Raw genomic sequence first — 115,343 nt, forward strand, 5'->3', positions numbered from 1 at the left:
TCTGTTGTAGCTGGTGTTCCCGGATCGGTTACACTTACTGCAATGGCTAACCTAACATTACTTTCACAGTTTGTTGTTGGATTTAAAATTGAAGCGTAGTAGTTTCCTGTTACCAAAGCTGTTGTAGTTGGAATCGCTGTTCCGCCTGTCGCAGCTGTGTACCAAACTATTGTGCCTACAGCTGGTGTGTTTACTTGGATATCAGCAACAATTGGCGCATCAACTAAACAGAAATCTTGTGTGGCATCTGTTGTAGCTGGTGTTCCCGGATCGGTTACACTTACTGCAATGGCTAACCTAACATTACTTTCACAGTTTGTTGTTGGATTTAAAATTGAAGCATAGTAGTTTCCTGTTACCAAAGCTGTTGTAGCTGGAATCGCTGTTCCGCCTGTAGCAGCTGTATACCAAACTATTGTTCCAACAGCTGGTGTGTTTACTTGGATATCAGCAACAGTTGGCGCATCAACTAAACAGAAATCTTGTGTGGCATCTGTTGTAGCTGGTGTTCCCGGATCGGTTACACTTACTGCAATTGCTAATCTAACATTACTTTCACAGTTTGTTGTTGGATCTAGAATTGAAGCGTAATATGTACCTGTTACCAATGCTGTTGTAGTAGGAACTGCTGTTCCGCCTGTAGCAACTGTATACCAAACTATTGTTCCAACAGCTGGTGTATTCACCTGAATGTCGGCAACGGTTGGTGCATCAACTAAACAGAAATCTTGTGTTGCATCTGTAGTGGTTGGAGTTCCCGGATCAGTTACACTTACTGCAACTGCTAATCTAACATTGCTCTCGCAGTTTGTTGTAGCATTTAAAATTGAAGCATAATAATTTCCTGTTACTAAAGCTGTTGTAGTTGGAATCGCTGTTCCGCCTGTAGCAGCTGTATACCAAACTATTGTTCCAACAGCTGGTGTATTGACCTGAATGTCGGCAACGGTTGGCGCATCAACTAAACAGAAATCCTGAGTGGCATCTGTAGTAGTTGGTGTTCCCGGATCGGTTACACTTACTCCAATTGCTAATCTAACATTGCTTTCGCAGTTTGTTGTAGCATTTAAAATTGAAGCGTAGTATGTTCCTGTTACCAATGCTGTTGTAGTAGGAATCGCTGTTCCGCCTGTCGCAGCTGTGTACCAAACTATTGTACCTACAGCTGGCGTGTTTACCTGAATATCAGCAACTGTTGGTGCATCAACTAAACAAAAATCTTGTGTCGTATCTATTGTGGTTGGTGTTCCAGGATCGGTTACACTTACCGCAACTGCTAATCTAACACTGCTTTCGCAGTTTGTTGTTCCGTTCAAGATTGAAGCGTAGTAGTTTCCAGTTACTAATGCTGTTGTAGCTGGAATCGCTGTTCCGCCTGTCGCAGCTGTGTACCAAACTATTGTTCCAACAGCTGGTGTATTCACCTGAATGTCGGCAACGGTTGGTGCATCAACTAAACAGAAATCTTGTGTTGCATCTGTAGTGGTTGGAGTTCCCGGATCAGTTACACTTACTGCAACTGCTAATCTAACATTGCTCTCGCAGTTTGTTGTAGCATTTAAAATTGAAGCATAATAATTTCCTGTTACTAAAGCTGTTGTAGTTGGAATCGCTGTTCCGCCTGTAGCAGCTGTATACCAAACTATTGTTCCAACAGCTGGTGTATTGACCTGAATGTCGGCAACGGTTGGCGCATCAACTAAACAGAAATCCTGAGTGGCATCTGTAGTAGTTGGTGTTCCCGGATCGGTTACACTTACTGCAATTGCTAATCTAACATTGCTTTCGCAGTTTGTTGTAGCATTTAAAATTGAAGCGTAGTATGTTCCTGTTACCAATGCTGTTGTAGTAGGAATCGCTGTTCCGCCTGTCGCAGCTGTGTACCAAACTATTGTACCTACAGCTGGCGTGTTTACCTGAATATCAGCAACTGTTGGTGCATCAACTAAACAAAAATCTTGTGTCGTATCTATTGTGGTTGGTGTTCCAGGATCGGTTACACTTACCGCAACTGCTAATCTAACACTGCTTTCGCAGTTTGTTGTAGCATTTAAAATTGAAGCATAATAATTTCCTGTTACTAAAGCTGTTGTAGTTGGAATCGCTGTTCCGCCTGTAGCAGCTGTATACCAAACTATTGTTCCAACAGCTGGTGTATTGACCTGAATGTCGGCAACGGTTGGCGCATCAACTAAACAGAAATCCTGAGTGGCATCTGTAGTAGTTGGTGTTCCCGGATCGGTTACACTTACTGCAATTGCTAATCTAACGCTGCTTTCACAACCTGTAATAGCATCTGTTGCTGCTCCATAATAAGTTCCTGTTGTTAATGCTGTTGTAGATGGAATCGCTGTTCCGCCTGTTGAAACATTATACCAAACTACATTTGATTCATTTACCTGAATACTTGCAATTGTTGGTGCATCAACTAAACAGAAATCTTGTGTTGCATCTGTGGTTGTTGGCGTATTTGGATCACTTATTATAATTACAGCATCTTGTAATGTTCCTGCAAGATTTTCACAAGTATTATCGCTGGCTACAGCCACGTGATAAGTAATTGGACTCATTGCTTTTGTTAATCCTACAGCTGTTAAAACACCTGCAGCATTAATTGTATAAGTAACTCCTGCTATAACTGAACCATTTGTGATTGGCTGCGTTCTGGCTGCATCTAAATACCAGGTAAATACCGGATTTGTTAATATTGGTGCAGTTGGAGTCAATGATGCCGGTACGCTGTGACAAACTGTTAAATCATCAACTAAAATGTCATTGACAGTTGAAGGAGGCAGAATTGTAAATGTAATTTGTTTTCTGTCTGCAACTGCAGTTTCACAAAACTGATCTCCGCTAACTCCTACATAATAGGTATAAGTTCCCGGAGCTAATCCGTTAACGATTAATTGTGCAGTTGTTTCTCCAGGAATCAACTGAGCTGTAGTACCGTTAAAGCTGTACCAGTAATAAACAGGATTTGTTACAACTGGTGTTCCGCTTAAACTTGTTGCTAAAGTTACAGTTCCTGATGGAGAACAAATTGAAGTTGTAGTTCCTCCATTTAAAGTAATATTTGTTAAAGCATTTACCGGAGCTGAAGCTTTAATTTCAACTGTTACTTCTCCTCTTGCAAAAGTTTCACATCCATAACGTACTGGTTGAACGTAGTATTTATAGATTCCTGCTGTTAAACTTGCTGGTACTGTATAAGTAATTCCTGTAGCAAGTGCAGTTCCTCCTGTTGGTGCATCATACCAAATATAAGTTGAACAGGCTTCTTCGGGTATTTGAAGCGTTATATCTGTTCCTGGGCAGACCGTTATTTTATTTTCCGGATCTGCTCCTATTACGGTTGTGTTTGCAACTCTTTCTACTGTATGAACTCTTAAGAAATCTAATACTCCTGCAACTCCTCCCAAACGAATTCTTACTCTATCGTAAACTTCTGTTGGTGAAGTAACAAGTGCCACTGCCATTGAATTTCCTGGTAATAATCTTAAGCTCAATAATGTACTTGTATTTTGAATTGGAGCTCCAACGGCAACACTTCCTAAATAACGCTGAATCGTAAATCCTGTCAATAAATTAACATCTAAAAGTGCTCCCGGTTTTGAGATCACAATTCTTAGTGTATCACTTACAACAGATGGTGTTTTAAATTCTACTGTTAAATCGGCAGCAGCCAAAACTCCTAATCCGCTATACATTGTTGCAAAAGTTGTAATGTCATTGTCTGCAATATTCCATGCATCGTTCACTCCTACTGCAGTTGTAACAGCTCCAATTCCTAAATCAGCTGCGCCGTAAAAAATATCGCGGATATCTCCAGGCGTACAAGCTACACTTGAAACTGATCTGTTATAATGTGCATCGAATACTTTTGTGTTTTGGGCTGCACTTAATAGTGAAGCTGACTGAATACGTATTCCGTCATAATCCTGTGGACCTGAAGCGTCTGAAGGAACAAAAGTAAACTCATAGGTATTATCTCCAGAAATTAAATTCAATAAAGAGCCTGATACAGATTGCATTGTTCCAATATCAACTCCTCCAATTGTTCCAATTACTGATAAATTTTGACCTACTGCTAATAAACTTAATTCAGAACCCAATTTAATAGTTACCGGTGTTCCTTTTACAATTGGCGCCGGCCATGTTAAATTTTGCCAGGTTGTACCCACTCCTAAAAGTCCTAAACCTGTAGTAATTGTAGAGAATGTCTGCGGATCACCATCGACTGCATTTGCTCCGTCAGTAACCGTTCCCGTAACTATTGATCCCATTGTTTGTGCAGTTGCATAAACTCTTTCTGTTAAAGATTGACAGTTGCTAAGATCAATTACGTTAATTACTTTGGTTGCAGTTGCAGAACAAATTCCGTCGCTGGCAACAACAGTATAAGTATAAACTCCCGGTGTATTTAAAACTCCGGTAGTAAATGTTGGCCCGGTTAAAGCATTACCTTGCGGATCAAACCATGAAATTGTTCCGGTTGATGTTGCTGTTAAAGTAACATTTGAACCTATATTTACTGATTCTGATGGGTTTGTTACAACTAAGCTTGGCAATGCATTTATGGTCACCGTTACAGATTGTTGTACCGAAGGACAAGTAACTCCATTACCCTGAGCCAAAATTGAATAAACACCACTTAATGTAATATTAGCTGCAGCATCTGCAGTTATTACATTATTTGATGGATCATAAAAAGTATAAGTTGTATTTCCTGTTGAATCAAAATTAGTTATTGCATTTCCTAAATTAGCACTTCCACAACCTGTCAATGTTGAGTTCACCGTTAAAACAGTAGTTGAAGGGAAGTTAACGGTTACTTGTTTTAATGTTCCGTTTACATTTTCACAAGTTCCGCCATTTAAAATGGATACAAAATAATTATAAGGTGTTCCTGCAGCATTTAAACCTGCTATAGTAAGTTCTCCTGTTATAGCATCTTTAGTAAATGTTACTCCCGGCTGAGCTGCGACAGTAGTTCCTGTTATAATTTCCTGAGTTTTATTTTGATCTGTATAATATTTAAACTCAGCTCCTGCAATTGTTGATGATGTTGGAGTTAATATTGCACCTCCGGTACAAGTAGCCTCAACTGGAGTTGCAATTGTAACATCAGCATCTGTAGGAATTGGCAGTACTGTAACTGTAACAGCCTGACGTAAACTATTAATACAAGTTCCTCCACGAGTTCCTTCTAAATAATATGTTGTAGTAGAAGTTAATGGAAGCGTTGGATTAACGGCTACAATATTTCCGCCTGTTGGAGCATCATACCAGGTAAAAGTTTCTGTTCCTGTTGAAGAAGCGGTTAAAGAAGCGGTCTGTCCTGAACAAATTGGTGCCGAAGCTCCTGTTATTGTTGCATTTGGAAACCTATAAGAAGCATCATAAATATCTAAAGATACAAGCGCACTTACTATTCCTGTTAATCGAACTTGTACACTTGTAAATGGACCTGCCGCAACAAAACTTGCTCTAAAACGGTTACCACCTAAAAGCTGAACATTAACAAGATTACTGATATTAGACTGATCGGCATTAGGAGTTACCCCGTTGAAACTTTGTAAACTAATATTAGAAAGTGCACTAATATCCAGTAAACCAACAGGAATTCCTAACTCTACATCAATTATATCACCAGCTTGACCTGGAGATGTAAAAGTTAAAGTTTGTTGTATAAAATCTAATAATCCTAATGGAATTGTAAGTGTCGTCGCTGTTGCATTGTTACCGTCAACAGAAGCTGCGTCATTAGCTGAAGTACATGTAATACAGCCTAAAACTACTCCTCCTCTTGTAATAGCCTGAGAGTTGGCTTGCAAACAAGTACTTATAGTATTTATTACAATAACGTTTATTACACCTCGTACTGAGTTTCTACAATCTGTTGCTATATCTGCTGCTTCAACATAATAGGTTTTATTTGCAGTTAAAACTGGGCTTGGCGTATATGTTTGCGTATTAGTCGCTATCGCTAAACCACCAGTTGGAGTATCATACCAATTGTAGAAAACGCCTGCAACCGGATTTGAAACTGATAACGTAACTGTTTGTCCAGATTGTATAATAACATCCTGAGAAGCAAAAGTTGGTACAGGAGGTAATGGAGTTACTGTTAAATTTACAGCCGTACGTGTTGGTGTTGAACAGCTTCCAATAACTGCTTCAACATAATAATTTGTATTTGCTGTTAAAGCTGGTGTCGTAAACGAAGTTCCTGTAAATACCAAATTTCCTCCTGATGCAGCATCGTACCAATTATAAGTAGTACCTGCCACCGGAGCCTGAACTGTTAAAGTCGTTGTCCCTCCGCTGCATATTGTTGATGGAGAAACATCAATTACCGGCAATACAGGATTATCTACTAAAACCTGAACTGGATTTCTCTCACTATTAACACAGCCATTTCTTGTTATTTCAACATAATAAGTCGTTGCTGTTGTTAAGGCTGGAGTTGTAAAGGCAGCTGTAGAAGCTAATGAAGCTCCGCCAGTCGCTGCGCTATACCAATTAACCGTTTCACCAACTGCAAGAGTCGCAGTTAATGTTGTCGTTTGTCCGCTGCAAATTGTTGTATTTCCAGTTATAACCGGAGCTTTATATCTATAAGTCGCCTGATAAATATCTAAATTTGTCAGTACTGTTGCTAAACCTCCTAATCGAATTTCTACACGATCAAAATTTGCTCCGGCAACTACGCTTGCTCTAAAACGATCACCGCTTAATAATTGCAAAGTAATTAACGGATTGTTAATTGAAACTCTGTCATTATTATAAGTTGCTCCATTATATGTTGCCAGACTAACAGCTCCTAATAATGAAAGATCAGCTAATCCGCCTGGTAATTCTAATTCAACATCAACAATATCACCCGTTTTTCCCGGATTCGTAAATTGTAATGTCTGCTGCACCCATCCATTAATTAAACCAATTGGAACAGTAAGTCTCGCTGCTGTTGCAGGATTTCCATCTACCGAATTATTTGGATTGGTAGAACTACATAATAAACATAAACCATTTTGAGTAGTCTGCTGGCTGCTCGCTTCAAGACACCCGCCTAAAGCTGCCGGCTGAACCGTAACGGTTATTGGAACTCTTACTGCACTAACACAACTTCCGTTTGGACTTTGAGCTTCAACATAATATGTTTTTGTTGCAGTTAAAATAGGCGTTGTAAAAGTTGCTGTATTTGTTGCAACTGGTGTTCCGCCTGTAGGCACATCATACCAATTTAATTGCGCTCCAATTTCAGAAGTTGTTGCATTTAAGGTTGCATTTTGACCTGACTGAATCGTAACACTCTGTGTTAAAACAGTTGGCGTCGCCGGAACTGCTGTAGAAACTACATTGACTGCAGTTCGTGTAGGACTTATACAACTTCCTATCGCACCTTCTACATAAAAAGTTGTAGTACCCAAAGGTACTGTAGGTGAATATGTTGTTCCTGTTGCCAAGGCTACTCCTCCATTTGCAACAGAAAACCAGGAGTATGTTGTTCCCGGAATTGGGTTTAAAAGCGTTAAAGTAGTCTGCTGCGTTGCCCCTGTAGAACAAATAGCAGTTCCAGTGTTATTAACCGCCGGTGCGACTGGATTAGAAACATTAAGAACAACTGGTACTCGAACATTGCCTTCGCATCCGGCTGCACGGGAAATACCAATATAATAAGTAGTATTAGCATTTAATGCAGGAGTTGTAAAACTGTTTCCTGTTATTAATGGTGTTGTCGACGCTGCTGAGCTATACCATGCAAGTGTAGTTCCTGCAGCTGGAGTTGCTGTAAGCGTTGGTGTAGCTCCGGCACAAACCGTTTGTGTTAAACCACCAGTAACTGTAGGCTGTGCAAATTCTAATCGAACATCATAAATTCGTAAGCTGACTAAAAGACTTAAAAGTCCTCCAACCTGAATTTGAACTTGATTTGCATCACCTGTTAAGGTGTACTTTGCAACTGCTATGGTGTTTCCATTAAGCAAATTTAAGTTCAGCAGCGGACTATTTAAAGCCACACTTGAACCTACATTTACGCCAGATAGTTTGGTTTGAAGAGATGCATTAGATAATAATCCAACATCCAGCAAACCATTTCCTGTACCAAAATAAATTGCAATTTGATCTCCTGCTCTTGCCGTCTGGTTCAAGGTCAATGTTTCTTCGACGAAACAGCCTACTCCAACAGCATTGGTCAGGGTTGCAAAAGTCGTTAAGCCTGCGCTGTCATAAGCGTTGGCCGGACTATCTACATTTAATCCTACGCACAATAATCCGCCCTGACTATTTGTTTGAGACGTTGGTCTGCAAATAGTCTGCGCAAATGAATTCGTACATAATAAGAATAAAAATAATAGTCCGAATAATCTCTTCTGAAAGTTGAGACTACAAAAAGTAAATTTTTTTTTCATAATTTGGAAGATTAGAAAATGGACAATAAAATACCTGCTGCCATAAGCACGTATGCTTAGGCAATTAAAAAAAACATTAAAAATCAATTAGTTAAACTCTAAAACAAATCCTTAGCACATAAAGACTATAGTTTAAATTTTCATTAAAAAATTACGTTGTGTCGAGTATATCGAAATATACATTTGAGTCCTTTTTATTTTCTTCAAATAAAAAAAATCTCGAAACTTTTGGGAAATATTGATCTACACCAATCTTCCAAATGAAGTGATTTGTTTTAAAATTAATTTTCATAAAAGAAAATTTAAAGTGTAGGGGGGAGAATTTTAATTCAATAATATTTAACTAATTTCAAATAGAAAGTTGATTACTCTTTCTATGATTTTGATTTTTAGATAAATCAAAACCTAAATTGAATCAATTAGACATTAAAGATTTGTCCATTAAACATAAAATTTAATGGATAACATAATCGTCAACACAATGAAGACAACACTTTAGATATTTAGAATTGAATATTAAAAACTTTTTAAAAAAGTCTGTAACTAAAGAAGGATAATCAAAAGGAGGAAGAAGTTTATTTTTCTTCAGAATAATAAAATATAAAGCTAAAATGATATGAAGACCTAATGCAAACTCAATAATAAAGAAAGTAAATGTCAGTTCCATAAGCAGGGCGATTAAAGTTATTATTACAAAGCCGATTCGATTATAATTATTACATAGTATATTCTTTGATCTTAAAAGTCCAACAAAATTTTCTTTTGATTTTTATCGAAGAAAACCTAAAAAATATTTTGTTTAACTTTTGTATTCTAAAATTAGAAAAAACAAAAGAATAAAACAAGTATAAAATTCTTATTTTTTTGAGGTGAAGTAAAAATTAAAAATTAGTAAATCTTTCTTAATATAAGAAAATACGGCGATTTTAATACAGAAACGTCCCATTTTTCAAGGTTTAAAAATATTTGCATTTTTATGTTAAAATTAATATTTATAGGTTTATACCTACAATATAAATTACGCAATCGATTGATATTTAACAATTTTAAGTATATTATAATCTAAATCTTACTGAAATTAAATAAAATCTTAAAATTTTAATTATTAATACAAAACCGCGTAAAAATACGGGTATCAAAAAATACAAAAGTTTAAACAATAGTTAAAAAATTAAAAAAAGGATAAACAATTAACACAATCGCTTATCCTTTTATAATATTTTGAAAATGAAGTTATTACAACCTAAGATTCTAAAATTGTATTAATTTGAGTAAATAATTGTCCGTCACTTAAAAAAGCGCCCTGTTTGATCAATTCAAAAATAGAAGAATTTCTATCTTCAGTAAAGACCTTTTTTCCAACTTTCATTTCGATATTTTCAGTAAACATATTATCACTAAGCCACTGCAACCCTTCATTAGTTAAAAAATCAGTTTCCGAAACTAAAGACTTCAAAACTATCGATTGAACATAAGTATCAAAACATTGAAATAAAAAGATATGATTCTTTGAAAAATGCTCTAAAAATTCTGCTCTGCCTAAAACACCTTCCCAGATTAAATCTGAAAAAACATCTAGTTCCTGTTCTGCAACTTCTGGTTTATTTATTTTAAGAGAATCCCACTCTGCTTTATCTATTGCCTGAGTTGCTAAAAAACTTGCAAATTCTGCATGCAATTCATCAAACTGTTCTTTTGTTAATCTTGAGTACTTCATTTATTTTTTTATTATTTAAACGCTTTAAAAGAGCTTTTAGCAATAAAAAAGCCCCCGCAAATGCGAGGGCAAATTTATAACTTTTTTATCATTACTAAAAAATGTATCTAACACCAAATTGAGCCTGCCATCTCGAGGTTAAACTAGCATCATAGCTGAATGTTTTTGTCTGAGTATTATTAAAGGTATAAGTTGGCGTATTTCCAACAACAGTTACCCCAATAGGCTGAACACTAGTTGGTACCTGAACAACTCCCCAATCAGAATTTAATAAATTTCCAAAATTTAAAATATCGATACTAAACTGAATAGTGTTAGTTTTTTCAGATGCCGATGAATATTTAAAATTATAATCCTGTAATAACTTAATATCACAACGTCCTCTCCAAGGCGATATAGCGCCATAACGCTCCGCATATTGCCCTCTTCTGTCTTTCATATACTTATCCTGTGAAATAAATTTATCAAAAGCTTCACCCTGGCCAGGGCCGCTAAAAGTCATTTGAGCAATTTCTGCAGTTGTTGGAATATAAATCAAATCATTAACAGTAGAACCATCTCCGTTAATATCTCCTCCATACGTATAATTAAAACGTCCGCCCTGAGCATATTCAAAAAACGCAGAAACTGTAGTCGCCCATTTATCCTTTCCGTATTTCCATTTTTTTGAAGCTACACCAATAAAACGATGATTATCGCCATATTTAGAATTCGAAAGCACATCATTATTTACATTTCCTAAAGCCGGATTAAAAGAAAAAGCATCTCCGGTAATTTCCGCTTCAATAGAGTTAACATCTTTTGATTTCATATAATTATAAGCAACACTAGCATATAATCCGTTTACAAATGTTTTCTGCACTTTAACAGAAGCATTAAAAGCACTTCCTTTATCAGAATTTGTCATTACATACGCATTGTTTGCGCCATGATCTGCAGCCACATAAATTGGTCTGTTATCTACACCAGCCAATACTCCTGTTGGAGGTTTTAATCCCCAGTTTTGTACATGCACTGCATTAATATCTTTATTAAGCGATAAATCAAGTGTTACAATATAATTACTTTCAAATCGATGATCGTAACCTAAACTAGTTCTCCATACTTGCGGCCATTTATAATCCGGATCCATAATCTGCAAAAAGCTGTCATCTGCACCACTTACCTGATTTCCTAACCAAACAAAAGGAATTCTCCCTGTAAAAATTCCAGAGCCTCCTCTAAGCTGCGAAGTCGCATTTCCTTTTACATCCCAGTTAAAACCTATACGAGGCGACCATAAAATTCTATCGCTAGGCAAATCAGTCGAGATTAATTTTACCGCCTGACCTGTTTGCGGATTATAATAATCTATACTATTGTCCCTTCCTGCTCCTCCGTTATCAGTATCTATATATTTTTGAATCAAATCTGCAGTATTAAAGTATAATGGTTTATCAATTCTTAAACCTAAAGACAATTTAAAATCATCGCTTACACTAATATCATCCTGAGCATAAAGCGCCCACTGCCCTACGTTTAACTCTGCCAGTTTCCAGCCGCCGTCGCTGCCTACATCAAAGTTACTTTTTGAATTATAGATATCCTGCGCATACTGAAGATTTTGCGCAATAATACTTGTAGCATATGGTTTTGCCGCATCGGTCAAGAAATCCTGAACTGTGAAATAAGGCGTAAAGAATGTTCCTGCATAACCATTTGGATTTCCGAAATTATCATAACCCGCTAAGTTGAAAGAATTTTTAAAAGCAAATTTCTCAAAAGAAGTTCCAAAAGTAAAAGCATGTTTACCAACTGTATATGTTAGATTATCAGTAATTTGAATTACTTTTTGATCTAAAGTATTATTGATAGAAAATGGTTCATGACCTGCAATAATATAATTCGATCCTGCCCCATCCTGAATATTTATAACAGGCGCCGGAACAGAAAAAGGATCTCTGTAATCATTAAAATGAGTATAACCGGCCTGAAGTTTATTTGATACCGATTCGCTAAATTTAGAATTCAGCTCTACTAAAAAGGAACTCAATTTATTATTGATTTGATATCCTGAATTTCGAAATTGTAATATAGAAGCATTTGGCCCTCTAAAACCTAAAGCTGTTGGGTGCGCCGGTTTATCTTTTGAGGCATCGAGAAAATTATAAATAACTGCTAATTTATGATTATCATTAATATTCCAATCTACTTTTATAATTCCCTTACTTGAATTTGATTCATGCTTAAATCCCTGATAAGCACCTGTATTATAACCTAGTTTTGCCAAAGCATCAGAAACTGCGATTAAATCAGATTCTAAAACTCTTGATTCATTAATTCCGGTTACACCATCATTATTGTTCGCCACAAAATTAGAACCTAAATCACTTCGTTTATCAATTTCAAAATTCCCAAAAATGAATAACTTATCTTTAATGATTGGCGCACCCAAACTAAATCCAGCCTGAGTCTGCTCTAATGAAGGCACAAATATTTTCTCTCCTTTAATTTTACTCCCAGTTAAATCCTGATTTCTGTAAAAAGCATAGGCCGTACCATGGAATTCATTCGTTCCTGATTTAGTAACCGCATTTACAGAAGCCCCAGTAAAACCGGATAACGTTACATCATAAGGAGCTGTAGCAACCTGAATCTGCTCAATAGCATCTAATGAAATTGGCTGAGCTCCTGTCTGTCCTCCGGGAGTTGCAGCATCAAGTCCGAAAGGATTATTAAAAACTGCTCCGTTTAAAGAGTAATTATTATACTGATCATTTCTACCGCCAAAAGATCCACCGCTCGCAGTTGGCTCCAAACGGGTAAAATCTTCTGCTGATCTAGAAATTGTTGGCAGAGCTGTTAGCTCTCTCCTTCCAATTGTTGTTTCTGCACCGGTTTTTCCGCTTTTAAAAACCTTATCCTTTGAGGTGACTTTAACTTCTTCAAGAGTCTGACTTTCATCAGCAAGAAGTACATCTATATTAAATGGTTTTCCTAAATCCAGATATATGTCATTATATTCCTGACTTTGATACCCAACAAACGTTACTAAAATCTTGTAAGGTCCGCCAATTCTCATATTCAAAATATTAAACCTTCCATTTTCATTGGAAACGGCAGAATATTTAGTTCCAGTTGGAGTATGAACTGCTAAAATACCAGCTCCCGGTAGTAGTTCATTACCTGAACTTTTTACAATACCTTTTATACTCGACGTTGTAGTCTGTCCTGTGGCCACGGTGAGCCCCAACACACATAACATAAATGCAAATAGTTTTTTCATTTTCCTGGTTTTGAGTGAGTTAATTCCCTCAAAATTAGGCAAAAAAAAACCACTCCTAGGAGTGGTTTTCATATTTTATTAACAAGAAGTTAACAAAATGTTATTTTTCAGCGATAATCTCGTATGGTAATTCAACGATAACATCTCTGTGTAAACGGATGCTAGCTGTATATTTTCCTGTACGTTTTACGATACCACTAGTGATGAATTTTCTATCAATAGCGTTACCTGATTTCTCTAAAGCTTCAGCAATGTCGATGTTTGTGATAGAACCAAAAAGTTTCTCTCCACCAGCTTTTGCAGTAAGTTTAATTTCAAGAGCTTTTAAAGTTTCAGCTAATGCTTTAGCATCAGCAACAACTTTAGCTTCTTTATGTGCTCTTTGTTTTAGATTTTCAGCTAAAACTTTTTTAGCAGAAGGAGTTGCCAATGCAGCAAAACCTTGAGGAATTAAAAAGTTACGACCGTAACCAGGTTTTACAGATACTACATCATCTTTAAATCCTAAGTTTTGTACGTCTTGTTTTAAAATAAGTTCCATGTTGTTGTCCTTATATTTTAGAAGTTAGGTTCTGATTGAACAGAAACCAGCGACTAGAGTTTTTAATTATTTTAATAAATCGGCCACGTATGGCATTAAAGCTAAGTGACGAGCTCTTTTAACAGCTACAGAAACTTTTCTTTGGTATTTTAATGAAGTTCCAGTTAAACGACGAGGAAGAATTTTTCCTTGCTCATTTACGAATTTCAATAAGAAATCAGCATCTTTATAATCGATGTATTTGATTCCTGATTTTTTGAAACGGCAATACTTTTTAGTTTTGTTAGTTTCAATGTTTAAAGGCGTTAAATATCTGATATCTCCGTCTTTTTTTCCTTTTGCAGATTGCTCTATTGTAGACATAATGATTAAGCTTTAGTAGATTTTAATTTTGCTCTTCTTCTCTCCGCCCATGAAATAGCATGCTTGTCTAAACTTACAGTTAAGAAACGCATAACTCTTTCGTCACGTCTAAATTCAGTTTCAAAAGCAATTAGAACTTCTCCTGATACTTTGAACTCAAATAAGTGATAAAAACCACTTTTTTTGTTTTGGATTTCGTAAGCCATTTTTTTAAGACCCCAATCCTCTTTTGATACCATTTCAGCTCCTCTACTAGTAAGAAATTCTTCAAATTTCGTTACTGTTTCCTTCACCTGAACCTCAGATAAAACGGGATTTAAAATGAAAACAGTTTCATAATGATTCATAAATAAAAAATTTATTTGTTAAAATTGGGTGCAAAAGTAACCATTATTTTTAAATATACAACACATTTTTTCTATTATTCGTCATAATGCAAAAATTATACGTCTATTTTAGTTTTTTTTCCAAAAAAACTATACATTTACTACTGCTATCCTGAATTTATTCTAAATTTAAATGTTATGAAACTAAACTGTGTTGTTGTGGATGATAGTTCTATACAAAGGACAATTATTGCAAAATTAGTTAATAATCACCCAGGTTTGCACTTAATCGGGGATTTTTCTAATGCAATAGAAGCAAAAAGTTGTATCTCATTAAATAATATCGACTTAATTTTTCTTGATATAGAAATGCCTGTCATTAATGGCTTTGATTTTCTTGATGGTTTAAAATCTAAACCACAAATTATATTTATCACATCTAAAGCTGAATATGCACTAAAAGCTTTTGATTATGATGCCACTGATTATCTGCAAAAACCAATCGCCGTAGACCGTTTTAATGCTTCTGTAAAAAGAGCAATTGATATGCATTTACTTAAAAAAGAAGTCAAAGAAGAAGAAGGCGAACATATTTTTATTAAAAGCAACCTTAAAAAGCTTAAAATATTTACAGCTAAAATCAAATGGATTGAAGCTTTTGGAGATTACGTAAGAGTGGTTACTGAAGACGACAGCAATCTGGTGCTTTCGACAATGAAATCTTTTGAAAATGATTTATCAAAAGACAAATTCATTCGTGTACACAAATCGTATATCATTAATATTGATAAGGTAGAACGCTTTAATAGTAAATTTGCAGAAATCGGAATTACGAAAATTCCGCTTAGTCGAAACAAAAAAGAAGATTTAGTAAAAGCATTGTCGACATCTAATTAATAGAAATCGACATTTACAACAACTTTTATAGCTCTGTACTGAGGAACCGCTTCAAAACTATTCAACATTTTCTGAATAGTTTTTTTTGTGTTTCCTAAATGCAGGTTCTGCGGAATCTTAATTAATATAGTCCTTATATATTCATTTCGAATTCTGCTGATAGCCGGTTCTTCCGGACCCAAAACCGGCATATTCAGGTTTTGGCTTAAAACCTGATACAGCCACATCGAACCTTCTTTCAATTTCTCAAATTCACGATGTTTTATCGTTAGTTTAATAATCCTGAAATACGGCGGATATTTATAAATTTGTCTGTCATACAATTGCTCCTTATACATACCTATATAATTATGGTTTGTAACCTGCTGAATTGTATTATGATCTGGGTTATAAGTCTGAATCACAACTTTACCTTGTTTTTCTGATCTTCCGGCTCTTCCAGCAACTTGTGTCATCATTTGAAAACTGCGCTCAAAAGCCCTGAAATCAGGATGATGCAGCATATTATCGGCATTCATGATTCCGACTAAACTAACATTATCAAAATCCAAACCTTTGGCTAACATTTGTGTTCCAACCAAAATATCGATTTCCCGATTTTTAAAGGTATCGATAATCTTTTCAAAACCAAATTTGCCACGGGTTGTATCCTGATCCATTCTAGCCGTTTTGGCTTTGGGAAAAAGCGATAACAACTCCTGCTCTATTTGTTCTGTTCCAAAACCTTTAGTCGTTAAATCAATACTGGAACAGCTGTGACAATGCGTTGGTTTTGCAATCGAATATCCACAATAATGGCAGCGCAATTGATTTTTAAATTTATGAAAAGTCAAACTCACATCGCATTGCTGACAATGTGGTACGTGTCCGCATGTGAGACATTCTATTATAGGAGAATATCCTCTTCTATTTTGAAACAAAATCACTTGTTCGCCCAAAGACAAAGCTTCGGCCATTTCTTCTATTAAAACATCACTAAAATGCCCCGTCATTCGTTTTCTGAAATGCTTGTCTTTTAAGTCAACCAAAACAACTTCTGGCATTCGAACGTTTTTATAACGTTCTGTAAGCGTAACCAAACCGTATTTTTCGCTCTGCGTATTAAAATAGGTTTCAATACTTGGCGTTGCAGAACCTAAAAGTACTTTTGCATTATGAAAATTTGCCAGAACAATTGCCGCATCTCTGGCGTGATATCTCGGCGCAGGATCTGTCTGTTTAAAAGTCTGTTCGTGTTCTTCATCCACAATCAATAAACCTAAATCATTGAAAGGTAAAAACAATGCCGACCTCGCTCCTATTACAATTTGTGCTTTTTCTGAATTTTCGAGTGTTTGTTTCCAAACCTCAACTCTTTCATTATTACTATATTTAGAATGAAAAACAGCTACTTTATCTCCAAAATGAAGTCGTAAACGAGAAACCAATTGTGTTGTAAGCGCAATTTCCGGAAGCAGATACAAAACCTGTCTTCCTGTTTGCAGATATTCTTCGATTAATTTAATATAGATTTCAGTTTTTCCGCTTGAAGTTACGCCGTGAAGCAAGCAGACTTCTTTTTCAGAAAAACTCTCTTTTATAGCGGTAAAAGCATTTTGCTGCGCTTCACTTAACTGTAATTCTTTATCTGTTTTTTCTCCGTTAAATAAAATACGGTCTTGCTGTAAATAATATTCTTCGAAGATTTCATTCTTAATCAAAGTTTTTACAACTGCTGAAGTTGAGCCTGAAACCTCAACCAGTTTATTAACTGTTATAGGCTTTTTTTCTGAAGCACTTATTTGAAAATAAGCCAAAACAATTTCTTTTTGCTTATCACTTCTCAAAATATCCAGCAAATTCATCAAACCTTGATCTGTTTCGTACTGTGAATGTAATTTCACATACCGAACCAGTTTTGGTTTATAGCTTTCTTTTATTTCTTCTTCTAAAACAATAATATCTTTTGCTATTAATTTTTGAAGAATAGGCAGAATATTTTTTCTATTTAAGATTGAAGCAATTTCCTGAACCTTAAGCGAACTTTGATGCTGCAGTGCTTCATAAACCAAAAATTCATCATCAGAAAGTTCAGAATCATTGACAACAACTTCTGGTTTATGCGAAACAATAGTTTCACTTTCTAATAATAATCCGGTTGGGAACGCTCCGCGATACACATCGCCAATACCGCACATATAATAATTAGCAACCCAAAGCCAGTGCTTAATCTGTATTTCGGTTGCAATTGGTTTTTCATCTAAAATTTGATGAATTTCTTTGGCGTCATATAAAGTGGGCGCATTTTCATGTATATCTAATACCAGTGCAGTATAAATTTTGCTTTTACCAAAAGGCACCGCCACACGCATTCCTTTCTTAATAAAATGGAATTCGGCCTCAGAAACACGATATGTAAAGGTTTTTGCTAAGGAAAGAGGTAAAATAACTTCGATAAAAAACATGCAGATATTTTAATAAAGATTGAAGAATGAATTTGAGCAAAAATATTTAATTTCTTTCAAACCAGTTCTCCATTTGAATTCCGTCTAAAAGCTTAAAATCTTTAGTATTATCAGTAACCAAAATCAATTGATTCTCGATTGCAGTTACTCCAATTAAAAGATCAAATTCATCATTAATAGGTTTTCCAATTTTTCTAAGTCTAACTTTCTCAATTGCATATCTCTTAATTGATCCAAAAATTGGCAATATAGTTAATCCTTTTAGGAAAATATCGACAGCTTTATTAGATTTTACAGGATCATCACTGTTTTCAGCGCCAAAACGAAGTTCTGCAACCGTTATTTCAGAAATATAACAGTTTTCTAAACCTACTTGTTTCACCGTTCTATCAAGATTAAGTTTTCCTCTCAGAAAGAAAACACAAATACTTGTATCTAGTAAATATCCCATTAAAATTTAATTTCCTTATTCTTAAAGTTTCTATTAGCTTTTATATCAGAAACAATTTCTTCTGCAGATTTTTCAGATGAAAAAGCTCCAAAAGATTTATAGAAACTATTTTCTTTTGATTTATTACTTTTAATAGACTTTGTTAATCGCTCTATAAGTTCAATTTTATTTGAAAAACTAAGTCCTTCAAATAAATTTGAGTAGGTTTCCAATATATTTTTATCCGTTACAGTCATATCTTCTTTTATTAGTTCAAACAAAATTAAACTATTTTTTAACTACAATCTGAATTTAATAATTATCAGTTACTTTTTTCCTGAAGATTTTTGAGTCAAATACTCATCAACCAATTTCAAAGTATGATTTAAAGATTCTGTATTAGTCCAGTCTTCATGACCCGGAATAATATATTTTGGATTCTTAAATTTTGCCTTCACTTTTCCAATCGATTTTTTCCATTCTTTTACGTCAGAATCTGCTAAATAACCAAGGTCTTTAGCATCGGCACTTTTTATAAAACAAGCTCCATAAAGTACTTTTTCTTTATCAAACCAAACTACAATATTGTCGGACGCATGGCCTTTTCCCGGATAATAAACCTCAAAAGTATGCTGCCCAACTGTAAAAAACTTATCATTTGGAATTATAAATTCTGCTCTCGGTTTATTTTCTTTTTTAAGAATATCATCCGTTAACTTAATCGAATATGTTTTGATTCCTTTTTTTCTATAAAATTCAAATCCTCCCGCACGATCATCGTGAGAATGTGTCGCAAAAAGCATAATTACCTCTTTATTATGCTTTGCTTTTATACTATCTAACAAAGGCTGAAACTGAGTTTCGTCCCAAGGCGCATCAAACAACACAACGCCTTTATCTGTAACCAGATACATGGCATTGGCAGAAATCAACGTTCCATTGTAATCATGAAATGTTTTATAAACATAAAAGTCACCTGTAAGATGACTTATTGGTAATGGCGAATTCTTCTTTTGTCCAAAACTATTTAAGGTTATGACTAAGAATAAAACTATTGAAGCTAATTTTCGCATTTAATTTTGAATTAGTTTTTTACGCGTGTCCAGTATTGTGTTCTTCCCATAATAGAAATACCAACATAACCGCGAAGTTTTAATTTATCTGCAGATTCTAAAGAGATATAACATTTGTATTTTTTACCGCTTGTTGGGTCTAAAATTGTTCCTCCGTTATATTCTGAACCGTCTTTTTTAAGACCGTTTATAATGGTCATACCTAAAATTGGTTTGTTTTTTTCGGCGCCTTCACACTTTACACAAACGTCTTTTTTATGATTCTCGCGAAGTATTTCTGTAATCTTCCCGTAAATTTTTCCTGATTTTTCGTAAATCTCAACTACAGATTTAGCTTCTCCCGTTTCATCATCTATGGTCTTCCATTTTCCTATAACGCTTTGAGCCTGAATACTCATTGCAAAGAAAAACACACCAATCGTTAACATCCAATTTTTCATATTATTTATTTTTTTTTTGTTTTAATTTTCTGATAGAAGCATTCAATTCGAAGCCTAAAAGCAGAATCATACAGTTTATCCAAATATAAAACATTAGAATTAATAATGTTCCAATAGAACCATAAAGTTCGTTGTATTTTGAAAATTTTATAACCCAAATCCCAAAAAAGAACGAAGATATAACAATTAGTATCGTTGTAAAAACAGATCCAATGCTTATAAAAGGCACTTTATTGTACTGTTTTGTACCATAACGTAATAATATTGAAGATGTTATCAAAATCATTAAAACAACGAATAAATATCGTCCTAAAATTATGAGCGGAATACGGTCACTCAATACATCCTGAATGATTGTTTTTTGAATAAAAACCTCAAAAACGACAATTGTAGCCACTGTTACAAACAATATAATGGTCATAACAAGCGAAATTGCCAATGCCACTAGATATTGACTAAAAAATCCGCGTTTGTCAAATACGTGTTTAGACGACTCAAAACCGCTTAAAATTCCGTTAATACCATTGGCCATCAAGAAAATAGAAAGCAAAAATCCCGAAGATAATAAGCCTGAATGACTATTATTTAAGATATCGCTGATAATTTTACTAATCGCATCATAGGTATTTGGAGGAACGCCTTGCTGAACAAACTGCAGGAAATCATTTTGAAAATTATCTATAGGAATAAACGGAATTAAGTTTAAAATAAATAAGGCAAAAGGAAACAAAGCCATAAAAAAGCTAAAAGAAACCGCACTTGCATGATACGAAAAAGCACCTTCAAGAATTCCCAAAGTGTACATTTCGAGTAAATCATACAAAGAAAATCCCTCTAACCAAGGGAGTTTTATTCTTTTAAAAAGTCGGGCCACATTGCGTATTACAGGCAGTTTTTCAATCCGCTCTTCTATCTCTTTCGACATATTTTTTTTTGATTTTAGATTTTAGAGTTCAGATTTTAGATTTTAGATTTTAGATTTATTTATAATCAATTGTTTTCAAAACCAAACTCATAACTTATAACTCAAAATTCATAACTTCATTAAAAAGCTTTTAAGCTCAAATCCATATTGTAAACAGAATGCGTTAAAGCGCCAGATGAAATATAATTTACGCCGCATAAAGCATATTCGCGAACTGTTTTTTCGCTAATATTTCCTGAAGATTCTGTCTGGCATTTTGTACCAATCAAATTTACTGCCGTTTTTGTATCTTCATAATTGAAATTATCAATCAGGATCCTGTGAACGCCGTCACTCAGTAAAATCTCTCTAATTTCATCCAGATTACGAGCCTCTACAATGATTTTTAAGTCCAGATTATTCTCTTTTAAATACTCTTTAGTTTTTGAAATAGCACGTGTTATTCCGCCCGCAAAATCAATATGATTATCTTTTAGCATAACCATATCATAAAGGGCAAAACGGTGATTTTCGCCTCCGCCTATTTTTACAGCCCATTTTTCGGCAACTCTGAAATTTGGCGTTGTTTTACGTGTATCTAATATTTTAGCATTTGTTCCTTCTAAAAGCTTCATCAAATGATTTGTTTTTGTCGCAATGGCAGACATACGCTGCATGGTGTTCAAAACTACTCTTTCGGCTTTTAAAATAGACTGTGAGCTTCCTGAAACTTCAAAAACAACTTCTCCGTATTCTACATGTGTTCCGTCTTCAATAAAAGTTTTTACTTTTAGCTTAGGGTCTACATGTTCAAATATCATTTTGGCAGCTTCAACACCGGCAATTATTCCCTGATCTTTTACCAATAATTTTGCCTGACCATGTGCAGTATCCGGAATACAGGCAAGTGAACTGTAATCGCCCGGTCCAACATCTTCTCTAATGGCATTACTTATCAAAAGTTGCAATTCTGCTTGAAATTGAGCTTCGCTTATCATTTTTATAATTTTAATAATATGCTAAATTAGGACTTATTTTATGGATTTAAAAGTTTCCTTTCTGCTAAAAGTTTCTTATTAACTATTTTTTATGAGCCACAGATTATTAAGATTAAAATGATTTCAAAAAATCTGTGCTAATCTTTTAATCTGGGGCATAAATCTTTATCAAGAATATCTAAAGTCCATATTTTTTCAAGCAAAATCTCCCTCAACAATTCAAAAACATTAAATATCTTTGAGGTTCAATCAAGCAAAATTTATGGGATTAATTAAAGATATTTACTCGGTTTATTTTTACGAAAAATTTGGTCAGGCTGTCGCCGAAGTACATCCGGCATTCAACAAACAAAAATTTATTGAGACAATTTACGAAGGTGATTTTGCTCAAAAAGAATGGAAAGAAAGAATGAAACATACCACCGTTGTGTTTCATCAATTTATGCCTCAAAACTTTCCCGAAGCCGTTTCCCTAATTGACAAAATCATCAAAAATCTAAAGAAAAACAATTTTGCAGACAGCAATCTGGCTTTCATTTTTTTTGCCGATTATATCGAAATGTACGGTTTAGACGATTTTAAAACTTCGGCGAAAGCCTTTGTTTCTATAACACAATTTATAAGCTGTGAATTTGCCGTTCGTCCTTTTATTTTAAAATATAAAGAACAAATGATCGACGAAATGACAAAATGGTCTCTGCACGAAAATCACCATGTTAGAAGATTATCCAGCGAAGGTTCACGCCCAAGATTACCATGGGCTATGGCGATTCCGTTTCTTAAAAAAGATCCTTCTTCTATTCTTCCAATATTAGAAAATCTAAAAAATGATCCTTCAGAATATGTGCGTAGAAGTGTTGCCAATAACTTAAATGATATTGCAAAAGATAATCCGCAAATTGTGTTAGAAATCGCCAATAAATGGAAAGGACACAGCAAGGAAACGGATGGAATTATAAAACACGGAAGCCGAACTTTATTAAAACAAGGTCATCCTGAAATTTTAGGTCATTATGGTTTAGAAAGCACCAATATTGAGCTTTCTTCATTTGAAATTAAAACGCCTATTGTAAAAATTGGAGATTATTTACAGTTTCAATTTCATTTAAATAATAAAAACGAAGAACCAAAAACAATTCGTTTAGAATACGCAGTTCATTATAAAAAAGCAAAAGGACATTTGGCGAAAAAAGTCTTCAAAATCAGTGAGAAAATTTATCAGCCGAATCAATTAACCAAAATCGAAAGAAATCAATCTTTTAAACTGATTACAACGAGAGTTTTTCATACTGGAGCGCATCAGTTGTCGATTATTATTAATGGAACTGAGAGTGAGGTTTTGGAGTTTGAGTTGGTTAAATAACTTTTATAAAAAAATATTCATGTTGTATACAAGAAAATTAATATTTAAGCTGAGTTTTTTATTTTGCTTACTTCTTTCCTTTTTTATTTTCAGTTTTCAAACTAAAAATGAAGAGGTATTAATCGTTTCCTATTCTGCTATAAGCTGTCCTTGTGCTCAATGGAAAATCGAGAATAAAAACAATACCTCAAATATTTATCTTGAGAGAGTAAATAGTAAACTATTAGATGCTAATCATATTTGGGATGGAAAAACTTTACCTTTAAAATTAAAAATAAAAGGATATTTTAAAAAAGAACCAGGAATTCCTAAAGACTTTACAACAAAAGGAGATCCAAAGCCTGCAAAAATATTTTTATATACAGAAATCAAAGTAATCAAATAAAGATTTTTTTTCAAAGTCCTGATTACAAAAATACATAAACATTCATTTTACGAATCTTATCATTTTAAATCAAAACATAATCAACGATTTTCCTTACTTTTATAAATCTAAAAACAAGTTTTCTTAATCTAAATTAAGTTACAAACAAGCGCAGTTACTCTAATTTTGTTTTCAAATCAAATAAAAATACCATGTCAAATATCAGTTTAATTATCGAAGAACGTGCTGCCAATATTGGCAACTTTATGGTGGGCAGATTATTGCCTTTCCGTGAAAAAAGAGCCGTTGGGCCATTTGTATTTATCGATCATATGGGACCTGCACATTTAAGTGATCACGAAAATATGGATGTTCCTCCACATCCGCACATCGGACTTTCAACGCTTACTTTTTTGTTTGAAGGAAGCATTATGCACCGCGATAGTTTAGGAACAGAATTAGAAATAAAACCAGGTGCCGTAAACTGGATGACAGCCGGAAAAGGAATTGTTCACTCTGAAAGAACTCCTGAATATTTAAGACATTCAGATAAAATGCTTCACGGATTACAGATTTGGGTTGCACTTCCTAAAGAATTAGAACAAATGGATCCGAATTTTGCACATGTTGAAGCAGATGATATTCCGACTTGGGAAGAAGACGGAGTTTCATATAAACTAATTGCCGGTGAAGCTTTTGGTAAAAAATCTCCGGTTCCTGTTTATAGTCCGCTTTATTTTATAGAAATCAAAAGCACTGAAGCTAAAAAAATCAATATTGGTAAGGATTTATTCGGCGAAAGTGGGTTATATATTTTAGAAGGAAGTATCAAAAGCGGAGAACACGTTTATGATCCAAAACAAATTCTAATTACAACTGACAGTACGCTTTGCGAGTTTGAAATTGCCGAAAATTCTACCGTCTATATTTTTGGAGGACAACCATTTCCTGAAGAACATTTCATCTTTTGGAATTTTGTTTCTTCGGACAAAAACCTCATCGAAAAAGCTAAAAAAGACTGGACAGAACAGACTTTCCCAAAAGTTCCGGGCGAAACTGAATTTGTTCCATTACCTGAACCAAGAATCAAATAAATATGGATACAATCTCAGCAAAAATAGATACTCGTTTGTATCGAACGGAAATCACATCAGCAAGCGACAATGTTTTAATTTCTGATGAACCACAGGAGTTGGGCGGAAAAAATTTAGGATTAAATCCAACTGAACTTTTGGCAGCATCATTGGCTTCCTGCACCGTAATTACTTTACGAATGTACATTAATCGTAAACAATGGAACGTTTCTGAAATTAATGTCAAAATTGATTTTGAAAGAGATTCTGAACGAAGTGTATCCGTATTTACCAGAAAAATCGAAGTAATTGGTGAAGTTGACGAAACACAAAAACAACGTTTAGAAACGATTGCTAACAGCTGCCCAATTCACAAAACACTTACACATTCAATAGAAATTAAAACCACATTAATATAATCATGGAAATTCAACAAATTAACGATACAAGAAAAGGATATTTTGAAGCTGTAGAAGATGGTAAAGAAGCCGGAAAAATGACATATACCTGGGCTGGAGATTCAAAATTTATTATCGATCATACCGAAGTAAGTCCAGATTTTAATGGAAAAGGTGTCGGTAAAAAATTAGTAATGGCCGCTGTAGAATATGCCAGAACAAATAATGTAAAAATTATTCCGCTTTGTCCTTTTGCAAAAAGTGTTTTTGATAAGGTCGAGGAAATACGTGATGTGCTTTCTTAAAAAAGATGCTAAGGTTCTGAGTTGCTATCCCGATAGCTATCGGGACTAAGTTTTTTTTAAACTGCAAAGCACACAAAGAATTACGCAAAGTTCGCAAAGTTTTTTAGACAAAGCTTTGCGAACTTTTGCGTTTGCATTAACCTATGTCTGGAATAAAACCTTGCGTTCTTTGCGTTAAAAAAACAACACAAAGAAATTCAATTTTTAAATTTCTCCGAAAAGTCGTATATTTGCATGTAATTTAAACTTAGAGTATGACAAGGATAATTACGCTTTTCTGTATTTTTATAGCACAAATCGGCTTTTCTCAAACTGCTGAAAGTTATTTAGAAAAAATCAGAAATAATGAAGCTCTCTTAACAGCTTTCTTTCAACAAATGCCAAAAGGAGGCGATTTACACCACCATTTTTCAGGATCAGTTTATGCAGAACCGCTTTTAGACAGAGCGATTGCAGAAGACTTTTATTTGAATTTAGAAACGATGGAAGTTTCGAAAACCAAACCTGCAAAAGGAAACTGGCAGACTTTCTCTTCTCTTAGAAACGAAGGAAAACTGGCTCAATACGAGCAGCAAATAATGCAAACCTGGTCGGTTAAAGATTATAATGGCTCTGTACCTTCTGACGATCAGTTTTTTAATTCTTTTCAAAAATTCGAACCTACTATCAAAGGTCATTTTGCAGAAGGAATGCTTGAATTAAAAAAACGCGCCATTGCAGAAAATGTAAGCTATATCGAAACACAATTATCAACGATTCCGTGTGATATGAATGTTTCAGATTTAACTGATTTCAATACAAAATTGCGTCAGGCAGCCAATCAAAAAGATGAAAAAGCGGTTACAAAACTTTTAGATGATTTGTATAAATCGATTCAGAAAAAAAACGCTAAAAAATATGCTGATGATTTCAACAATAATTTCATAGCAAAACTTCACAAAGATTTAAAAATGGACGATGAGCATTTTACAATGCGTTATCAAAACTTTGTGCTGCGTTTTATGGAACCTGTAGATTTATTCAAAAATCTGATTATCGCTTTTATTTCTTCAAGTGAAAGTAAACTTACTGCGGGTGTAAACATCGTTTCTCCAGAGCATGGAGAAAATTCTATGAAGGATTATTGGTTACACATGGAAATGTTTAAATACTGCCACTCTAAATTTCCAGATGTAAAATATACGCTTCACGCCGGAGAATTGACTTTAGGTTTAGTCCAGCCGGAAGATTTAACGTGGCATATTAACGACGCTATTCATATCGCCGGCGCAAATAGAATTGGTCACGGAGTTGATATCGCTTACGAAGCAAACTCATACGATTTATTGAAATATATGTCTAAAAACAACATTCCAATTGAGATCAATTTAGTGAGTAATGAATTCATTTTGAAGGTAAAAGAAAACAGACATCCGTTCACTCTTTACAAAGAATTTAATGTGCCAATTGTAATCAGTACAGACGATGCGGGAATTTTAAGAAGCAATATGACAGAACAATATGTTTTATTAGTTAAAAGATATTCTGACGTTAATTACGAAACAATAAAGAAATACGTTTACAACAGCATTAATTATAGTTTTATCCAAGATGAATCGGTAAAAAAACAACTGATTAAAGATCTTGATAATAGATTTAAAGTTTTTGAAGCGAAGTTTTCTAAAAACTAAAGCTGTATCATCTTTGCGAAATTGCACGCAGATTTTAAACAGATTTAAGCTGATGAACGCAGATTTATTTAAACCAAAATATTAAAAAATAAAATCTGCTTAAATCTGCAAAATCTGCATGAAAAAAAAATATTTATAAAGTATGATTCTAGAAGCCGCATATCTTTTTATAAAACCAGAATTAGCATCTCAATTTGAAGCTGATTTTGCAAAAGCAAGCCAATATATTTCGTCTATTGAAGGTTATTTAGGACATCGATTAGAGAAATGTCTGGAAGTCGAAAACAAATATCTTTTGTTAGTCGATTGGAATACACTTGAAGATCACACAGTAGGTTTTAGAACTTCTGAAGCTTATCTGGAATGGAAAAACATTCTGCATCATTATTATGAACCGTTTCCTGTTGTAGAACATTTTGAAACCGTTTTTGAGAATAAAAAATAGAGCCTGCAGATTTTACAGATTCAACGGATTTACACTGAATTAATTTTAAAAAATTCGTGCCAATTCGTGTAATTTGTGGCAAAAAAACTTTACCCAATGAATATCAAACTCATCGCCATTGGCAAAACAGATAATAAATCGCTTCAAACTTTGATTGACGATTATACCAAACGTTTGTCGTTCTACATCAAATTTGATTTAGAGATTATTCCCGATATCAAAAACGTAAAAAACTTATCTGAAAGTCAACAAAAAGAAAAAGAAGGCGAATTGATTCTGTCGAAACTTTCGCCAACGGATCAATTGATTTTATTGGATGAAAATGGGAAAAACTTCTCAAGCGTTGGTTTTTCAGAAGAATTACAAAAGAAAATGAATTCAGGAATCAAAACTTTGGTTTTCGTAATTGGCGGCCCTTATGGATTCTCTGATACGGTTTACAGTAAAGCGCAGGGAAAAGTTTCGCTTTCGCTGATGACGTTTTCGCATCAAATGGTTCGTTTGTTTTTTATCGAACAATTGTATCGCGGATTTACGATTTTACGTAATGAACCTTATCATCACCAATAAAATTAGTATTCAGTCACATTTTTCAGTGCTCAGTTTTTTAGTTAATGAACTCTACTGGAAGTTTATCTAGATTGTAAGTTACATGTTTTTGCAGTAGAATTTTATATTGTATATATTCTTCATAACTCATGTTCTTATCGAAGAAAAACACCAAATCTGGCACTCTTTCAAATTTTATAGTGTAGAAACGTTGTAGTATTTCTGAAACTTTTATTTCCTTATTTGCCATGAAAACCTGTTTTTTTCCTTTTCTAAAATAAACAACAAGATTTTCTCTACTTGGTTTTTCCGTTTTATAAAACACTTTCGTGAAAGGCACAAAGGCCAAATTCTTTCCAATTGAATCAGCATAAGAATAATAATTTTCAGCATTTTCATTTTTGTGGGCGCTGTCAGCTCGCTTTTTTTCCTGTAATTTCATTACTTCCGGAATTACTACTTTTAGAGGCAGACGTTTGTCTATATTGAAAATCCAGTTGGTTGAAATTATCGCACTTTTACGGTTTACATCTGCGATTGTGTCTTTTCCATCGGTTTCAAAAAAGATATAAATTGGTGAAAGATCTTGTACGTCTTTTACAATTGTTATGTTTGATTTTGGAAGTAGAACATCTTGTTTTTTTCCGCAGGAGAAAAGTAGAAAAGCAATAATTAGAGTAAAGTATTTCATAATATGTTAATTAGCACCTTTATTGATTTTAGATTTTTCATTTAATAATGAATAATATCTTTTTTCTAATTTCATGTAATCATTTTTCCAATCTTGAACATTTTTTGGAACATTATACTTTGAATAGTTCAAAATTAAAATCTCATCATCTAAATCATCAAAAAAATTCCATTGTTCTATATCTTCATCCTTATTTCCATTCCAAATATTCATTTTGTTTTTATCAATAGCTATGAGAAATTTTTCACCAACATATCTAGTAACTTTCCAATATAAACTAACTTTATCTGCATGATCCAAATTGAGATTTATTTTGAATACTTCATAAAAGTCTACAGGGTCGCCTATTTCCTGCATATATTCATTTTTTGTCCAACTAGGTATATCTCCAAAATGAAATAGAACGTCATTGTTTTCATCTATTTCAACTTTTTGAAGGACATACAAAGTATTTAAAATATTTGGCTTTTCCATAAACTTATTATGAATAAAAATAAACTCTATTAATTCATCTTATTAAACAAAGCCACACATTCCACAGCTTCTTTCACATCATGAACTCTTAAAATTTTTGCACCTTTTGTCAACGCAATTGTATTTAAAAATGTTGTTCCGTTTAAAGCTTCCTGCGGAGTAATATTAAGCGTTTTATAAATCATTGATTTTCTTGAAACTCCAGCTAAAACAGGCAATTCTAAAAGATTAAAAAGCTCCATTTTTTGCATGACTTCATAATTCTGATCTGTTGTTTTGGCAAAGCCAAAACCTGGATCGAGAATCAAATCGTTGATTCCTAAAGCTCTTGCTTTTTTCACTTTTTCAGAAAAATAGAAAAGTATCTCTTTTACAATATCTTCATATTCTGTCAAACTCTGCATTGTCTGCGGATTACCGCGCATGTGCATCATAATATACGGAACGTTGTATTTTGCAATAACATCAAACATTTTATCGTCTAGCTCGCTCGCTGCAATATCATTTATAATCGCTGCACCACTTTCTATGCTCGCTTTTGCAACTTCAGCTCTAAAAGTATCGATTGACAATAAAGCTTTCGGAAAATGCTTTAAAATCAATTCTATGGCAGGAATAATTCGGTCAATTTCTTCTTGTTCCGAAACAAATTCGGCGCTGGGTTTACTTGAATATGCTCCAATATCGATAAATGAAGCACCTTCAGAAAGCATTTTATCTACCTGAGAAATAATTTCATCTTCGTTTTTATATTTTCCTCCATCAAAGAAAGAATTCGGCGTAACATTCAAAATTCCCATAACTTTAGGAATTGATAAATCTATAAGCTCGCCTTTGCAGTTAATTAGCATTTTGTTTCAAGTTTTATTGGTTTCAAGTTTCAAGTTGATACAGATTGCGTAAGTTCGAGAACTTCAAACCTGAAACTTGAAAGATTATTTTTAAGTTTCAAGTTATGACCGTTAACACTTTGTTTAGAAAAAACTTGGAACAAAGGAAACCTTAAACTTGAAACTCTTAAAAAATTATCCTTATTTTTGGAGAAATTTTAGCAAATATACAGCAATAAATGAAGAATACTTCCCTTGAATTTGATAATGTAATTACGGTTTGCCGAACCTTATTTATCAATAAAATGAAAGATTACGGCAGTGCATGGAGAATTTTAAGACTTCCGTCATTGACCGATCAAATTTTCATAAAAGCACAACGAATCAGAAGTTTACAGGAAAATGATGTCCGTAAAGTTGATGAAGATGAAAAAGGAGAATTTATCGGAATCATCAATTATTCTATCATGGCTTTAATTCAGTTAGAATTAGGCGTTGTTGATCAGCCGGATCTGGATGTTGAAAAAGCAACCGAATTATATGATGCTAAAGTGAAGTTAACCAAAGAATTAATGGAAGCTAAAAATCACGATTACGGCGAAGCGTGGCGTGATATGCGTGTAAGTTCTTTAACTGATTTAATTTTGCAAAAGTTACTTCGCGTAAAACAGATTGAAGATAATAAAGGCCTGACTTTAGTTTCTGAAGGAATTGATGCTAATTATCAGGATATGATTAATTACTCAGTTTTTGCCTTGATTTTAAATCCAATCAAATAAATATAAGCCACGAATTTCACGAATCTTCACGAATTAATTTGTGAAAATTCTTGGCAAACATAAATCCCAAATAGATTTCCTATGAAAAACATCATTACTCAATTCTCCCGATTATTTGTCGGTGTATTATTTATCATTTCCGGATTAATAAAACTGAATGACCCAGTTGGTTTCTCTTATAAATTAGCTGAATATTTTAGTGAACCAGTTTTCAATATGCCGTTTTTAGAGCCATTAGCTTTAGGTTTAGCTATTTTTCTGGTAATTTTAGAAGTAGTTTTGGGTGTAATGTTATTGGTTGGGTATAAAGCTAAAACGACAATTTGGGCATTATTGCTTTTAATCGTTTTCTTTACGTTCCTTACCTTCTACTCTGCTTATTTTGATGTGGTAAAAGATTGCGGATGTTTTGGCGACGCTTTACATTTAACACCTTGGCAGTCATTCACAAAAGATGTTGTTTTATTATTCTTTATTTTGATTTTATTCATCAATCAAAAATTAGTAAAACCTTTATTTTCAAATACAGTTACAAATGCAATTACTATAGTAAGCGTTACGTTAAGTGCAATTATGGCGTATTGGGTTTTAAATCATAATCCAATAAAAGATTTCCGTCCATACAAAGTTGGAACTAACATCGAAAAAGGAATGGAAATTCCGGAAGGCGCTCCAAAATCTGTAGTTGAAATGGTGTTTATTTATAAAGTAAACGGAGTTAATAAAGAATTTACAGAGAAAGATTTGATGAATATTCCTGAAGGTGCCGCTTTTGTTGACAGAAAGGACAAAGTGATTACAGAAGGTTACGTTCCGCCAATTCACGATTTCACAATGACAAAAGACGATTCTGACTACAAAGCAGAATTATTAAAACTACCTAAACTTTTGATTTTTGTAACGTATGATCTGGCTTTATCAAATCCTGACGGAATGAAAAAACTAGCAAAAGTTACTGCAGATGCAAAAGCAAAAGGATATAAAGTAATTGCAATGACGGCTTCTGGAGCTGAAGAAATTGCAAAAGCAAAAAAACAATACAATTTAGATGTTGATTTTTATTTCTGCGATGCAACTGCTTTAAAAACTGTTGAAAGAGCAAATCCAAGTATCGTAGTTTTACACAATGGAACTGTAGTTCAAAAAGTACACTACAATGATGTTGATGATTTAAAATTATCTGATGTCGCTTACGGCATTTAAAAATTCCTAATAATATAAATGACGCCAATATTCTATTTTTTAGATATATTGGCGTTTTTTTTTAGCATTAAAAACCAATAAAACCAAATCTAAATAAAAACCTATTTTATAATTATGATGGCAAAATTACTAAAGCTGTTTTTTTCAAATCCTTTTCTTTTTTTATTTATACTATTTTTAATGATCTATACAGGGTATGATTTTTATATTCACAAATCTTCTGGTATACATTTAGTTTCTCTTCAGATTTTGGCATTAATTGCAGGAGTAATTTTTGAAAGCAGAAGAATTTCAAATAAATGGACAACATCCGTTTTTATAGGGATCCTTTCTTTTCTTTTTATATTTTTCCTTGGTTATTTTCTATGCAGCATAGTGGATGAATCAAATTGTAGTCTTGCATTCATCCTGAATAGAAGTCTTGTATTTTGGCCTTTTATATTCTTTGTCTTTTATGTTATTTATTCCCGAATATTTAACGAACGAAATATTACTCCAAAACTAACAGAAGGCATCACATTGTTTCTCTCGATTGCCATGATATATTGGGTAGTTGATAACGGTTTTATCAACTTTGACAACATAATTTCCCAAACCTTAATGGTTATTGGTATTTCATTTTCGTTATTTTCTTTTTTTCATGCTTTTACAAAAACTCATTTAACAGACAGAAACAAATTTATCTTAAGCATCTGGAGTTCAATAATCATGATGTTTTTTGCCATAGATAATCTAAATTCAATTTATGAAAATCGAAATACTGCTAACTCAGATGATATCCTTCAGGGAGTATACGTAACAGTTCAGTATTTTCTTTTAGGAATTTCAAGCATTTATATGATTCAGAATTTCATGATGCTTATTGGTTTCCTGCCAAGATGGAAAAGATTTTTCAATTCAAGATATTTTGAAGAATTCAGAGAACTCAAAGACGAGCATATCGATAGATATTCAGATCAACAGGTGCCGCTAATTCATTCCCTGATTTGTATTGTCCTTATTGGCACAGTCTTCTTTTTAAACTATTATTATCAAACTGTTCCCAAACAATTTTTAATCTGGATATCATTTGTAATTTTCCCTTTTATCATTAGTATTTACAATTATCTTATCGGAAAGAAAAATTATGCTTATCTCCTATTGTTTTTTCTATTTATGTCCTGCCAAAATAAGTACGAAAAAATCGAGAAAATCAATCCTGAAAACATCAAATTGAATGAAGTTGTTTCGGACTTAACTTCGGAACAAATTGAAAAAATAAAAAATATCCATGAGATTTTTGCTGAAGTTGACAAAAGCAGTTTAGAGCAGACTATAACTGATTTTAAAAGAGACAGGCATCCAGAGAACGAAATTAAAATTTGGATGCAGATGGCTGAAGCTTACAAAGGCTACCTCAGCAAAAACAAAAAGAATCTCGAGGAAAAGAGAGAAGTTTTTAAACTGATTTTATCCCGATCTATGATGAGTACTGAAGAAGCGATTAAAAACTCCAATTTAAAATACCTTTCTAAAAAAGAGGCTCAGGAAGTTTTAAGCTTTTATAATGATGCTCCGCAACCGTTGACTGTTGAATAATAAGTTACATAAAAGTAATAACTTAGAATATTTCTTGTTTACATTTATTAAAAACCATTTCTAAAAAACAACCTGATTCTATGAAACAATTTCAAAAATTATTCTTTGCATTTTTATTAGCTTTTCTATTAAACAACACCGCATTTAGCCAGGGAAAAACAATAAATAAAGACCAGCGGTATATTTTCTTTTTTCATAATAAATTTGTTGAAGAAAATGACTTGAATACTCCACATCCTGAATATGGCAAAGCCGAATACAATGAAATTTTAGAATCATTCAGAAAAGATAATTTTATTGTTTTTAGTGAAAAAAGAAAGAAAAATACCAATGCAGCCGATTATGCAGAAAAAGTCGTAAAACAAATCAAAACGCTTTTGAAAAAAGGAGTTTCGCCAAACAAAATAACTGTAATTGGAACTTCAAAAGGTGGTTATATTGCACAATATGTTTCGACTTATTTAGCGAATCCAGATGTTAATTTTGTGTTTATTGGATGTTTTAGAGATGTAGATATTGAAGAAATTCCGGATATTAATTTCTGCGGAAATATTTTAACCATTTATGAAAAATCAGATATTTACGGCGTTTCGGCAATCAGAAGAAAAGAAACTTCCAAACTCAAAATAAATCATTTTAAAGAAGTTGAACTGAACACTAATTTAAAACATGGTTTTTTATACAAAGCTTTAGATGAATGGATTGTTCCATGCAAAAAATGGGCAAATGGAAATTATGATTTGAATTAAAAATCTCAAAAGAAAACATACCAAAGCCTTTAATAATTTAAATTTATTAAAGGCTTTTTTGCTTCAAACCTGACGTTTTTTTACCTCCAAAATCATTCTGTAAACTAAAAATCCCATCATTTTTTTGTCTTCAAAAAAGTAATGTTTAAAAAATCCTGAATTTTACCCTTAACTATTACGATTTCATTCCTGTTTTTCTAACCGAAAAATAACTTTTTGTTAGAAAACAAACGACTCTTCAAATTTTGTTAATCTGTATTTGGCTTTCCAATTGTTTGTTTAACTTTGTTAAAAATCATTTATCACATGAAACAAACGGCACTACTTATTATCGCATTTATAACTTTCTCATGCACACAAGCTCAGAAAACAAGTTTTTCTAAAGAAGCTTTGTCTGAAAAATTATTAACTCTTGAAGGAGATCAAACTTCTTTCAAAAGCATTTTAAAAAAATATAAAGGAAAAACTTTAGTCATTGAAGTGTGGGCTTCATGGTGCGGCGACTGCGTAAAAGCAATGCCAAAAGTTAAGGAGCTACAAGCTAATAATCCAGATGTTTCGTATTTATTTCTATCTGCAGATAAAACAGCTGAAAAATGGAAAATTGGAATTGAAAAACACGAATTAAAAGGCGATCATTTTATGATGAACGACGGTATGAAAGGTGTTTTTGGAAAAGCGATCGACTTAGACTGGATCCCAAGATATATTATCATTGACAAAACGGGAAAAATCGTTCTTTACCGTGCTATCGAAACTGATTTTGATAAAATCAATGAAACTTTAAAAGGTTTAAAACAAGCTTAAACAACACACAAATTACAACAAAAAGCAAAAAATTAAAAAATAACAAAAACTACCAAAATGAGAAAAAAGATTGTTGCAGGAAACTGGAAAATGCATAAAAACGCAGCACAAACTGAAGAATTGTTAAGCGAATTAATCACTAAAATACCAGCACAAACTACTGCACAAGTAATCGTTGCTCCAACATTTGTAAACTTACAAGCTGCTGTTGCAAAAGTAAAAAACACAACTATTGGTGTTGCTGCTCAAAACGTTCACCAGGCTGAAGGCGGAGCTTTTACAGGAGAAATTTCTGCAGATATGTTAACTAGTATTGGGGTTAATACAGTAATTCTAGGTCACTCTGAGCGTAGAGCTATTTTCCACGAAACAGATGCATTAATCGCAAGTAAAGTAGATACAGCTTTAAAACATGATTTAACTGTAATTTTCTGTTTTGGAGAAGAATTAAAAGATCGTCAATCAGGAAATCATTTCAATATTGTTGAAAACCAATTACGTGACGGAATTTTCCACATTGCAAAAGAATCTTGGGCAAAAGTTGTTTTAGCTTATGAGCCAGTTTGGGCAATTGGAACTGGAGAAACTGCTTCGCCAGAACAGGCACAGGAAATGCACGAATTTATCAGAGAAACGATCCGTAAAGCTTTTGGAGCTGAAATTGCTGATGAAGTTTCTATTTTATACGGTGGTTCTGTAAAACCAGACAACGCTAAAGAAATTTTCTCTAAACCAGACGTTGACGGTGGTTTAATTGGAGGAGCTGCTTTAAAAGCAGATGATTTCTTAGCAATTGTAACGGCTATCTAAATTTATTTTTTAGCCACAGATTAAAATGATTTACACAGATTTTATTATTCTGTATTTTTAGCCACGAATTCACGAATTCAAATTAAAAAAAATCATTTTAATCCTTTTAATCTGTGGCAAAACAAAATATAAAACACAAAGCGGTACGTTAAGTATCGCTTTTTTTTATGTTTAAATAATTCTTAAATTAATAATGTTCGCTTAGATTTTTGAACAACTTCTGCTTTGGATTCTTACCTTTGCAAAAAAATTATTTATGTCGAATATTTATTTAGGATATCATTTTACAATTGAGCCAAAAGAACTTGGATCAGAAATTTTAGTGGCTGAATTAGGCGAAAAAGCGTTTGAAAGTTTTACAGAAACAGAAAACGGAATTTCGGCTTTTGTGAAGAAAGATTTATGGGATGAGAATATTCTGGATGATATTTATATTTTACAATCAGAAGAGTTTAAAATTGAATATACAATTGAAGAAATCGATCAGGTAAACTGGAACGAAGAATGGGAAAAGAATTTCGAACCAATTGACGTTGATGGAAAATGCCATGTTCGCGCTCCTTTTCACCCAAAAACCGATGCTGAATTTGATATTGTAATTGAACCTAAAATGAGTTTTGGAACCGGACATCATGAAACTACACACATGATGATTCAGCATTTATTAGAAATGGATGTTAAAGGTCTTAAAACTTTAGACATGGGCTGCGGAACTGCTATTTTGGCTATTTTGGCAGAAATGAAAGGCGCAGAACCAATCGACGCCATTGATATTGACAATTGGTGTTATTTAAATTCTATCGAAAATGCCGAACGCAATAATTGCAAACATATTTCCGTTTACGAAGGCGATGCTGCTTTATTAGCCGGAAAAAAATACGATTTGATTATTGCTAATATCAACAGAAATATTTTATTAAACGATATGCAGAGTTATGTAGATTGTTTAAACAAAAACGGAATTATATTATTTAGCGGTTTTTATGAAGAAGATATTCCGTTTATCGATGCTTCGTGCACTGAAAAAGGATTGACTTATGTTAAAAAACTTCAAAGAAACAACTGGGTTTCATTAAAATACGTAAATTAGTTAGTAGTAATTACAGCAGTACAAAAAACTAAAAAGAAATGAGTACTAAAGAAAAAGTAAGAGAAAGAGTTCGCGAAAAAGAAGCGACGGGATTCAATAACGAAATCATTGTGTATAACGACGATGTAAACACTTTTGACCACGTAATTGATACCTTAATGCGCGTGTGCGACCACACACCTGAACAAGCAGAACAATGTTCCTTAATTGTACATTACAACGGAAAATGCACTGTAAAAACAGGGCCAATGGATAAATTAAAACCTCAATGTACACAACTTTTGGAAGCCGGACTGAGCGCCGAAATTGTTTAATTTACCAATAATTTAAAAAACATTCTATTTTATTCTATATTTGGGATAAAATAGAATGTTTTTTTATGGAAGAATATGGAAAAATATTAATTATCGCAATGCCGATTTTCCTGGTTTTAATTGTAATTGAAAAACTATACGGCATTTACAAAAAGAACGATACTGCTCCATTAATCGACAGCGTTTCCAGTATCAGCTCCGGAATTACCAATTCTGTAAAAGATATTTTAGGACTCAGTGTCACTTTTCTTTCCTATGAATGGATGGTTTCTAAAATTGCTATTTTTCATCAGGAAGCCAATATTCTCTCCTATTTTATTGCCTTTTTTGTTATCGATTTTTATGGTTATTGGAGCCATCGACTGGCACATCAAATTAATTTCCTTTGGAACAAACATGCTATTCATCACAGCAGTGAAGAGTTTAATCTTGCCTGTGCGCTTCGTCAGCCCATTGCGAGTTTAGTTAATTTGTTTACTTTTTTACTGATTCCTGCAGCGTTATTAGGCGTTCCGGCTTCTGTAATTGCTATTACACTTCCACTCCACTTGTTTTTACAATTTTGGTACCATACCAAACACATTAAAAAAATGGGATTTGTGGAGCATATTTTAGTAACGCCTTCGCATCATCGGGTTCATCACGCTATAAACCCTGAATATTTAGATAAAAACCATTCGCAGATCTTTATCTTTTGGGATAAACTTTTTGGTACTTTTCAGGAAGAATTAGATAATGTTCCGCCAGTTTACGGAATCACAAGGCCAGCCAATACATGGAACCCTATAAAAATAAATTTTCAACATTTGACGTTATTAATAAAAGATGCCTGGCGTGCCGAAAGCTGGAAAGACAAACTTACCATCTGGTTTAAACCAACCGGATGGAGACCTGAAAATTTCGAACAAAAATATCCTGTAAACAAAATTGAAGATGTTTTTAATTTTGATAAATATGGAACACAGAATTCTCAAAAACTAATTTATTGGTCGGTTACGCAAATATTAATTACGCTTTTGTTTGTCAGTTTTCTTTTTGATAATATTGCCAAAATTGGCCTGCCCAATATCTTTATTTATGGATTTTTTATCCTCGTTACCATTTACAGCAATTCTGAATTAATGGACAAAAGCAGGTTTGCCATTTTTTGGGAAGGTTTTAGGTTGTCGATTGCTATTACAATTATAGCATTTTACGGCGATTGGTTTGGTTTAAATTCTGTTTTCTCATTTAGTAATTATATCATTCTGGGCTATTTAAGTATATCGTTTTTAGCTGCGATTTACTTTGTAACCATTGATTTTAGAACTAACCAAAACCAAACCATAAACCCACAAACCACATAATGAAAAACGCTGTATTTTTTAAAATTTATATTGCTTTCAGCTTTATTTATTTACTGCTTTTATATCTGGGATATGAAAGTTTAGACTGTTATTTAAAACCGGCTCTAATTCCGTTATTAATTGTTGGAGTGTATTTTTCCAAAAAATTCCCAACGCAAAAAATCCTTTTAACGGCATTGGTATTTTCCTGGATTGGTGACGTAATTCTACTTTTTGCAGACATTGCCGAAATCTATTTTATTTTGGGACTAGTTTCTTTTTTAATCTCCCACATCATTTATTGCGTACTTTTTAACAGACAAATTAAGGAGAAAGTAAAAAAGGATACTATAATTTTTATTTTCGGAAGTCTTATTATTGCCTGTTATTTAATCGGAATGTTATCGGTTTTACTACCTGCATTAGGCGATTTAAAAATTCCGGTTATAGTTTATGCCAGCGTAATTTCTGTTATGCTTTTGTTTGCATATAACGGACTTTTAATCTGGAAAAAACCTGCAAATCAATATGTCTTTTTTGGTGCATTATTTTTTGTTGTTTCAGATAGTATTTTGGCAATCAACAAGTTTCATATGACAATTCAGAAAAGTTCGTTTATTATTATGCTGACTTATCTTGTGGCACAATATCTGATTGTAAAAGGTATATTAAAACTGAATTCAAAAAAGGAAGCATAATAGCCCGCTGATAACACAGATTAAACGAATTATCACGGAGTTTTTTATTCTATTTTCTTTTTGAATTTATAATCTGTGACAAAAAACCTTTTACATTTGTGTGACCAAAATAAACCTCAACCATGAAAAAAATTAGTCTTTTTATTATTCTATTAATTTCAGTAACTTCTTGTATCAGTACAAAATCTACTTTGAAAAATGTAGATGATAATGCACCTGATTTAGTTTTAAATAAGAATAATACGTTTGTTATTACACAATATAGCAAAGACAAAAAATATGGTTATGATCCTGATTATCCTGTAAATTTATTTTTTAGAAATACGCAGGATGAAGCGACAAATGAGGTTCGTTTTTTGAATGCTTTAGCCGGACCAAATGGCGAAAAAATCACTTACAAACGCTTAGAAACCTGCTGCCCTTTTCCAACTAAAAGAAGCAGTATGGGAGCCGGATTTTTAAACGTATACGAATTAACCTGGGAAGGGCAAAAAAAGCCTATAACACTGTATTTAAATATTTATGAAAAAGGAATTTTGATGGTTCCGATGGGATTGAGTTTGAAGAAGGAGTAATATTAATTATATATTAAACCCTATATGTTAGGAATAACTCCTCTCGTTTTAATCGTTCTTCCTTTATTATTTCAAATAATATTTGGAACAATCTCTATTTTCAGAAATTATTCTTTTAGGTTTAAAACCGTATGTATAATTAATATAGTTCTTCAATTTGTTTTTGCAATTACTTCTTATTGTATTGCTTCTTATAATTTTTCAAAATACTTTGAACAACATCCAAATTCACCAAGATGCGGAATGCCATTTGTTGGTTTAATTGGACTTACTTTTATTTCTGCTTTAATTCTTTTTGTTGTTATTGTTATTCAATATTTTATAAAAAGATGGAAGAAAAATAATGACCTCAAAAACTAAAAAGCAATAAAGCTAAACCTTTCGCTAGCGCGAGCGTCCCGCTCGTGCCTGCAAAGATTATTTAGATGTTGATTGGATTTAGATTGCGGGCACGAGCGGGACGCTCGCGCTAGCAACAGTTGTCAAAAGAAAAAATCAAAAAAATCGAATTCAAAACTTACTGAATTTGTAACTTTACAAGTAAGCATATTTTCATATGCTTTAAACATTCATGTTTCTTATCGAAACAAATAAAATCTACTCAAATGGAACAATCAAAAAAATATAAAATTGAAGCTCCAAGTTTCGATTTACAGCAATATTTAAACAGAATCAATTTTTCAGAAGAAATTAAATTAGATCTAGCGGGTATAACAAAACTCATGCAAAGTCAGATATTTAGTGTGCCTTTTGAAAATCTTGATGTACAGGCAGGCAAAACAATCTCACTTATTGGTGATGATATTGTAAATCAAATCGTAGCTAAAAATCGCGGGGGCTATTGCTATCAAGTTAACGGAATCTTTTCTTTATTACTTCAGGAAATTGGTCTTCCACATTATTATATTGCTGTACGCCCGTTGGTTAATCCTATTCCAAATGCTAAAACGCATTTGGCAATTATTGCTGAAATTGAAAATGAAGAATATTTGATTGATTTAGGATTTGGAGGCAACAGTATTAGAGAACCTTTAAAACTGAGTGAAATTGGAACTGAAATTCAGCAGGATTTTGACACTTTTACTTTGGTAAAAACAGAAGATGATGACTATTTACTGCAAATAAAAATTGGAAAGGAATGGACTAATTTATATTCGTTTGATTTGACTCCTCAACGATGGATCGATTTTAAACCTGCCAATCACTACAATTATTCTCATCCGGATTCATTTTTTACACAAAACCTGATTGTTGTTTTACAGAATCCGCTTGGTAAAAAAATACTATTTAAAAATGTTATAAAATCTGTAAAAAACGGGGTTACTGAACTTATTCCTTTTGAAGATGATCAATTAAACACTCTTTTGAAAACAGAATTTAATTTGAAGGTGTAACAAGTCTTGTGTAGAAACTCTTACTAAAAACAAAGAAACCAATTACATACAGAAAAGTATTACATATTTAACAATTATTGCTCTTAAAATAATCTTAAATCTTCATCTGCTATTCATAAATCATAACTACCTTTGCAGGGCAAAAAAATAATTTTATGAACTTACAACATATTCCACAAATTAAGCATACTGACAGCGGGAATTTCTTTTTATTGGCGGGACCTTGCGCTATTGAAGGAGAGGAAATGGCTCTTAGAATTGCTGAAAAATTAGTTGGTATTACCAACAATCTTAAGATTCCTTATGTGTTTAAAGGATCTTTTAAAAAAGCAAACCGTTCTAGAATTGACAGTTTTTCTGGAATTGGTGACGAAAAAGCTTTAAAAATTTTAAGAAAAGTTTCAGAGACTTTTCACATTCCAACAGTTACAGATATTCATACTAACGAAGATGCTGACATGGCAGCACAATACGTTGATGTTTTACAAATTCCTGCATTTTTAGTTCGCCAGACTGATTTAGTTGTGGCAGCGGCAAATACGGGAAAAGTGGTAAATTTGAAAAAAGGACAATTTATGAGTCCTGAAAGTATGAAACATGCTGTACAAAAAGTATTAGACTGTAATAACGAAAATGTTGTCGTTACAGATCGTGGTACTATGTTTGGCTACCAGGACATGATTGTTGATTTTAGAGGAATTCCTACTATGCAGCAATATGCAACAACGGTATTGGATGTTACGCATTCTTTACAACAGCCAAACCAAACTGCCGGAGTTACGGGCGGAAGACCTGATATGATTGAAACTGTTGCTAAAGCTGGTATTGCAGTTGGTGTTGACGGAATTTTTATCGAAACACATTTTGATCCTGCAAACGCAAAAAGTGATGGCGCTAATATGCTTCATTTAGACTATTTTGAAGGTTTAATGAATAAGCTTGTTGCTATCAGAAAAACAGTTAACTCATTTTAATTTTATAATACTTAAGTTCTTTGAAAACAAATATTTTATTTTTCCTATTGGCTTGTGTTTCACTAAACACATTTGCTCAAGAAGAAATACCTGTACAAAAATATACTGCTCACAACAAAGGAAAATTCTTTGTTATGTGGGGTGGTAACAGAGAAAGTTACTCAAAATCTGATGTAACTTTTACTGGAAAAGATTATAAGTTTAGAGTAGAAGATATGTCTGCTCATGATAAACCAAAAGGATGGCACGTTGATTATATCAACCCTGCTAATATGACAATTCCTCAAACGAATTTGAGATTAGGTTATTTCTTTAGTGATCACTATAGTGTTACAATTGGTGTAGATCATATGAAATATGTAATGGCTCAGAATCAAACGGCTAAAGTTAATGGCGATATTAATTTACCTGCAAATGATCCTGCTTCTATCTACAATGGTCATTATGAAAATACACCTGTAGATATGTCTTTAAATGGTGCTATAGAAGGTGGTTATGACATGGGGGTTACTAATCCAAATGGACCAGCTTTTTTAATGTACGAACATACAGATGGTTTGAATTACATCAATACAGAAGTTTCAAGATTTGATGATATTTCGAAATTGTTCAGTCTTCCAAATATTGATAAAGTACAAATTAACTTGACTGAGGGATTAGGAGCTGGTGTTTTATATCCTAAAACCAATACTACTCTTTTAGGAAAAGAACGTCATGATGATTTTCATGTTTCTGGTTACGGTATTTCTGCAAAAGCAGGTCTAAATATTACTTTCTTCAAACATTTCTACCTTCAGGGAGAATTAAAAGGCGGTTATATCGATATGCACGATATCAAAACTACTGTAAGTAATGACGATAAGGCCTCACAGCACTTTTATTACTTTCAAAGAATTATTGCTGTTGGAGGAATCTTTAGAATCTAATTCTTCTTCAAAAATATATTTTAAAAATAGTTATCATTTATTTGGTAACTATTTTTTTTATTATTTACTTTGTAACTCAAAGTACTTTATTTTATATTTAAATTATGAAGAAGCAAAAATATATTTTCCTTATTATCACATTCGCACTAAGTTTTGGCTTGGCGTTGTTTGCAGCGATGAAAGTTTTCCCAAATAATCCGTTTTCGAAAACAAAGACGGAAACGAAAAATGAATCGAGTAAAATTCAGGATGGAGATATTATCTTTCAAACTTCACAATCTCCTCAATGCGAAGCTGTACGAATAGCAACCAATTCTAAATTTTCTCATTGTGGAATTATTTATGATATAAACGGAAATTGGTTTGTTTTTGAAGCCGTTCAGCCTGTAAAACTTACGCCGTTTGATGAATGGATTCAGCACGGAAAAGACAATAAATATGTGGTAAAGCGATTAAAAAATGCTGATAAAGTTTTGACTCCGGCTGTTCTTGAAAAAATGAAAGATTACAGCCAGCAGTTTGATGGAAAAGAATATGACGCTTATTTTGAATGGACGGATACGAGAATTTATTGTTCTGAATTGGTTTGGAAAATTTATAAAAACGCTGCCGGAATCGAGCTTTCAAAACTAAGAGAATTGAAGAGTTTTAATTTAGAAGATCCGAGAGTTCAAAAGATATTAAAGGAAAGATATGGGAATGAAATTCCGTTAGAGGAAAAAGTGGTTGCCCCTTCTGACCTGGACGATTCAAATTTGCTTAAAACTATAATTGATAATTATTAAAATTCGATAAAAGCTAATTTTAAAACCAATTAGCTTTTTTATTTCATTATTCACTTTGAATTTCAAAGAACTTTTAACTAACCAAGACATGAGAGATTATTTAATAGAAAAATTATACGAAACCACTAAAAAGCCTTATCAAAAGTATTTTAAGAAAAATGATCCGTGGGAAATCAATAAAACGGAATTAATGAATTTCCCGAAAGATAGTTTAGGTTATGGTTTAGGAAATTTTCTCTGCAAAAATCATTTTGACATTCAGGAAAAACTGGAAGATCATGATATTATTCATGTCTTAACCAATACCGGAATTTCAGTTTATGAAGAAATCGGGATGCAGTATTATCTTCTTGGCAACGGAAAAAGAAGCTTGTATTTGTTTATGGTTATTTTAACAGGGACATTATTTTATCCGAAGAAAATGAAATATTTCATTCAGCAATTTAAAAGAGGAAAACAAGCACATTCCTTCTATTATCTGGATTTTTCAAAAATGCTTTTAATGCCTGTAACATCTATTCAACAAACATTTAAAATTTAAAATCATGAAAACAATCAATCATAAATTTGAAGAAAAACAATCTACTGAATTAGCAATTGGATCTTTCATCATCATTACAATACTATTTATACTTTATATTGTTACAAACCAAAGTCCAAATATTCTTGTCATTGCGTGGCCATTTGCTTTTTCGGCAATAATCGTAAATTTGATAATGTTCGTTCATTTAGCAGATCGGTTTATTCATCTTCCTGAACAAAGAAGGGATATTGCAGTTAAAATTTTAATTCTGCTTTCTAATATTCCAATCACCTTTTTCTATTATTTATTAGTAATGAAAAATTAATTTTAGAGTTTCATCAAATAAAAAAGCTGCGAGTTCATACTCGCAGCTTTTAAATATTATCGATTTTAAGAATCTTAATTTGCTGATGGAAGAACGATTCCTGTTTGATCAATTAAATAAAGTAACGAAGTCATTGTTGCAGCACCAAGTTCTAATTCTCTTTTATTGATGGCATCAAATTTATCATTTGCTGCGTGGTGGTAATCAAAATAACGCTGAGAATCTGGTTTCAATCCTGCTTTAACAATTGCTTTAGACGTTAAATGATTAATATCTGAACCCGCATGTCCAATTGTAAAACTATGAACTAAATAAGGTTCGAAAAAGTCTTTAAATCCTTGTATTTTTTTCAAATTAGCATCATCAGCTTCAATAGAAAATCCTCTTGGAGAAAATCCGCCTGAATCACTTTCTAAAGCAAAAATATGGTTTTCGTTTTTCTGCTTAGAAACTTCTTCATATTTCGCACCGCCTTTTCCGCCATTTTCTTCGTTCATAAATAAAACTACACGAATCGTATTTTTAGGTTTGTAATTTAAATTTTTAAGAATTCTTATTACTTCCATACTTTGTACTACACCTGCTCCATCATCATGAGATCCATCAGCTAAATCCCAAGAATCTAAGTGACCGCCCACAACCATAATGTTTGATGGGTTTACTGTTCCTGTTAATTCTCCAATTACGTTATGAGACAATACATCTGGTAAAGTTTCACAAGATTGTTTGAAATAAAATTTTACAGTTGGATTTACTTTTAAAGTTTTACTTAATAATTCAGCTCCGTTTGTACTAATTGCTGCAGTTGGAATATATTGCTCTTTTGGCAAATCACCATAACTCTGAGCTCCTGTATGAGGAAAATCGTCTAAACGTAAATTCATTGAACGGACAATTGTTCCTACTGCCCCTAATTTAGCAGCTTCTTTTGCACCAGCATATCTTTGGTCTACACAAGCTCCGTAAGATGTAAATGTTTCGATATTTTCAGGGTTCATTGGTCTGTTATAAAAAACAATTTTTCCTTTTACTTTATCAGCACCTAATTCATTCAATTCTTTAATTCCCTGCACTTCAATTATTTCTGCTGTAAGTCCAGTTTTTGGAGTTGCAACAGATCCGCCCAATGCACAAATTGGCACAGCAGTTTTTACTTTTCCATCCACGATAAAAGCCGTTTCTTTTTCACCGCGAACCCAGTGAGGAACCATAACTTCCTGAAGATAAACTTTATCAAGTCCAAGGCCTTCTAATTGTCTTTTTGTATACTCTACAGCTTCTGCAGCACCTTTTGATCCTGACAAACGGCTTCCGATATCATTTGAAAGATATTCTAACCAAGAATAACATTTAGCTTCGGTTAAAGCTTTTTTATAAAATAATTTAATGTTTTTTTCATCATTTGACTGAGCAAAAGATGCGGTCAATCCATTTAAAACTAATGCAGTTAAAAGAATCGTTTTTTTCATAATTTTAATAACATTTTGGGGTTATGTTGCTTTTTTGGCTTCTCTTACAAAGAAACAAAATTCTACAGAACTGTCAGAGTTTTTTTGTAGCCTTTTCTCAAAAAAAAACTCTAATTATAAACCTTTTTTGTTCATAATTAGAGTTTTTCTTATTTTCTTTAAAATAATGTTACTTTACTTCGATAATCTTATTTTTTGTACCAATTCCGTTTTCATTAAAAGGCTCAATTGTAAAATAATACTTTGTTCCTTTGTCTAAACCTCTAAAATCGTATACGTTATCTCCATAAACCATAATACTGTTGTATAATTTATCTGGGGCAATTCCATAATAAATATTGTATCCTACAGCATCATTTTGTTTTTTCCACGAAATCATGGCGTTTCTTGAATCCAGTTTATTTCTGTCAACTTTAAATGCCGTAACCGCTTTTGGTTTTTCTGATAATCCATTTCCAAAAACCCTGAAATCTGAAATGGCAAACAATCCAGATGCATTGTGAATGTTGACCATTTTGATGTAACGTGCTTTAAATGATTTTGTTAATTCAACATAATCGTGTGGTGCATCCTTATCGTTTTTAGATTTATCTACCACCAAAGTCCAGTTTTGTACATCATCAGACATAAATATTTTATACTGATAGTAAATATCCATTGCTTTGTTATACTGTGTTGCTTTATGATCTGCATAATTGATCTGCAACGCCTTAATTTCCATTTGACGGCCTAAATCCATTTGAAGCCATTCGTCCGGATTTCCTGTTTTTGCAGACCAATACGTTTGAATATTTTCATCGGTTAAATTTTCCGGACCATAACAAAATTTCTCGTAGACTTTTTTCCCGCCGTTATCCATTCTGTGTGTTTCAACTTCCAAACATTCTTCAGAAGAAGAAACGGTTACAGGTTTTTTATAAGAAAGCAGCATCCATCCAGATGAAGCTCCTTTTGTCTGGTCACGATTACTTGTTGGAAGAACAATTGGAAAATCTCCGTAAGAAGTTATCGAATACATAACATCATCTTTATCAAAACCTGCTGGAAACATATCGATACGACGCTCAAAACGGTCTTTTATAGATATCTTACATGTTCCTGTGTTCCAATAATTTCCGTAGTTATCTGCAAAAGTATTTCCGTGTCCGGCACCAATTACAAATCCGCCCGGTTTATATGACATTGGATTGTGTTTTTGATACGTAAATGGTCCAAGCGGATTATCTCCAACATGAACTCCGTTTGCATAACCTTTAAATTCGGTGGCAGGCGCGCCATATTGCATATAATATTTTCCGTTGTGTTTTGTCATCCACGCTCCTTCAATGAAATTTCCCCAAGGTGCTGGTTCCATATCATTATTTGGACCAAAACGTTCCCAGCCGTGCGCTGCAGGATCTAAAATAGCAACTTCTTTGATCTGCCCATACGGACGCTGAATATCTTCTACTTCTGTTGCTTTGTATAATTGTGCATAATCAGCCTGATTTCCTTTTGGAAGCCATGTGTTATAATCAACCTCTGTACCTACAAGCGGTAGTTTTCCGCTTGAACCGTAATACATATATACTTTTTTATCATCATCCTGAAAAATCGCAGGATCCCACGTTGGCAGCATGGCTTTGTCTACGTGACGTGTCCATCTTCCTGATTTTGGATCGGCCGTTTTCCAAATTGGGTGATCTCTATTCCATGTTGAACCAACGTAAAATAAGGTATCATTTACAACCCATGCCGCAGGTGCGCATTGGTCATCGTCGCCCGGCTTTCTTTGAAAACTTCCGTAAACGAAATTCCAGTCTGACATGTCTTTACTCCAAAAGAAACCTGCCTGATTGGTTGCAAATAAATAATATTCGCCTTTATACGTAATAATTACGGGATCGGCGCTTGAACGGCGCGATTCAGGAATTCCGTTATGATTGTGAGTAGTAAAATTGTATCCAATATTGATTGGGTTACAATATGTCGTTGCGGGTTTATTTGGGTCAAACCAATCTGTTTTTCCGGGAATATTAGCTTTTTGCGACCAAATACTTGTTGTACAGGCAGCTAAAAGTAATAGGAATATCTTTTTCATTTATATTCTTTTTAAGTTTATATAGAATTCAATCTCTTAGTAAAATGATGATGAAAATCTATTTTTTCTCTTTTAATCTTTCGCTTAAAAGTTCAGGTTCATTTGTGGTAATGTAATTGAATTTATTGGCTATAATCCAATCCATATCAGCCGCTTCATTAACTGTCCAGGCGTTTAGAATAATCTTATTTTCTTTTGCTTCTTTAATCCATTCCGGATGTTTTTTAAAGACAGAATAATGATAATCTACACCGCTAATATTATCTGCTTTTACTTCTTTTGGAGATTTATTTCCTTCTAAATATTGCAAAACTGTTTTCTGGTCAACTAGTCTAATTTGTTTTAAAATTTCATAGCCAAAACTTATGTAACAGGTAATTTTATCTGCTTTTAGCTTTTTGATCGTTTCTACAGACATTAATGCTGTTTTTTGACCTCTTTCTTTACTTATTTCCGAAGGTTTTATTTCGCAGACTAAAAGAGTCTTTTTGTTGTTCTTTTTTCCTTCTGAAATGTATTCGTATAGTGTTGGAAGTTTTTCTCCATTAGAAAGTTTAAACTTTATTAAATCGGCATAATTGGTTTCTTCAATAAGTAATTTGTTATAATGCGCATCGTGATTGATTACAAGCGAATCATCTGCGGTTCTCCAAACGTCAAATTCTGAACCGGGAAGTTTTAAGTCAATAGCATGTCTTAAAGATGCGATAGAATTTTCTGGAAGGTTATTCTTTTTCCATGCGCCGCGGTGTGCTACGATTGCATTTTCTTTAATACAACATGATTGAATAACAATCGCGATTACTAAGAAAAGTGTTGTTTTAAGTGTTTTAATAGTATTCATCATTTTAAGTTTATAGTATTTTAAAAAAATGTTCTTTTATAAAAAAAGCCCTCCGTCAACCAAACGAAGGGCCCTTACTAATCAATAAACCAACTATTTAGTTAACTCAAAACTAACTTTCTTGTCGGCAGTTGAATTTCCTCCAACGAAAATATCGAACTGTCCAGGTTCTGCTGCGAATTGCAAATCAGAATTATAAAATTTTAAATCTTCAACAGTAATATCAAAACTTACTGTTTGTTTTTCACCTTTTTTAAGTGCTATTTTTTGGAAACCTTTCAATTCTCTAACTGGTCTTGTTACTGAACCAACTAAGTCTCTAATGTATAATTGAACTGTTTCTTTTCCGTCGAAATTTCCTGTATTTGCTACATCAACTGTTACTTTTAATTTTCCGCTGAAATTCATTTTATCCGAAGAAATTTTCAGGTTTGAATAATCAAAAGTCGTATAGCTTAAACCAAATCCGAATGGAAATAATGGTTCGTTTCTTTCGTCAATATAGTTAGATCTGAATTTTTCGAATTTACCTTCTGTGTTAGAAAGCGGTCTACCTGTATTTTTGTGTGCGTAATAAATTGGTAACTGACCAACGCTTCTTGGGAAAGTTGTTGTCAATTTTCCAGAAGGATTTACATCTCCAAATAAAACGTCAGCAATTGCGTAACCTGCTTCTGTACCAGCAAACCAAGCATTTAAAATGGCAGGAACTGTTTTTTCTTCGTCAATAATCACTAACGGACGTCCGTCAAATAATACCACAACAACTGGTTTTCCAGTTTTTAATAATGCGTTTAATAAATCTTTTTGTGCTTGTGGAATTTCTAAATTCGTACGGCTGCTTGATTCTCCGCTCATTTCTGCAGATTCTCCAATTGCTGCAATAATTACATCAGATTGCTGAGCAACTTTTAAAGCTTCTGCTAATAATTCTTCTTTTGAACGTGCATCGCGGTGTAATGTTTTTCCAAACATTGTAGCTTTAGTTTCAAATTCTTCGTCGTAATCTAAGTTACTTCCTTTAGCATATAAAACTTTTGTTGATGGTCCTGCAACTTCTTTAATTCCTGCTAATAATGAAACAGCATTTTCCATTCTTGTAGCTACACTCCATGTTCCCGGCATATTTTCTTTAGCATCTGCCAAAGGCCCAATTAAACCAATTGTTCCTGATTTTTTAAGTGGCAGTAATTGATTTTGGTTTTTTAATAATACCAATGATTGTGCAGCAATTTGACGAGCTTCTTTTCTGCTGTCTGCTGTGAATATCTCCGTTTTAGCTCTTTTTTCGTCACAATATTTATATGGATCCTGGAATAATCCTAAATCATATTTTGCTTCTAAAATAAGCCTAACCGCATTATCAATTGTTTCGATAGAAACTCTTTTTTCATCTAATGATTTTTTCAAAGTTCCTAAGAAACCTTCTCCAACCATATCCATTTCTACACCAGCGTTTAATGCCAAAGCCGAAACATCTTGAAGATTACCCATTCCGTGTTCAATCATTTCAGGAATTCCTGTAAAATCTGTTACTACGAAACCTTTAAAACCCCATTGTTTTCTTAAAACATGAGTCATTAACCATTTATTCCCTGTTGCAGGAATTCCGTCAATTTCATTGAAAGAAGCCATAACTGAACCTACTCCAGCGTCAACTGCAGCTTTGTAAGGAGGAAAATAGTCATTAAACATTCTGATATGACTCATATCAACTGTGTTGTAATCACGACCTGCTTCTGGCGCTCCGTACAATGCAAAGTGTTTAACACACGCTAAAATGGAGTTGTTTTTTGAAAGATCGTGCTGTTGGTATCCGTTTACCATTGCTTTTGCAATCTGGCTTCCTAAGTACGGATCTTCACCTGAACCTTCAGAAACTCTTCCCCAGCGCGGATCACGGGAAATATCTACCATTGGAGAAAATGTCCAGTTGATTCCGTCTGCACTTGCTTCTTTAGCAGCAATCTGTGCGCTTCTTTCAATTAAAGCCATATCCCAAGTACAAGATAATCCTAACGGAATTGGGAATGTTGTTTCGTAACCGTGAATAACGTCCATACCAAAAAGCAATGGAATTTTTAAACGGCTTTGTTCGACAGCAATTTTTTGTACTTCTTTAATTTTTTGTACTGATTTTATATTGAACAAACCGCCCACTTTTCCTTCTGCAATATTTTTTGCAACATTTGAGCTGTTTGCTTGTCCTGTTGTAATATCACCAGATGTTGGTAAATTTAACTGTCCTAATTTCTCTTCTAATGTCATTTTTGACATTAATTCTGCTACAAACTCTGACTTAGGTTTAATTTTCACTGTACTTTTTGTGCTCTTTTTTTGAGCGTAACCCAAAACAGCACATCCTAAAAAAAGTAAGACTAATTTGTTTTTCATTCTATTTTATTTATTTGTTCGTATTCAATTTTTTCTGTTTCAACATCCAGTCATAAATTTCCGGATTGTCGTAAACTCGTGTCCAGCTGTCGTGTCCAGCATCATCAAAAATAGTTAACTGAACATCTTTTGCATTACATTTTTTTAATTCTTTGTAAACGCTTATGGCATAATCTACTTTTACCACATCATCTAATAATCCGTGGAAAATTCTGGTTGGAATATTGGCTATTTCACAAGTTTTTTCTAATTGAATTAAATCTACAAAGCCAGCGACAGGTACGTTTGCGGCAAATAGATCCGGATGTGCAAAAGCCAAATTCCACGATGCCCAGCCTCCTGAGCTCAAACCAGTAACATATATTCTTTCTGAATCAATTTTATTTTCTTTCTGAATTTTTAAAATCAATTCGTAAATTGATTCTGTATCCCAATTCTCCTCTTCTTTACATTGCGGCGCTAAAACATAAGCGTCTAACTGATGCGTTTTTAAATATTTAAAAGGTCCATGAATTTTTACTTTTTCAATGTCTGTCCCTTTTTCTCCATCTCCTGAAATAAAAACTATTAATGGCTTTTTATCTTTTGTATTGGCTGGTTTGTGTAATATGTAGCCTAATTCATTATTCGTTACAATAACTGTTTTTATTTTTCCTGTGGTTTCACTTTGTGCAAAACCTAATGCAGAAATAAACAGCAATAATAGACCTAGTTTATATTTCATAATAAATTATTTCTTAAATACCGTATTTAGCAGATTTAAACCCAAGCTTTGTTAAGCCATGTTTTACTTCTGGTGCATTCATAAATAACTTCCACAATAAACCAGTTCTGTAGTTTTCTATCATTACTACTTCTGGCCCTTGATCAATAGCTAAATAACGTTTTGCAACCCAATTATTTCCTAAACTTAGAGCGTCATAAAAACCTGCTTCTCCCCAAGTTTCTTTTTTATGATTGTCATATAAGTTTCGGATTACTGCTATAGATTCTTTTGGCGTATATACTATAGAACTTATTGCAGCTGTTGGTGATATAACTTCCTGATCATTACTTGGCATATGAGCATTGTAACCAATAGATCCATCAGGATTTCTTGAATAAGATGCTGTTAATCCCCAATAATCAGCTCCATAACCTTTTACTTTCTTTGGGTTTTCTACTGCATATTGGTAATTTATTTTGGTTTGATTTACGTTCAAATCCCAATAATTAGCATATTTATCTTTCAATTGATTTGGATCTAATCCTACATAAGAATAATGCGCCCAGAATAAAGGACCGCCAAATTCTTCTGCTCCATTATGTTTTAAAATTAATGGAATGTTATATTTTGTTTTAGAAGAAACAATTCCACCGCTTCTCGCCCATCCTTCGTGATATGCTTTTGCATCTATGGTGTGCGTTGGTGATGAAGCTGCCATTACATAGGTAATCAAACATTCGTTATATCCTTGTAACGGAAAATTCATTTGCCAGGCATAACTTGGGGACCAGTGCCAATACAAAACATTTTTATTGTTCGTATACCATTGCCAGTCAACACCTTTCCAAAGTGCATCGTATTTTTGTGCTACTGCTTTTTCTTTTTCAGAGCCATCTTTAAGATATTCACGAACCGTAATCATCCCTGCAACCAAGAATGAAGTTTCGACTAAATCGCCGCCATTATCCTTGGTTCCAAAAGGTTTTACTTTTCCTGTATTTCCATCGATCCAGTGTGACCATGCGCCATGAAAACGATCTGCTTTGCCTAAAAAATCTGCAATTTTGTTAAGTCTTTCTACTCCTTGTTCTTTTGTAATATAACCTTGTGACATTCCTGAAACCAAAGCCATTAATCCAAAACCTGAACCACCTGTTGTTACAATATTTGAATCGTTTTCAGGATAAACTCCGTCTGGATGAAAACGTTCTCTGGCTAATCCGGAATTTGGTTCTGCATAATCCCAGAAGTATTTAAAAGTTTGTTTTTGAACAGCGTCAAGAAGCTGTTCATCTGTTAATGCAACACCAGAAGTATTTTCTTCTGCATTTCCTTTTGATTTCTCAGCATTGGATCCACAACTAAAAAAAGTAAAAGCTAAAAATAAAACTGAAATTCTAATCATTATAAAAATTTAAATATTGAATAAATAATCACTTCCTTCAAACTTTTGAAGGAAGTGATTTTTAAGATTTTAATTAATAACCAGGGTTTTGAGCTGTTACACCTTTTGACTCCTGAATAACTGTAGATGGGATTGGATATAATTCATGTTTACCAACTACAAAAGTTTTTCCGTTAGGGAAAGCAGGACTTACATCTGCTTTCATTGCAGCTTCGGCTTGTCCAGTTCTTACAAGATCGAACCATCTGTCATGCTCAAAAGCAAGTTCTAATCTTCTTTCTTTATAAATTGCTTTTCTAACATCTGATTGACCTGTTGCTGGAATATCACCTAAACCTGCTCTGTGTCTAATCATGTTGATCAAAGGAATAGCATCTGAAGTTTGCCCTAATTCATTTAGAGCCTCAGCTTTCATTAATATCACCTCAGCATATCGTAAATATCTAAGATTTGTATCTGTAAATTCCTGATTAGAAAAAGCTGATGAATAAGCTTTATAATTGTACATTGGGTTAGATACAGTTGCTGCTATTACAGTTCCATCGTATAATACTGAACCTCTAAAAATAATCGTTGCAGCCCTTCTCACATCTCCAGCTTCATAAGCATTAGCAAGTCCTTGAGTAGGTGTATTGAAACCCCATCCCCATCCTCCAGCACCTCTAGGCGCTTGAGATACTGAGTAATTTCCAATTCCAAATCCAGGAGAAGAAGTTCCTCCAATTCCATTAATTTCAAAAATTGATTCTGAACCAAATTCTCCTTCTTTTTTATACTGTAAAGCATAATCTGAAACTAAAGAATAACCAGTTACTTTATCGCAATTGTCAATCACATTTTGCCATTTTTTTTGGTATAAATTAACCTTCGCTAATAAAGCATAAGCAGATCCTTTAGATACACGTGCAACGTCTGTTCCGCTATATGAAGATTTTAATGGTAAAGCTTGGATAGCATCATTTAAATCTTGTTCGATAAAAGCATAAACTTCAGCTGGGCTTTTACGGATTAACTGCATATTTATGTCGTCTTGATTTCCAGGAATTGGTAAATGATCAACAATTGGAACTCCGCCATATCCTTTAAGTAAAGTAAAGTACATAAAAGCTCTTAAAAATTTTGCTTCTCCTTCTAATCTGGTTTTTAAAGCTGGAGATACTTTTGTAAGCTTTGGAAGCATAGCTAATGCCTGATTAGCTCTATTTACTCCTGCATAATTATAATTCCAAATACTTTGAAATGATGGTGTAGACGCATTAAAAGTCAAAGCATCCAGAACATCTTTGTCTGTACCTGTATCTCCCGGATCTGAACCTTTATCTGCATCGTCGGTCATGATACTAGTCACTCCGTTCCATGCAAAAGAAGACATATCCCAAGTTAAAAATATATTATAAATCGCATCAACCATTGATGTAGCACCTGCATCGCTATCTACCAAAGCAGGATCTGCAGGTATATTTTTTGTTTGGTCTACTTCTAAAAATTCATCTGAACATCCAGACACAAATAATCCAGAAAGTATAAAAAGTGATATATATAATCGTTTCATGATATTAAAATTTTAAGTTTGCACCAACTACAAATGTTTTTAACGCCGGATAAGCATCTAACTCAACCCCTTGAGTACCCGTAACTAATTGACCATCTCCTAAAACCTCAGGTGTAAATCCTGAATATTTTTGAGTAATGAAAGGATTCATGGCATTTACGTAAATTCTACAATAGCTAATAAAACCTTCTTCTTTTAAAGGAAGCTTATATCCTAAAGTTATATTATTGATTCTGAAGAAATCTCCAGATTCTAAATAATATGTTGATGCAACTGGAACCTGATTAAAAGGGGCTGGATTTGAACCTGATGTATTTGTTGGAGTCCACATATCGTTTAATAAAGATACTTCTACATTTTCTCCAGAAAAACGTTGTGCTTTTTTTCCATTATATACTTTTGCTCCTCCTACACCGTATCCGTCTACAGAGAAATCAATATTTTTATAATTTAGTCCAAGAGTAACTCCATAATTTGAAGTTGGTAAAACTGAACCTACATATTTTCTGTCTTTATTTTGGTCTAAAGCGCCTTGAGCTACTTTACTTCCATTTGCTGTATAGTACAACATATCTCCGTTTGTTGGGTCGACACCTGCATATTCATACATATAGAAACTACCTAAAGGTTGTCCTACAGATGTATTATCAAGTATTTTTGTGTTCTGACCATTACCTAATGAACCTCCATTTATTGTTGCAAGCTGAACATTTTTCAAGCTTACTAGTTCATTTTTGTTATGAGAGAAATTACCCCCTATCCAGTAACTTAAATTATCAGTAATTTTGTCATCCCAACGTAAAGCAATTTCGTAACCTTTATTAGATACTTCACCTACATGTGTTGGAGATTCTAATGTGATTCCTGATGTCGAATATGGCTTAACATTTAAAATAGCATTGTTTGTATTTTTATCGTAAACATCAAATGAACCTTTTAATCTGCTATTAAATAATTCAACATCTAAACCTGCCGAAGTTTCTTCAACAATTTCCCATGATAAACTAGGATCAATTTGAGAATTAATAGTTGTTCCTGAACCACCGTTATAATCAACTCCAGATGTAAATGACTGTATGTTTAATGGCACTTTTTGGTTTCCTAATTTACCCCAAGAACCTCTAATTTTTAATAGATCTAAACCTTTTACATCAGACAAGAAACTTTCTTTAGTTACAATCCATCCAAGACCAACCGATGGGAATGTTCCCCAACGATAATCACTAGAATAATTTGAAGATCCGTCACGTCTTACAGTACCAGTTAATAAATATCTGTCCATTAATTTATATTGAAAACGAGCAAAATAAGATGCTAATCGAGCTTCGTTTTCATTGACAGCTTTATAAGTAGTTACACCACCATTTTGTGCGTATGCAACACCGTCAAGTCCCCAATAATTACTATTTGGGTTTACATTCTTAATATCTGCAGTAGTTTTTGATCTTGTACCCGTTACGTTAGCTTCAATACCAGCAGTAACTTCTACATCATGGATTTCACCAAAAACTTTATTGTATGTAAAATAGTTAGATAAATTCCAATTGAAATAATCATCTGTATTTCTTGTTAGAGTATTTGTATTCAAACTCTTTCTATCGTAATTAGCTTCTAACCTATTTGGATCAGCTGCCAGCCAAAGACCTAAATTATCAACAAAATTATATTGTTTATATGTGAAATATTCTCCATTAAATTGTGAAGTAAATTTTAATGATTTAATGATCTCCCAATCTAATTTTAGTCCTACTTGAAGAACAACTGTTTTTTGCTGTTCATTATTATAATCTAAAGCAACTACAGGATTTCCTACTGAATTAAATGAGTCACCAGTTTCACCCACAACTCCATTTAATACAAAAGGTACACCATACTTCCCGTCAGCATATCGAACCGGAACTAACGGTGATTGTCTGTAGGCAGATGTAAATGCAGACATTGGTTGAGGCGTATTTTTAATAGAACTTACACTGAAATTTTGGCTAATTTTAAGTTTTTCAGAAATTTTATACTCATTATTACTTCTAAAAGTAGTACGACCGTATTCTGATCCTTTTAATATTCCATCTTCTTCATAATTTCCCACACTAAAGAAGTATTTAACACTTTCAGAAGATCCAGAAATAGAAATATTATTTTGAGTATAAGATCCTGTTCTAGTTATCTCGTCCATCCAATTAGTGTTATAAAGCTGATTTTCAGAAAATCTCCCTGCTGGAAATTGAGTTCTAAAAGCTGCATTATTATACTGAATGTATTGATCGCTGTTTGCCATTCTTACCTTTTTTAAAGGAGATCTAAATCCAGCATAACTATCAATATCCACAACAACTTTTCCTTTACCAGTCTTAGTGGTAATCATAATTACACCATTAGCACCTCTAGTACCATAAATAGCAAGTGCAGATGCATCTTTTAAAACTTCATAAGAAGTAATATCATTTGAATTGATATTATTGATATTATCAGTTGGCATACCATCTACTACGTATAATGGATTTCTTCCTCCTAATGCAGTACCAACCCCTCTAATAACAATAGACGGTGTACTTCCCGGTGCGTCTGAGGTAGCAACCTGAACCCCAGCTGCTTTACCCTGAATAGCTTGCGAGGCATTAATAACTTTCATTTTAGTTATTTCCTCAGTTTTGATTGAACTTACTGCTGAAGTATTGTCAATCTTTTTTCTCGTACCGTACCCAATTACAACAACTTCTTTTAAAGCAGTATCAGCTGATTCTTTTAAAGTAATTGTCATTGGTGCGGCAGTTGCCGGTACAGAAACTGGATCAAAACCTAACATAGAGACTTTTAAAATGTCACCAGGTTTTGCGTTGATTGTAAAGTTTCCGTCGAAATCTGCATCAGCAGTTGCTCTAGCGTCAGATGAAGCGATAACTGCTCCCGGAACTCCCATTCCGCTGCTGTCAACTACTTTCCCTTTAATTGCTTGTGCTTGTCCAGACATATAGACTGGTAACAATAAGAGCACAAATAAGCTAAAAATAAAATTTTTCATACAGTTTGTAATCGTTTAAGTTAGTAGAGCCAAATTAAGCAATTACAACGTTGTAGTACATCAAATACCACTACAGCATAGCTACATCATTGTGTTAAAATACAAGCGTATCCTAATGATTATCAACATCATAAATGTTAAATTAATTTCGTTAACATAACCTTATGATGTAGTAATGATGTATTGGAATTATGTAAATTTTGATGTAGAAAAATATAAATTCTTTAAAAAACAAACTCAATTCTTACAGAGTTAATAAAAACTTTGACAGGTTTTCGTCTTGAGTCAGATTTAATTTCTTTCTTAGACGATATCTGTGCAGTTCTACACCTCTAAAAGAGATGTTCATCATAGGTGCAATTTCCTTTGAAGAAAGGTTCATTTTAAGATAAACACACAGTTTTATATCCTTTGGAGTTAAGTGTGGATATTTTTTAGAAAGATTTATAATAAACTCGTTATGAATTTGATTTAAATTGGTCTCAAATATTTCCCATTCATGTTTATTTACTTCATTTATCTTGATTGCTTTTTTGATTTCGCTTTTAAGTTTATTGAAATCTTTTTCTGAATCTAAAATGCTTTGGATATTTTCAATCATTTCGCTTTGTTTAGCAATAGACAATGATTTTCCGGCAACCTCAGAAGATTTTGTCTGCAGTTCCAGTTCTAAAATATGTTTTTCGTATTCCTGAATATTTAATTCGTTTTCCTTTTTTAATTCCATTTCCAGAATTTCACGCTGGTGTTTTAATTCTTCGGCCTGTAATTTTAATTTTTGAGTATAACGAAGTTTATTCCATTTATAATAGAAAAACAATACTGCTCCTATCAATAATAGATAAAGTAGAATCATCCAAAAAGAGAAATACCACGGCTGCGCAACTTTAAAATCAAAACTGGAAACTTTATCATAATTAGCCCCGTCGTGTTTAAAAATTACAATGGAATGTGAACCGCTGCTTAAATTATTTAAAACTATAGCTCCATTTGAAATTGGGATATAATTTTTGCCTTTATTTATCTGATAAAATAAATTTGGTTTGCTTGCACCATATATTCCGGAAATAACATTTATTCGAAGTTCGGTATTGTGTTTTATTTTCCCATCGTTCTCCAGCAGTTCATTATCATTGTAAGCTTCAACTTTAACACCTTTGTTTTGTTCATTTTGATATTCTAACTGAAGTGAAATAAAACCATCATCAAGATTGAGTAAATAATGGTTCTGACTTCTGAAAATTCTCAGATTTTCGTTGATGAGTTTTCCTTTATAATATTTCTCCTGAATAATATTCCAAATAAACTTATTATCGTGCGAATAGATATGATATAAAATTCCGTCCTGAAGAACCATAAAATGATCCTTATCGATTGCTACAACGTCAGAAATATTTTTGAAATTGGTATTGAATAATTCATTTTCTTCTAATTTATTCGAAATAGAATTAAACGTGTACCAAACGTTATTAATCAGAAAAAGTATTTCGTTTCTAAATTCAAAAATCTTAACACCAAAATCGTTTTTGATTTTACTTTGCTGTGTGATATTTTCAACCTTTACAGTTTTGAAATTATCATCCAAAAAAACTCGGTATAATCCGCGGTAATTATCAGCTGCCCAAATTTCATTTTTTTTATTTTGGGCTACATATTTAATGGGTTTCGAAAGATCATTTATTCTTATATTCTGCGATAGTTTTGACGCATCATCATAAACTAAAACGCCGCTGTAAGTAGACTGAAAGTAAGTATCGTTAATAGTACTTTTTGATAAGTTCCAGCCTCCGCTCACATTATTTATTTTTGCTAAAGCTCCGTTTTCATAACAAAAAGTTCCGTCATTATGACCTATAACATATTTACTGCCAATTTTGGTAATATTCCAGCCCTGTCCTTGCGTGTTAGGAAGCATTTTAAAATTACCCGAATCAAATTCAAAAATTCCATGATTTGAAGCAATTAAATATCCCTTATCAATAGTTGCTACTGAATATACTGATCCCAAAATTCCAGAATTATCGTAAAAGAATGAAATAGGAGAATTAACCTCAACATGTGCAAGTCCGTTATCCAGACCCAGCCATAAATCTTCTTCTTTATCAAAACCAATACTTAAAACCGAATTATTCATTAGAACATTATTTCGGTCGATATTTTTAAAAGTATTGTTGCTGAAATCGTATATAAAAACGCCTTTGTTTCCTGTGCCGATAACTAGTTTATTGTTTTTAATAAACTTGGCTACATTAATTCCGTTAGATTTTAAAGTTTCATTCAATGGATTATTCCAGGGTTTTAAACCTCCGTTTTCAACAATGAAAATTCCTTTTTTTTGTGTAAAAATATAGGTCTTGTTTTTATCCTTTTCTATAGCGTGAACAACCGTATTTTTTAAAACGTCCCAGCCTTTCGGATTTGCAATTTTGGAACCTTTCATTTTAAAAAGACCTTTATCTACAGAAGCAACATACAGATCTTTATCAACAACGAAACAGTAAGAAATTAAAAAAGGAAATTTAATTTTTTTAATGTGTTTTCCATCGTAAATAAAAACATCATTAAAAGACTGAAAATACAACGAACCATTAAACCTGAAAATTTTCCAGATTTCTTCATTGTCTTTTTCAGCAAATAAGCGAAGATTTTTGGTAATAGAAACGTAACGCATTTTACCATTTTCTCTGTACCAATAGCCAAATTCTTTATATGAACCGGAATAAATTCGGTCTCCTTCGATTAAAATAGAGCGAATAATAGTTTTGTTTGGCAGAGCATATTTTTCCCAAATAACGCCGTCATAACGCAATAAATAATGGTTATTGGCAAAATACATGGCTTTGTCTTTACCCTGAGCAACATTCCAGATTTGATTGTCGCCCTGATAGTCTGATTTATTATAATTTTCTACGAAAGGAAGAAGTTCTTGTGCTTGAATTTGAAAAGCAGCGAAAAACAAGAAAATTGATTTTAAAAGTATCGATTTCAAGATATTCGGTTTTAAATTCAAAGATACTGACAAATATTCATTTTTTGACGCAAAAAAGCCTCTCGATTGAGAGGCTTACTTTATAACAGAATTTATCTTTTTAATTTTCTAATAATAGATAAACCTGATTTGCTATTTCATATTCTTCATCTGTTGGTACAACCAGAACTTTAGTTTTTGAATTTGCCGTACTGATTTCTCTAATTTCTTTTGAACGAATTTTATTTTTTTCCTGATCAATTTCAATTCCAAAATAATCCATATCGGTACAAATCAATTTACGCATGTACGAAGAATTCTCACCGATTCCTGCAGTAAAAATGATAGCGTCTAATCCGTTTAAAGCTGCTGTATATGAACCAATTGTTTTCCTGATTCTGTATGCGTTCATTAATAAAGCTAATTGGCAATCTTTATTTCCTTCTTCGGCTTTCGATTCGATATCACGAAGGTCGCTATAACCAGTTAAGCCAAGCATTCCACTTTGTTTCAGCAAAATAGAATTTACTTCATCTGGTGTATAACCTAAATTTTTAACCATATAAAAAATGACAGATTGATCTATGTCACCCGCGCGGGTTCCCATAACCAAACCATTTGCCGGAGAAAACCCCATTGTTGTATCGATACTTTTTCCATCTTTTACAGCGGTCATACTGCAGCCGTTTCCTAAATGGATCGTAATTATTCTCGAACCTTTTTCTAAATAACCAATAGCTTTTTCTGAAACATATTTATGGCTTGTTCCATGAAAACCGTAAACACGAACTTTATGTTCTGTTAAAAGGAAATTTGGAATAGCATACTTATAAGCCTCAACCGGAATTGTCTGATGGAAAGCGGTATCAAAAACGGCTACCTGTTTTGCTCCTGAAAAAATTTCTTCGGCAACATTTATACCTACTAAATGCGCAGGATTATGAAGCGGAGCCAGCTCTGAAAGTTCTTTTATTTTTTCTTTAACTTCTTCGGTAATTACGGTTGTATTGGAGAAATAACTTCCGCCATGCACCACTCTGTGTCCAACTGCCGTAATTTCTGAAGTTGTTTTTATAACTCCTTTTTCAGCATCTAACAGCATATCTGCAACCTTTTGCAAACCAATTTTGTGTGTTTGAATAGGTAGTATTTCTTCATACGAATTTGAAGCTGTTTTAAACGTAATATTTGATGTTTCTAAACCAATTCTATCGATCATTCCGGTACAAATTACTTCGTTTTCCGGCATAACCATTAATTGGTATTTTATTGATGAACTTCCCGAGTTTATAATTAGTATTTTCATTTTTTATATTTTTGCCACAAAGGCGCTAAGTCACTAAATTTATTTTAATCTCGAAGACATTTTTTTGTCGAGATTGGCACGCAGATGACGCGGATTTACTTCGTAAAGACGCGGATTAAAACGGATTTTTTATTCTATCAAAAATAAAACCCGTGTAAATCTGCGTTTTCGCGGTAGCGAATCAGTCTGATCTGCGTTCTATTTTTTAATTTTTAATTGATTATAATCCCTGCGCTTGTATTGCCGTAATTACAACCGTATTGATAATATCATCGACTGTACAACCTCGGCTTAAATCGTTTACAGGTTTGTTTAAACCTTGTAACATTGGACCAATTGCCAATGCTCCTGTTTCTCTTTGTACGGCTTTATAGGTGTTATTTCCGGTATTTAAATCAGGAAAAATAAGTACACTGGCCTGTCCTGCTACTTCAGAATCGGGCATTTTGCTTTTTCCAACTGCACGATCTACTGCCGCATCGTATTGAATTGGCCCTTCAATTTTTAAATCAGGACGTTTTTGTTTTACGATTTCGGTTGCGGTTCTCACTTTGTCCACTTCATCTCCTTTTCCTGAAGCTCCGGAAGAATAAGAAAGCATGGCGATTTTTGGCTCAATTCCGAAAGCTGAACTTGATTCTGCTGATGAAATGGCAATTTCTGCCAATTGCTCTGCCGTAGGATTTGGATTAATGGCACAATCCCCAAAAACAGAAACTCTGTCTTCTAAACACATAAAAAATACGGACGAAACTACAGATGAATTGGGTTTTGTTTTGATGAACTGAAGCGCTGGTAAAATAGTATGCTGCGTTGTATGTGCTGCGCCCGAAACCATTCCGTCTGCATGGCCTTTGTACACCATCATAGTTCCGAAATAAGAAACATCTTCCATTAAATCCCTTGCCATTGTAATACTTACGTTTTTAGCTTTTCTAAGTTCGTAATACGTATTGGCGTAATCTTCGTAAAGTTCCGATTCTGTTGGATTAATGATTTTTACTTTCGAAAAATCTAGTGAAATTCCCAGTTCAGTAACTTTGTTTTCAATTTGTTTTTTGTCCCCAATAATTGAAATATCAACTACATCCATCGCTAAAAGCCTTGAAGCAGCTATAATAATCCTGTCATCATTTCCTTCTGGCAGGACGATGTGTTTGCGGTGCTGTCTGGCTCTTTTAACCATGTTGTATTGAAACATTTTTGGCGTCATGCCTTCTGCTTCAAAAGTGATTAGTCTTTCAGATAAAGCGTCATTATCAACGTATTTCTCGAATGTTGTTATTGAGGTTTCAATCTTATGCGTATTATTAGCGTAAATTTCAGATTTAATAGATCCAATTTTGTTTGTAATATGATAAGTACCTCCATCAACAGCAATAATTGGAACAATGGCCGAAAGTCCTTCTATCAGCTTTAAAATACTTTCCTCCGGAACTATATTTCCTGTTAGGATAATCCCTGAAATGGTCGGGTAATTTGCTGATTCATTTGCTTGTAAAGCACCCAAAATAATATCAGATCGATCCCCCGGTGTAATTACAAGTGCATTATTATGTAAGTGAACTAAATAATTGTGCAATTGCATCGCTCCCACGCTAAAGTGACCAATTTCATTATTAAGGTAATTTTCTCCAAACAAAACTTTCGCATTAAGCTCATTTACAATTTCCTGCATTGTAGGGTTATTTAAACTTGAAACCAGCGGAATTGTATTTACTAAAACATTTGGAGGAAGGCTTTTTTGAAGACCTTTGGTAACTAATTCAATATTTTCGGGCTGCACTTTATTGGCAAAAACTGATAAAACTTCAACCTCTTTTACTTTAAATGAATCGTAAACTAAATACAAACTATCAACTAATTCTTCTAACGTTTTTCCAATTCCTGAACCAATAATTATAGTTGGAATTCCAAGGTTTTTTGCAATTAAAACATTCAAACCTAATTCGATAGAAGTTCCTTCTCCGGTAAAACTTGTTCCTTCAACTAAAACAAAATCAAATCGCTCTTCAAGCTTCTTATATTTTTCAATAATTAAGTCTAAAACCTCTCCTATTTTTCCTTTGTTTTTCTTTTTAATCAGTTTACTTTTTGTAATGGCATACGCATCTTCAAACTGAATATCAAGGTTGAAATAAGACAAAACTGTTTCAATATGATTATCTACTTCACCATCAACAAAATCTTCGATTATAGGCCTGAAATAACCCACTTTAGCCGTTTTACCAATCAAAATACTCATTAAGCCGAGTGTAATTATCGACTTTCCGCTGTTTTGGTCGCTTGTGGCTATATATACCGCTTTACTCATAATTATTTATATTATTCTAAATACTAAATCTATATAAAATCATTTTTTTCTAAATTGAAATACACATTAAAACCAACGTCTTTTCTTGAAATAAATGATTAATCCCAACACTAACAAAAACATAATGCCCATTACTACAAAATAGCCGTTTTCTGTTTTGAGTTCCGGCATGTTTTCGAAGTTCATTCCATACACTCCAACAATAAAAGTCAGCGGAATAAATATGGCTGAAATTATAGTCAAAGTTTTCATGATTTCATTCATTTTTCGGCTTTGTTCCGAAAAATAAAAATTAGAGGCACTTTCCAATGCGCTCATATCTGATTCTATCTGCTCTAAAAGTTCTAAACTCTTTTGATGAAGTCTGATAAAGAAATTAAATGTTTCTTTCTGAATCAGGCCGTTATTTTCATCGTCATCTTTAATCGTTTTTAGGTAATACAAAGAATCCCGAAGCGGAACAATTGATCGTTTTAAAAAATTAAAATTATCCCTGTGATTCTCAATTTTCTCCAGAATAACAGGATCAGCGCCTTTTTTAGTTAAATTGATTAATTCTTCGATCTTATCTTCCTCATCTTCAATTGTAATGTAGAAGTTTTCCATTACGGCATCTAAAAGTAAGTACAAAAGATAATCTACTTTTTTAGTTCGTACAATTCCCGCATGTGTGCGAAGGCGTTCGCGAATATGTGTAAAGAAATCGCTTCGTTTTTCCTGAAACGAGATTAAAATCCCCTCTTTTAAAATAAAACTAATTTGTTCTACGCTAATATTATCTGAATATTCAGAAGGCAAAAGCGATTTTATATTGAAAAATAAAACATTTTGCTGTTCTTCTAACTTCGTTCTTTTGGTTGTATTTAAAATATCGGCAAGTAAAAAATCATCTAATTTAAAATGCGTACCAATCGTTTTAAGCAAACTAATATCATTTAAACCGTGAATATTCAGCCAGTTATTTTTAGAATAATCAAAACAGGAATTTAAAGCTAAGACTGTAAATTTATCATACTCAACAACATCGGCATCATCATATACAAAAAGCTGCATTTCGGCTTCCTGTTCTTTATGCGAGCCTGTATATTCTAAAGTTATGTGTTGGAGTTTTCTTCCCTTTTTGTATTTAATCTTTCTCATTCAAAAAAATTTACAATAGTAATATTACGAAAAAGAATCTGAATGGGAAATGACAATTGTCACTTTATGAAAATCTTAAAGGCAGACGCACTGCAGTGCGTCTGCCTTCATAACAATTGAGGAAAAAACCGAGCCATTTCTGAATCGGTTTTCGTATTGAATTGTAAATAACGATTAATATCTATTTTTTTGATTCATTCCAAAATCTTAAAGGATAGGTCCATTCATTAGAATAAAAATGAGGAGATAATTTATTTCTAAAATCGGGTAGAAAAATATGATTTACAGGATGATTTTCAACTTTTAATATGCTAGAATAGGACAAAGCTTCAAGAACGGTTTGGAAATAATTTTTATTTCCTTTACAAAATCCTTTTAATATATTTACTAAGCCAGTAAGATTTATTTCTTCTCCATTTTCATCAACTCTCTTAACAAAATTTTCCACCCAGTCCTCATTTTTTATCATTTGATTTTCATAAGGTAAATCTATCACCAAATCAGCATATAAATATTCAAGACTATATCTATCAACCGAACCGCCTCGAAAGATTTTAAGAAACAGCTGCTCAACTACTTCTTCGTTTGTCATCTTTTCTGATTTCCATTCCAAAGTACTTAACTTTTCTTTGGTTAGATTTGTTAAATAATGAAATGATGAATATTCAGAAATTAAGCAGTAATTCCCTTGTACTGCACCAGAAATAAATTTTTCATATAACTCCTCTTTTTTAGCTTTTTTTATATGATTATAAATCTCATCTACGACTTGGTTTTTAGTTAGGTTTTCCTGAGGTAATTTTAAACTATCAAAAATAAATTTGTAACGGTTTTGGCTGTCTTCATTTTGATCAATATCGTTAACCCATTTTCCTTCAGCTCCATCGTAGTTCCAATTAAAGCAAAAGATAGAATAAACTAAATCATAATCAAGATTATTGTTTATAGCAATTTTTTTTATCTTCCTTTTTGCTTTATCTGTTATGTTGATTTTAGTGACTTGCATATCTTTTTATTACTTTGACAAATGATTACTTTCTATTTAAAACAGCGTGAAATAAATCAATAATTCTCTTGTTCTAATTACAAATATATTTCTTATAAATTTAAAGAAGAAAAAGAATTTTGCAAATTCAACAGGTTTCCAAAACCGGTCGGGTTTAATTCCAAAAAGCAAATCCATAAAAAAAACCGAGTCATTTCTAACTCGGTTTGATATAATTTTCAATGCAATTTATTGTTTGTAAACAGTATATGATAAATTAGTAAATACTCCATTTTTTACTTCAAAAACTTCTGGAGTTACTATTTTAGTTTGTAATGCATCCCCTTTTACAGCTTTAAAACTAAATGTTCCAGAAACCGTCTTTTTATTAGGATCCATAGCGGTAATTGTTATTTTTCCAGAAACAGGAATGTGTTCTGTATAGGTATTTCCGTCAATTAAATAAGAATTTATGAATAACGCATCACTAACCTGTAATTGTTTATCTTCTTCGTCCATTTCTTCGTAAAAATTATATTCTTTTAATGGCATTGCATCTTCAGTAGTAATAGCGCTTTCACACGCAAGCATAAGCATTTTAGAATTGTCCTGAATATTTATATCAAAACGCTGCCCCGCTCCAGGAATTTTAATTAAAGTAACACTATTAATTTTTGTAGGTTTCCAGTCTTCTCCATTTATAACAGCAGAAACTGAGTTTTCATTATCAACAGCATTATCATCGTTGTCACTGCTGCATCCGGTAAATAGAATAGTCAGGAAGATAAACCCGAGGCTTAAGATTTTTTTCATGGTATTTTTTGTTTTAGGTTATTTTTCCCAAAACTAAGCTAAAACGAGATAATTAAATTGAGGGAAACCTCATTTTGCGAAGTTTTTTTTAATTAAATCACTCTTAATTCCTTTAATACTGAAACACAACAATTTAAAAATACAAACAAAAAAACCGAGTCATTTCTGACTCGGTTTTTATATTCAATTGTAGAAACGCACCGCAGTGCGCCTTTACGTAGTAAATTATTTTACTTCTTCGAATTCAACGTCTTCAACATTGTCTCCAGATTGCTCTTGTTGTGGAGCAGCCTGCTGCCCTTCACCACCTTGAGCGTACATTGCTTCTGTAGCTGTTTTCCAAGCTGCATTTACATTGTCTAATCCTTTTTGGATTGCCTCAAGATCTTGAGATTGGTGAGCAAATCTTAATTCAGTTAAAGCAAATTCGATAGCTGTTTTTTGATCGTCTGTTAATTTATCTCCCAATTCTTTCAATTGACTTTCAGTTTGGAAAATAGTACTATCAGCTTCGTTCAATTTCTCAGCTCTTTCTTTTGCAATTCTGTCAGCATCAGCGTTAGCTTCAGCATCTTTTTTCATTTTTTCGATTTCTTCAGCTGTTAATCCAGAAGAAGCTTCGATACGGATATCGTGAGATTTTCCAGTTCCTTTATCAGTTGCAGAAACTTTGATGATACCATTAGCATCGATATCGAAAGTTACTTCGATTTGAGGAACTCCTCTTGGTGCTGGCGGGATACCATCTAAGTGGAAACGACCGATAGTTTTGTTATCAACTGCCATAGCTCTTTCTCCTTGTAATACGTGGATTTCAACAGATGGTTGAGAATCAGCAGCAGTAGAGAATACTTGAGATTTTTTAGTTGGGATAGTTGTGTTAGACTCGATTAATTTAGTCAATACACCACCCATAGTTTCGATACCTAAAGAAAGAGGTGTTACGTCAAGTAACAATACATCTTTTACATCTCCAGATAAAACTCCACCTTGAATAGCAGCTCCAATAGCAACAACCTCATCAGGGTTAACACCTTTAGAAGCTTTTTTACCGAAGAATTTTTCAACTTCGTCAGCGATTCTTGGCATACGAGTAGAACCTCCAACAAGGATTACTTCGTCGATATCAGATGTAGATAAACCTGCATCTTTTAATGCTTTAGCAACTGGCTCCATAGAACGTTTTACTAAAGTATCAGATAATTGCTCAAATTTAGCTCTAGATAATTTTTTCACTAAGTGTTTTGGTCCAGAAGCAGTAGCAGTTACGTATGGTAAGTTGATTTCTGTTTCAGCAGAAGATGATAATTCAATCTTAGCTTTCTCAGCAGCTTCTTTTAAACGTTGTAATGACATTGGATCTAAACGTAAATCAATACCTTCTTCAGATTTGAATTCGTCAGCTAACCAGTCAATAATAACCTGGTCAAAATCATCACCACCTAAGTGAGTATCACCATTTGTAGATAATACTTCAAATACACCGTCTCCTAATTCAAGAACAGAGATATCAAAAGTACCTCCACCTAAATCGTAAACAGCAATTTTTTGATCAGTTCCTTTTTTATCTAATCCGTAAGCAAGTGCAGCAGCAGTTGGCTCGTTGATGATACGCATAACTTTAAGACCAGCAATTTCACCAGCTTCTTTAGTAGCTTGACGTTGTGCATCGTTAAAGTAAGCAGGAACAGTAATAACCGCTTCAGTTACAGTTTGACCTAAATAGTCTTCAGCAGTTTTTTTCATTTTTTGAAGTGTCATTGCAGACAATTCTTGAGCAGTGTATAAACGACCGTCAATATCCACACGTGGCGTATTGTTGTCACCTTTTACAACACTGTAAGGAACTCTTTTTGCCTCTTCTTGAGTTTCAGCAAAAGTGTGTCCCATAAAACGTTTAATAGAAGCAATCGTTTTTGTAGGATTCGTTACTGCTTGTCTTTTTGCAGGATCACCTACTTTAATCTCTCCACCTTCAACAAAAGCGATGATAGATGGTGTAGTTCTTTTTCCTTCTGCGTTAGGGATAACAACTGCTTCGTTACCTTCCATTACAGAAACACAAGAGTTCGTCGTACCTAAGTCAATTCCGATTATTTTACCCATTTTTTATATATTTAATTTTGATTTATTTTTTATAACTCAGGTGGCATAAGTCAATCTTTGTGCCAAGATAAAAAACCAAAGTAAATTGTCAGTTTTAATATTGGCACGACAATAATCATCTGACAACATGACATTTTTCAAGACTGACAACCATGGCATAAGCCTATAAATATGTCATAATTAAGGAGCTTATTCCCGCTATCCGCTATATCTTTTATGCCGAACCCCGGCACAAAAGGATGCCGCTTCTATCGGGGCTAGGGCATTAGTTTTCAGAAGAACTTTTTGTCTTTCTCCAATCAGAATAATTTTTAATTAAATATTGAATTAAGTACATTAGCTTTTTTTAGTAATAAACTAGAGGTAATAGCGGAACTTTGGCAGTTATAATACCAGAACAAAAAACATAAGATAGAAAATGGATTGGCGATTTAACACTATATGGCTTGAACAATTAGAGCAAAACAAAATCTTTAGTAAAGACTTTAAGGAAAATTCTATTCATACTGAAAACAAGAATTTTGACGACTCTGAATATGCAATTATATGGCATCTAAAAGAAAAACTACACTCATTTGACAATCTATCTGAAAACGACAAACTTTTATATCTTGAACTAAATTCTGCAAACGTTAAAAATTTTACAGGAATAGAAAAATTTAATAATCTCAAAAGACTTGAACTTCATTACTGTACAAAACTGCAGGACGACAAAGGGCTAAGTCAAGTTAATAAAAATTTGGAATTTTTACATATTAACCAATCTAAAAAGTTCAAATTTACTAACGAGCTTTTGAAGCTAAAAAAGCTTAAAGTCTTATGTTTAAATGTATGTGCTCCGATTGAAAACCTTAACTTTTTAAGTGATTTTCCAAATCTCATTGACTTCCGTTTTGTAAATACGAACATTTTAGACGGGAATCTTAAACCAATTCTTGAACATCCTACAATTCGAACAGTTGGTTTTTTAAACAAGAAACATTATAACTACAAGTCAGAGAAAATCAAACAAGAGCTTGAAAGCAAGTTTGATAAAGAATATAGAACGGTTATTCAAAAAGGTCAATATTCAACTTATAGATACGATTACTAAAAAAATGCAATAGCCACTAAATTTGTACAATTTACTTAATACAAATTATCAAAACGAAACGGTAAAGTCTTTTGCCCAAAAAACAACTGAATAAAATTAATCCAAAAAATGGAAAATTACAGCATCATTATATTCATACTTGCCATCGTTATCGGTTTATCTGCCTTTGCTGATAAAGCAAAACTTCCCTACCCTATTCTTCTTGTAATTGTTGGAATCGCCATTGGTTTTATCCCAACCATGACTGAAATCCAGATCAATCCCGAAATTATCTTTTTGATATTTCTACCGCCATTATTATATGATGCTTCTTTTAATATTTCTCCAAAGGATTTTAAAACCAATCTCAACACTATAAGCACATTAGCAATAACTTTAGTTTTTCTTACTACTTTTTGGATTGCCGTTGTCGCTCATTATATGATCCCGAATATAACCTGGCCGCTGGCATTTGTACTTGGCGCCATACTTTCTGCAACCGACGCCGTTGCCGCTGTAAGCATTACCAAAGGACTCGGAATATCTCATAAAACCATTACAATTCTAGAAGGCGAAAGTTTAATAAACGATGCTTCGGCACTTGTTGCCTATCGTTTTGCCGTTGCCGCCGTAATGGGATCTGCTTTTGTAATCTGGAAAGCAACGCTGCAGTTCATCTTTTTATTAGGAGGCGGTTTTCTGGTAGGAATGGTGATTGCAAAAATTCTTGCTTTTATATTAAGTAAAGTACATAAAAACACCAATGTCACGATTAGTTTTATGCTATTGATGCCGTTTGTAGCATACCTTGTGGCAGAACAATTTCATGTTTCAGGCGTAATTGCAGTAGTAGTTTCCGGATTGGCAATTGCTCGTTTCAGCAAAAAAATATTCCCCGAAAATTTAAAAAACAGTTCCCGAAGCCTTTGGGATATTATCATCTTTCTATTAAACGGATTAATCTTTATTTTAATTGGTCTTAATTTCAGGTATCTATTAAAAGATATTGATAACCATATGATTTTGCCTTATATTGGTTACGCTTTTATCATTACAATTGTAGCTTTGTTAATTAGGATGGTTAGAGTATTTCTTCAGAAAATAAATCTTCAAAAAGCCTTTAAAAAGAATCGCGGCGGAAAAAGAAAAGTCAGTGAAGATGCGCTTTTAGACTTTAATAATAGTATTATTCTAGGCTGGTCTGGAATGCGCGGCATTGTATCTCTTGCCATTGCAATTGGACTTCCAAAATTCCTTGAAGACGGCACTCCGTTTCCCGAAAGAAATACAATCATTTTTATTTCTGTAGCGGTCGTACTTTTTACGCTTATTGGGCAGGGACTTACACTTCCGTGGATTGTTAAACGATTAAATGCTAAAAGCGAAAAAGAAGAATAAGTTTTATCATTATTAAAACCAGAAAACAAAAAGTCGAAATAATGACAAATGATTTTGTATCTAATTATATACAAGCAACTCTAAATTCTGAAGAATCAATTGAATTCTTAGTAGCAAAAAAGAGATATCTACCTTTAAGAAGGGAAGATTTTATTAGAATTCCAATGCTTGCTTTTTTTTCATTTCTTGCCTATTTGATGGCAAAAAATATCTTTTTAAACGGATTCTCAAAAGGATTTACTGCCTATTTTTCATTCATTTTATTAATATACGTTTATCTTCTTTTTATTGTAATAAAAAATTATTGCAAAAGATATTTAGTTGCTTTCAAATGGAAATATATAGTCACAAACAAACGCTTATTAATTTTAAATCATAAAAATTCAATTGAAAATTCTTTTTATTATGATAATTTCCCTCAAATTGAATTTACTGAAAATTTAAGTGGAAATGGCTTTATAACTATTGGAGAAAAAGAACCTTTCTTATCAGAATCAAGTTCATTAATAAGTTATAGAGTTGGTGTTAATTTTAGTGAAGAAGATATCGTTTTATACAATATCAAAAATGTAAAAAATGTATGTAATTTAATAAAATCAAGAATTACAAATTATGCCGTGGAATAATTTATTGGATTTTCTAAATAAGAGCAAAAACTTGAAGAAAATTTAAAATAAAAATAAAACATCCCTTCAAAATACAATACTATTTTACCTACATTAGCTTCATTAACTTTAACCAAAAACTTCTAATGAAAAAAGTAGTATTACTGGCGATTGTCTTTGTTTTCTTTTCCAATTCTTACGCTCAAAAAACAGAATTAAGAGTTTCCTTAGATTCTGGTCTTTCTGCTTTTGGAGGAAAAAGCGCAGAATCATCTTCTTTTATTTTAGATTCTGAAACTATAGGTTATGGATATACCAATAATCCTTACGGATCAAAAAATGCACTCTCATACGGAGTTTCACTAAATCTAAAAAGAATAACCAAAGTTAATTTTATATACGGTATAGGAGCTGGTTATGAAAATCTGCGAAGCAAAACTTCCTTGACATCTGTATTTAAATATGAAGAAGCTATTGCTGTTCCCGTTTCTGGCGAAACTTTCATGAATGTTAACACCATCAACGTTAACCCATTTGCCGGATATCGTTTTAATGCAGACACATTTCCTATCGATTTAGTGGCAGGTCTTGATATTGCAAATATCCTAAGTACTAAAGAAAAAGGAGATGCAACTGATACAGATGGAAATAAATATACTACGTCTAGAGACAGAAAAACAATAAGTACAGATTTGCGCCCAAGAATTCAAATCTCAACAGATTATAAAAAATTTGGTATTTATCTAGGCTATTCTTTCGGATTAAAAAATTATCTGGATGGGTATGTTGGCGGCACAAACGAAGCTTACTCAAAAATCTTCAGATTTGGTGTAACGTATCAAGTACTATAAAAAACTAAAAACTCTGAAACATGAAAAATAGCATTGCAATTTATGGCGCTTACGGACACACGGGAAAATTTATTGTCGCTGAACTTTCCCGAAAAGGATATCAACTAATTCTTTCCGGAAGAGATGAAGAAAAGCTCCAGCAATTAAAAAAACAATATCCAAATTCGACAATAAAAGCCGCAGATATTAGTGATCCAGCAAGTTTAGACAATGCTTTTTCTGGATCTGAAATTATTATAAACTGTGCAGGTCCATTTTTAGATACTGCAGAGCCTATTATTGAATCTGCTTTAAGATTAGGCATTCATTATATTGATTTAAGTGCCGAGCAAAAAGCGGTTTTAGATGTATTTGAAAATTATGCTGAAAAAGCCAAAGGCAAGATTTTAATAATTCCTGCCGTTGCATTCTATGGTGGTTTGGGCGATTTATTGAGCACAGCAATAACTCACGACTGGGGCAAAATTGACGAAATAAACATTTATATTGGTCTGGATTCCTGGTATCCTACAAAAGGAACCAGATTAACAGGCGATAGAAATCACTATACTCGATTAACATTAAAAAACAATCAATTACAAGAACTGGAACCAAGTGTTCCAATTGACTGGAATTTCCAAAACCCAATTGGAATTAAACAAGTTGTAAGTCTTCCTCTCTCTGAAATTATTACCATTTCACGTCATTTAAATGTAAATACAATCAATACTTATTTGAGTCAAAATTCTTTAGACGATCTTAGAAATAAAGATACGCCAGAACCGGAAGCCATTGATGAAAAGAATAGATCATCGCAGCATTTCTCTTTAGAAGTTGTCGCCGTAAAAGATAATATCAAAAGAAAAATTACGGCACAAGGACAAGATATTTATGCCGTAACTTCACCTTTGGTTGTAGAAACGGTAAACAGAATACTATCCGATAAAACAGCAAAAACTGGTGTTACCGTTATTGGAGAAATTTTTGACGCAGCAGATTTTTTAAAGTCTTTAAATGAAGATGACATAACAATTTCGGCTATAGAAGAATCTCATTTATAATTTTTCATTAAAAAAAGTATCCGTAAAGTCCTGTAAACACAAGGGTTTTTAATTATTTTCAAATTTATTTCAAATAAAATAAAATATTTTGTCCAATTCCGAAAGTTCGATTGTTATTAGAGTATAACATTAAAACTTTATACAAAATGGAAACAAGAATTAACATTCACGAAAAAGGACAAGACGCTTTAAAAACACTTTACGGAATTGGCGGCTATTTAAAAAAATCATCTTTAGAATCAGCTCTTTTAGAATTAGTTTTATTTAGGGTTTCACAAATCAACAGTTGTGCCTATTGCTTAGATATGCATTATAAAGATGCACGCCATAAAGGAGAAACAGAACAACGTTTATACGGATTAAGTGCATGGAGAGAAACTTCATATTACACAAATCGCGAAAGAGCTGCATTTGCATGGGCAGAGGCTGTAACAAAATGTGATGTACCAGATTCAGTTTATAAAGAAGCTGCAAGCGAATTTTCTGAGCAGGAATTAATTGATTTAACTTTGGCAATTACAAATATTAACACTTGGAACCGTATCAACCTTGCATTTCCTAACGAACCGGGAACTTACAAAGTTGGACAATTCGGTTAATCAAAATAATTATCACATCAAAACATTGACATTAAAAAAATAATATCATGAACGAGTTTATATTAATATTCAGAAGAGATTATATTACTAAAGAAACGCAGCCTTCTCCACAGGAATTGCAGGATTCACTTAAACTTTGGCAGGATTGGCTGGGCGGAATCGCTGCTCAGGACAAGTTAGCAAAACCTTTACAGCGCTGGGATGGTGAAGGCAAAATTGTAAAATCGAACAAAAGCGTAATCAACGGGCCTTATGCCGAAATTAAAGAAGCAATTGGCGGTTTGATTATAATAAAAGCGACAGATTATGACGAAGCTGTAAGTATTGCAAACGGATGTCCGATTTTAGAATTGGGCGGAAATGTAGAAATTAGAATGGCCGTAACCGGAGCATAATTATAAAAAAAAACTTCTTATTCTTTTAAAAAGGAATTTTATAAAATGGAAGAAAGTCAGCTTTTACCCAATTTATTTAGAACAGAGTACCGAAAAATAGTTTCGGTACTCTGTTATTTATTCGGAATTGAAAATATCGAAATTGCCGAAGATATTACCAGTGATACTTTTCTTGCCGCAACAGAATTATGGAGCGTAAAAGGAATTCCCGAAAACCCAACGGCGTGGCTTTATACTGTTGCTAAAAACAAAACAAAAAATTACTTAAAACGCGATACGCTATTTGAACAAAAAATTGCGGTCGAAGTAAAACACAATGCCAATAAAGCTGAAGAAATTGAAATTGATTTATCCAATAAAAACATTTTCGACAGTCAGTTAGCCATGATTTTTACAGTTTGCGATCCTATAAATTCTGCCGAAGCACAAATTGCATTAGCACTAAATCTGTTATGCGGATTTGGAATTCAGGAAATTGCAGACGGTTTTTTAAACAATAAAGAAGTGATTTACAAAAGAATTAATCGTGCCAAAGAAAAACTAAAAGAAGCCAATGTAAAAATTGAGCAGCCCAGCAATTCTGAAATAAACAACAGACTTGAAAATGTCTTAACAACGCTGTATTTATTATTTTCAGAGGGTTATTATTCGACTTCTCAAAATACAATTTTACGAAAAGACGTTTGTGCCGAAGCGATGCGATTGACTTTTTTATTAATCGAAAATCCGGCAACAAACCTGCCGCCTGTAAACGCCTTGCTTTCCTTAATGTGTTTTCATTCTTCAAGATTTGATGCCAGAACAAACAGCGACGGAGAAACGATTTTATATCAAAATCAGGATGAAACACTCTGGAATCAGGAACTTATTGAAAAAGGCACTTATTTTCTTGGTAAAGCATCAACCGGAAACACACTTACGAAATACCATCTTGAAGCCGGAATCGCATATTGGCACACACAAAAAGAAGATTCTGCCCAGAAATGGGAAAACATATTACAGCTTTACAACCAGTTATTAATTCTCGAATATTCTCCAATTGCAGCGCTCAACCGCACATTTGCTTTAGCAAAAACAAACAGAAAGCAAATCGCCATTATTGAAGCAGAAAAATTACAATTGACTGATAATCATTTTTATTACTCTTTATTAGGAAACTTATATACTGATCTTGACAATAAAAAAGCACTCGAACATTTCGAAAAAGCTTTGCTGCTTGCCAATTCTGTTTCAGATAAAAACATCATAAAACAAAACATCGGTAAACTGAAAATATAGTTTAATCCTGATTTTACTTTCTCAGTTCCATTCAGTTTTTATTTGTAATTTAGATTTTTTAAAATGTATGTTCTAAAAACAATTTTGAACAGCATTTAGAAAATTATTAAAATACAAATACAAAAATGGCTTCATTTATTAAGGAAATCTCTTTTCGCTGGTCAGATCTTGACCCAAATTTTCACGTTCGTCACAGTGCTTATTACGATTTTGGTGCACAGCATCGTATTGAAATTCTCGAAGAACTTGGTTTGACATTAAGAGTAATGCAAACGCAGGGTTTTGGTCCCGTTTTATTTAGGGAAGAATGTGTTTTTAGAAAAGAATTAAAACTTTCAGACAAAATATTTATTCATACCAAAACATCAAAAATGAAAGCCGATGCTTCGCGCTGGTCTATCATTCACGAATTTAGACGAGAAGATGATACACTTTGTGCAACCATCACAGTCGACGGTGCATGGATGGATACCAAACTTAGAAAACTGGCTTCTCCAACTCCCGAAATTGCAATTCAGGCTTTAAGCATTTTCCCGAAAAGTGATGATTTTGTTGGATTGTAAAATACAAAACAAATGAAATATTCTATAGCGTTTTTATTTTTTCTTACTGTTTTTACAAGTTGTGAATCCCATAAATCAAAAAAGGAAATCGCAACTCCAAAAGAAACTGTTACGGCCTATTTAGCAGCAACAAATCATTTTGATTTTAAGGCTGCAAAAGAATTCGTGATTCTTAATAAGGGCAATTTAATGAATTTAGAAACCCTTAAAAAAATGGAAAAAAGCATTCCGGATGATCAAAAAGTCCGTTTTTTGGACAAAGAAAAAGACGCTCAATATTTCGAAAAAGAAATTACAGATTCGACTGCCCGGATAGTTGTTTCTCCAAATCAGGATATTGTTATGCCAATAGAATTTAACCTGAAAAAAGTAAACGGAAAATGGTTAATCGAATCTGTAATTTCACATTAATACAAAAATTCTCAAAGCTATGATCGATTATTTAAAAGACTTTAGAATAGGAATTTTTATTGCTATTATAGCCATTACAACGGTAGTTTTAGGTTCCATAACAGAAAAAGTGCTTCGTTATTTTTTATATCGAAAATCAAGCGATAAAGAATATGACCCTACCGGATTAAAATTCTTAAAACATTTTATTATAACCGTAATTTATATTTTAGGATTTGCTTTTGCCTTAATTCAAATTCCGGAATTTAAAATAATTGGACATTCCTTTTTAGCCGGGGCCGGAGTTATTTCGCTGGTCGCAGGTTTAGCTTCGCAACAAGCTTTGAGCAATATTGTAAGCGGAATATTTCTGGTGATTTTTAAACCTTTCAGAATCAACGATAAAATTACAATCAATAATTTTGTCGGTACAGTTGAAGACATCAATTTGAGGCAAGTTGTTTTAAAAGATGCCGAAAATAACAGAATTATAATTCCAAACTCTGTTATCAGCAATCAGATTATTGTTAATACTAATATGCACGATACCAAATGCTGTAAAATAATCGAAATAGGAATTGGATACGAATCAAATGTTGAAAAAGCATTAGAAATGATGCAGGATGAAATTGCCAAACATCCACTTTTTATTGACACCAGAACTGCCGAAAATAAAAAACAAAAAACGCCTTTGGTCGTAGCAAGAGTTGTGGCTTTGGCCGATTCAAGCGTAACATTAAAAGCCTGGGCTTGGGCAAAAAACTCTACAGACGGTTTTGTAATGTATTGCGATTTACTGCAAAGTATTAAGAAACGTTTTGACGAAGCTGGGATTGATATTCCTTATCCGCAAAGGGTTATAACGCTAAAAAAATAATCTAAAAACCTATTTCTTCTCTTTTTTCTGATAATTTTAAGACTTTAATTTTTGCTTTTCAAAATGCATAGCGGTAAATTTATAATTCTTAATAAAATGCATCAGAATGAAAATTATAAAACTCATCATATTAGTATTACCCTTATTTTGTTTTTCGCAAGAAGAAAAAATAAAGCCGTTAGATATCAATTTAAGTAATTATGAATATCCGTTTCCAGTTCAGTTTTTAGAATTGAATAATCAGCGCCAAAATTTAAAAATGGCGTATATGGATATTAAACCAGACAACTACAATAACAAAAACATTGTTTTACTTCATGGAAAAAATTTCAACGGAGCTTATTGGGAAACCACAATAAAAGCTTTAACTGCAGCAGGTTTTCGCGTAATTGTTCCGGATCAAATTGGTTTTGGCAAATCATCAAAACCAGATAATTTTCAATATACTTTTCAGCAATTAGCAGAGAATACAAAAAAATTACTCGATCATTTGGGAATCACAAAAACTACCATTTTAGGACATTCTATGGGCGGAATGTTAGCCACAAGATTTACGCTAATGTATCCTGAAACTGCCGAAAAATTAGTTCTCGAAAACCCAATTGGTTTAGAAGACTGGAAACTTGTCGTTCCTTACAAGCCCGTCGATTGGTGGTTTGAATCGGAATTAAAACAAAATTATCAGGCCATCAAAAAATACCAAATGGAAAATTATTATGACGGAAAATGGAATCCCGATTATCAAAAATGGGCCGAACTTTCTGCCGGCTGGACTTCTGCTCCAGATTATAATAAAGCAGCATGGAACTCTGCTTTAATGTACGATATGATTTTTACACAGCCTGTTTTATACGAATTCAAAAATATCAAAAGTCCAACGCTTTTAATCATCGGAACAAGAGATAAAACCGCAATAGGAAAGACTTTAGTTTCTGAAGAAATTCGAAAAACAATGGGAAATTATGCTGAATTAGGCAAAAAAACTCAAAAAGCAATTCCGAATTCAAAATTGGTTGAAGTTCCCAATACCGGACATTTACCACATATAGAATCTTTCGATCAATTTATAAAACCATTAATCGTATTTTTGAAATAATATATTTTTGGTTTTGCCACGAATTATATTTTTATTCGCCACGAATTTCACTAATTTACACTAATTTTTATTTACATAATACTGAAAAAATAATTCGTGAAAATTCGTGAAATTCGTGGCAGACAACAACTAACTAATAATCTAAAATTAAATAATATGTTTACAATTGACCAAATCAAAGAAGCACATGCTAAAGTAAAAAGCGGTGCCGATTTTCCAAATTATATACAAGACTTAATCATTTTGGGCGTAAAAGGTTACGACACTTTCGTGAATGACGGACACGTTGAATATTACGGTGTAAATGGTTATTCTGTTACATCTGATGAAAAATACAATCCAATTTCGATTGCCGTAAGTGTAAACAAAGAGCTTTTTATCGAGTTTTTGGTAAAACACCAGCAAGGAGAAACAGATTACCTTACTTTTTGTAATCATGCCGGACAATGTGGAATTGCAAAATGGAGAGTTGATATTATCGAAATGACCTGCACTTATTTTGACAGCGCAGAAAACGAAATTTTAATTGAAAAAATTCCAGGTTAATCCAAAAAAATCGATGGCAAATTTAAATCCAATTTATTCGCTGACTAAAAAAGCTGTTTTAGTATTGCTTTTTTTAGCAAGTTTCGCAGGTTTTTCTCAGCATAAAAAAGAAAAATCAAAGTTTAAAGTAATTGCTTTTTACACAGCAAAAAATGATCAGGCACACATAAGTTTTGTGCATGAAGCCAACAAATGGTTCCCAAAAGCAGCCGAAGAAAATCATTTTGTTTATGATTCTACAGATAACTGGAACAATTTAAACGCAAAATTTTTAGCCAATTATCAGGTAGTTTTATTTTTAGATACAAGACCCGAAACTCAAGAACAGCGTGAAGCTTTTCAAAAATACATGGAAAACGGCGGCGGTTTCATGGGATTTCATTTTTCGGCCTTTGCTTTAAACAATTCAAGTTATCCTCAAAATTGGGATTGGTATCATAATACGTTTTTAGGTTCTGGAGAATACGGAAGTAATACATGGCGCCCGACATCGGCAGTTTTAAGGGTTGAAAATCAGCATCCGGCAGTCAAAAATCTGCCTAAAACTTTTAGTTCTGCACCAAACGAATGGTACAGATGGAGCAACGATCTTAGAAAAAATCCGGATATAAAAATCCTTTTGGCAATTGACGAAAGTAGTTTTCCTTTAGGAACCGGACCAAAAGCACATGAAATTTGGCATGAAGGTTATTACCCTGTAGTTTGGACAAACAAAAACTACAAAATGCTGTATGTCAATATGGGACACAATGATATTGATTACGAAGGTAAAACCAACAAAACGCTTTCGTACACTTTTGAAAATAAAAACGAAAGCAAGTTCATTCTTGATGCATTGCTTTGGTTAGGAACTTCTAAAAAATAAATGCAATAAAAATGTCTAAACTTTCTCCCATCATAAACGCTGAAGAATTAGTAAAACTTAATTCCTCAGAAATCATTTTAATCGATGCCAGAGCAGGAATTAATGTCGAGGAAAATTACAAAGCAAAACATTTAAAAGGCGCTCGTTATGTTGATTTAAACAAAGATTTAGCAACAGTCGACTGCAATCCGAAAAATGGCGGAAGACATCCTCTGCCTTCCTTTTCAAAGTTTTCTGAAGTGCTTTCAAAACTCGGAATTTCACCTTCGTCTCATGTTGTAATTTATGATGATAAAAATGGTTCAAATGCAGCCGCGAGATTTTGGTGGATGCTAAAAGCTGCAAATCATGAAAAAGTTCAGGTTTTAAATGGAGGTTTACAAGAAGCTGTAAAAGCTGGTTTTCCTGTTAGTTCAGAAATCGAAAATTTTGATAAAACAGGAAATTACCCAATTTCAGAATGGAATTTAAAAACGGCTGCTATTGAAGAAGTCGAAAAAGCCCGAAACAACAACGAAAATATCGTAATCGACGTAAGAGATAAAAATCGTTTTGACGGACTTACAGAACCTTTAGATTTAATTGCCGGACATATTCCGGGAGCTGTAAATGTTCCGTTTAGTGAAAATCTGGACGAAAACGGTCTTTTCAAATCTCCTGAAGTTTTAGCTGAAAAATATCAAGAAGTTTTAAATAATAAATCATCAGAAAATGTAATTGTACATTGCGGTTCGGGCGTTACGGCTTGTCATACTTTATTAGCTTTGGATTATGCCGGAATAGAAATTCCAAAACTTTACGTAGGTTCCTGGAGCGAATGGTCAAGAAATGATCGCGAAATGGCAACGAAAGAAACAAAATAATCTCTTTTTTAAACACATAGAAACATAGATTTTTATTGTGTTTAAAAGAGTATAAAAAAGAAGCATACTTCTAACACATAGCGTACTATGTTTATTAATGCAAGTGAAACGCCTTTATTTAAGTTTCAAAAGCTATGCTACTATGTGTTAAAATGCAGACAACAGTTTAAAAATAGAAAATAAAAAATGCAGCATTGGGATATACTTTTATCTAATCAGGTAAATAAAAAAGCATTCATAGACAGTTTACTTAATGGAGAAGCAAAAGGAGAATTAGCCGTTTTTAATACTCAAAAAGGGATTTTATTCTCAGACATTGCAATTGAAAAATTCATCGAAAAAGAATACCAATACGACAGCGTAGAAGCATCTCCTGAATCACACAGACAATTACGCACCTTTTCATCAGGCGAACGTAAAAAAGAGTTTTTAAAATACTGCATCAATCAAAAACCGGATTTTATCATTTTCGACAATCCGTTTGATCATTTAGATCAGGCTTCGAGAGTAATTTTAGCAGATTCATTAAAAGATCTGACTAATGAAATCGCTATTATTCAGCTCTTAAATCGTGTGGTTGATGTTCTTGAATTTGTTCCGAATAAAGCACAGATCAACGACAATACTTTTGAATTACACCCCATTTCAAAAACCGAACATCATTTTAAAACCTTAAATACATCTGCAATTCCAAAAGCGATTGAGCCGCATTCCTTCCACGAAAGTGTATTAATAAAATTGGAGAATGTTTCAGTTAGTTATGAGGAAAGAAAAATTCTCGACAACATTTCATGGACTATTAAACAAGGCGAATTCTGGCAGTTAATCGGTCCAAACGGTTCCGGAAAAAGCACGATTTTATCTTTAATTACAGGCGATAATCCAAAAGGATTTGGTCAGGATTTATATTTATTCGGAAGAAAAAAAGGAAGCGGAGAAAGCGTTTGGGACATCAAAAAACAAATCGGAATCTTCGCAACTTCCATGACCGATTTATTTCAAAAAGGGCACACTTTGGAAGAAATGATTCTTTCCGGTTTTTTCGATTCCATCGGTCTCTATATTGAGCCAACAACGCATCAAAAACAAATTGTTTCGCAATGGCTGGAAGTTATTGAAATGACGCATTTAAGAAAAAAACGTTTCATTGATCTTTCTATTGGTCAGCAAAGAGTAGCGTTGATTGTTCGTGCCGTTTTAAAACATCCGCCTTTATTAATTTTAGACGAACCTGTAGAAGGTCTGGACGACGAAAATGTAGATTTGGTAATTCAGCTTATCAACACCATAAAACAAGAAACAAACGTTACAATTCTATACGTTTCTCACCGAATCGAACAAGGTCTTGCCCCTACTTCTGTTTTCGAACTTATACCAAATCCAACAGGATCAATTGGTAAAATAAAATATCATTCGGAGTTGAGTTAAAGAAATATAAAAATCGGCAGAATGCGGAAATACAGTATTAAACAGAATGGAAATAACGAAATAATTGTTTCATTTGATTTAAACAAATCATCCTTAATTTTTCCAGTGCTTTTTACTAGTTCTATAGCCATTATAGTTCTTACGCAAATAGATATTCAAACTTTACAAAGTCAATGGCTGTCATTGTCCGTTAGCTGGTTAGTTATTGGTTGCATTGTATTTAAGGATTATTTTGAGTGGTACAAAAACAGAAATCACATAATTACCATAAAAGAGGAAAATTTATATATCAACAATAAGTTTCGCTGTCATCTTTATAAACTAAAATCAGTAAATATTTGCTATATAAATTCGTATAATTTAGGCTGGATGGTTTATCTTGACATATTTCCCGATTCATCTCATGATTATACCATTAAACAAAGATTACACGAAAAGGAAGCACATGAAATTGCAAGCACTATTTCATTGTTTTTAAACAGAAATATTAAAATTGAATCATAAAAAAACTCCACAAAGGAGCGTCTCCGCAACGAATATCCACAATACGTTAGACGCACTGCAGTGCGCCTCTACAGAAAATTGGAACGATAATAAAATTATGGTAAAACAAAAAGCTCCCAAAAGGAGCTTTTTATTTATTTCAGTTAAAGAAATTATCTAATTAATTCTCTTCATCTTCAGTATTATGCGATTTCACGTAAGTACGCCATTTTTCAATACAATCCTGAAAATCCTGCGGTAACTCGGTATCAAAACGCATCATTTCTCCAGTATTTGGATGAACAAAACCAAGCGTTTTAGCATGCAGCGCCTGACGCGGTAATGCTTTAAAACAATTCTCAATAAACTGTTTGTATTTTGTAAACGTAGTTCCTTTTAAAATCAAATGTCCGCCGTAACGTTCGTCATTAAATAACGGATGTCCGATATGCTTCATGTGCGCACGAATCTGGTGCGTTCTTCCGGTTTCCAGTTTGCAGGAAATCAAAGTAACATAACCAAAACGTTCTAAAACTTTATAATGCGTAATTGCCGGTTTACCAATTTCAGGATCAGCAAAAACAGCCATTTGCATGCGGTCTTTTAAATGTCTCGCAAGGTTTCCTTCAATTGTTCCGCTTTCTGCCGCAACATTTCCCCAAACAAGGGCGATGTATTCACGTTCTGTAGTTTTAGCTTCAAATTGTTTTGCCAAATGCGTCATTGCCACCTCTGTTTTGGCAACAACCAAAAGTCCGGATGTGTCTTTATCAATCCTATGCACCAAACCAGGACGTTCACTGCTGTTCATTGGCAGATTATCAAAATGATGAGCCAAAGCATTTACCAAAGTTCCGGTGTAATTTCCATGACCCGGATGCACGACCATTCCCGGCTCTTTATTGATTAATAAAAAGGCATCATCTTCATATACAATATTAATCGGAAGATCTTCCGGCAGAATATGGTTTTCATACGGCGGATGCGATAACATAACCGTAATCACATCAAAAGGTTTTACTTTATAGTTTGATTTTACCGGAATGTCATTTACAAAAATATTTCCGTCAGATGCTGCGTTCTGAATTTTGTTACGCGTAGCATTCTGAATCAAATTCAGCAAATATTTGTCAATACGTAAAAACGCCTGACCTTTTGGTACTTCAAATCTGTAATGTTCGAATAATTCGTCTTCCAGATCTAAATTTTCTTCAATATTATTGTTCATCTTTTGGGGTTTCTTCAGGCACTGCTGTACTATCTGCTGCCTGACTATCATCTACATAACTCGCTTTTCCGTCACCTAAAACCAAATCAATTTTAGACGCTTTCAACACACGGTCTCCTACTTTTAAATTTCTGCCTTTTAAACGCATTTCCAAAACCATATCTTTTCCAAGATTTGGAATATAAGTAATCGTTCCTGGCTCAAGTCCTAAAGCTTTTAAAGTTGGCACCGCTTCACGATATGTTTTTTCAATTAAATCAGGAATTTTTACAGACGAAAATCCCGAAGAATTAATTTTAATATATATTTTTCTTCCTACTTTAACTTTAGTTCCCGGCAGCGGATCCTGCTCTACAACACTATATTTCGGAAATTCACTTCGGTAATCAACACTATCCAAAAGCACATAATCTAAGTCTAGCTCGTCCAGTTTTTCTTCAACTTGTTCTTCAGTCAGTCTGGCTAAATTAGGAACAGCAATTTCGTGTCCGTGATCAGTTGTAAAAGTCAACCAATGCATAAACAAATAAACCAAAACCGCAACAATAGCAGCCGCACTTAATACCTGCAAGAAAAACACTCGGCTAGTTAAATACTTACGTAAACTCATAAATTTATTTTTAGTTGTCGCAAAGATAAAGTATTTCATTTCAAAAAAAATGATAATTTTGTTTAAAACAATAAACTCCTCAATTAGGCAGATAACCCTAGTGAATGCTGGATGTAGTTGGCACACAGATTTTGCAGATCTAAACAGATTTCAAAAAAATAATTCGTGAAAATTCGTGAAATTCGTGGCAAAAAACCTGAAACCTGAAACAAAGAAAACCTGAAACAAAATATAAAACAAAACATATAAATGAAAAACATTGCCATCATCATGGGCGGATATTCAAGCGAGTACAAAATCTCGCTTATCAGCGGAAACGTTGTTTACCAATATCTTGACAAAACAAAATACAACGGATTCCGAATTCATATCTTCAAAGAAAAATGGGTTTATGTAGACGCAAACGACGCCGAATTCCCAATTGACAGAAACGATTTTTCTGTTACGGTAAATGGAGAAAAAATCACATTTGACTGTGTTTTCAACGCCATTCATGGAACTCCGGGCGAAGATGGATTAATGCAGGCTTATTTTGAATTATTAGGCATTCCGCAATCGTCTTGCGATTATTACCAATCGGCATTGACTTTCAATAAAAGAGATTTATTATCTGTTTTAAAACCATACGGAATCAAAACCGCTATTTCTTATTATCTAAATAAAGGCGACGAAATCAATACAGCAGAAATCGTTAAAAAAGTTGGTCTTCCATGTTTCGTAAAACCAAACAAAGCAGGTTCAAGTTTCGGAATATCAAAAGTAAAAACGGAAGCCGAACTTCCAATCGCAATTGAAGTAGCGTATAAAGAAGACAACGAAATTATCATAGAAAGTTTCCTTGACGGAACAGAAGTTTCTGTGGGCGTAATTAATTATAAAGGAGAAGTTATCGTTTTACCAATTACCGAAATTGTATCTGATAACGATTTCTTCGATTACGAAGCCAAATACGAAGGAAAATCACAAGAAATCACACCAGCCAGAATCTCTGACGAGCTGACAAAAAAAGTGGGAGAAACAGCAAAACGTGCTTACGAAGTTTTAAAAATGAAGGGATTTTCAAGAAGCGAATTCATCATTGTAGACAACGAACCATATATGCTGGAAATGAACACAATTCCGGGTTTAACAACTGAAAGTTTGATTCCGCAGCAAGCAAAAGCAGCCGGAATTTCCCTGGAAGAATTATTTACAAATGCGATCGAACTAGCTTTGGCATAGTTCCTAAGACACTAAGGTTCTGAGATTCTAAGATTTCAGAACCTTATTTTTTAAACACCAAATTGTCAGACTGAGCGAAGTCAAAACCTTTGAACCTTTGTCACTCTGCACCTTTGAACCTTTGAACCTCTAAAGAAAAAAAATGAAAGAAATCTTCGAATGGAACAGACTATTCTTTAATGAACTCCCACAAGTTTTTCTTTTGGAAGTAATATTTCGTTCGACAGTAATGTTCACGATTTTACTGCTAACATTAAAACTGGCCGGTAAAAGAGGTGTAAAACAATTATCGATTTTCGAAACCGTAATTATCATTGCATTAGGTTCTGCTGCCGGCGACCCAATGTTTTATGAAGATGTTGGAATCGTCCCTGCAGCAATTGTTTTTTTAGTTATTATCATTCTGTATCGTTCTGTAACATGGCTTACCGGAAAGAGCAAAAAATTTGAAGAATTTATAGAAGGCAAAACCGAATGTTTAATTAACGACGGAAAATTTTCTGTATCGAGTTTTAAAAAAGAAACTTTGGCACAAGACGAATTTTTCTCAGAACTTCGCGTAAAATCAATCGAACATTTAGGGCAGGTAAAACATGCTTTTATTGAACCAAGCGGCGAAATAAGTGTGTTTTTCTACGAAGACAAAGATGTAAAATACGGCTTACCTATTTTACCTGCTTTGTTCAATAAAAAAAGTAAAATAATTTCAACAGACGGAATTTACGCCTGTACTTTCTGCGGTCACACACAAGAAGTTCAAAAAGGAACCACAAACTGCGAAATCTGCAAAAAAGACGAATGGGTTTCGGCTATAAAGACGCTTAGAATAACGTAAAAATAAAACTCAAAACTAAGATTCAACACAATTCAATTAAAACTTAGAATCTTAGTAACTCAGAACCTTAGAACCTCAAAAAAATGAGAAAAGCAATATTTCCGGGCTCTTTTGACCCTATTACACTTGGACACGAAGATATTATCAAAAGAGGGATTTCTTTATTTGATGAAATCGTAATTGCCATTGGTGTCAACGCCGAAAAAAAATACATGTTTTCATTAGAAGAAAGAAAACGCTTTATTGAAGAAACCTTTAAAGATGAACCAAAAATTTCGGTTATCACTTATGAAGGATTAACCATAGATTTAGCAAAAAAACTAAAAGCCAATTTCATTTTAAGAGGTTTGCGCAACCCTGCCGATTTCGAATTTGAAAAAGCCATTGCACACACTAACAGACGTCTTTCTAAAATCGAAACGGTGTTTTTATTAACTGCTGCAAAAACGTCTTATATCAGTTCAAGTATTGTTCGTGATGTATTACGAAACGGCGGTGAATATGAATTATTGGTTCCGGATGCGGTTAGGGTACAGAAATAATTAAACACACGCAAAGTCATTGTGAGGAACGAAGCAAACACACTATGATTTTCACTTTGCTAAAATTCAGCAAATGAGATTGCTTCGTTCCTCGCAATGACCAAAATCCTCAAACTTGCAAGCGAAGCAAATTATAAGTAATTTCGCATTTTAAAACAAACAATAAATAATGAGCATCGAAAGAGAATTAAGCAAACGAAGCGGATCTAAATGTGAACTTTGCAGCGCTGAAGAAAACCTAAAAGTATACCAAGTATTACCAACTCAAAAAGGCGGCATTGATGAAGCTATATTAGCTTGTAACACCTGTATTGACCAAATTGAAAATCCTGATAATGTTGATTTAAATCACTGGAGATGTCTTAACGACAGTATGTGGAATGAAAATGTTCCGGTTCAGGTTGTTGCCTGGAGAATGTTAAGCCGTTTACGTTCTGCAGGATGGCCTCAGGAATTACTGGATATGATGTATTTAGACGAAGATACACTGGCGTGGGCACAAGCAACCGGCGAAGGTGAAGATGATGAAAATAAACTGGTTCACCGCGATAGTAACGGCGTTGTTTTACAACACGGAGATTCTGTTGTATTAATTAAAGATCTTAAAGTTAAAGGATCAAGTATGGTTGCCAAACAAGGAACTGCCGTAAGAAACATTCGTCTAGATCATGAAAATGCTGAATACATCGAAGGAAAAGTTGATGGACAGCAAATTGTTATTATTACGCAGTATGTAAAAAAGATATAGTTCTTTTTAAAGTTGCTAAGGTTCTAAGATGCTGAGATTCTAAGTTTTTTTTACTCAGTTATTTAACCGCAAAGCACGCAAAAGTTAACGCAAAGTTCGCAAAGTTTTATTTACAAAGCTTTGCGAACTTTGCGCTTTTTAGAAAGCCTTAAATTTAAAAAAAACTTTGCGTGCTTTGCGGTTAAAATCAAGATAATGCTAGGCAACCCTGAATTCTGAAACAAAAAAAAGGCCGTTCAAAAACTGAACGGCCTTTTTCAATATATTGTTTTTGACAACAAATTACTTTTGGAATAATTTGCTGATTTGATCTTTAACTAATGGCTCAGAAACGCTGTTTGTTGCTGCGTCTCTATCTTTGCTTGAAACCATAAATTGAACTGTAGCTTTGTCTGGAACAACATTTCCTGTGTAGTGTAACCAAATATAGTTGTTTGGTAACTCTAATTTAATATCATATAACGGACTCGCTGTAAAACCGCCAATAATAATGTTATATAGGTTAGTATAATCATTATTAACGTTTTTAAAAGAAAATTTTCTCAAAGGAGAAGAATCATCATCGTTTAAGATACTTGTGTAGTATACAGTATACTCGTCTCCAATTTTCTGAATGTAGTTGTTATTTACTTTTCCTAATTTCTCTACAGGAACTGTTTCAATAACTTTAATTTGTGCAAACGAAACAAAACTAAAGAACAAAATGGCAATGGTAATAATCTTTTTCATAGTGGATTTGGGGTTTACAATTTTACTGCAACAAAAAAACACAGAAATATTGAAAAAACAGCTATCAATTCATTATTTTTTTAACACAAAATTGTTAATGTTGTTCAATAAACAATAAAAACCTGATATACAGAAGCATAAATACAATTCTAACTCTCTAAAACTATCTCAAAAAGCCTAAAATTTCTTATTTTTCTCTTCTTCTTTCTTTATGACATTTCGGGCAACTTCAATTTTAAACTTCTTACCCTTCATTTTTTCGTCTTTAATGTTTTTCAGAAGCTCTTTTACTTTTCCAAATTTCACTGCTGCAAACGAAACAAAATCTTTTACTTCAATAAGACCTAAATCATCTTTTTCCAGTTTTCCTTTTTGAGAAAAGAAACCTACGATATCAAATTTATTCAGCTTTGTTTTTTTTCCACCGCTGATATAAATTGTTTGAAATTCTGGTGGTTTTGGCAAGGAAGTTACATTTTTTACATCCAGAACCTGCATACCATAATCGATATAATCTAATTGTTTTTCGCTTTCGTGAACAATAATGTACGCCGTTCCGGTTGCCTGCATACGTGCTGTACGTCCGTTACGGTGTGTAAATTCATCTTCTTTTAAAGGTAAATGATAATGAATAACGTGTTTCATTTCAGGAATATCTAATCCACGCGCAGCAAGATCTGTCGTGATGAGGTAACTTATACTTCCGTTTCTAAACTGAATCAAAGCACGCTCACGTTCGTCCTGATCCATTCCGCCGTGATAATAAGTAGCATAAATTCCTTTTTCGTTTAAAGTATCACTGATACGTTCTGCAGCATCACGATGGTTACAAAATATAATAGCCGACTGTGATTTTAATGAACAAATTAAATTGAACAAACTTTCTAATTTATCTTTAGAAGGAGAAACAATCATTTTCATAGAAAGATTTGCTTTTTCTTCCTCTTCTACAATAAAATCCAAAACTGTTGGATTTACCACTCGTGTATATTTCGGAATTTCAATATCTGACGTTGCAGACACTAAAACTCTTTTATTTACTTTCGGTAATCTTGCAATAATAAAAGACATTTGCTCGTGAAACCCAAGTTGAAGCGATTTATCAAACTCGTCTAAAATCAGCGTTTGAATTTTATCTGTTCTAAAAGTTTCTCTGTCAATATGATCGGCGATTCTTCCAGGCGTTCCAATTAAAACTGCCGGAGGATTGCTTAAATTCTTAATTTCAGTATCGATTGAATGTCCGCCGTAACAAATATTTACTTTGTACTGCGTTCCCATTTTTTTCCAAACCTGTTCAATCTGCAGTCCAAGTTCGCGGGACGGAACCAAAATTAAACATTGAACCGATAAAATTTCAGGCTGTAATAATTCTAAAACAGGAAGTAAAAAGGCAAGTGTTTTTCCAGATCCGGTTGGAGAAAGTAATAAAACATTGTTATCGTTCAGGATTGTGTCCTGAGCTGTTTCCTGCATTTCGTTTAGGCTTTCAATACCTAAATTCGAAAGTATATTGTTAGAATGGTGTTTTTTATTCATTTTGCAAAAGTAATTAAAAGGTTTCAAGTTTCAGGTTTTCTTTTGTTTCAAGTTTTTTTTAACCGCAAAGAGCGCAAAGGTTTACGCAAAGTTTGCTAAGTTTATGTTCAAAGCTTTGCGAACTTTGTGTTTTTCAAAACCTTTAATATAAAAAAATCTTTGCGCACTTTGCGTTAAAAAAACACACAGTACACCAAACTTGAAACCTGAAACTTGAAACAAAAATCCTATATTTGATTTCTATTAAAAACCCAAATCATGAGATTTTTTACCATTATCATTTCACTTTTTACGCTTACCATTTTCGCTCAAAACAATAAAAAATACGATACCTTTTTTGAAAAAGGAAACGGAAATCAATCGGCTACATATCAGGAAACTATTGCTTATTTTAAGCTTTTAGCGAATGATTTTCCAACAATTCAAATTAAAGAAATGGGTTTAACAGATTCTGGTGAACCTTTGCACATGGTAACTTTTAATCCTGACAAGGAATTTGATTTTGATAAAATACAGAAAACAAAAGCCGTTCTTTTTGTCAATAACGGAATCCACGCCGGAGAACCGGACGGAATCGACGCAACGATGCAATTTTATAGAGATTTAGCAATTGGAAAACTAAAAGCGCCAAAAAATACCGTTTTAGTCTGTATCCCGGTTTATAATATTGGCGGCGCTTTAAATCGTAATTCGACAACGCGTGCAAATCAGGACGGACCTGAAATTTACGGTTTTAGAGGAAATGCCAGAAACTACGATTTGAATCGTGATTTAATGAAATCGGATACGAGAAATACAAAAAGCTTTGTTGAGATTTTCCAAAAAATAAATGCCGATGTTTTTATTGACAATCACGTCAGTAACGGTTCTGATTATCAATACAAACTGACTTATATTATGACACAGCATAATAAACTGGGAACTGTTTTGGGAGATTTTATGAATAATGAAATGATGCCGGCTTTGGTAAAAGATTTACAGAAAAAGAAAATCGAAACTACGCCTTATGTAGATTCTTTTAAAGATACGCCAGACAAAGGTTTTGGGCAGTTTGTCGATAGTCCGCGATATACAACGGGTTACACTTCCCTATTTAATACGATTGGTTTTGTGGTCGAAACACACATGCTGAAAAAATATGCCGAACGTGTAAAAATGACTTACGAATACATGAAATCGACTTTGGATTTTACCGATGCGAATTATCTAAAAATCAAAGAACTTCGAGTGAAAAATCTGGAACAATATCAGCCTAAAAAATCCTATACTTTAAAATGGGAATTAGACAGCACAAAAGCCACAACATTTTCATTTTTAGGATATGAAGCAGGTTACAAAAAAAGCGATGCTACAACCGGAAATCGTTTGTATTATGACCGAAGCAAACCTTATAAAAAAGACGTTCCGTATATCAAAGAATTTAAATCGGTTAAGGAAGTTGTGATTCCTACGGCTTATGTTATTCCGAGAGGATATTGGAATATTATTGACCTTTTGAAAAACAATAATATCTCATTTAAACAAATTAAAAACGACACCATTATTGAAGTAGAAAGTTACAGAATTGCCGATTTTAAAACGGTTCCGTTTGCTTACGAAGGACATTATGCACATCGAAATACAACGGTAACTTCTAAAATCGTTAAAATGGCTTTCGCCAAAGGAGATTACATTGTTCCAACAAACCAAAAAGGTGTAAAATATCTTGTAGAGGCTTTTGAACCAGAAGGTGTTGATTCTTTCTTTAATTGGAATTTCTTCGATCCTATTTTACAGCAAAAAGAACATTATTCTGAATATATTTTTGAAGATACAGCGGCAAATCTTTTAAAAGAAAATCCTGCTCTAAAAGCGGAACTAGAATCTAAAAAACAAACTGATGCTGAATTTGCTAAAAATCCTGAAGCGCAGTTAGATTGGATTTATAAGCATTCTGTTTATTATGAAAAGGCGCATTTGCAGTATCCTGTTTATCGCGTGCTTTAGTTTTTTTTATTTTGCCGATATTTTTTAACGCGAAGTGCGCAAAGTTTTTTTGATTTTGAGTGGTTTTAAAAAACGTTAAGATCGCAAAGCTTTGTGTATAAAACTTTGACAAAGTTGAAAGTAATTAAAACACATAATATTAAAAATAAAATTTATAACTAACTAAAATATACTGAAATGGGGCTTTTTAATTTTTTGAAAAAGAATAAAAAAACTGAAACACCTGAAATTGAAGAAAATTTAATTTCCTCCTCAATTAAACATAGTGGAAAATCATTGAATGAAATATATGCTGAAAAACGAGATGTTGTTAATTCTCAAAATACTGATAATGTTTTTGACTTTATAAAAATTTATAGTGAATACATTGTTCGTTTTATAGGAATGCAAATTCAAAATAATTATGCACCAATTGCTGCTTATGAAAAAGTTAATGGAGAAATAACTGGTTACTTATATATTGCGGAAGACACTAGTTATAATCTTTCTGCTACAGAAGTAGTTACAAATATGGAAATTGAATTTGAAAAAAGAATCAAAGAGAACACGATAAAATCTTATGTAATTCTTTATCATTCTAACTTTCAAGACGATAACAATCATTCGGTTGCAAAAAAAAATAATGAATTTACTGCAATTTCTATAAAATATAAAGCAAATGATCTAAATGGCTTTTTAGGTTTACCTTATTTTTTTGCTGATGAAGAAATTACATTTAAAGGAATTTCAACTTTCACAAGAGAACAAAATAATTCAATTTTAAATATAGAATTACAACAAGGAAAAGATTATTTTCAAGAAAGGATAATCATAGAACCACAAGTAACAGAAAATGAATTTGGACTAAAAATAAAAAAAGTAAATAATGGAACTGTTGGCGATATGTGGGCAGGAATTTTTGGCTTTGAACGCTTAGGTAATGAAGATGGTAGAAATTTTCTAATCCATCATTCTGCATTTGTCCTATTTCAAGAACCAGTAAAATCAAATAATGAAATTATAATATCTGAATACATTTCTGGCAATATAATTTTTCGAGGTGTTAAAAAAGCTGATGAAACAACTCGCACAGTTTATCCTGTAATTAAAACTGATATTTTTATTGAAGTAGTAAATAAACAAATAAACGAATGGGAGAATATTGATAATTTAGAAGCAATAATAACTGGAAACGGTAGAGATACATTTGGTCTCATATATTTTGCAACTGATTATGCTATAAATAAAGAAAAATACAAGTCTAATAAAAAATTAAATATTGAATTAAGTGGTTTAATCTACAGTTTAGAAATTTGCAGTATGCCTGATACAACAGCAGAGGGACCAAATTATAGTGAAGATTTTACAATGTATATGCCGAACAAGGAGATGTCCGAATTTGGATGTTTTGATTTTATAGGTCAATTAGAAGATTTTAGAGAAGTTGATGTACTTGATAACAGGCCTTCAAAGGGTTACATTTTAAAAATTAAATTAATAACTAATGAAGAAATTCCAGATTTCTTTACTATCGAAATGTTTGTCAATAAAGAAAATATGAATTTTCAGGATTTAAAAATTGGAATGAAATTATCCGGATTATTTCAATTACAAGGACAAATTAAAGAATAAGATTGTCTAAACGCTAGCCCAAGCGGAGGATAATTAAAATAAGTTTAAACAAAAACAAATGTCATATAAACTCTTTCTCGACGATATTAGAGATGTAAATATGGTTTACAAAAAACTAACTAATGATGATTTCGTTGTGGTTAGAAATTCTCATGATTTCAAAAAAGTTATTCTTGAAAAAGGACTTCCTGAATTAATTAGTTTTGATAATGATTTAGGTCTTGATGAAAATGATCAAGTTGCCGAAGATGGTTACGCTTGCGCCAAATGGCTGGTTTATGAATCTGGAATAGATTTGCAAAATTTAAAATTCAACGTTCATTCTGCTAATCCTGTTGCCAGTCAGCAAATTCAGGGTTTGCTTGATAATTATATTAGACATTTAAGAGGTTAACTTTTCAAATAAAAAATGACTTATTTATATTCAACTTTTATTTATCACATCAGATCATCTCCCAGAATATCATCAAAGATGTCATTTATACCATAAACAATATCAAATAAAATATCATATAAGTCTTTAAAAGTTTCATAGGCTTCCACAGTATCTAAATCCCCCGCTAGCGCGAGCGTCCCGCTCGTGAACGCAATCAAAATCAATTTAAGATAATTCAAAATAGTCACGAGCGGGACGCTCGCGCTAGCGACAAACATATAAACCAAAACAACAAAAAAAGACCTAATAAACATAAAATTTATTAGGCCTTTTTATATTGTAAAAAGAATAATTATTTATCCTTCAATATCTTCTCTAAATACTCAACTTTATCTTTTTCAGCTTGAATTAAACGTTCGTAAAGTTGTTTGTTTTCTTCATAAGCATCAATCAACTTTTCTAAAGGATTAAAAGTAAGATTTGTGCAAGAATTATTTAATATTTGTCCTTGTGCACTATTATCATAGAAATTATTAAAATAATTAATTGCAGCTTCGTCTGAAAAATTTTTAAGAGCTTCTACACTAACTCCCAAAGCTTTTGCTATTTGTTTAAGCTTTTCATCATCAATCGTTTCGCTGTTTTCCAAAGCGGATATAGCTTGTTGGTTTGTTCCTAAAGCTTGCGCCAAAGCTTCCTGCTTCATATCTCTAAGTTCACGAATTCGGCTTATTTTTCGTCCTATATGGTTTTATTTTGTTAGTGTGCTCATAATTCAAATATATTGCTTATTAAACAAAAGTACGATTTTTGAGACATGAAATAGTTAAAAATAAAAATTAAATAAAACCTAAAATCAGCACCCTAATCGATACTCTTTACAAAAAAACAAAACCTCGTAAATCATTTGAATTACGAGGTTTACATTTATTTTATAGAACTAAGAATCTTATTGACCTCCTACTCCCACTAAAGTTGGATATTTACCGGCAGTAAATTTCCAGTTAGCAGATGTCCAGGTACTATTATAAGGTGTTCCTGTTTTCATTTCGGCAGTTGTTTTTCCAACCGCGTCACCACCATCATCAGAAGTTGTTTGACCTGTAGTTTGAACATCCCAAAAACAATCTGGGGCAGTACTCCAGTTAAAGTTATACCCAACTAATCCGCCTCCGGTTTTTATATTTCCTGTAGCATAACAATTAGTAATTTCGCAGGCATTTTTTCCTATAAGTGCTCCACCCTTTTTATATGTTCCTGTTACAGAACCTGTAGCGTAGCAATTTTGCAGGGTACAAAGGTAATTGTAACCTACTAAACCACCAACGTATGTATCAGCACCGGCTGTAACATTAGCAGTACTGTAGCTATTTAAAAGCTTGCCTGGCTTTCCATTTGCATCATTGTTAATTCCAACTAAACCACCTACATGTCTTTGAACCGAGAAGGCTGCTCCGGTAACAGTTCCGGTAGAATAACAATGAGATATAGTACCTCCGTTATTTGAACCTACAAGCGCACCTACATTTCCGCCGCCTGTAACATTTACTGAAACAAGTCCTAGATTTTTTACAACACCTTTAGCACCTAATACAGAAATAAATCCTATATCATCAGTACTATCTCGTTTGATAGTCAAATTTTTCACTACGTGACCATTCCCATCTATTGTTCCTACAAAGCTTTCAAAGTCTCCAATAGCATTCCATCCCATGGTAGCATAATTAGAACCTAGTGCATATTCAGTACCATCTACGGGAGGCATTGTAATGTCGTTCATCACTTTAAAACTCTCTTTAAGATAATAACTTGGAGACCATAATTGTACTGGTGTATATATACCATAAGGGTTTGTATCTTTATTATAAACCGGAATTTTAATAGTATATGTTTTTTTTGTTTTTTTATCAGCAGATGTTACTGTAAATGTAAATCCTGTTGTGTTATAATCACTTTCTTCATTACTTCCTGCATCAGTCACTTCTGCTCCAGCAGGCAAAATTGGAAATCCGGTTTCAAAATTAACATCTGGCGGAGCATTGTAAATTGTATTTGTCCCTTCTTTAAGCCCTGTCAATTTCCAATATACCTCACTATTGCCATCTTCAAAAGTAAAACCTAAAATCGCTGCAGAATTAGGAGGAGTTATAGTATAATCTTGTTTACTGCCGTCTTCTGCAATAACTGTATAAGTTATGGCTTTACTAAAATCATTTTTAGTAGTACCGCTAATTTGATCAACATTACCAACAGTAACTTTAGTTCCCGTTGTGGTAAAAGTTGCTGCTAAACTAGTCAAATCAGTTTCGGCAGGAAAATTAACAGAAATGGTATGCGTATTTTCATCTATTGTACCTGTTACTGCAGGGTTTGCAAAAGAAAAAGAAGTAATTGCTTTAGCACTGCTGCCTGTCTCTATACCAGTCTCGTCATTTGAACATGAATAACCAACAATAATTAATAACGCTAGTATGCTTGTACGTTTGAATAATGGCGTTGCAGATTTTATTTTTTTAAGTAGTTTTTTTGTCATTTTATATAAAATAATTTTAGGAAATGATAATGTTTTGATCTTGAAAGCTCTTATCTCTGTTTTTATATTTTTCTCATTTTCATTCATTTAAGATGAATCCATAGGTTTATTTAAGTTTATGATTATTGATTAGTACAGTTGAGTAAAAATATCATTAAATTTCTTTAGGGCAGCTTTCTTTTTCAAAAAATTATTATAAATCTGCAAACACAAAAACCAAAACAAAAATTACGCTTAAAAGTGCCGCTCTGCGTGAGGGATAGAAGCTAACTGCCGAAGCAGTGCGGATAGCCCGACAGCATCCCGATAAAAGGGCGAATATGCGTAAAGTGAATTAGCCCTTTTATCGGGATGATGGCACGCCCTAATTATTAAGTTCCAAATTTTAATTTTCAACCGCTGCGCAACCTTTTCAGGCTTTTTGTACTTAAGAATATAACTTAAAACAAAAATTAAAGATGAAAAAAATAATCGTTTTATTTGCCGCACTTACAATTGTTTCTTGCTCTAATGAAGAAATTGCTGATCCAGGAACTAAAACGAATCTAAGTTCTATTAGGTTTAATGATTATCATAAAAACTTACTTATTAATTCTCAGGATATGCTATTTGAAAATGAAAAACTTACAACGGTTAAGAATTATGACGATACGCATAGTGACTATACATATAACAACCAGAATTTAGTTTCAAAAATAATTGATTACAATTCCTCGGGAGAAATTTTAGTAATTACGACTTTCTTGTACAATAATACCGGAAAAATAACGGAAATGAAACAACTGTCAGGTCCTGCAAATGAAGAAATTTTGAATGGGAAATTTGTTTTTACGCATCTTGCCGGAAAAATAGTTTTGACAAAAACTACTGAAAACAATCCGCCAGAATCTCTGGAGATTTTGTTTAATTCGAATAATGAAATCGAAAAACGAACAACATTTTTAGGGGATTATTTTTTCAAATATGATTTTGTGAACGGCAATTTAGAAAAGTCTAGTCAAGTTGGAAATAACGGAAGCCTAAGTGAACGTTTCACAAATTATAAATACACTAATCTGAAAAATAATTATAGCTACAAAAAATTGCTATATGGTAAAGAATGGAAACTCAACAGTTATCTAAGCAGTTTTTTAAATTTTAATTCTTCCATCATGATTGATCTCTCTGAAAATTTAATTTCGGAATATACCGAAACTCAGTTTTTTAAAGAATCGAATTTGACTGTTATTTTTACCTCAAAAGCAGGTTACACTTTTGATAATAAGGACAGAATGACAAAAATGACCGAAGACTTTAGTATGGAAAATAGTGGAAAAATATCAAATTATAATTCGGAGTTTATTTTTACTTATAAAGACTAAAGTTACACTATAAAAATTGATTTAAATCGCAATTTAATATTGCGATTTTTTATTTATAGTGATTTTCTTCTGCAAATAATAATTTAATATTTTCGTAAGAGTTTTTAAGCGCTTCTTTGATTTGTTCCGGGTTTAGCCAGGCTACTTTTTCAATTCCTTCTTCGATTTGTCCGTGTGGCGTTCCTTCAAAATCAGAATGCATTTCGAACCAATGCGTGATTTTTAGTTTGTATTTTCCGTTGCGTTTAAAGATATGATACGTTTTTTGAAGTTTTTGAACAATACGAAGTTGGTTTACGCCCGTTTCTTCCTCAACTTCGCGCATGGCGGTGGCTTCAATGTCCTCGCCTTTCTCGATTCCGCCCTTAGGTAAATCCCATTTTCCGTTTCTGAAGATGAATAAAACCTCTCCTTTTTTATTGTACACAAAACCTCCGCCGGCTTTATTTACCGGAATTTTGGCCTTGAGGGTTTTCATTATCTCACTTTCGTCGGGATGATATAAAATGGCTTTTTGAATTTTATTTTGAAAAATTTTTATGATAAGCTGTTCGATATCAATACTTTCTAACAAGAACAATTGAAAATCTGTCTCACGGGAGATTTCATTTGTCAAAAAAAGTGGTTTGTCGTTCACAAAAACTTTATACATTTGTACTATGATTTTTAATAAAGATACTGCCGAAAAAACAGCCGAATTGCTTTTGCAAATAAATGCAATTAAATTGAATCCCGAAAATCCTTTTACATGGGCTTCTGGTTGGAAATCTCCTATTTATTGTGATAACAGGTTAATTCTTTCATTTCCGAGCATTAGAAACTATGTTCGTGATGAGTTTGCAAAGAATATCGAAAAACAATTTGGAAAGCCTGATGTGATTGCCGGTGTTGCTACTGGAGCCATTGGAATTGGAATTTTAGTTGCCGAAAGTCTTGGCCTTCCGTTTGTATATGTTCGTCCGGAGCCAAAAAAACATGGTAGACAAAACCAAGTTGAAGGTTTTTTTCAAAAAGGACAAAATGTTGTTGTTGTTGAAGATTTAATCAGTACAGGAAACAGCAGTTTGCTTGCCGTTGAAGCTTTACGCAATGAAGGTGCTAATATTAAAGGAATGGCTGCGATTTTTACTTACGGATTTAATGTTGCCGAAGAAAATTTTAAAAATGCCAATGTTGACTTATTTACTTTAAGCAACTACGAAAATCTTTTAGATTTAGCGGTTCAAAAACAATATATAACAGAAGACCAACAATCTACACTTCAAGAATGGAGCGTTAGCCCATCGACTTGGGGACAAGAGTAATTTTAGATTTTAGATTTTAGATTTTAGATTTTAGATTTTAGATTTTAGATTTTAGATTTTAGATTTTAGATTTTAGATTTTAGATTTTAAAAATCGCTGCGCTCTTTTTTGGGATTTAAAAATTGAAATTTATTATTAAACTCAGCTTTGCGAACTTTGCTTAATATTTAAGTCAAAGCTTAGAAAAAAAACTTTGCGGTCTTTGCGTTAAATAGAAATAAAAAAAACAAAATATTATATGAACTTAGAAAGTCCAAAAGTTACCGTTCAGAAATCAGCTCAGGATTTATTCGATCAACTGACTGATGTTAAGAATTTTGAAAAATTAATGCCGGATAATATCGCTAAATTTGAAGTAATTGGCGAAGATGCTTTTATTTTTGGATTGAAAGGTATGCCGGAAATCAAATTAAAAATGAAAGATAAAGTGGCGCCAAACAAAATTGTTTTGGGTGCGGCAAGTGATAAACTTCCGTTTACTTTAACTTCAAATATTGACTCTATTTCTGATTCAGAAAGTGCTGTACAATTGTTTTTTGAAGGTGAATTCAATGCTATGATGGCAATGATGGTTAAAGGCCCAATCAGTAAGTTTATTGAAACTTTAGCAAACAATATGAACAAATTATAATTGTGAATTGTAAATTATAAATGAAAAGCCTGATCTAATAGATTGGGCTTTTTTTTGTTGCCACGAAGGCACAAAGACGCGAAGTTTTTTTGAAATATACTTAAAAATCCTTTGTGTCTTTGTGCCTTCGTGGCAAAAAAACCTTAGAATCTCAGAACCTTAGCAACTCTCTCAATAAAGCATCTGAATCTCTTTTATTTCAAATTCAGAAACAGAATCATCTTCTAATAAAACCTGCAATTTTCCAATTGGGGAAACGCCCTGAATAATTCCCATAAAGTTTTTATCCTGAAGGTTTTTAAAAGGCATTGGAATTCCTTTTTTGAACAGCGAATTAAAATAATCTTCCCAGAAAACAGATGATTTCGTTTTCCATAATTCGGTTTTCTCTTCGATTTTATCGGTAATTAAAACTGTTAAATTGTTTTTATCAAAAGTTTTTCCGGAGATGACTGCCAAAGAAGAACCGCGAGGCAGATCCTCATAATTGGTTTGATTGACATTTATTCCAATTCCGACAACTGACACGATCCTGCCATCGCTTTTTAGAGTATTTTCTATCAATATGCCACCAATTTTTTTATTGTATGACATTATGTCGTTAGGCCATTTTATGCATAAATCAGGAATATTTAACGATTTCAAGGCGTCTAAAACGGCTAAAGAAACCACAATACTCAAATTGAAAACCTGCTCATTATCAAACAGAAAATCTTTTACCAAGACGCTCATAATTAAGTTTTTACCCGTTTCAGAGCTCCACTTTGCCCCCATTTGCCCCTTGCCTTTTGTCTGATTTTCAGCCGTTACCACCGTAAAATTCTCCAGTTCATCCTGACTTGACAATGATTTTAAGAAATCATTTGTGGAATCTATGGCATCGAGTTTGATTAGTTTCATTAAATAATTTAAATATCTTAATTTAATATTTTGTTAAGGTTCAAAAATAATCACAAAATTTGGTAACTTTACAAATTCATATAAAATAATTCATGGCGAAAAAGACTATTAATAATGATGTTCTATTGGCGAACATAATCAAAGGGATTGAGGAAGTAAAAGGAAATGATATCGATATTCTTGACTTAAGAGATATAGACACAGCAGTTTGTGACTATTTTGTCATTTGCAACGGTAGCTCAAATACCCAAGTTAACGCCATTGTAAACTCAATTCAAAAAACAGTTTCAAAAGACTTAAAAGACAAACCCTGGCACGTAGAAGGAACCGATAACGCAGAATGGGTCCTTATGGATTATGTGCATATCGTGGTACATGTTTTCCAAAAACACATTCGTGAATACTATAATATCGAAAGCCTTTGGGGTGACGCCAAAATAACTACAATCGAAAACAAATACTAAAAGAAAAATTTTTCTAAATGGCTAAAGATAATAATCCAAATCCGAGTAAATTTAAAATAAGTCCCTGGTTAATATATACCGCAATACTTCTAGTTTTTTTATTTATAAGTTTTGCAACCGGTGGATCTAACTTAAGCGAACCTGCACAATTAACCTCTTCTAAATTCAATACTTTATTAGAAAAAGGCCAAATTGAAAAAGTGATCGTTTACAATAAAGCCGAAGCTGAAGTATACCTGACTGCCGCTGCTCTTAAAGATCCGGCAAATGAAAAAGTATCTAAAGATATTTTTAAAAACCCTAACAAAGGGCCGCACTATACTTTAGAGATTGGTAACGACCAAATCTTTCAAACTAAACTTGAAAAAGCTGTTGGCGAAGGCAAACTAAAAGATTTCAATTTCCTTCAAAAAAATAACTGGAGCGATATTTTAATCAGCTTACTTCCTATTATCATCATTATTGGTGTATGGATTTTCATTATGCGTAAAATGTCTGGCGGAGGCGCTGGCGGAGGCGGACAGATTTTTAATATTGGAAAATCTAAAGCTAAACTTTTTGATGAAAAAACAGATATCAAAACTACATTTAAAGATGTTGCAGGTTTAGAAGGTGCAAAAGAAGAAATACAAGAAATTGTAGAATTCCTTAAAAACCCTGAAAAATATACAAATCTTGGAGGTAAAATCCCTAAAGGAGCTTTACTTGTAGGACCTCCTGGAACTGGTAAAACATTATTAGCAAAAGCCGTTGCAGGTGAAGCACAGGTTCCATTTTTCTCTTTATCAGGTTCTGATTTCGTTGAAATGTTTGTTGGAGTTGGTGCATCTCGTGTACGTGATTTGTTTAAACAAGCAAAAGAAAAATCTCCGGCTATTATCTTCATCGATGAAATTGATGCTGTAGGTAGAGCCCGTGGAAAAAGCAATATGTCTGGCGGAAACGACGAAAGAGAAAATACTTTGAACCAGTTATTGACAGAAATGGATGGTTTTGGTACTAACTCTAATGTAATTGTTTTAGCTGCAACAAACAGAGCTGATGTTCTTGATAAAGCTTTAATGCGTGCAGGACGTTTTGACAGACAAATTTTTGTTGACTTACCGGACATTCGCGAAAGAGCTGAAATTTTTAAAGTTCACTTAGCTCCTATCAAAAAAGTTGAAGGTTTAGATCTTGATTTCTTAGCAAAACAAACTCCGGGATTCTCTGGTGCTGATATTGCTAACGTTTGTAACGAAGCTGCCTTAATTGCTGCGCGTAACAACAAACCTGCAGTTGACAGACAAGATTTCCTTGATGCTGTTGACAGAATTATTGGAGGTCTTGAAAAGAAAAATAAAATTATTACTCCAGAAGAGAAAAGAGCAATTGCAATTCACGAAGCTGGTCACGCAACGGTAAGCTGGATGCTGGAACATGCTGCCCCGCTTATTAAAGTAACTATTGTTCCCCGCGGACAAAGTTTAGGTGCTGCATGGTACTTGCCAGAAGAGAGACAAATCGTAAGAACAGACCAAATGCTTGACGAAATGTGTGCTACTATGGGAGGAAGAGCTGCTGAAAAGGTAACTTTTGACAGAATTTCGACTGGCGCATTAAGCGATTTGGAAAAAGTAACACGTCAGGCTCGTGCAATGGTAACGATTTATGGTTTGAATGATAAAATTGGAAATGTTACTTATTACGATTCATCAGGACAAAGTGAGTACAACTTCTCAAAACCATATTCTGATGAGACAGCTAAAGTTATTGACAAAGAAATTTCAGAATTAATTGAAGGTCAATACCAAAGAGCGATTGAAATTTTACAAGAAAACAAAGACAAGTTAAATCAGCTTGCCGATATACTAATTGAAAAAGAAGTTATTTTTAAAGATGACTTAGAAGCAATTTTCGGAAAACGTACTTTTGATAAAAATTTAGAAGAAGTCGTTTCGTAAATTATTCATTAAATACACAATATTTTTTAAAATCTTAATTCAAAATACCCTTTTGAATTAAGATTTTTTTATCTTTGAACGTTTTCAATTAACATGTAAAGTATTTCATATAAAAAATGAATTTTTTCAAAAAAATATTTGGTTCCAGCGAATCTGCTTCTGACGAAGAACACGAAAGTGAGTACGCAGGAACTCCTGCTCCAAATAGTCATTTGTCTTTAGACGAACAATTCATCTTTAACTTTAAGAAAAATGGCGGTAAATTTTTGTATTGTGAAAACAATCAGGAAGCTGCAGAACAATTCGAAAATATTTTAGAAGAAAACGATTGGTTTGAAAGTGAAGTATTATGCTACGAACCGGCTCTTTTTCATTTATTAGACGAAAACAAATTATTTTATATTGCCCCATCTAAACCAAAATTTTTATTAGCAAGCTGCGAAAATCTAATTGCAGATGAAGGTTCTATTCTTTTCTCTTCAAAGCAAATTAGACAAAATAAACCAAACGAGTTACCAGCAAATATTGTAATTCTTGCAACAACTAGTCAGATTCTCCCAATGAAAAGTGATGGTTTAAGTGCCATTAAGCGTAAATACGATCGAGACATCCCAACAAATATCACTACAATAAAATATTTCGAAAAAGCAAAAGAAGAAGATTTTACCCAATACGGAAGTGTTGCCAAGAATCTTTATTTATTGCTCTTAGAAGATCTTTAAGATGAACGAAACGCTTAAAAGAACCATTTCTGGTGCTGTTTATATCGCTCTGTTGTTAACTTCAATCTTGTTTTCTACCGAAAGCTTTATCATTCTCTTTGGAATTTTCCTAATTATTACCATTTATGAATTTTCAAATATTGTAAATCTTAATAAAGTCTTTTCGATTTTATTTGGAACTTTACTTTATTCCATCATAATATTAATTAGCCATTACAATAAACAAACTTCAGCTTATTTAAATACTAATTTTAAATCAAACCTTGATTTAGAAACTAATATTCAGCAATTAGATCTTGTACTTTTAGCCATTACACTAGTGGTATCTATTAAGTGTATTATCTTTTTATTTTATGACTCTGTTCAAAAAATAAGTATTTCATCAAAATATTTATATCTGTTAGGATATATTACACTTCCTTTCCTTTTTATCGTAAAAATTTCCTTTGGAACAAATGATTATAACCCAAAGATTATCATAGGCTTGTTTGTATTAATCTGGACCAATGACACTTTTGCCTATTTGGTTGGAAAATCAATGGGAAAACATAAATTATTTGAGCGTGTTTCTCCTAAAAAAACAATTGAAGGATTTCTTGGCGGAATGGTTTTTGCGGCTTTTGCAGGGTTCTTAATTTCAAAATTATACATACAGCCTAATCCGGCTTTTAGCAGTAAATCTATCCTTATATGGACTATTATTGCTTTAATTGTGAGTGTTTTTGGAACGATCGGTGATTTGATCGAATCAAAATTTAAACGAATTGCCGGTATTAAAGACAGCGGTTCGATTATGCCGGGACACGGAGGTATCTTAGATCGACTAGATAGTGTTATATTTGTAGCACCAATTATATTTTTATTTTATCAAATTTTATATTATGTTTCATAAAGAAGGAGCCCCATCCATTTTGTTAGGTACAGTTTTTACTGTTGTTGTGATTTTAATAGCTGAAAAATTTATTGATATCAATTGGCTAAGAATGCTAGTTCAAATAGCAGCATTATTGATTTTGATCATTATTTTACAGTTTTTTAGAAATCCTAAAAGAATTGCTGTTAGAAACAGCGATCACATACTTGCTCCGGTTGATGGAAAAGTTGTGGTTATTGAAGAAGTTTACGAAGGTGAATACTTTAAAGATAAACGCTTACAGGTTTCTATTTTCATGTCACCTATAAATGTTCACGTTACTCGTTATGCGATGGACGGAATTATAAAATTTAGTAAATATCACCCTGGGAAATTTTTAGTTGCTTGGCATCCAAAAGCCAGCGAGGAAAATGAAAGAACAACTGTAGTAATCGAAAATGATACTTTTGGTGCCATTCTTTACAGACAAATTGCCGGTGCTTTGGCACGTAGAATTGTAAACTACGCTCAGGAAGGAATGCAGGTTATTCAGGGAACTGATGCCGGGTTTATTAAATTTGGATCGAGAGTAGATTTATTTTTACCTTTAGGTACACCAATTAATGTGGTTCTAGACCAAAAAGCAATTGGAGGAAAAACTATTATTGCTACAAAAGCGTAAATGGCAGAAAAAGATTTAGATACACGCTTTAACGAGGCTGTAGAAACTGCATTGAAAATGACTCAGGCCTCGCTGCCGCAAGATGTGCAGCTAAGACTTTATGCGTTTTACAAACAGGCTACTTTTGGAACCGCTGTTTACAATCAGTCTGAGAATTTTGATTTACGAAATGCTTTTAAAACGAATGCCTGGATGCAGATTAGTCATTTATCGATTGATGAAGCTAAAGAGTGTTACATCGAAATCATTAATTCACTATCATCAAAATAAAATTAATATTATGAAGAATAACATTGTTCGTTTCAGCATTTTAGCTTCATTTTTTCTATTATTTTCTTGTAATGATAGCAATAAGCTAACCGAAGTTGTAGAAGTTCCGCTGCCTACTAAAGAAGAAAAAATAACGATTGGTTCTCCAAATGATGTAAAAGCAGACCCGGGTTCTTTTGAACTTACAAAACTGCCATTTGCTTATGACGGATTAAGTCCTGCGTTACGTTCCTTAACTTTAGAAACGCATTATTCTAAGCACTATTTATCGTATACTAACAATTTTAATAAAGAGATTGTATCTACTGAATTTGAAAATATGCCTATTGAGGATATTTTAAAAAAGATGGATCTTAATAACGCTAAGCTTCGTCAAAATGCGGGCGGATATTACAATCATACACTTTATTTTAATATTTTAACTCCAAAACAACAGACTCCAAAAGATACTCTTGCGAGTTCAATTAATAAAGAATTTGGATCTTTTAATAATCTTACCAATCAATTTAAAGGTCAGGCTGAGAAACAATTTGGTTCTGGCTGGGTTTGGCTGGTTGTTGACCGATACGGAAAGTTACAAATTACAACTACAGAAGATCAGGATAACCCGTTAATGAAAAATGCATTAATTCCCGGAACGCCAATTTTAGGTATTGATTTATGGGAACATGCTTATTATCTGGATTATCAAAACCGAAAAGGAAGTTATATTGACGCTTTCTATGAACATATAAACTGGGAAAGGGTAAACGAGTATTATGTCGAAGCCCTCAAAAAGGTCAAGAAAGTATAAAAAAGTAAAGCTGATACTAAAAAAGTATCAGCTTTTTTTATTTTCTGATTTTAAAACACAAGCTCTTTATTAGTGAAAGACAAAAAATGTGACAAAAATCATAGCGTATCATTGTAGATTCCTATATCTTTAAGCATCGTGAAACACTTTCTTTAAATTAAGATTTACATCACGAGGAACTATTTAACCATTTTGAATAAACCAATATGCTAAGAAAGATGACTATGCCGGGTGAAGCTATTAAAACAAAGTACAGTGAAGATTAAAGCTATTCTCTTATATTTTGTCTTAATGATTTTCTTTTCATGTGACAATAAAGAGAAAAACATTTCTATAAACAATACTCAAAAGAGTCCGTTTTTAAAAACTACTCCATTACATATCCATAATCAAAACTCTAAAACAATTGATGTAGAGTATTCGTCTGAGCAGTTGGATAATAATAAAGGACTCTCTAATAGTTCAATTAATGCTATTTTTCAGGATTCTGACAATTTACTCTGGATAGGAACCTGGGATGGTTTAAATCGTTATGATGGCAGTAATTTTAAAATTTACAGACCAGAAGCTAATAATGAAAACAGTCTAAGCAATCAGGTTATTTTAAAAATAGACGAAGACAGTAATGGAAATATCTGGATTGTTACGATACACGGCATCAATCGGTTTGATAAAAAAACGGGCGCTTTCCATCGATATTATTTCTCAAGAAAAGATATCTCACCCTTATCTGAATCTGAGTTTAACATGGCGCTCGACTCTTCTAAAAGAGTTTTTTGTGCTGCAAAAAACTGGGGAATTGGCTATTTTGAAAATGATAGTTTTCAATTATTAAATTCAAAAAATCTCCCTAAAAAAGCGGTAAAAAAAATGCAGTTTACACAAAAAGGTGAATTGCTAGTTTTATTTGAAAATAATGATCTCTACAAATTATCTATTGAAACTGCCAAAAGCGGTAAAAAGGCAATTTCAGGAATAAAATTAATTTCAAAAAATATTCAATCATTTGATGAAATATCGAAGCAAAAAATAGTTATAGTATCACTAAACGGACACAGCAGTTTATATTCTTTAAACAATGAAATTCTTTCATTCCGTAAAAACCATATTGAAAAAATTATAGGCAAAATTGCTGATGGTCTTATCGTTCTGGACAAATCAGGATATGCTGTTTTAGATCAAAATGGTGTTGAGGTAAAAAAGGATTGGTTAAAACATTTAAAAAACAAAACTACCGTTCTCATTCAGGGAAACGAAAATATATTTTGGGCAGGAACGGATGGCGACGGAATTTTTAAAATAAGCCCGCTTAAAAAACCTTTTAATTTGGTTTCTAAAACAGAGATTCCAGAATTGGATGGTGCCATTGTGAGAACATTTTTAGAATTAGAAGATCATTCATTTCTTATTGGTACAAAAGGAAAAGGTTTGTTTAAATTCGCTTCAAATTTTTATTTAAATCCCGAAAAACCATTAGATTACAAAAACTACAACGAGAGTAACAGTGCCATAAACAATTCCGTTTTTTCTTTACACAAAGGACAAAACGATCTAATTTTTATTGGTACAGATGGCGATGGTATTACCGTTTATGATTCGAAAAAATCAAAATTAGTTACCTGGAAAGAAATTATAGACAGCGACGCCTGTTCTTACTTTAAATCTGTTTATTCTATTTATCAGGATGATAACGGTTTTATCTGGGTTGGAACAAACGGATATGGGATGTTTCGGTTTAAAATTGAGCATTTAGGAAATAATCTAAAAGTTTCTGATTTTAAAAACTATGCGGCGAATAATAACCAAAGCAATGCATTGAGCAGTAATATTGTCTTTTCGATAATTCCAAAAAACAAAAATCAACTCTGGATTGGGACTCGTTTAGGCGGATTAAATTTATTTGATATCAAATCTGAACGTTTTTATGCTTACAGAAATCATAAAAATGATCCTGAAAGTTTATCCAACAATGATATTTTGTGTTTGGTAACCGATGCTAAAAATAGGCTTTGGATTGGAACCAGTCTCGGCTTAAATCTACTGGAAACAAAAAATGGCAAGCCTGTATTTAAAAGTTTTACGGTAAAAGACGGTCTTCCTAATAATACTATTCACGGAATTGTTTGTGATAAAAAAAATAATCTCTGGTTAAGCACCAATTTTGGTCTTTCTAATTTTAATGTCAAGGAATTAAACTTTACGAATTATACTAAAAACGAAGGACTTCAAAACAATGAATTTGCTGACGGCGCTTTTTACCAAAATTTAAAATCTGATTTTATATTTATGGGCGGTATAAAAGGATTTAATTATTTTTTACCCCAAAATATAAAAGAGTCAAATGTAATTCCAGATCTTTTTATTGATAAAATAAGCGGACAAAATCAGCCGCTGCCCTATTATCAAGGATTGGTTATTGCGCCAAATTCTACTTCTCATCCATCTATTGTTTTAAATCATAATCAGAACTTTTTTGATATTGAATTGACCGCGCTGACTTTTATCAATACCGAAAAATGTCAGTATGCTTATCAATTAAAGAATTTTGACAAGGACTGGAATGTTATTGATAATCGAAGAATTATTTCTTTTACAAACGTTCCTAAAGGAAATTATTCTTTATGGATAAAATGGTCCAATAGTGATGGTGTCTGGACTAAACCGGTTCAGGCTGTTGATATACGCATTAAACCGGTTTACTGGCAGTCGAACATTGCCTTTTTAATTTATGCCCTGCTCCTATTGGCTTTTGCGTTTTTTATTCAGAGTTATTACAAAAAACGTCAATCCTTAAACCAAAATATTTTATTTAGGAAAAGGGAAATGGAAATACATGAAAACAGGCTTACTTTTTTTACAGAAATAGCGCATGAATTTCAAACGCCGCTTACTTTAATTGTTGGTCCAATTCAAAAACTTTCTGAAGTAACCAACCTCAGCGAAAGAAATACGAAATTCATACACATGATTCAGCGCAATTCTTCGCGTTTATTGTTTCTAACGCAGCAATTACTTGAATTTAGAAAAGCTGAATTTGATCATATCGAAGTAAACGTGAAAAATTTTGATTTGGTAAATTTAATCGAACAAATAGCCGAATTGTTTGATGAATGGGCAATTGAAAAAAACATTAGTTATTCACTTGATATTCCGCCAGTTTTATTAGGATGGTTTGACAAAGATAAAATCGAAAAAATAGTATTTAATCTAATGTCGAATGCTTTTAAATATACGCCTGAAAATGGAAAAATAACCTTGAAGTTTAGTATCCAAGACATTGGTTTAGAAAAATTAAATATTACGATTACCAATACAGGAAAAGGGATTTCGAAAGAAGAATCAGATTCATTGTTTGATCAGTTTTTCTTAGCTAAATTAAATACAGATGCAGATAATACCATGTTCAGAACCGGTATTGGTCTGGCGTATGTAAAAAAATTAATTACGGCATTAAGAGGCGAAATTTCGGTTTCAAGTCAGGAAAATGTCGAAACAACTTTTACTGTTTTACTGCCTTGTAATAAAGAATCATTTGATGAAAAAGAACTCGATAGTACCGTAAGTCCTATTTTAATTTCGAACCATTTAAAAAATATTCTGGAAGAAACTCCGGTTAAAGAGGAAGAAACTCCAGATAAAATTTCCTCATTAAGCCACATTACAGATGATCGAAAATCGATATTGATTGTTGAAGATGAAAAAGAAATTCATCTGCTTATTAATGATTTATTAGATCAAAAATATAAACTTATCACAGCATACAATGGTTTAGAAGCTTTAAAAATTATTGAAAATGAAATTCCTGATCTTATTATCAGTGATGTCATGATGCCTTTTATGGATGGTATTGACTTTTGTAAAATAATCAAGAACGATCTTAAAACCTGTCATATTCCGTTTATCATGTTAACCGCAAAAGATTCTGTTCTGCATCGAATTGAAGGAATAGAAAGCGGCGCCAATTCCTATATCGCAAAACCATTTTATCCGGATCATTTACTGATAAGGGTTCAAAAACTTCTGGAAGAAAAAGAATTAATATCAAGACATTTTACGCAAGATACTCCTATCGAAAATCTGGCTTCTTTGCCCATAAATAATGACGAAAAAGACTTCATCAAAAAAGTAATTGATCTAATTCGCCGTAATATTGACAATGAAAATCTTCAAAGTTTATTTATCGAAAAAGAACTAGGCATCAGCAATTCACAATTGTATCGAAAAATCAAACAAATATTTGGTTTTACTCCGGGGGATTTGATTCGAACCATCAGATTAAAATACGCTGCAGAATTATTGCGAAAGAATATTTTAACCGTATCAGAGGTTTGCTATAGTTCCGGCTTTAATAATCGCTCCTATTTTTACCGCGAGTTTAAAAAACTCTATAATACTACGCCCAAAAATTACCAGCTCAAATACAAAAGCAAGAGCTAAAACAAGCACAACACATTAAATAACAACACAATAACAACCAGTGTACACTTTTGAAGAAATAGTGTACACTGTTTCTTGTATGCACCAGCTAATTTTATAAACGATAATTATTTCAATCGTTATCGTAAAACTTTACAAATATCTCTAACCTTTTTAACCATGAAAAAAAACAATCAAAACACTAACCCAATTAACACTTCCTTATCATGATGAAAAAATATATTTATAAGTTATTCCTGTTTGGAATAATGATGGTGGGAAGCATTATGAATGCTCAAACCGTAAAAGGTGTAGTTTCTGATATTGATGGCCCAATGCCGCAGGCTAATATCAATGTAAAAGGAACCTCAACCTATGCTATAACCGATTTTGATGGTAATTATATTATTAATGCAGGTACTGACGCTGTCCTGATTTTTAGCTATGTAGGATATCAATCTCAGGAAATAGCCGTATCTGGCAGAAAAGAAATAAATGTTACGCTGGCAGCAGATTCAAATGCTTTGAACGAAGTTGTTATTGTAGGATATACAAGTGAAAAAAAATCATCCATAACAGGTGCTGTTGCAACTGTAGATATGAGCGAATTAGCTAAAACAAAAGTTGCTGATGTTGGCCAGGCTTTACAAGGGCAAGTTGCCGGTGTTTCAGTTTCGGCTAATACGGGTGCTCCCGGCGACGGACTTAAAATACGTATTAGAGGCGAAGGCACATTGGGTAACAACGAAGTACTGTATGTTGTGGACGGTGTAGCGACTCGTGATATTTCATTCCTGAATATGTCTGATGTAAAATCGATGACCGTATTAAAAGACGCTGCTGCAACGGCTATATATGGATCAAGATCTTCAGGCGGGGTTGTTATTCTTACCACCAAAAGCGGTGCAAAAGGAAAAGCAAATATTGATGTAGACTATTTTGGCGGAACTAGTTATGCGACTAATCTTCCGAAAATGCTAAACGCAGATCAATATTTAACTGTAATGGATCAGGCTTGGCATAATTCTAACAATAATCCTGCAAATGGAATAAGTCCTTACCAAACCGATAGAACTAACGGACAAGTTAACGGGATTCCGTTATCAAATACAAACTGGTTAAATGAATTATTTGGTGCAGGAAGAACTGACAATTTCCAGATTTCTGCCAGCGGAGGTACTGATAAAACACAATACTTAATTTCCGGAGGTTATTTTGGACAAAATGGTATTGTCGTAGGTGATAAAGATACTTACAGACGTATCAATTTTAGAGCAAATATCAATACCGAAATTACAGAACGTCTTAAAGTGGGTACAAACTTTCAGATTACAAGCAGCAGGCAGGATAAAATGTCTTCGAGCGGAGATGCTCCCGGAGTAATTAGACATGCTTTATTACGTCCTTCTGTTTTAGGCGTTTATAAAGATGTAAACGATCCAACGTATAAAGCAAATGATCCTTATACTGATTTGCCATTCTATTTAAACAACAATCCTAATGGTGGATGGAGCCGTAATTATGAGCTGACATCAAATCCTATTGCTATAGTGAATTTTACAGATGATGTAAGATCTGCCTTTAAAACCTTTGGAAATGTTTATGCTGAATATGCTTTTCTGGCTGATAAATCATTAAAATTCAGAAGTAATTTTGGTGCCGAAATCACTTTCGATCACAATAAAGCTTTTGGAGAAAATTTTGGAGATGATAATGACAATGATCCTAATGAATTATATCCGGGACAAGGCAGACAAAACCGACCTTCAAACTTAAACGAAAACAGAGGCGAAGCTACCACTTTTACCTTTACCAATACTTTAAACTATACCAAAACTCTTGCACAGAAACACAGTATTAATGCTTTATTAGGAGAAGAAACAGTTAGTTACGACCAATCTGCAGTTGGCGGAAGCAGAACAAATTATAATAATACAACTGATCCTTTCCGTTATTTGGATTTCGGAAGCGATGTAAATAAAAACAGTTCAGGATCTGCACAAAGCTGGAATCTTATTTCCTTTTTTGCTTCTGCAAATTATGCATACGATAATAAATATTTAGCTTCAGGAACAATAAGAGCCGATGGTTCCTCTCGTTTTGGACCTAATAATAAATGGGGTTATTTCCCTTCCGTTTCCGGAGGATGGGTAATGTCCAGAGAAAAATTCATGGAAAATGCAAAATGGGTTTCTAACTTAAAATGGAGAGCCAGCTGGGGACAATCTGGGAATCAGGAAATCCCTAATAATGCTTATGAAACTCTTGTTACCGAAACTGGCGGAATCATAAATGTGGTGCGTTACGGTAATCCTGACCTAAAATGGGAAACGACTACGCAAACCAACTTTGGTCTTGATTTAGGTGTATTAGAAAATAAACTGACTTTCTCTGTCGATTATTTTGATAAAACAACCGATGATATTTTACTAGCCGTAGGACTTCCGTCTGCAACAGTTGGTCAAATCAACAAAACATATGTGAATGCCGGTGTTGTAACGAATAAAGGTTTTGAGTTTGGAGCTAATTTTCAAAACAACGACCACGAATTTAAATACGGAATCAACGGAAACATTGCTACTTTAAAAAATAATGTAGAACAGTTACAGCAATATGTTTCTGAAATAAATGATGATAAAACGCACACCAAAACTGTAGTTGGACAGCCAATTAGTTCTTATTACGGATTAAAATTTGATGGAATTTATCAAAATCAGGCAGAAATAGATGCAGCTTTATACTCCAATTCAAACGGTGCAAAACCCGG

102 protein-coding genes (1 of these 102 running past the window's edge) are annotated in these 115,343 nt (G+C 33.2%); 63 read left to right on the plus strand and 39 right to left on the minus strand.

All coding sequences use genetic code 11. The features are described from left to right. The 6 genes from J2Y38_RS07280 to rpsF all read right to left on the minus strand — a co-directional run. Positions 1 to 8,414, minus strand: an 8,414-nt coding sequence (locus J2Y38_RS07280; protein WP_309840939.1) for a hypothetical protein, incomplete at its 3' end; no start/stop codon positions are given. Positions 8,415 to 9,657: 1,243 nt separating this feature from the next. Continuing rightward, entirely contained in the window at positions 9,658 to 10,131 is a 474-nt protein-coding gene (locus J2Y38_RS07285) for a DUF6495 family protein (RefSeq protein WP_309840940.1), read from the minus strand. A 94-nt stretch (positions 10,132 to 10,225) separates the two neighbouring features. Then, the gene (locus J2Y38_RS07290; protein ID WP_309840941.1) at positions 10,226 to 13,396 is read right to left on the minus strand and encodes a TonB-dependent receptor; all 3,171 of its coding nucleotides are present in this window, start codon (positions 13,394 to 13,396) and stop codon (positions 10,226 to 10,228) included. 100 nt (positions 13,397 to 13,496) lie between these two features. Further along, positions 13,497 to 13,937: a 50S ribosomal protein L9 gene (gene rplI, locus J2Y38_RS07295; RefSeq protein WP_053473459.1), complete on the minus strand. Its 441-nt coding sequence runs from the start codon at positions 13,935 to 13,937 to the stop codon at positions 13,497 to 13,499. Between the two features lie 66 nt (positions 13,938 to 14,003). Then, entirely contained in the window at positions 14,004 to 14,300 is a 297-nt protein-coding gene (gene rpsR / locus J2Y38_RS07300; RefSeq protein WP_002987043.1) for a 30S ribosomal protein S18, read from the minus strand. Between the two features lie 5 nt (positions 14,301 to 14,305). After that, complete coding sequence (gene rpsF / locus J2Y38_RS07305) at positions 14,306 to 14,647, minus strand: 30S ribosomal protein S6 (RefSeq protein WP_041518692.1); 342 nt, start codon at positions 14,645 to 14,647, stop codon at positions 14,306 to 14,308. Positions 14,648 to 14,824: 177 nt separating this feature from the next. On the opposite strand from rpsF, the gene J2Y38_RS07310 reads away from it, so the two are divergent. Then, positions 14,825 to 15,523, plus strand: a complete 699-nt coding sequence (locus J2Y38_RS07310) for a LytTR family DNA-binding domain-containing protein (protein ID WP_053473460.1) — start codon at positions 14,825 to 14,827, stop codon at positions 15,521 to 15,523. On the opposite strand, the gene priA is transcribed toward J2Y38_RS07310, so the two are convergent. From priA to nadC, 7 genes are all read right to left on the minus strand, one after another. Beyond that, entirely contained in the window at positions 15,520 to 17,967 is a 2,448-nt protein-coding gene (priA, locus tag J2Y38_RS07315) for a primosomal protein N' (protein ID WP_309840948.1), read from the minus strand. The two genes, J2Y38_RS07310 and priA, sit on opposite strands and share 4 nt — an antisense overlap. A 46-nt stretch (positions 17,968 to 18,013) precedes the next feature. Then, on the minus strand, positions 18,014 to 18,418 hold the full coding sequence (locus J2Y38_RS07320) for a type II toxin-antitoxin system VapC family toxin (RefSeq protein ID WP_309840949.1): 405 nt from the start codon (positions 18,416 to 18,418) through the stop codon (positions 18,014 to 18,016). Next, entirely contained in the window at positions 18,418 to 18,678 is a 261-nt protein-coding gene (locus J2Y38_RS07325; protein ID WP_309840950.1) for a hypothetical protein, read from the minus strand. Before J2Y38_RS07325 ends, J2Y38_RS07320 begins: the two co-directional genes overlap by 1 nt. 45 nt (positions 18,679 to 18,723) lie before the next feature. After that, a complete protein-coding gene (gene bla-B1-FLAV / locus J2Y38_RS07330) occupies positions 18,724 to 19,470 on the minus strand; it encodes a subclass B1 metallo-beta-lactamase (protein ID WP_309840952.1) in 747 nt (248 codons plus the stop codon). A gap of 11 nt (positions 19,471 to 19,481) precedes the next feature. After that, positions 19,482 to 19,910, minus strand: coding sequence for a DUF2147 domain-containing protein (locus J2Y38_RS07335; RefSeq protein ID WP_309840953.1), 429 nt, complete (start codon positions 19,908 to 19,910; stop codon positions 19,482 to 19,484). Between the two features lies 1 nt (position 19,911). Next, on the minus strand, positions 19,912 to 20,835 hold the full coding sequence (locus tag J2Y38_RS07340; RefSeq protein ID WP_309840954.1) for a YihY/virulence factor BrkB family protein: 924 nt from the start codon (positions 20,833 to 20,835) through the stop codon (positions 19,912 to 19,914). Positions 20,836 to 20,954: 119 nt separating this feature from the next. Beyond that, the gene (gene nadC / locus J2Y38_RS07345; protein WP_309840955.1) at positions 20,955 to 21,812 is read right to left on the minus strand and encodes a carboxylating nicotinate-nucleotide diphosphorylase; all 858 of its coding nucleotides are present in this window, start codon (positions 21,810 to 21,812) and stop codon (positions 20,955 to 20,957) included. Between the two features lie 262 nt (positions 21,813 to 22,074). On the opposite strand from nadC, the gene J2Y38_RS07350 reads away from it, so the two are divergent. From J2Y38_RS07350 to rlmH, 8 genes are all read left to right on the plus strand, one after another. Beyond that, positions 22,075 to 23,175, plus strand: coding sequence for a DNA alkylation repair protein (locus tag J2Y38_RS07350; protein WP_309840956.1), 1,101 nt, complete (start codon positions 22,075 to 22,077; stop codon positions 23,173 to 23,175). 19 nt (positions 23,176 to 23,194) lie between these two features. Continuing rightward, positions 23,195 to 23,560 (plus strand): hypothetical protein, encoded by a 366-nt coding sequence (locus tag J2Y38_RS07355; RefSeq protein WP_309840957.1) that lies wholly within the window; start codon positions 23,195 to 23,197, stop codon positions 23,558 to 23,560. Between the two features lie 191 nt (positions 23,561 to 23,751). Continuing rightward, entirely contained in the window at positions 23,752 to 24,633 is an 882-nt protein-coding gene (locus J2Y38_RS07360) for a pirin family protein (RefSeq protein WP_309840958.1), read from the plus strand. Positions 24,634 to 24,635: 2 nt separating this feature from the next. Beyond that, positions 24,636 to 25,031 (plus strand): OsmC family protein, encoded by a 396-nt coding sequence (locus J2Y38_RS07365; RefSeq protein ID WP_309840959.1) that lies wholly within the window; start codon positions 24,636 to 24,638, stop codon positions 25,029 to 25,031. Positions 25,032 to 25,033: 2 nt separating this feature from the next. Beyond that, positions 25,034 to 25,315, plus strand: coding sequence for a GNAT family N-acetyltransferase (locus J2Y38_RS07370; RefSeq protein ID WP_116753722.1), 282 nt, complete (start codon positions 25,034 to 25,036; stop codon positions 25,313 to 25,315). A 254-nt stretch (positions 25,316 to 25,569) separates the two neighbouring features. Next, positions 25,570 to 26,985 carry an adenosine deaminase gene (locus J2Y38_RS07375; protein WP_309840960.1) on the plus strand — a complete coding sequence of 472 codons (1,416 nt, stop codon included), beginning with the start codon at positions 25,570 to 25,572 and terminating at the stop codon, positions 26,983 to 26,985. A 142-nt stretch (positions 26,986 to 27,127) separates the two neighbouring features. Then, positions 27,128 to 27,430: an antibiotic biosynthesis monooxygenase gene (locus J2Y38_RS07380; protein WP_309840961.1), complete on the plus strand. Its 303-nt coding sequence runs from the start codon at positions 27,128 to 27,130 to the stop codon at positions 27,428 to 27,430. A 96-nt stretch (positions 27,431 to 27,526) separates the two neighbouring features. After that, the gene (gene rlmH / locus J2Y38_RS07385) at positions 27,527 to 28,000 is read left to right on the plus strand and encodes a 23S rRNA (pseudouridine(1915)-N(3))-methyltransferase RlmH (protein ID WP_053473473.1); all 474 of its coding nucleotides are present in this window, start codon (positions 27,527 to 27,529) and stop codon (positions 27,998 to 28,000) included. Positions 28,001 to 28,037: 37 nt separating this feature from the next. Here the strand turns inward: rlmH and J2Y38_RS07390 are convergent, their stop codons facing one another. Genes J2Y38_RS07390 through folP form a run of 3 tightly spaced genes read right to left on the minus strand, consistent with a single transcriptional unit; the run spans position 28,038 to position 29,995 of the window. Next, on the minus strand, positions 28,038 to 28,670 hold the full coding sequence (locus tag J2Y38_RS07390; RefSeq protein ID WP_309840962.1) for a hypothetical protein: 633 nt from the start codon (positions 28,668 to 28,670) through the stop codon (positions 28,038 to 28,040). Positions 28,671 to 28,676: 6 nt separating this feature from the next. Continuing rightward, positions 28,677 to 29,144 carry a hypothetical protein gene (locus J2Y38_RS07395; RefSeq protein WP_309840963.1) on the minus strand — a complete coding sequence of 156 codons (468 nt, stop codon included), beginning with the start codon at positions 29,142 to 29,144 and terminating at the stop codon, positions 28,677 to 28,679. 29 nt (positions 29,145 to 29,173) lie between these two features. Next, positions 29,174 to 29,995 carry a dihydropteroate synthase gene (gene folP / locus J2Y38_RS07400; protein WP_309840964.1) on the minus strand — a complete coding sequence of 274 codons (822 nt, stop codon included), beginning with the start codon at positions 29,993 to 29,995 and terminating at the stop codon, positions 29,174 to 29,176. Positions 29,996 to 30,213: 218 nt separating this feature from the next. Here folP and J2Y38_RS07405 point away from each other — a divergent pair, with 218 nt between their 5' ends. The 18 genes from J2Y38_RS07405 to J2Y38_RS07490 all read left to right on the plus strand — a co-directional run bounded on the left by J2Y38_RS07405 (position 30,214) and on the right by J2Y38_RS07490 (position 44,829). Next, positions 30,214 to 30,753, plus strand: coding sequence for a DUF1599 domain-containing protein (locus J2Y38_RS07405; protein ID WP_253785730.1), 540 nt, complete (start codon positions 30,214 to 30,216; stop codon positions 30,751 to 30,753). Between the two features lie 81 nt (positions 30,754 to 30,834). Then, complete coding sequence (locus J2Y38_RS07410) at positions 30,835 to 31,956, plus strand: BT_3928 family protein (RefSeq protein WP_309840965.1); 1,122 nt, start codon at positions 30,835 to 30,837, stop codon at positions 31,954 to 31,956. 180 nt (positions 31,957 to 32,136) lie between these two features. Continuing rightward, positions 32,137 to 33,534, plus strand: coding sequence for a hypothetical protein (locus J2Y38_RS07415; RefSeq protein WP_309840967.1), 1,398 nt, complete (start codon positions 32,137 to 32,139; stop codon positions 33,532 to 33,534). A gap of 80 nt (positions 33,535 to 33,614) precedes the next feature. Then, a complete protein-coding gene (locus J2Y38_RS07420) occupies positions 33,615 to 34,283 on the plus strand; it encodes an alpha/beta hydrolase (RefSeq protein ID WP_309840968.1) in 669 nt (222 codons plus the stop codon). Positions 34,284 to 34,589: 306 nt separating this feature from the next. Next, positions 34,590 to 35,090 (plus strand): TlpA disulfide reductase family protein, encoded by a 501-nt coding sequence (locus J2Y38_RS07425; protein WP_309840969.1) that lies wholly within the window; start codon positions 34,590 to 34,592, stop codon positions 35,088 to 35,090. 57 nt (positions 35,091 to 35,147) lie between these two features. Beyond that, positions 35,148 to 35,900, plus strand: coding sequence for a triose-phosphate isomerase (tpiA, locus tag J2Y38_RS07430; RefSeq protein WP_053473482.1), 753 nt, complete (start codon positions 35,148 to 35,150; stop codon positions 35,898 to 35,900). Positions 35,901 to 36,156: 256 nt separating this feature from the next. Beyond that, entirely contained in the window at positions 36,157 to 36,990 is an 834-nt protein-coding gene (gene prmA / locus J2Y38_RS07435; RefSeq protein WP_256634453.1) for a 50S ribosomal protein L11 methyltransferase, read from the plus strand. A 38-nt stretch (positions 36,991 to 37,028) separates the two neighbouring features. Continuing rightward, positions 37,029 to 37,304, plus strand: a complete 276-nt coding sequence (locus J2Y38_RS07440) for an ATP-dependent Clp protease adaptor ClpS (RefSeq protein WP_053473484.1) — start codon at positions 37,029 to 37,031, stop codon at positions 37,302 to 37,304. A gap of 65 nt (positions 37,305 to 37,369) precedes the next feature. Continuing rightward, complete coding sequence (locus J2Y38_RS07445) at positions 37,370 to 38,650, plus strand: sterol desaturase family protein (RefSeq protein ID WP_309840970.1); 1,281 nt, start codon at positions 37,370 to 37,372, stop codon at positions 38,648 to 38,650. Then, positions 38,650 to 39,327 carry a lysoplasmalogenase gene (locus J2Y38_RS07450; protein ID WP_309840972.1) on the plus strand — a complete coding sequence of 226 codons (678 nt, stop codon included), beginning with the start codon at positions 38,650 to 38,652 and terminating at the stop codon, positions 39,325 to 39,327. The genes J2Y38_RS07445 and J2Y38_RS07450 overlap by 1 nt, the downstream gene beginning before the upstream one ends. Positions 39,328 to 39,449: 122 nt before the next feature. Beyond that, positions 39,450 to 39,902 (plus strand): 2-dehydro-3-deoxyphosphooctonate aldolase, encoded by a 453-nt coding sequence (locus J2Y38_RS07455; RefSeq protein ID WP_309840973.1) that lies wholly within the window; start codon positions 39,450 to 39,452, stop codon positions 39,900 to 39,902. A gap of 24 nt (positions 39,903 to 39,926) precedes the next feature. Next, positions 39,927 to 40,262, plus strand: coding sequence for a hypothetical protein (locus tag J2Y38_RS07460; RefSeq protein WP_309840974.1), 336 nt, complete (start codon positions 39,927 to 39,929; stop codon positions 40,260 to 40,262). 245 nt (positions 40,263 to 40,507) lie between these two features. After that, positions 40,508 to 41,296 carry an arylamine N-acetyltransferase gene (locus J2Y38_RS07465; protein WP_309840975.1) on the plus strand — a complete coding sequence of 263 codons (789 nt, stop codon included), beginning with the start codon at positions 40,508 to 40,510 and terminating at the stop codon, positions 41,294 to 41,296. A 155-nt stretch (positions 41,297 to 41,451) separates the two neighbouring features. Continuing rightward, complete coding sequence (gene kdsA / locus J2Y38_RS07470; protein ID WP_309840976.1) at positions 41,452 to 42,270, plus strand: 3-deoxy-8-phosphooctulonate synthase; 819 nt, start codon at positions 41,452 to 41,454, stop codon at positions 42,268 to 42,270. A gap of 20 nt (positions 42,271 to 42,290) precedes the next feature. Next, positions 42,291 to 43,196: a hypothetical protein gene (locus J2Y38_RS07475; RefSeq protein WP_309840977.1), complete on the plus strand. Its 906-nt coding sequence runs from the start codon at positions 42,291 to 42,293 to the stop codon at positions 43,194 to 43,196. A gap of 104 nt (positions 43,197 to 43,300) precedes the next feature. Continuing rightward, complete coding sequence (locus tag J2Y38_RS07480; RefSeq protein ID WP_309840978.1) at positions 43,301 to 43,981, plus strand: YiiX family permuted papain-like enzyme; 681 nt, start codon at positions 43,301 to 43,303, stop codon at positions 43,979 to 43,981. An 88-nt stretch (positions 43,982 to 44,069) separates the two neighbouring features. Further along, positions 44,070 to 44,522, plus strand: a complete 453-nt coding sequence (locus J2Y38_RS07485) for a hypothetical protein (protein ID WP_309840979.1) — start codon at positions 44,070 to 44,072, stop codon at positions 44,520 to 44,522. A 4-nt stretch (positions 44,523 to 44,526) separates the two neighbouring features. Next, positions 44,527 to 44,829, plus strand: a complete 303-nt coding sequence (locus J2Y38_RS07490; protein WP_309840981.1) for a hypothetical protein — start codon at positions 44,527 to 44,529, stop codon at positions 44,827 to 44,829. A gap of 74 nt (positions 44,830 to 44,903) precedes the next feature. Here J2Y38_RS07490 and J2Y38_RS07495 read toward each other — a convergent pair whose 3' ends face one another. The 15 genes from J2Y38_RS07495 to dnaK form a co-directional block, all read right to left on the minus strand. Continuing rightward, a complete protein-coding gene (locus tag J2Y38_RS07495) occupies positions 44,904 to 46,298 on the minus strand; it encodes a M20/M25/M40 family metallo-hydrolase (RefSeq protein WP_309840982.1) in 1,395 nt (464 codons plus the stop codon). Positions 46,299 to 46,467: 169 nt separating this feature from the next. Further along, positions 46,468 to 48,378, minus strand: coding sequence for a discoidin domain-containing protein (locus J2Y38_RS07500; RefSeq protein WP_309840983.1), 1,911 nt, complete (start codon positions 48,376 to 48,378; stop codon positions 46,468 to 46,470). 58 nt (positions 48,379 to 48,436) lie between these two features. Beyond that, the gene (locus tag J2Y38_RS07505; RefSeq protein WP_309840984.1) at positions 48,437 to 49,225 is read right to left on the minus strand and encodes a glycerophosphodiester phosphodiesterase family protein; all 789 of its coding nucleotides are present in this window, start codon (positions 49,223 to 49,225) and stop codon (positions 48,437 to 48,439) included. A gap of 90 nt (positions 49,226 to 49,315) precedes the next feature. Next, complete coding sequence (gene bglX, locus J2Y38_RS07510) at positions 49,316 to 51,616, minus strand: beta-glucosidase BglX (RefSeq protein ID WP_309840985.1); 2,301 nt, start codon at positions 51,614 to 51,616, stop codon at positions 49,316 to 49,318. Positions 51,617 to 51,626: 10 nt separating this feature from the next. Then, the gene (locus J2Y38_RS07515) at positions 51,627 to 52,340 is read right to left on the minus strand and encodes a prolyl oligopeptidase family serine peptidase (protein WP_309840987.1); all 714 of its coding nucleotides are present in this window, start codon (positions 52,338 to 52,340) and stop codon (positions 51,627 to 51,629) included. 13 nt (positions 52,341 to 52,353) lie between these two features. After that, positions 52,354 to 53,727, minus strand: a complete 1,374-nt coding sequence (locus tag J2Y38_RS07520; RefSeq protein WP_309840988.1) for a glucoamylase family protein — start codon at positions 53,725 to 53,727, stop codon at positions 52,354 to 52,356. A gap of 73 nt (positions 53,728 to 53,800) precedes the next feature. Then, on the minus strand, positions 53,801 to 55,279 hold the full coding sequence (locus J2Y38_RS07525; protein WP_309840989.1) for a RagB/SusD family nutrient uptake outer membrane protein: 1,479 nt from the start codon (positions 55,277 to 55,279) through the stop codon (positions 53,801 to 53,803). Positions 55,280 to 55,283: 4 nt separating this feature from the next. Beyond that, entirely contained in the window at positions 55,284 to 58,298 is a 3,015-nt protein-coding gene (locus tag J2Y38_RS07530; protein WP_309840990.1) for a SusC/RagA family TonB-linked outer membrane protein, read from the minus strand. A 244-nt stretch (positions 58,299 to 58,542) separates the two neighbouring features. Beyond that, positions 58,543 to 61,287, minus strand: coding sequence for a LuxR C-terminal-related transcriptional regulator (locus tag J2Y38_RS07535; protein ID WP_309840991.1), 2,745 nt, complete (start codon positions 61,285 to 61,287; stop codon positions 58,543 to 58,545). 100 nt (positions 61,288 to 61,387) lie between these two features. After that, a complete protein-coding gene (locus J2Y38_RS07540; protein WP_309840992.1) occupies positions 61,388 to 62,572 on the minus strand; it encodes an acetate kinase in 1,185 nt (394 codons plus the stop codon). Between the two features lie 220 nt (positions 62,573 to 62,792). Continuing rightward, the gene (gene pta, locus J2Y38_RS07545; RefSeq protein ID WP_309840993.1) at positions 62,793 to 64,886 is read right to left on the minus strand and encodes a phosphate acetyltransferase; all 2,094 of its coding nucleotides are present in this window, start codon (positions 64,884 to 64,886) and stop codon (positions 62,793 to 62,795) included. A 66-nt stretch (positions 64,887 to 64,952) separates the two neighbouring features. After that, entirely contained in the window at positions 64,953 to 66,026 is a 1,074-nt protein-coding gene (corA, locus tag J2Y38_RS07550; protein ID WP_309840995.1) for a magnesium/cobalt transporter CorA, read from the minus strand. A 181-nt stretch (positions 66,027 to 66,207) separates the two neighbouring features. Next, entirely contained in the window at positions 66,208 to 67,032 is an 825-nt protein-coding gene (locus tag J2Y38_RS07555; protein ID WP_309840996.1) for a hypothetical protein, read from the minus strand. A 228-nt stretch (positions 67,033 to 67,260) separates the two neighbouring features. Then, positions 67,261 to 67,824: a DUF6252 family protein gene (locus J2Y38_RS07560; RefSeq protein ID WP_309840997.1), complete on the minus strand. Its 564-nt coding sequence runs from the start codon at positions 67,822 to 67,824 to the stop codon at positions 67,261 to 67,263. A gap of 225 nt (positions 67,825 to 68,049) precedes the next feature. Further along, positions 68,050 to 69,930 carry a molecular chaperone DnaK gene (gene dnaK, locus J2Y38_RS07565; RefSeq protein ID WP_056206005.1) on the minus strand — a complete coding sequence of 627 codons (1,881 nt, stop codon included), beginning with the start codon at positions 69,928 to 69,930 and terminating at the stop codon, positions 68,050 to 68,052. Positions 69,931 to 70,348: 418 nt separating this feature from the next. Here dnaK and J2Y38_RS07570 point away from each other — a divergent pair, with 418 nt between their 5' ends. The 17 genes from J2Y38_RS07570 (at position 70,349) to J2Y38_RS07650 (ending at position 84,300) form a co-directional block, all read left to right on the plus strand. Further along, positions 70,349 to 71,023 (plus strand): hypothetical protein, encoded by a 675-nt coding sequence (locus tag J2Y38_RS07570; RefSeq protein ID WP_309840998.1) that lies wholly within the window; start codon positions 70,349 to 70,351, stop codon positions 71,021 to 71,023. A gap of 108 nt (positions 71,024 to 71,131) precedes the next feature. Continuing rightward, positions 71,132 to 72,400, plus strand: a complete 1,269-nt coding sequence (locus J2Y38_RS07575; protein WP_309840999.1) for a Na+/H+ antiporter — start codon at positions 71,132 to 71,134, stop codon at positions 72,398 to 72,400. A gap of 41 nt (positions 72,401 to 72,441) precedes the next feature. Continuing rightward, positions 72,442 to 73,026 (plus strand): hypothetical protein, encoded by a 585-nt coding sequence (locus J2Y38_RS07580; RefSeq protein ID WP_309841000.1) that lies wholly within the window; start codon positions 72,442 to 72,444, stop codon positions 73,024 to 73,026. A gap of 125 nt (positions 73,027 to 73,151) precedes the next feature. Further along, positions 73,152 to 73,856, plus strand: a complete 705-nt coding sequence (locus J2Y38_RS07585) for a hypothetical protein (protein WP_309841001.1) — start codon at positions 73,152 to 73,154, stop codon at positions 73,854 to 73,856. Between the two features lie 20 nt (positions 73,857 to 73,876). Next, positions 73,877 to 74,896, plus strand: a complete 1,020-nt coding sequence (locus J2Y38_RS07590; protein WP_309841002.1) for a saccharopine dehydrogenase NADP-binding domain-containing protein — start codon at positions 73,877 to 73,879, stop codon at positions 74,894 to 74,896. A gap of 146 nt (positions 74,897 to 75,042) precedes the next feature. Next, positions 75,043 to 75,495 carry a carboxymuconolactone decarboxylase family protein gene (locus tag J2Y38_RS07595; RefSeq protein WP_309841003.1) on the plus strand — a complete coding sequence of 151 codons (453 nt, stop codon included), beginning with the start codon at positions 75,043 to 75,045 and terminating at the stop codon, positions 75,493 to 75,495. 47 nt (positions 75,496 to 75,542) lie between these two features. Continuing rightward, positions 75,543 to 75,890: a YciI family protein gene (locus J2Y38_RS07600; protein WP_309841004.1), complete on the plus strand. Its 348-nt coding sequence runs from the start codon at positions 75,543 to 75,545 to the stop codon at positions 75,888 to 75,890. 45 nt (positions 75,891 to 75,935) lie between these two features. Next, positions 75,936 to 77,168: a DUF6596 domain-containing protein gene (locus J2Y38_RS07605; RefSeq protein WP_309841005.1), complete on the plus strand. Its 1,233-nt coding sequence runs from the start codon at positions 75,936 to 75,938 to the stop codon at positions 77,166 to 77,168. Between the two features lie 125 nt (positions 77,169 to 77,293). Next, the gene (locus J2Y38_RS07610) at positions 77,294 to 77,731 is read left to right on the plus strand and encodes a thioesterase family protein (protein ID WP_053473514.1); all 438 of its coding nucleotides are present in this window, start codon (positions 77,294 to 77,296) and stop codon (positions 77,729 to 77,731) included. 12 nt (positions 77,732 to 77,743) lie between these two features. Continuing rightward, the gene (locus tag J2Y38_RS07615) at positions 77,744 to 78,142 is read left to right on the plus strand and encodes a hypothetical protein (RefSeq protein WP_309841007.1); all 399 of its coding nucleotides are present in this window, start codon (positions 77,744 to 77,746) and stop codon (positions 78,140 to 78,142) included. A gap of 19 nt (positions 78,143 to 78,161) precedes the next feature. Beyond that, positions 78,162 to 78,998 (plus strand): mechanosensitive ion channel family protein, encoded by an 837-nt coding sequence (locus J2Y38_RS07620; protein WP_309841009.1) that lies wholly within the window; start codon positions 78,162 to 78,164, stop codon positions 78,996 to 78,998. 106 nt (positions 78,999 to 79,104) lie between these two features. Next, a complete protein-coding gene (locus J2Y38_RS07625; protein WP_309841011.1) occupies positions 79,105 to 80,094 on the plus strand; it encodes an alpha/beta hydrolase in 990 nt (329 codons plus the stop codon). A 156-nt stretch (positions 80,095 to 80,250) separates the two neighbouring features. Next, positions 80,251 to 80,640 (plus strand): DUF1398 domain-containing protein, encoded by a 390-nt coding sequence (locus J2Y38_RS07630; RefSeq protein WP_256634196.1) that lies wholly within the window; start codon positions 80,251 to 80,253, stop codon positions 80,638 to 80,640. 13 nt (positions 80,641 to 80,653) lie between these two features. Continuing rightward, the gene (locus J2Y38_RS07635) at positions 80,654 to 81,505 is read left to right on the plus strand and encodes a ThuA domain-containing protein (protein WP_309841015.1); all 852 of its coding nucleotides are present in this window, start codon (positions 80,654 to 80,656) and stop codon (positions 81,503 to 81,505) included. A gap of 11 nt (positions 81,506 to 81,516) precedes the next feature. Continuing rightward, positions 81,517 to 82,368, plus strand: a complete 852-nt coding sequence (locus tag J2Y38_RS07640; RefSeq protein ID WP_309841017.1) for a sulfurtransferase — start codon at positions 81,517 to 81,519, stop codon at positions 82,366 to 82,368. 186 nt (positions 82,369 to 82,554) lie between these two features. Beyond that, a complete protein-coding gene (locus J2Y38_RS07645; protein WP_309841019.1) occupies positions 82,555 to 83,796 on the plus strand; it encodes an ATP-binding cassette domain-containing protein in 1,242 nt (413 codons plus the stop codon). 21 nt (positions 83,797 to 83,817) lie between these two features. Next, entirely contained in the window at positions 83,818 to 84,300 is a 483-nt protein-coding gene (locus J2Y38_RS07650; protein ID WP_309841021.1) for a hypothetical protein, read from the plus strand. Between the two features lie 160 nt (positions 84,301 to 84,460). Here the strand turns inward: J2Y38_RS07650 and J2Y38_RS07655 are convergent, their stop codons facing one another. Then, a complete protein-coding gene (locus J2Y38_RS07655) occupies positions 84,461 to 85,507 on the minus strand; it encodes an RluA family pseudouridine synthase (RefSeq protein ID WP_309841022.1) in 1,047 nt (348 codons plus the stop codon). Beyond that, positions 85,497 to 86,117: a PASTA domain-containing protein gene (locus J2Y38_RS07660; protein ID WP_053473522.1), complete on the minus strand. Its 621-nt coding sequence runs from the start codon at positions 86,115 to 86,117 to the stop codon at positions 85,497 to 85,499. The genes J2Y38_RS07655 and J2Y38_RS07660 overlap by 11 nt, the downstream gene beginning before the upstream one ends. A 249-nt stretch (positions 86,118 to 86,366) precedes the next feature. Between J2Y38_RS07660 and J2Y38_RS07665 the strand changes: the two genes are divergently transcribed. The 4 genes from J2Y38_RS07665 (at position 86,367) to J2Y38_RS07680 (ending at position 89,463) form a co-directional block, all read left to right on the plus strand. Next, positions 86,367 to 87,338 (plus strand): D-alanine--D-alanine ligase, encoded by a 972-nt coding sequence (locus J2Y38_RS07665; RefSeq protein ID WP_309841026.1) that lies wholly within the window; start codon positions 86,367 to 86,369, stop codon positions 87,336 to 87,338. Between the two features lie 142 nt (positions 87,339 to 87,480). Continuing rightward, positions 87,481 to 88,173 carry a YetF domain-containing protein gene (locus J2Y38_RS07670; RefSeq protein ID WP_309841027.1) on the plus strand — a complete coding sequence of 231 codons (693 nt, stop codon included), beginning with the start codon at positions 87,481 to 87,483 and terminating at the stop codon, positions 88,171 to 88,173. 83 nt (positions 88,174 to 88,256) lie between these two features. Continuing rightward, positions 88,257 to 88,715: a pantetheine-phosphate adenylyltransferase gene (gene coaD, locus J2Y38_RS07675; protein ID WP_057122611.1), complete on the plus strand. Its 459-nt coding sequence runs from the start codon at positions 88,257 to 88,259 to the stop codon at positions 88,713 to 88,715. Positions 88,716 to 88,884: 169 nt separating this feature from the next. Beyond that, positions 88,885 to 89,463 carry a PhnA domain-containing protein gene (locus tag J2Y38_RS07680; protein WP_309841028.1) on the plus strand — a complete coding sequence of 193 codons (579 nt, stop codon included), beginning with the start codon at positions 88,885 to 88,887 and terminating at the stop codon, positions 89,461 to 89,463. 282 nt (positions 89,464 to 89,745) lie between these two features. Here J2Y38_RS07680 and J2Y38_RS07685 read toward each other — a convergent pair whose 3' ends face one another. Then, on the minus strand, positions 89,746 to 90,192 hold the full coding sequence (locus tag J2Y38_RS07685) for a hypothetical protein (RefSeq protein ID WP_053473527.1): 447 nt from the start codon (positions 90,190 to 90,192) through the stop codon (positions 89,746 to 89,748). A gap of 177 nt (positions 90,193 to 90,369) precedes the next feature. Then, positions 90,370 to 91,731 carry a DEAD/DEAH box helicase gene (locus J2Y38_RS07690; RefSeq protein ID WP_309841029.1) on the minus strand — a complete coding sequence of 454 codons (1,362 nt, stop codon included), beginning with the start codon at positions 91,729 to 91,731 and terminating at the stop codon, positions 90,370 to 90,372. 258 nt (positions 91,732 to 91,989) lie between these two features. On the opposite strand from J2Y38_RS07690, the gene J2Y38_RS07695 reads away from it, so the two are divergent. The 3 genes from J2Y38_RS07695 to J2Y38_RS07705 all read left to right on the plus strand — a co-directional run bounded on the left by J2Y38_RS07695 (position 91,990) and on the right by J2Y38_RS07705 (position 95,722). Next, positions 91,990 to 93,717, plus strand: a complete 1,728-nt coding sequence (locus J2Y38_RS07695) for a M14 family metallopeptidase (protein ID WP_309841031.1) — start codon at positions 91,990 to 91,992, stop codon at positions 93,715 to 93,717. A gap of 177 nt (positions 93,718 to 93,894) precedes the next feature. Then, positions 93,895 to 95,328, plus strand: coding sequence for a hypothetical protein (locus J2Y38_RS07700; RefSeq protein WP_309841032.1), 1,434 nt, complete (start codon positions 93,895 to 93,897; stop codon positions 95,326 to 95,328). A gap of 58 nt (positions 95,329 to 95,386) precedes the next feature. After that, on the plus strand, positions 95,387 to 95,722 hold the full coding sequence (locus J2Y38_RS07705; protein WP_309841033.1) for a cyclic-phosphate processing receiver domain-containing protein: 336 nt from the start codon (positions 95,387 to 95,389) through the stop codon (positions 95,720 to 95,722). Between the two features lie 334 nt (positions 95,723 to 96,056). Here the strand turns inward: J2Y38_RS07705 and J2Y38_RS07710 are convergent, their stop codons facing one another. Beyond that, positions 96,057 to 96,449, minus strand: coding sequence for a helix-turn-helix transcriptional regulator (locus tag J2Y38_RS07710; protein ID WP_309842058.1), 393 nt, complete (start codon positions 96,447 to 96,449; stop codon positions 96,057 to 96,059). Between the two features lie 204 nt (positions 96,450 to 96,653). Next, positions 96,654 to 98,237, minus strand: a complete 1,584-nt coding sequence (locus tag J2Y38_RS07715; RefSeq protein WP_309841035.1) for a GLUG motif-containing protein — start codon at positions 98,235 to 98,237, stop codon at positions 96,654 to 96,656. 458 nt (positions 98,238 to 98,695) lie between these two features. Here J2Y38_RS07715 and J2Y38_RS07720 point away from each other — a divergent pair, with 458 nt between their 5' ends. Then, positions 98,696 to 99,598: a hypothetical protein gene (locus J2Y38_RS07720; protein ID WP_309841037.1), complete on the plus strand. Its 903-nt coding sequence runs from the start codon at positions 98,696 to 98,698 to the stop codon at positions 99,596 to 99,598. Positions 99,599 to 99,647: 49 nt separating this feature from the next. Here J2Y38_RS07720 and J2Y38_RS07725 read toward each other — a convergent pair whose 3' ends face one another. Continuing rightward, positions 99,648 to 100,250, minus strand: a complete 603-nt coding sequence (locus tag J2Y38_RS07725; RefSeq protein WP_309841038.1) for an NUDIX domain-containing protein — start codon at positions 100,248 to 100,250, stop codon at positions 99,648 to 99,650. Positions 100,251 to 100,257: 7 nt separating this feature from the next. Here J2Y38_RS07725 and pyrE point away from each other — a divergent pair, with 7 nt between their 5' ends. Both pyrE and J2Y38_RS07735 read left to right on the plus strand, forming a co-directional pair. After that, positions 100,258 to 100,902: an orotate phosphoribosyltransferase gene (pyrE, locus tag J2Y38_RS07730; protein WP_053473537.1), complete on the plus strand. Its 645-nt coding sequence runs from the start codon at positions 100,258 to 100,260 to the stop codon at positions 100,900 to 100,902. A 238-nt stretch (positions 100,903 to 101,140) separates the two neighbouring features. Continuing rightward, a complete protein-coding gene (locus J2Y38_RS07735; protein WP_309841040.1) occupies positions 101,141 to 101,533 on the plus strand; it encodes an SRPBCC family protein in 393 nt (130 codons plus the stop codon). A gap of 171 nt (positions 101,534 to 101,704) precedes the next feature. On the opposite strand, the gene J2Y38_RS07740 is transcribed toward J2Y38_RS07735, so the two are convergent. Further along, positions 101,705 to 102,433, minus strand: coding sequence for a biotin--[acetyl-CoA-carboxylase] ligase (locus J2Y38_RS07740; protein WP_309841042.1), 729 nt, complete (start codon positions 102,431 to 102,433; stop codon positions 101,705 to 101,707). 92 nt (positions 102,434 to 102,525) lie between these two features. Between J2Y38_RS07740 and rsfS the strand changes: the two genes are divergently transcribed. The 9 genes from rsfS to J2Y38_RS07785 form a co-directional block, all read left to right on the plus strand. Continuing rightward, entirely contained in the window at positions 102,526 to 102,897 is a 372-nt protein-coding gene (gene rsfS / locus J2Y38_RS07745; protein ID WP_012024667.1) for a ribosome silencing factor, read from the plus strand. Positions 102,898 to 102,914: 17 nt separating this feature from the next. After that, positions 102,915 to 104,840 (plus strand): ATP-dependent zinc metalloprotease FtsH, encoded by a 1,926-nt coding sequence (gene ftsH / locus J2Y38_RS07750; RefSeq protein WP_309841048.1) that lies wholly within the window; start codon positions 102,915 to 102,917, stop codon positions 104,838 to 104,840. Between the two features lie 116 nt (positions 104,841 to 104,956). Further along, on the plus strand, positions 104,957 to 105,562 hold the full coding sequence (locus tag J2Y38_RS07755; protein ID WP_053473541.1) for a lactate utilization protein B/C: 606 nt from the start codon (positions 104,957 to 104,959) through the stop codon (positions 105,560 to 105,562). 1 nt (position 105,563) lies between these two features. Continuing rightward, on the plus strand, positions 105,564 to 106,454 hold the full coding sequence (locus J2Y38_RS07760) for a phosphatidate cytidylyltransferase (RefSeq protein WP_309841050.1): 891 nt from the start codon (positions 105,564 to 105,566) through the stop codon (positions 106,452 to 106,454). Beyond that, entirely contained in the window at positions 106,444 to 107,097 is a 654-nt protein-coding gene (locus J2Y38_RS07765) for a phosphatidylserine decarboxylase family protein (protein ID WP_309841051.1), read from the plus strand. Before J2Y38_RS07760 ends, J2Y38_RS07765 begins: the two co-directional genes overlap by 11 nt. Continuing rightward, positions 107,098 to 107,367, plus strand: coding sequence for an acyl-CoA-binding protein (locus tag J2Y38_RS07770; RefSeq protein ID WP_309841053.1), 270 nt, complete (start codon positions 107,098 to 107,100; stop codon positions 107,365 to 107,367). A gap of 10 nt (positions 107,368 to 107,377) precedes the next feature. Further along, the gene (locus tag J2Y38_RS07775; protein ID WP_309841054.1) at positions 107,378 to 108,160 is read left to right on the plus strand and encodes a superoxide dismutase; all 783 of its coding nucleotides are present in this window, start codon (positions 107,378 to 107,380) and stop codon (positions 108,158 to 108,160) included. A gap of 291 nt (positions 108,161 to 108,451) precedes the next feature. Continuing rightward, positions 108,452 to 112,597, plus strand: coding sequence for a two-component regulator propeller domain-containing protein (locus J2Y38_RS07780; protein ID WP_309841056.1), 4,146 nt, complete (start codon positions 108,452 to 108,454; stop codon positions 112,595 to 112,597). A 206-nt stretch (positions 112,598 to 112,803) separates the two neighbouring features. After that, positions 112,804 to 115,343 carry the 5' portion of a TonB-dependent receptor gene (locus tag J2Y38_RS07785; RefSeq protein WP_309841057.1) on the plus strand. It continues 541 nt past the right edge of the window, so only the first 2,540 of its 3,081 coding nucleotides appear in the window; the start codon lies at positions 112,804 to 112,806; the stop codon falls past the right edge of the window.

The sequence above is a fragment of the Flavobacterium sp. 2755 genome (genome assembly GCF_031455715.1).
Taxonomy (GTDB): domain Bacteria; phylum Bacteroidota; class Bacteroidia; order Flavobacteriales; family Flavobacteriaceae; genus Flavobacterium.

Excerpts from the sequence above, each read along its gene's own strand:
- J2Y38_RS07415 (WP_309840967.1), top strand. The coding sequence starts at position 32,137 with ATGATCTATACAGGGTATGATTTTTATATTCACAAATCTTCTGGTATA.
- J2Y38_RS07775 (WP_309841054.1), top strand. The coding sequence starts at position 107,378 with ATGAAGAATAACATTGTTCGTTTCAGCATTTTAGCTTCATTTTTTCTA.
- J2Y38_RS07605 (WP_309841005.1), top strand. The coding sequence starts at position 75,936 with ATGGAAGAAAGTCAGCTTTTACCCAATTTATTTAGAACAGAGTACCGA.
- J2Y38_RS07600 (WP_309841004.1), top strand. The coding sequence starts at position 75,543 with ATGAACGAGTTTATATTAATATTCAGAAGAGATTATATTACTAAAGAA.
- J2Y38_RS07575 (WP_309840999.1), top strand. The coding sequence starts at position 71,132 with ATGGAAAATTACAGCATCATTATATTCATACTTGCCATCGTTATCGGT.
- J2Y38_RS07480 (WP_309840978.1), top strand. The coding sequence starts at position 43,301 with ATGAAGAAGCAAAAATATATTTTCCTTATTATCACATTCGCACTAAGT.
- priA (WP_309840948.1), bottom strand. The coding sequence starts at position 17,967 with ATGTTTTTTATCGAAGTTATTTTACCTCTTTCCTTAGCAAAAACCTTT.
- J2Y38_RS07620 (WP_309841009.1), top strand. The coding sequence starts at position 78,162 with ATGATCGATTATTTAAAAGACTTTAGAATAGGAATTTTTATTGCTATT.
- rplI (WP_053473459.1), bottom strand. The coding sequence starts at position 13,937 with ATGGAACTTATTTTAAAACAAGACGTACAAAACTTAGGATTTAAAGAT.
- J2Y38_RS07410 (WP_309840965.1), top strand. The coding sequence starts at position 30,835 with ATGAAAAACATCATTACTCAATTCTCCCGATTATTTGTCGGTGTATTA.
- J2Y38_RS07625 (WP_309841011.1), top strand. The coding sequence starts at position 79,105 with ATGAAAATTATAAAACTCATCATATTAGTATTACCCTTATTTTGTTTT.
- J2Y38_RS07650 (WP_309841021.1), top strand. The coding sequence starts at position 83,818 with ATGCGGAAATACAGTATTAAACAGAATGGAAATAACGAAATAATTGTT.
- J2Y38_RS07555 (WP_309840996.1), bottom strand. The coding sequence starts at position 67,032 with ATGCAAGTCACTAAAATCAACATAACAGATAAAGCAAAAAGGAAGATA.
- J2Y38_RS07670 (WP_309841027.1), top strand. The coding sequence starts at position 87,481 with ATGAAAGAAATCTTCGAATGGAACAGACTATTCTTTAATGAACTCCCA.
- J2Y38_RS07640 (WP_309841017.1), top strand. The coding sequence starts at position 81,517 with ATGTCTAAACTTTCTCCCATCATAAACGCTGAAGAATTAGTAAAACTT.
- J2Y38_RS07285 (WP_309840940.1), bottom strand. The coding sequence starts at position 10,131 with ATGAAGTACTCAAGATTAACAAAAGAACAGTTTGATGAATTGCATGCA.
- J2Y38_RS07530 (WP_309840990.1), bottom strand. The coding sequence starts at position 58,298 with ATGAAAAATTTTATTTTTAGCTTATTTGTGCTCTTATTGTTACCAGTC.
- J2Y38_RS07570 (WP_309840998.1), top strand. The coding sequence starts at position 70,349 with ATGGATTGGCGATTTAACACTATATGGCTTGAACAATTAGAGCAAAAC.
- J2Y38_RS07735 (WP_309841040.1), top strand. The coding sequence starts at position 101,141 with ATGAACTTAGAAAGTCCAAAAGTTACCGTTCAGAAATCAGCTCAGGAT.
- J2Y38_RS07560 (WP_309840997.1), bottom strand. The coding sequence starts at position 67,824 with ATGAAAAAAATCTTAAGCCTCGGGTTTATCTTCCTGACTATTCTATTT.
- J2Y38_RS07335 (WP_309840953.1), bottom strand. The coding sequence starts at position 19,910 with ATGAAAAATTGGATGTTAACGATTGGTGTGTTTTTCTTTGCAATGAGT.
- rsfS (WP_012024667.1), top strand. The coding sequence starts at position 102,526 with ATGGCGAAAAAGACTATTAATAATGATGTTCTATTGGCGAACATAATC.
- J2Y38_RS07630 (WP_256634196.1), top strand. The coding sequence starts at position 80,251 with ATGTTTACAATTGACCAAATCAAAGAAGCACATGCTAAAGTAAAAAGC.
- J2Y38_RS07635 (WP_309841015.1), top strand. The coding sequence starts at position 80,654 with ATGGCAAATTTAAATCCAATTTATTCGCTGACTAAAAAAGCTGTTTTA.
- nadC (WP_309840955.1), bottom strand. The coding sequence starts at position 21,812 with ATGATAAGCGAAGCTCAATTTCAAGCAGAATTGCAACTTTTGATAAGT.
- J2Y38_RS07310 (WP_053473460.1), top strand. The coding sequence starts at position 14,825 with ATGAAACTAAACTGTGTTGTTGTGGATGATAGTTCTATACAAAGGACA.
- J2Y38_RS07425 (WP_309840969.1), top strand. The coding sequence starts at position 34,590 with ATGAAACAAACGGCACTACTTATTATCGCATTTATAACTTTCTCATGC.
- J2Y38_RS07610 (WP_053473514.1), top strand. The coding sequence starts at position 77,294 with ATGGCTTCATTTATTAAGGAAATCTCTTTTCGCTGGTCAGATCTTGAC.
- J2Y38_RS07765 (WP_309841051.1), top strand. The coding sequence starts at position 106,444 with ATGTTTCATAAAGAAGGAGCCCCATCCATTTTGTTAGGTACAGTTTTT.
- J2Y38_RS07715 (WP_309841035.1), bottom strand. The coding sequence starts at position 98,237 with ATGACAAAAAAACTACTTAAAAAAATAAAATCTGCAACGCCATTATTC.
- J2Y38_RS07455 (WP_309840973.1), top strand. The coding sequence starts at position 39,450 with ATGAAAAAAATTAGTCTTTTTATTATTCTATTAATTTCAGTAACTTCT.
- J2Y38_RS07615 (WP_309841007.1), top strand. The coding sequence starts at position 77,744 with ATGAAATATTCTATAGCGTTTTTATTTTTTCTTACTGTTTTTACAAGT.
- J2Y38_RS07515 (WP_309840987.1), bottom strand. The coding sequence starts at position 52,340 with ATGAAATATAAACTAGGTCTATTATTGCTGTTTATTTCTGCATTAGGT.
- bglX (WP_309840985.1), bottom strand. The coding sequence starts at position 51,616 with ATGAAAAACAAATTAGTCTTACTTTTTTTAGGATGTGCTGTTTTGGGT.
- J2Y38_RS07520 (WP_309840988.1), bottom strand. The coding sequence starts at position 53,727 with ATGATTAGAATTTCAGTTTTATTTTTAGCTTTTACTTTTTTTAGTTGT.
- pta (WP_309840993.1), bottom strand. The coding sequence starts at position 64,886 with ATGAGTAAAGCGGTATATATAGCCACAAGCGACCAAAACAGCGGAAAG.
- J2Y38_RS07585 (WP_309841001.1), top strand. The coding sequence starts at position 73,152 with ATGAAAAAAGTAGTATTACTGGCGATTGTCTTTGTTTTCTTTTCCAAT.
- J2Y38_RS07365 (WP_309840959.1), top strand. The coding sequence starts at position 24,636 with ATGGATACAATCTCAGCAAAAATAGATACTCGTTTGTATCGAACGGAA.
- J2Y38_RS07370 (WP_116753722.1), top strand. The coding sequence starts at position 25,034 with ATGGAAATTCAACAAATTAACGATACAAGAAAAGGATATTTTGAAGCT.
- J2Y38_RS07645 (WP_309841019.1), top strand. The coding sequence starts at position 82,555 with ATGCAGCATTGGGATATACTTTTATCTAATCAGGTAAATAAAAAAGCA.
- J2Y38_RS07695 (WP_309841031.1), top strand. The coding sequence starts at position 91,990 with ATGAGATTTTTTACCATTATCATTTCACTTTTTACGCTTACCATTTTC.
- J2Y38_RS07360 (WP_309840958.1), top strand. The coding sequence starts at position 23,752 with ATGTCAAATATCAGTTTAATTATCGAAGAACGTGCTGCCAATATTGGC.
- J2Y38_RS07420 (WP_309840968.1), top strand. The coding sequence starts at position 33,615 with ATGAAACAATTTCAAAAATTATTCTTTGCATTTTTATTAGCTTTTCTA.
- J2Y38_RS07395 (WP_309840963.1), bottom strand. The coding sequence starts at position 29,144 with ATGGAAAAGCCAAATATTTTAAATACTTTGTATGTCCTTCAAAAAGTT.
- J2Y38_RS07445 (WP_309840970.1), top strand. The coding sequence starts at position 37,370 with ATGGAAGAATATGGAAAAATATTAATTATCGCAATGCCGATTTTCCTG.
- J2Y38_RS07390 (WP_309840962.1), bottom strand. The coding sequence starts at position 28,670 with ATGAAATACTTTACTCTAATTATTGCTTTTCTACTTTTCTCCTGCGGA.
- J2Y38_RS07465 (WP_309840975.1), top strand. The coding sequence starts at position 40,508 with ATGGAACAATCAAAAAAATATAAAATTGAAGCTCCAAGTTTCGATTTA.
- J2Y38_RS07760 (WP_309841050.1), top strand. The coding sequence starts at position 105,564 with ATGAACGAAACGCTTAAAAGAACCATTTCTGGTGCTGTTTATATCGCT.
- J2Y38_RS07685 (WP_053473527.1), bottom strand. The coding sequence starts at position 90,192 with ATGAAAAAGATTATTACCATTGCCATTTTGTTCTTTAGTTTTGTTTCG.
- J2Y38_RS07580 (WP_309841000.1), top strand. The coding sequence starts at position 72,442 with ATGACAAATGATTTTGTATCTAATTATATACAAGCAACTCTAAATTCT.
- J2Y38_RS07780 (WP_309841056.1), top strand. The coding sequence starts at position 108,452 with ATGATTTTCTTTTCATGTGACAATAAAGAGAAAAACATTTCTATAAAC.
- J2Y38_RS07655 (WP_309841022.1), bottom strand. The coding sequence starts at position 85,507 with ATGAACAATAATATTGAAGAAAATTTAGATCTGGAAGACGAATTATTC.
- J2Y38_RS07720 (WP_309841037.1), top strand. The coding sequence starts at position 98,696 with ATGAAAAAAATAATCGTTTTATTTGCCGCACTTACAATTGTTTCTTGC.
- pyrE (WP_053473537.1), top strand. The coding sequence starts at position 100,258 with ATGATTTTTAATAAAGATACTGCCGAAAAAACAGCCGAATTGCTTTTG.
- J2Y38_RS07405 (WP_253785730.1), top strand. The coding sequence starts at position 30,214 with ATGAAGAATACTTCCCTTGAATTTGATAATGTAATTACGGTTTGCCGA.
- prmA (WP_256634453.1), top strand. The coding sequence starts at position 36,157 with ATGTCGAATATTTATTTAGGATATCATTTTACAATTGAGCCAAAAGAA.
- J2Y38_RS07525 (WP_309840989.1), bottom strand. The coding sequence starts at position 55,279 with ATGAAACGATTATATATATCACTTTTTATACTTTCTGGATTATTTGTG.
- J2Y38_RS07590 (WP_309841002.1), top strand. The coding sequence starts at position 73,877 with ATGAAAAATAGCATTGCAATTTATGGCGCTTACGGACACACGGGAAAA.
- rpsR (WP_002987043.1), bottom strand. The coding sequence starts at position 14,300 with ATGTCTACAATAGAGCAATCTGCAAAAGGAAAAAAAGACGGAGATATC.
- coaD (WP_057122611.1), top strand. The coding sequence starts at position 88,257 with ATGAGAAAAGCAATATTTCCGGGCTCTTTTGACCCTATTACACTTGGA.
- J2Y38_RS07665 (WP_309841026.1), top strand. The coding sequence starts at position 86,367 with ATGAAAAACATTGCCATCATCATGGGCGGATATTCAAGCGAGTACAAA.
- J2Y38_RS07290 (WP_309840941.1), bottom strand. The coding sequence starts at position 13,396 with ATGAAAAAACTATTTGCATTTATGTTATGTGTGTTGGGGCTCACCGTG.
- corA (WP_309840995.1), bottom strand. The coding sequence starts at position 66,026 with ATGAGAAAGATTAAATACAAAAAGGGAAGAAAACTCCAACACATAACT.
- rpsF (WP_041518692.1), bottom strand. The coding sequence starts at position 14,647 with ATGAATCATTATGAAACTGTTTTCATTTTAAATCCCGTTTTATCTGAG.
- kdsA (WP_309840976.1), top strand. The coding sequence starts at position 41,452 with ATGAACTTACAACATATTCCACAAATTAAGCATACTGACAGCGGGAAT.
- J2Y38_RS07355 (WP_309840957.1), top strand. The coding sequence starts at position 23,195 with ATGTTGTATACAAGAAAATTAATATTTAAGCTGAGTTTTTTATTTTGC.
- J2Y38_RS07485 (WP_309840979.1), top strand. The coding sequence starts at position 44,070 with ATGAGAGATTATTTAATAGAAAAATTATACGAAACCACTAAAAAGCCT.
- J2Y38_RS07540 (WP_309840992.1), bottom strand. The coding sequence starts at position 62,572 with ATGAAAATACTAATTATAAACTCGGGAAGTTCATCAATAAAATACCAA.
- J2Y38_RS07690 (WP_309841029.1), bottom strand. The coding sequence starts at position 91,731 with ATGAATAAAAAACACCATTCTAACAATATACTTTCGAATTTAGGTATT.
- J2Y38_RS07725 (WP_309841038.1), bottom strand. The coding sequence starts at position 100,250 with ATGTATAAAGTTTTTGTGAACGACAAACCACTTTTTTTGACAAATGAA.
- rlmH (WP_053473473.1), top strand. The coding sequence starts at position 27,527 with ATGAATATCAAACTCATCGCCATTGGCAAAACAGATAATAAATCGCTT.
- J2Y38_RS07770 (WP_309841053.1), top strand. The coding sequence starts at position 107,098 with ATGGCAGAAAAAGATTTAGATACACGCTTTAACGAGGCTGTAGAAACT.
- J2Y38_RS07350 (WP_309840956.1), top strand. The coding sequence starts at position 22,075 with ATGGGATTAATTAAAGATATTTACTCGGTTTATTTTTACGAAAAATTT.
- J2Y38_RS07450 (WP_309840972.1), top strand. The coding sequence starts at position 38,650 with ATGAAAAACGCTGTATTTTTTAAAATTTATATTGCTTTCAGCTTTATT.
- J2Y38_RS07705 (WP_309841033.1), top strand. The coding sequence starts at position 95,387 with ATGTCATATAAACTCTTTCTCGACGATATTAGAGATGTAAATATGGTT.
- J2Y38_RS07755 (WP_053473541.1), top strand. The coding sequence starts at position 104,957 with ATGAATTTTTTCAAAAAAATATTTGGTTCCAGCGAATCTGCTTCTGAC.
- J2Y38_RS07505 (WP_309840984.1), bottom strand. The coding sequence starts at position 49,225 with ATGATGAATACTATTAAAACACTTAAAACAACACTTTTCTTAGTAATC.
- J2Y38_RS07320 (WP_309840949.1), bottom strand. The coding sequence starts at position 18,418 with ATGGGATATTTACTAGATACAAGTATTTGTGTTTTCTTTCTGAGAGGA.
- J2Y38_RS07500 (WP_309840983.1), bottom strand. The coding sequence starts at position 48,378 with ATGAAAAAGATATTCCTATTACTTTTAGCTGCCTGTACAACAAGTATT.
- J2Y38_RS07380 (WP_309840961.1), top strand. The coding sequence starts at position 27,128 with ATGATTCTAGAAGCCGCATATCTTTTTATAAAACCAGAATTAGCATCT.
- J2Y38_RS07495 (WP_309840982.1), bottom strand. The coding sequence starts at position 46,298 with ATGAAAAAAACGATTCTTTTAACTGCATTAGTTTTAAATGGATTGACC.
- folP (WP_309840964.1), bottom strand. The coding sequence starts at position 29,995 with ATGCTAATTAACTGCAAAGGCGAGCTTATAGATTTATCAATTCCTAAA.
- J2Y38_RS07740 (WP_309841042.1), bottom strand. The coding sequence starts at position 102,433 with ATGAAACTAATCAAACTCGATGCCATAGATTCCACAAATGATTTCTTA.
- ftsH (WP_309841048.1), top strand. The coding sequence starts at position 102,915 with ATGGCTAAAGATAATAATCCAAATCCGAGTAAATTTAAAATAAGTCCC.
- dnaK (WP_056206005.1), bottom strand. The coding sequence starts at position 69,930 with ATGGGTAAAATAATCGGAATTGACTTAGGTACGACGAACTCTTGTGTT.
- J2Y38_RS07680 (WP_309841028.1), top strand. The coding sequence starts at position 88,885 with ATGAGCATCGAAAGAGAATTAAGCAAACGAAGCGGATCTAAATGTGAA.
- J2Y38_RS07460 (WP_309840974.1), top strand. The coding sequence starts at position 39,927 with ATGTTAGGAATAACTCCTCTCGTTTTAATCGTTCTTCCTTTATTATTT.
- J2Y38_RS07490 (WP_309840981.1), top strand. The coding sequence starts at position 44,527 with ATGAAAACAATCAATCATAAATTTGAAGAAAAACAATCTACTGAATTA.
- tpiA (WP_053473482.1), top strand. The coding sequence starts at position 35,148 with ATGAGAAAAAAGATTGTTGCAGGAAACTGGAAAATGCATAAAAACGCA.
- bla-B1-FLAV (WP_309840952.1), bottom strand. The coding sequence starts at position 19,470 with ATGCGAAAATTAGCTTCAATAGTTTTATTCTTAGTCATAACCTTAAAT.
- J2Y38_RS07660 (WP_053473522.1), bottom strand. The coding sequence starts at position 86,117 with ATGAGTTTACGTAAGTATTTAACTAGCCGAGTGTTTTTCTTGCAGGTA.
- J2Y38_RS07340 (WP_309840954.1), bottom strand. The coding sequence starts at position 20,835 with ATGTCGAAAGAGATAGAAGAGCGGATTGAAAAACTGCCTGTAATACGC.
- J2Y38_RS07375 (WP_309840960.1), top strand. The coding sequence starts at position 25,570 with ATGACAAGGATAATTACGCTTTTCTGTATTTTTATAGCACAAATCGGC.
- J2Y38_RS07595 (WP_309841003.1), top strand. The coding sequence starts at position 75,043 with ATGGAAACAAGAATTAACATTCACGAAAAAGGACAAGACGCTTTAAAA.
- J2Y38_RS07700 (WP_309841032.1), top strand. The coding sequence starts at position 93,895 with ATGGGGCTTTTTAATTTTTTGAAAAAGAATAAAAAAACTGAAACACCT.
- J2Y38_RS07440 (WP_053473484.1), top strand. The coding sequence starts at position 37,029 with ATGAGTACTAAAGAAAAAGTAAGAGAAAGAGTTCGCGAAAAAGAAGCG.